This is a genomic window from Rhodobium gokarnense (assembly GCF_025961475.1).
Classification (GTDB): Bacteria; Pseudomonadota; Alphaproteobacteria; order Rhizobiales; family Rhodobiaceae; genus Rhodobium; species Rhodobium gokarnense.
The window spans coordinates 56,801-170,748 of sequence record NZ_JAOQNS010000005.1 but is presented as its reverse complement, the minus strand read 5'-3'; the positions used below and the strand labels follow the sequence as shown (position 1 = coordinate 170,748).

The following is a 113,948-nucleotide window of genomic DNA, read 5'->3' as shown; positions in this document are numbered from 1 at the left end:
TGCCGCTGCAGGAGCGCAGCGTCGTGGAATATCAGGCCGATGTCGGCTCCGGCCTGCACGAGCACGAGAAGGTGACGGTCTTTACCGGCGTCGCCCCGCGCTCTGTTGGTGACATCGCACCCAATCCGGAAGAGGTCTCCGAGACCCGCTGGGTCGCCCTCGACGACCTGAAGGCGGAGATCGCCGAACGGCCGGACGACTTCACGCCCTGGTTCCGGATCTACCTGGAAAGGTTTCCTGACCTGACTTTCTGAAAAGAAGCGCCCGTTTCCGGGCAAGAAACGACGCCGGTGCCCCGTGGCACCGGCGCTTTTTTTCGCCCTCCGATTGCAATCGGAGGGCGGCGCTGTCAGGCTTCACGAAACGAAGGGGGCGTGGGTCAATGTCGTTCTTCGCTAACGCGAACCTTCGGTTCGGGATAATTAGCGCCGCCGCCGGGCTCGCCCTGGTCGCGGCGTTCGCTGCCGATTCTGAGGCGGCTGAATTCAATGGCACGGGCCGTTGCGTCCTCGTCGTCGATGGCACCACCTATATCGACGGGAGCTGCAACATCGACCTTCAGGCCAATGGAGATTTCGATTTCGACGATGGCCGCCTGCAGACCGAATGCGCCGAATTCGATCTCGGGCCCGGCGAGTGCTCCATGGCCAATACCAAGTTAGTCCGGAACGGGACCTTCGGATCGCTGTCGATCACCGGGCCGGACGTCGGCGACATCTTCTGGAACGAGGGGCGGTACCTGCACGGCCAGGCACGGATCGGCGGCGTTCAACGCCGCGGCGCCTGCTGGCGGAACGACCGGGCGAAGCTCTGCGCCTACCGGTAGGACGCCGACGTTGGCGGATCCGCCTTCCGGGGATTTCCCAAAGGAATGAACTGTCGGCTCGCCGGCAAACGGACAAAAAATCCAAAAAGAAAGGGGAGGGCCGTGGCCCTCCCCGATTTGGTTGGGGGTCCGGGCGGCGTGGCGCCCGGCCCTGTCGTCAGTTGACCGCCAGTTGGGTCGACGCCTCGGTGGTGCCGGCGTCGGAGGTCTTGTCCTCTTCCATCGGCAGCAGCCGTTCGGTCTCGCCTTCCTTCCAGGTCGTGAAGTCCGGCACGCCGGTAAAGGTCTTCGCGCCGAGGCCCTTCAGGTAGTCCTGCACCATCGGTGCGCCATAGAGCGGCTTCTGGACGCCGTTGTGGCAGGTGGCACAGTTGACCTTGAGGATGTCGCCCTCAGGACCGATACGGTTGGCCGGCATGACCGGGGTCATCGGTGCCATGTAGTCGTTGTTGAGGGCGCGGGTCAGGCGGATGCCATGCCAGGCGGTGACGCGCTGCGGCGGGCTCTCGTCCCAGTTGTCGAAGGCGCGGGTGTTGTGGCAGGTGATGCAGCCGACACCCAGTCCCTCGGACATATGGATCATGAGGCCGAAGGTCCGCTCTGCGTCGGTCAGGTCGGTCTTGTTCTCGCCGTTCGGCAGCGCCGACTTGGAGTGAACGAGAAGCGACTTGTCGCCGAGCAGGTAGTTGTCGAAGCCGCCATTCGGCAGCGCCGTATGGCCGGCCGTTTCCGCGACGATGTTCTGGTCGGCGCGGTAGCCGAGATATCCGGCCGTCTTCGGGCCGAGATCGGTCGACCACGTCTCCGGCGGGATGTTCTGGCCGCGGTGGCAGGTGTAGCAGGTGACGCCCGTCTCCGCGACGTGGGTTTTCCAGTCCTCGTTGATGGCCTGGGTCATCTGCAGCATGCGCCGCGAAACGACCTTGGTATAGACCGCGTCGGAGGCCAGGTTCTCCGGATCATGACAGTAGTTGCAGTCATTGTCCGGAGTGGTCCACTGGGTGATGGCCATCATCAGCTGGTTGAATTCGTCCTCGGACAGGTGCCCGAGAACCTGGACGTTCTCGTAGACGTCGCCGGCCTTGTTGCCTTCCGGATCCGGCTCGTAGGGCACGCCCGGAACGACGTTGGCCTTGACGAGGGCAGCCTCGTCTTCCTGGTCCTTGATGTCGTACATGCCGGTACCGCGATAACCGATCTGCGTGACCGTCTGCGGCGGCAGATCCCAGTGCGGCATGACCACCATCGCGACCGCCATCAGAACGGCGGCGGCAACGGCAAAGGGTATCCAGAGTCTCATTGTGCCGCTCCTGCAATAGACGGATCCACGACACCCGGGAAGACATCGGGCAGCGGCGCGACGATGCCGTGCTTAATGCCCCACAGGTACCAGTTGTCGACCACCGTACCTGTCAGCAGGATGCCGATCGCGCCGGTCAGCGGGGTCAGCACCGCGAACCACCAGGCCCAGCGGTGGATGGATTCCATCGTGGCGTTCCAGCCCATGGTCCAGCGCCAGAACAGGGCACCGCGTTCGGAAGCCGTACCGCGGTCCGTGATCTGCTCCAGCTCGCGGTCGCCGCCATAGCGTCCGACCGAGAGCACCGTGCCGGCATGCATGGCGAACAGGAGGGCGGAGCCGTAAAGGAAGGCGATCGAAAGGGCGTGGAACGGGTTGTAGTAGAGGTTGCCGTAGCGGATCGAGAAAGCGGTCGTCCAGTCGAGGTGCGGGAAGATGCCGAACGGCACCGCCTCGGCCCAGCTTCCCATCATCAGCGGCCGGATGAAGCCGAGCGACAGGAACAGGAAGATCGCGGACGCGAACGCCCAGGCAACGTGGGTGCCCAGCTCGAGCTGCCGGGCGCGCACATACATGCGGGCCCACCACAGGAGGATGGACAGGGTCAGGAAGAAGCCTGTCACCAGCCACCAGCCGCCTTCGTTCAGCGGCACCATGATCTGCAGGCCGTATTTCGCCGGGGGCGGCTCAAGCGCGAGCCAGAAGAGCTGGCGGATGAACTGGATCGGATCCCAGCCCACGGACGCCAGCATATTGAGGCCGATGATCGAGACGGCCATGGCGCCGAAGACGAGCGAGAAGAACCCGAGCGTTCCGAGATAGATCGGGCCGATCTGCGCAATGCCGATCTTGCCGACCCAGTACTCGAAGAACGGTGTACCCCAACGCTTGCTGTCTCCCGGAGGCAGCGGCACGCCGGTCTCGGGATGTCCCCTGACCTGCACCGCCGTGAAGATGTTTTGATATTCGGACATCGTGGATCTCCTTAGCTCCAGAAGGGCAGGTCAAGCCACCAGTTCCACCACTGCGGCCAACCCTTGGTCCACAGCGGTCCGCTGATGACGATGCACACCGCACTCCAGAAACCGGCGTTGATTGCGAGCAGGAGGCCAAGACGGTGAATGCCGAGAGCGCCGATCGAGTAACCGACGGCGTCGCGGAAGAACGTGTCTTCGTAATCGGCCACCTTGACGGAGCCGCGGACCTTCGGATCGTGCCGGGACCGGCCCGGATTGGACGCCGAAAGGATCAGGCCGCCATGCATTGCCAGCGCCAGACACGTCGTGAAGAAGAACGTGATCGCCAGCATGTGGGCAGGATTGTAGTGGAAGTGCAGATATTGGTAGCCGACGTTCGACACCCAGTCGAGATGGCTGAAGATGCCGTACGGGAAGCCATGGCCCCAGGCGCCAAGCAGAACCGGACGAATGACCACCAGCGTGAAATACGCGAAGATCGCCACGCCGAACGCGAACGGAACATGGTAGCCGATGCCGAGCTTGCGGCAGATTTCCACCTCGCGCAGGGCCCAGGACACGAACGCGCCGAGTGCGCAGATCGTAATGATCTGCCACAGGCCGCCTTTCGCGAGGGGGGCAAGGGCGAGGCCATAGCTGAGATCGGGGGGCGCAATGGAAATGCGCCAGATATTCCACGTCGGGCCAAGCGCCGCGCCATAGAGGATGAGCGCCGTCCCGAGGATCGTGAAAAATGCGGTCGTGACACCGAAGAAACCAACGTAGAACGGCCCGACCCAGAAATCAAAAAGGTCTCCGCCGATCAACGTTCCTCCTCGGACACGATATTTACGTTCGAAGCTGAGTAGTGCCATCATTTTTCTCCACGCCGAATTGAACGGACGGGCGGCTTCCGTTGCTTGTCGGGGTCGCGACGGGCCGGCGGGCGCCAGGAACGCGCCAGACGGCCCGTCGCGTTTGCATGCGCACTATCCGATAAGCCGAAGAGGCTCCACAGGCGACGAGATGGACTGTTCAACCGAAGCGGCCTTGTAGGGGTTACCCTCGAGCCAGTTGAACTTCTCGGTGCCGAGCAGGATCATGTGGATCAGGATGGCGAGAACGAAAAGAAAAACGCTCAGAGCCACCAGGACCCGGCGAGGATCAAAGAGCGTCCAGATCTTATACATGGCGTCTTCTCCTCTACGAGATCATCGGAATGAAAGTGGAGACCGCCTGGCCAACGTCGGAGAGCGACGCGTAACCCTGCGGACCCGGGATCCACGGGCGCCACATCCAGGCCAGGAAATGCGCGATGATCGCGATCACCAGGAAGATAACGAAGCCTTGGATGAAGAGCTTATGGAACTCCTGAGCCTCGCTGTCGGAGAAACCCGAAAGCGTGCTGTTGTCACTGGCCATAAGAATTCCCTCCTATTTACCAGTTCCGCGGGACCCCCACGGCGGGGTGTGCCTCCAACCAGACCCAGCGGGACATGGCCTTCGGCGTTCTTGCCGGAGTGGACCCGGCAAACTCGTGGCTAGCGCATGAATGCGTAGCCGGCTGCGATCTGGGCGGCACTCGTCGCCCTCGCCAACAGCGAGGGGCGCTTCGCGTCGCCAAGATTTCGGTTACGTCCCGGGCGCCGGATCAGAGCCATGAACGGTGCGGCGAGCAGGTACATGGCGATGAAAACGACAACCACGACGTGATATTCGAGACTGTCCCTGAAGCCGAGCTTCGGGCCACAATCACGGCTTCTCGAACATCCGTAAGCCATTGTCAGTCCTCCAGTTCCCCCGAGCATCCGGCTCCGGGACGTGAATGCTTTCCTCAGGCTGCGCGCTCCGAAACGCGGCTGCGCGCTGCCTCCACATGATGTTTCTCGACCCGCTCGTTGCCGTCGCGCCGGGCATCGTCCTCGGCCGCGTCGCGCAGCCGCTTGGCCGCTGAAATCCGAACCAGAACCGGCTGCTTGGCGACCAGCCGGTCGAGTTCCGCCTTTGCCTCTTCCGCCCAGGCGAGCTCGCGGTGCTTGCGCGTCGGCGTCGCCTCGACCTTGTCGAGCTCGCTCGACAGCGGCAGGATGTTGAACAGCGCGTCGAACAGGCCGTTGCAGACTTCCTGGATGGCGTAGGCGGCGCCGGAATAGCCCATGAACGGCGTGCCAAGGTGCCGGCGGATGATCGCGCCCGGGAAGGACGCGGGAACGTAGATCGCCTTCGACCCGGTCTCGGCGAGATACATGCGCTCGTTGTAGGAGCCGAAGAGGATCAGCGGCGGCGTCTCGTGGATCGCCTGGCGGATCGACTGGTTGTCGGGCTTCACCCCGGCGCGGCGCTGGAACGAGAAGGCGCAGGGCATGCCAAGCTCGTCTTCCAGGAAATGCCGGATGCCGCGCTCATAGGTCTCGCTGGCAACGATCGCAAAGCTCGCCGTGGCGAAGAAGTCCTGGGTCACCGAGCGCCACAAATCCCACATCGGCTTCAGCGTCGTGTGCTTTTCCCGGGCGATGAAGGGCTGCGGGTCGAGGTCCAGCATCTCGCCGAGCGTTTCCAGGAACGCGGTCGTCGAATGGATGCCGATCGGTGCTTGCAGGTAGGGCCGGTCGAGGGCTTCGCAGAGCAGCCGGCCGAACTCCCGGTACATGCAGATATTGACGTCGGCATTGGCCAGCTTGGCGACGTCCGCAAGGTGACTGCCGAGCGGGAACACCATGTTGATTTCCGCGCCGATGCCTTCGACCAGGCGGCGGATTTCAGCCAGATCGGACGGCATGTTGAAGGTGCCGTACATCGGGCCGATGATGTTGACCTTCGGCTTCTCACCGTCCTTGCGCGTGCGCTCTTTGACCTTGCCCTTCTTCGGGCCGTATTCGGTCCACAGCCACTTCAGGGCGCGGTCGGCGCTCTGCCACTGGTCTTCGTCGATGGTGCGCGGCAGGAAGCGCTGGATGTTGGTGCCTTCCGGGGTGACGCCGCCGCCGATCATTTCCGCGATCGAGCCTGTGACGACGACCGCCGGCAGGTCCGGATCGAGCACTTCGCGGGCCCGCTTCATGGCGCCTTCGGTGCCGTGCTGGCCAAGTTCTTCCTCGCCGAGGCCGGTGACGACGATCGGCAGCTCGTGCGGCGGCAGCGCGTCGGTGTAATGCAGCACCGAGGTCACCGGCAGGTTCTCGCAGCCGACCGGGCCGTCGATGATGACCTGCAGGCCCTTGATCGCGGTGAAGGCGTAGACGGAACCCCAGTAGCCGCCGGCGCGGTCGAGATCGAGGATCAGCATCCCACGGCCTCCCCGTTGTCGACGGCGTTGGTCTGGCGTTTGGCCTTGGCCGCGTATTTCTTGCGGAAGGCCGAGCGGTCGGCCGGAACGTCTTCCCAGACGCCCGCATTATCGCCCGCGCCGACGCCCTCGAAGAACGCCGTCATGCGGTCGAAGCGCGGCTTGTTGGCGATCGCACCGTTGACGATCTGGGCCAGCGAGCCGGCACCGGCGGGACCCATCAGCGGCCGGGCCGAGATCAGGTTGGTGAAGTAGAGCGCCGGCGTCGAGGCTTCCTTGGCGTGCTGCACCACCGGCGTCGTGCCGACGGCGAGGTCCGGACGGAATTCCTCAAAGGCCGCGATGTCCTGTTCCAGCGAGGCGCGGTACTGCACATGGACGCCGTGGGCTTCCAGCCAGGCCGCGTCGTCCGCCGAATGCGGCGTCTTCGGGCAGGCGGTGCCCACATAGCGAAGGTCCGCGCCGCTTTCCACCAGCAGCCGGCCGACGAGGAGTTCGGAACCCTCATAGCCGGAGAGCGTGATCCTGCCGGTGATCGGGGCGCCGGCAAGGGCGCCGCGGATTGCCGGAAGGATGCCGTTGCGGGCGCGGTCGATGTCCTTCTGCGGCACGTTGGCGAGCCGCCCGACCGCCTCCATCCAGGCATTCGTTCCCTCATAGCCGACCGGGGCCGATCCGGTGATCGGACGCCCGGCCTTGGCGAAGGCGCGCAGCGAGGCGGTGTAGAATGGGTGAATGGCGGCAACGGCCACGCAATCGAGGGCGGTGTACAGCTCACGCCATTCACGCACGGGCACCACTGTGCCGGCCGCAAGACCCATCGGCTCCAGAAGGGCGCCGATGGTCATCGGGTCGGCCGGGAACATTTCCCCGACCAGCGTCACGGTCGGCCGCTCTTCAAGGCCGTCTCGCGGTGCCTGGACCGGCCCGCTGCGGGCCTCCGTCAATGCGTATTCCAGCATGGCACCGCTGAGCGTGTCCTTGGCTTCCGCATGGGTCGGAACGCCGAAGCCGGGCACGTCGATGCCGACGATGCGCACGCCGTTGATCTCTTTCGGCAGCATCTGAAGCGGCACGCCGGACGCCGTCGGAACGCACAGATTGGTGACCACGATCGCGTCGTACTGCGCCGGGTCGGCCATCTGCTCGACGGCTTCGCGGATGTCCTCAAAGAGCTTGCCGGTGACCAGCGTCTCGGAGTTGAACGGCACGTAGCCGACCGGCCGCCTTGCGCCGTAGAAATGGGAGGTGAAGGTGAGGCCGTAGACGCAGCAGGCCGAACCGGAGAGGATCGTTGCCACCCGGCGCATGCGAAGGCCGACGCGCAGCGAGCCGAAGGCCGGGCACATCGACTGCGGCCGGTCGTGCGGGCCCTTCGGATAGTCCTGTTCCAGGCGCTCCAGCACCTCGGCCTTGCCGGACGCCATCGCCGCCGCCTTCAGCTTTTCCGCGCCCGCATGGCAGCCAAGGCCCTCGGCCTCCGGCGCGTCCGCGGGAGTGGTGTCGGCTGTCTGATGGGCACGGATGGCGTCGTCGGTCATGGCTGGGCTCAGACCTCGTCGTAGATGACTTCGAGGGAGGGCTTGTTCAGCGTCGAGGCCGCGCACATGTCCTCCTGCGTCGCCGGAACGAGCGCAAAACCGGTTTCCGAATCCTCCGTATCGAAGAGACCGAGCAGGTCGTCCTGGCTGAGCGGGGTCGGCCGCGTCGGCGGGGCGACGCACAGATTCTCCGAGAGGGCCTCGAAGAGGGGCGCCCATTCGCCGCCGGGATAGCCGATGATCTGGTAGTTGGCGCTCTTGCGCCGGATGTCCTCGTGCTGCGGGATCGAGGCGAGCACCGGGATGCCGGCCGCCTTGGCAAAGGCGTGCGCCTCGCCGGTGCCGTCGTCCTTGTTGACCACCATGCCGGCGACGCCGACATTGCCGCCGAGCTTGCGGAAATATTCCACCGCCGAGCACACATTGTTGGCGACGTAGAGCGACTGCAGGTCGTTGGCGCCGACGACGACCACCTTCTGGCACATGTCGCGGGCGATCGGCAGGCCGAAGCCGCCGCACACCACGTCGCCGAGGAAGTCGAGCAGCACGTAGTCGAAGTCCCACTCGTGGAAGCCGAGCTTTTCCAGAATCTCGAAGCCGTGGATGATGCCGCGTCCGCCGCAGCCGCGGCCCACTTCCGGACCGCCGAGCTCCATGGCGAAGACGCCGTCGCGCTTGAAGCACACGTCGCCGATGGCGACCTCTTCGCCGGCCGCCTTCTTCTTCGACGAGGTCTCGATGATGGTCGGGCAGGCGCGGCCGCCGAACAGCAGCGAGGTCGTATCGCTCTTCGGATCGCAGCCGATCAGCAGCACCTTCTTGCCGAGCTGCGCGAGCATGTAGGAAAGGTTGGCGAGCGTGAAGCTCTTGCCGATGCCGCCCTTGCCGTAGATGGCGATGATCTGCGTTTCCTTGGTCGCCTCGCCGGTCACCACCGGATCCGGATCGATCTCGGCTTCCTGGCGGAGCTGATCGTCGATGGCCTCTATCGATGCCTTGGGCATACCTTCGGTCATGACACGCTCCTCCAGTTCAGAACCATCTTCAGGCAGTCCGGATCACCGAAGGCGATCTCATAGGCGCGCGGCGCGTCGGCAGCGGCCATGCGATGGGTGATCAGACCGTCGAGCGACAAGGTCCCGCTATCGATAAGGCGGAGGACCTCGACGACGTTTTCCGGCTTGAATTGCGCCGCGATCCGGAACTGCGCCTCGCGCATGAAGGCGGGCGGGAACACGAAGCTGAGCGGCAGGTGGTAGAAGCCGGCAAGCGTGATGATTCCGTTCTGAGCGAGGTGGGGAATCACCTTGTCGAGAATTTCGTGGTCGCCGCTGGCGTCCAGGATCGCGCGGTAGCCGGCATTGCCGTCGCTGTCCGGCGCGATGACCTGATAGGGGTGGTCGCCCGCGCGGCGCTGCGGGTTGGCCTCCCAGACGACCGGGGCGGGGTGGCCGAGCGCGACGATGATGCGCGCAATCAGCCGGCCGAGGACGCCGTGGCCGATGACGAGTTCGGGAGCGCGTGCACCGCCGATGGCGATGGCATGGTGGGCGGTGGCGGCGAGCGCGAGAAGCACGCCCTGTTCGCCGAGCGCATCCGGCACCCGGTAGGTGCGCGAGCTGCAGACCTGGACCTGCGATGCGGAGGCGCCGAACAGGCCGTTGACGCCCTCGTAGCAGCGCGCACCGGGCACGAACACCATGTCGCCGACCTTGCGGCCTGCGCCTTCGGGCGCATCAGAAACGATGCCGACGGCCTCGTAGCCGGGAACCAGCGGATAGCCCATTCCGGGGAAGCTCGGCATGCGGCCTTCATAGAGCAGCTTTTCCGTGCCGGTGCTGATGCCGGACCACAGAATGTCCACGACGATATCGCTCGGCTGACGCTCCGAAAGCGTCACCTCTGCGAGCTCTAACGTGCAAGGTTTGCTCAGTACGACCGCGGTTGTGCTCATAGGCCTCCACGCGGCTCCATTGGCCGCGCCTCCCACATGTCATCTTAGATTTACGTCAGTGCATGTCAACTTTAATTTACAGCACTGTTAAGGGTGCGCGACAATGACGCTGGCAAAAATGGGGCGCCGGGTTTTGCGCCACTCGATGCCTGAAAAACCTGCTTTTTCCAGCAATTCGGTCAGTTCCGCCGGGGACCGGCAGCGGCCCGATTTCATGGCAAGAAAATAGAAACTGAAATAGGCCGCGGCGGACCCCGCGCCGCCCTCTGGTCCAGCCATCGGCTCTGCAATCAAAAGTGTAGAATCCCGGTGCATGGACCTGTGGAGATTGCGTAAGAGCGCAACCACCGCGTCATCGTCGTGGTCGCAGACGATTCGGATGAGGGTGACGAGGTCGGCGCCGAAGGGCAGGGGGTCGGAAAAGAAGTCGCCTGAGTGGACGCTGGCCCGTTCCGCGAGGCCGGCCCCGGCGAATCGGGTCCCGGCCAGCGGCGCGACGGCCGGCAGGTCGAACAGCCAGAGCTGCGGCTTGCGGCTCCTGGCGCCCAGCGCCCGTAAGAACGCACCGTCGCCGCCGCCGACATCGAGCACGACGTTGTGCCGCCCGGCCGGATAGGCGGACAGCACTTCTTCGGCGACGAGGTCCTGGCTGAGGCCCATGAGGTCGGAATAGACGCCGGCACCGGCATCGGTCACCTCGTCGGCGCGCCCGCCGGCATAGGCCCAGAAGTCGGCCGTCTCGGTGCGGCCGGCATTGCCGCGGAGGAGCGCCAGCGGGTCGGCGAGGTCGCGGTAGAGCATGGCGTGGTGGCGGATCATCGCCGCGATGCCCGCATTGCCGGCAACGACGGCGCCGAAATCGTCGAGCCGCCAGCGCCCGTCGCGGGCCTTGCGGATCAGCTTCAGTTCCGCCGCCGCGGTCGTCAAAAGGTTGGCTGCGCGCCGGTTCAGCCGGCACATGGCGGCGATCTCGGCCGTCGTTGCCGGATCCGCCTTCAGCTTGTCAAAGAGGCCGAGTTCGACGCAGGAGAACAGCACCTGCGAGTAGATGAACCCGGAGGTGAGGTCGAACAGGGACCGGGTCCGCGCCCCGGCGATCCGATTGACGAAGGGCAGGCGCGCGGCGAGGGACTGGAAACCGGGCCTCGCGACCAGACCGGACCGCCAGTCGCGCAGGCGATCGGCGAGGGACGGCATGGTCCGGGGCGGTCTGTCCGATGATGTCGAGATCGTCGTTTCCGCCATGAGCTTCCGAGTTAGGCGGCGTTCTGGGCGAGACTCTTCGGCCGCAGGCGTTTCGCCTCCGATTTGATCAGTTGTTCAAGCTGTGCCGAGCCGGGGCAGGGCGGGATCGCGTCGACGGCGGCCTGGACGTGACCGACGAGCCGCGCAAGGGCGCCTTCGATGCCGAGTTCGGCGACGGCGTTGGGCCGGCAGTTGCGTTCGTCCTGACCGATCGGCTTGCCGAGTTCGCTCTCGCTCGAGACGGCGTCGCGCAGGTCGTCGGCCACCTGATAGGCGTTGCCGAGCGCGTCGCCGACGCCGTACCAGACCTGGGGATCGGAGCCGGCGGCGATGGCGCCGGCCGTCGTGGCGCAACTGAACAGGGCCGTCGTCTTGGCCCGGTGATAGTCTTCCAGCACGATCTCCGGCTCGCTCTCCCAGGCCTGGCCGGCGACGATGCCGTAGGGCATGCCGACCGAGCGCCCGAGGGTGGAGATCAGTGGCCCGATCCGCTCCGGCACGGTGGCGCATTCCCGGGCGATGGTCTCGAAGGCGAGCACGATGAGGGCATCGCCCGCCAGAAGCGCGAGCGGCTCGCCGAACGCCTCATGCACCGTCGGCTTGCCGCGGCGCAGGTCCGCATTGTCGAAGCAGGGCATGTCATCATGGACGAGTGAGGCACAATGTAGCAGCTCGATCGCCGCCGCAGCGGCGTCGGAGGCTTCCGGTGCCGGGTCGCCGCAGGAATAGGCGACGGCGAGGCAGAGCCGGGGACGCACCCGCGCGCCGCCGGGAAACACGCTGTAGCGCATCGCCTCGACGAGCTGTTTCGGCTGGCCGTTGTTGCCCGCAGCGTAGGAGAGTGCCCGCTCCAGGGCCCGCTCGATCCTGGCTTGGACGTCCATCGGAGCACTCCTTCCCGCAGTGTGCGTCAATTTACATTTACAGAGCCAAATGTCACATTAGATTGACAGATCATATCGAGATGTCAACGTGCGTGGGTTCCGTAGAAATGACTAGGTCGCCGCACTCCTCGAGCGATGTCGTCATCGTCGGCGCCGGGATGGGCGGGCTTGCTGCGGCGGTCGTGCTCTCGGCCCGCGGCCTGCCCGTGCGCGTCATCGAAAAGGCGGCCGCCCCGGGCGGCAAGATCCGCACCATCGCGGTCGGCGGCGCCGAGGTCGATTCCGGCCCGACGGTCATGACCATGAAATGGGTGTTCGACGAGCTGCTGGAACCGGCGGGGACGTCGCTTGAGGCCGAAGTCGGTCTCGCCACGGCGTCGATCCTTGCCCGCCACGGCTGGCAGGACGGCGCCCGCCTCGACCTCTTTGCAGACACCAACGACAGCTACGCCGCGATCGCCGCCTTTTCCGATCGCCGCAACGCCGACGGCTATCTGCGCCTTTGCGAGGAGTCCGCGCGCATCTACAAGCTGCTGCAGCGGACCTTCATCGCCGACACGCGGCCGAACCCGGTGCAGCTTGCCAGCCGCCTCGGCGCCGGCAGCCTGGGCGCCATCCGCCAGATCAAGCCGTTCTCAACCCTGTGGAAATCCCTCGGCGATTATTTCCCCGACAGGCGCCTGCGCCAGCTCTTCGGCCGCTACGCCACCTATTGCGGCTCCTCGCCCTTCGAGGCGCCGGCAACGCTGATGCTGATCTCCCACGTGGAGCAGGACGGCGTCTGGCTGGTCGAGGGCGGCATGCACCGGTTGCCGCTGGCGATCGCCGCGGTGGCGGAACGGGCGGGCGCCCGCTTCGACTATGGCCGCGGCGTCGCCAGGGTCCTGACCGACAGCGACGGCGTCACCGGCGTGCGCCTCGACGACGGTGAAGTGATCGAGGCCGGTGCCGTCATCTTCAACGGCGACATGTCCGCCCTTGCTGCGGGTGAACTCGGCGACGTCGATACCGGGCTAAAGCCCACCTCGCGCGGACGCCGCTCGCTCTCGGCGATGACCTGGTCCGCCTCGGGCGCCACCACCGGTTTCCCGCTCAGCCGTCACAACGTTTTCTTCTCAAACGACTACAAGGCCGAGTTCGACGCCCTCTTCAAGCGCCGGGCCGTGCCGCGCGAGCCGACGGTCTATCTCTGCGCACAAGGCCGCAACGACCGCGGCGAGCGCATCGACGCTGCTCCCGGCGCCACGCCCGACGATGGCGAACCCCTGTTTTTCCTGATCAACGCGCCGGCGATCGGCGACGCCCACGAATATGCCGAAAGCGAGATTGAACGATGTCTGGACGCGATGGTGCGGGTGCTGGAACGGTGCGGCCTGACGGTCAACGAGGCCTTGAGCGGGGGCGTGACGACGACGCCGACGGGCTTTGCCCGGATGTTTCCGGCGACCGGCGGGGCGCTCTACGGCCCGGCCTCGCACGGATGGATGTCGTCGTTCCAGCGGCCGGGGGCGAAGACGAGCGTGCCGGGGCTCTACATGGCGGGCGGCAGCGTGCATCCCGGACCGGGCATACCGATGGCGGCGCTGTCGGGCCGGATCGCGGCGGAGACGTTGATGGCCGACCGCGATTCGACGCCGACGTCGCGCCGGGCGGGTACCTCTGGTGGTACGTCGACGGACTGAGCGACTGCGGCCGGCACGGCCTTTCCGTCATCGCCTTCGTCGGCTCGGTGTTCTCGCCCTACTACCACTGGTCCGGCCGCCACGATCCGGAAAACCATGTCGCCATCAACGTCGCGCTCTATGCGCCGCGCGGCAATCGCTGGTCGATGACGGAGCGGGCGCGGGGCGCGCTGTCCCGCGATGCCGACCGGTTCCAGGTCGGCCCGAGCAGCCTTGAGTGGACCGAGACCGGCCTCCGGATCACCTTCGACGAACTGGCCCTGCCGCGCCCGCCGGGCATGTTCCTGCCCCGCCGCATCGCCGGCACCATCGAGGTGACGCCCGAGGCGCTGTGCGGCGCGCCGTTCCCGCTCGACGGCCCCGGCCGCCACTGGTGGACGCCGATCGCGCCGCGCGCGCGCATCGACGTGAAAATCGACCGCGGCGGCGTCCCCGGCTGGAGCGGCATCGGCTATGTGGACAGCAATTGCGGTGCGGAGCCGCTTGAAGCCGGGTTCCAGCGCTGGGACTGGGCGCGGGGGCTGCTCTCGGACGGCGATCCGGTGATTCTCTACGACGCGATCCGCCGCGACGGCTCGCGGGCGTCCATGTGCCTGAAGGCAAAGCCGGACGGCGGCCTTGAGGTCAGCGCCATGCCGCCGGCCATGCCCCTGCCGCGCGGCTTCTGGCGGGTCCGGCGCTCGATCGCCTGCGAGCCGGGGTTTCAGCCGAAGACGGTCAGGACGCTGGAGGACTCGCCGTTCTACGTGCGCTCGCTGGTGAAAACCCGGCTCTTCGGCGAGGAGGTGGAGATGGTGCACGAAAGCCTCGACGGCGTGCGCTTTGCCGCGCCCATCGTCAAGCTGATGCTGCCGTTCCGGATGCCGCGCTCGACGCGGTCATTCTTCCTCTGACGGCTTGTCGTTCGACCCCTCGGCAGCTTCCCGCGCCTCGCGGGCCTTCCGCTCGGCAATCGCCCTGTTGACGCTGCGCCACTGCCAGTAGGCGAGCCCCAGAAGGACCGCCGAACTGAACAGGATTTCGACAAGGGCGTAGCTGGCCACGGGGCGCTCAAGCCTCCGCGCGGCCTGTCACCTGCCATTCCCACTTGCGCCGTTCGGAGATCTCCAGGAGCTCCAGGAACCGGACGGGACCGGCGACCTTCGGGGCCGGATCGGGCAGGGCGCTGGCATCGACCAGGAACCGCGCCTCCGGATGGGTCGCCCCGGCGCTGGCTGGCGAGGACAGTGAAAGGGTGAGGACGGCGTTTGCCATCAGCGACACCTTGCGCCGGCTGCAGACGAACGCGCGCCGGCTGGTGCTGTCGAAGCCGTTATTGGCGATCTCCGAGCCGATGGCGCTGTAGATCAGCGCCGCGGAGCGGATCGCCGGCCGGCAGCCGATCGGCAGCGCGCCGATGCCCGCCTCCGATTTCCGGTAGTAGTCCTCTGCCGTGGCGAGCAGCCGTGCGGTCACCCGGCCGATGCCCGGCGTGTGCTGGGGGCGGGCCAAAAGCTCGTCCGGGTCGACCGCTTCTTCCAGCAGCCAGTCCCGCGGCAGGTAGATCCGGCCCATGCGGGCGTCCTCGCCCACATCGCGGGCGATGTTGGTGAGCTGCATGGCAAGGCCGAGATCGGCCGCCCGCGACAGCACCGCATGGCGGCGGTTGCCCATGATGATGGTCATCATCACGCCGACGGTGCTGGCGACCCGGGCCGAATAGGCCATGACGTCGTCGATCGTGCCGTAGTCGCGCCCGGCCTCGTCCCAGGCGAAGCCCTCGATTAGGGCGTCCGGGATGGTGCGCGGGATGTCGAATTCCTCCACCACCGAGGCGAAGGCCCGGTCAGCGATGTGGTCGACTGGATTTCCCGCATAGATGCGGTCGAGCCGCTCCGCGAGCCTTTCGGCCCGCCCGCCGTCGTTCTGGTCGATCAGGTCGTCGGAGAACCGGCAGAAGGCATAGAGCGCGCGCGCCGCGTTGCGCGGTTTCGGCGGCAACAGCAGCGAGGCGGCATAGAAGGATTTGGAGCCATCGCGGATGATGGCATTGCACGCCGCCCGGTCGGCAGCGCCGAGACCGGCGGAAAAGTCAGGCGACGGCATCAGGTACCACCCTGTCGAGAATGCGGGCTGAGGCGAGGACGCCGGGCAGTCCGGCGCCCGGATGGGTGCCTGCGCCGACGATGTAGAGGTTTTCCAGCTCTTCGGAGATGTTGTGCGGCCGGAACCAGGCGATCTGGAAGAGCGTCGGCTCCATGCCGAAGGCAGCACCCCGGACCGACAGCAGCCGGTCGCGGAAATCGAGCGGCGTCACCATCTTGGACGTCACGATGTGCTTGGAAAGGTCCGGCAGGACCGTCTCTTCCAGCTTGGCGGCGATGCGCTTGCGGAACGCCTCCGCCGTCGTCGTCCAGTCGATGTCCGCCTCAAGGTTCGGCACCGGCGACAGCACGTAAAAGGCGTCGCAGCCGTCCGGCGCGACGCTCGGGTCGCTCGCCGACGGCCGGTGCAGATAGAGGCTGAAATCGTCGGCCAGCACCTTGTTCTTGAAGATGTCCTTGATCAGGCCCCGATAGCGCGGACCCATCAGGATGGTGTGGTGGTCGACGCCGTCATATTTGCGGTCGGTGCCGAAATACCAGATGAAGAGGCTCATCGAATACGCCATGCGGTCGAGCTTGGCGTCGGTCCACCGCGTGCGGTGGTTCGCCGGCACGAGCTTGGAGTAGGTCCAGGCGGCATCGGCGTTGGAGACGACCACGTCGGCGGCAACGATCTCGCCGTCGCCGAGCTTGACGCCGCTCGCCTTGCCGTCGGTGACGAGGATCTCGGCAACGTCGGTGCCGTAGCGCACGACGTTGCCCTGGCCCTCGATGAGATCGGCCATGCCCTTCGCCAGGGCACCCGTCCCACCCATGGCGTAGTGCACCCCCCAATGGCGCTCGAGATAGGAAATCAGGCTGAAGACGGCGCTGACCCGGAACGGGCTGCCGCCGATGAACAGCGGATGGAAGGAGAGCGCCACGCGCAGCCGCTCGTCCTTCACATATTTCGCGCAAAGCCCGTAGACCGAGCGGTCGGCGCGCCGGCGGATGAGGTCCGGCAGCGCCTCGACCATGTTGAAGAGCCGGCAGAAGGGCTTGTCGACCATGCCCTCGAACCCGGTCTCGAAGCAGGCCTGCGCCTCCTCCATGTAGCGGTCGTAGCCGGCGACGTCGTCCGGATTGAAGCGCGCCACTTCCTGGCGCATCTTTTCCGGATCGGAATAGGCCGAGAAGGTGTCGCCGTCGTCGAAGCGCACCGTGTAGAAGGGCTCCAGCGCCTTCAGCTCGATGTCGTCGCTGAGCTTGCGCCCGCAGAGCTCCCACAGCTCCTCGAACAGGAACGGCGCGGTGACGATGGTCGGGCCCATGTCGAAGGTGAAGCCGTCCTGGCGCCACACCGAGCCGCGCCCGCCCGGCCCGTCGAGCCGGTCGAAGACAGTGACCCGATAGCCGCGGGCACCGAGCCTGATCGCCGCCGCAAGGCCGCCGAAACCGGCGCCGATGACCACCGCATGGGGTCGGCGTGCCGGAGCATCCGTCAAATCGGAGGGGAGAACCGCGTGTGTCATCATAAGTTGACAGTTAACTCCGGTTGACACAAACGCGCAAGGCTAAAACGCCTCGCAAGAAAGGCACAAACGTCGCGGCGAAAAGGGATTCCGGGTTTTTGCAGAGGGAGGCCAGTCAGTCGCCCGACGAACCGGCTCTCGGCCGGCCTGCGGCAGCCGGTCTCAGGCGTCGATCTGCCGGCCGGCGATGATCTCCGCGATGGCTTCCGGATTGACCTCGTGGAGGAGGTGGCCGCCGGTCTCAAAGGCTATCAGCGTCGCGTCGGGCGCCTTCCTGGCGGCCCGTTCCGAGACCTCCGGCGAGACGGTGGCGTCGTTGCGGGCGATGACGAGGACGAGCGGCACCTTGAGGTGCCGGAGCCGCGTCTGCAGGGATCCGAGGTCCCAGTTCGCCATCATGCCGAGCGCCCCGCCAACATGGTCGGGGGTCTGCAACAGCTTCTCGTAGCAGCGCTTGCCGACGTCATCGATCTGCGAATTGGTCGAGCTTTCCACGAACCCGGCGATGTCGCTGAGCCGCGCGCGGAACGAAAAGAGCCGCGGCACGAAGGGGTTCATGAACAGGATCTTCGCCATCGGCGAGAAGAACGACGAGCCGGGGAAGGGCTCCAGCGCGGCGTTCATGGCGACGAGCCGCTCCGGTTCGATCTGGCCGGCAATCGCCATCTGGATGGCGATCGCGCCGCCCGCCGAATGGCCGGCGACAACGGCCGGCTTGGTCCCCAGCGCATCAAGCAGATTGGCGATCAGCGTGCCCATGCCCCAGAGCGTCAGGCCCTCGCGGCCGGGCGTCTCGGAAAAGCCCTGGCCGGGCAGGTCCGGCGCGATCACCCGGTATTCCCTGGCGAGCAGCGGCATCAGGTCGCGGAAGGAATGGGTCGAGGCGCCGGTGCCGTGGAGGAGCAGGAGGGCGGGCACGTCCTGCGGACCCATCTCCTGGACGTGCCAGCAGATGCCGCCGGCCTCCACGAACCGGCTCGCCTCCCGGTTCGGCCAGTCGGCCCCGGCCGATTCCCAGGAGAGGCGGCGATCCTTGAAGAGGGACATGGCGCCTATCCCCGTTGCATATAACCGGAAACGACGGAGGACACCGCATGGGCATTGGCATGCGGCAGGGCGTGGTAGTCGGCGGTCATGGCGCGGGCCAGCGCCGAGGTCTTGTCGCGCGGCCGGCGGGCAATGTCGATGACGACGGTCGGAACGCTCAAGGCCGCATAGTGGGCGGCGACCATCCTGGCGTCCTGTTCCGCGTCCGCCCGCCCGGCATGGCCGTCGAGCGCGATATTGGCGCTGCCGTCGGTGAGGAGCACGATCAGCGGGCTCTGGCCCTTCCGGCGCACCGAAAGCGCCAGTTCCAGCGCATTCATCATGCCCGAGGCCAGCGGCGTGCCGCCGCCGCCCGGCACGGCGGCAAGCGAGCGCTTGGCCCGGACCAGCGAGCGCGTCGGCGGCAGCAGCAGCTCCGCCTCGCGGCCGCGAAAGGCGATCAGCGAGACGTTGTCGCGGCGCACATAGCATTCGGCGAGCAGGAGCTCGGCCGCGCCCTTGGCCTCGCCGAGCCGGTCGATGGCCGTCGACCCGGAGGCATCGACGACGAGGATCGCGGTCGATTCGGTCTCGTGCTTGAAACGGGTAAAGCGGAAGTCCGACTTGTGGATGTCGAAGCGGCCCGGCTTGTCGCGGCCGGCCTTCGCCCGCTCGCGCCGGCGGATCTCCTGCCACAGCGCCGCGCTCCGGAGCGTCGCCAGCACGTTGACGCGGGCGCCGGGGAAGGGCGGCTTGGCGCTGACGCCGATCGGCCGGCCGCGCTTGGCGTTCTTCAGCACGGCACCGGCCTTGCCGGCATCGGAGTTGCGCGCCGCCATCGTCTTTGGGGCCTGGCGGTTGATGTCGAGGGAGGCGGGAAGGTCGGCCTTTTCGACGGCGACAAGCAGATCCTGCAGCGCCTCCATGTTGAGGACGCCTTCCTCCGGCTCCTGCTGTTCCTCTTCCTGCTCTTCGTTTTCGGGCGGGTCGGGCGGCGCCTCTTCCTGTTCTTCTGGTTCGGCGGCGGCCATCACGGTCGGCAGGACGAGACGGACGGCGGCGCCGGCGTGCTTGGTCTCAACTGCGCTGGCGCCGTCGAGCGCGGCGACGATGCGCGCTACCCGCTCCAGAAAGATGGCAGGGCGCATGGAGAACCGGCCGGACTGCAGGGCGACGGCGCAGAGCGCGCCGAGGATGTCGTCGGAGACGGTGACGGCCGCGATCGCCTCAAGGCTCGGCAGCGGGCCCGTCGGCGCCTCGGTCCGGTCCGCCTCGCGCCAGCTTACCGGGGTGAGGTCGATGGCAAGGGCCATGCGGTCGGTGAGGGCAGGGGCGACGCCTTCTTCCGTGTCGATGCCCTCGTCGAGGGCGACGACGGTGACGGAGGCCGGCTGGACGGCGGAAATGCCGTTGCGCTCGATGCGGATGACGCCGGAATCGAGCACGCCGCCGGCAATCGCAACGACCGACGGCCCGGCCCGCTCGGCCATGGCGATGACGACAGTGCCGCCGTCGGCGCGGGCAAAGAGGCCGCGCTCCACGATCGGCTTGCCGTGCTCAAGGGTGGCGGCGACGTCGAGCCCGCCGATCAGCGCGCCCTCCGGCAGCGACGGGGTCACCCGCTTGAACGGGGCGTCGTCGGGCAACAGGCTGCGATAGTAGGAAAGCCAGGCATCGCGGACGGGGCCGGCGCGGGCGCGCAAATGGATGCCGCCGAGTTCGGGACCGGCAACGGCCAGCACCCGTGCTGCAAGCAGCGCATCCTCCCAGATGCCGGGCACCTCGCCGGACGGCTCAGGCATTGGCGGCTTCTCCGTCGAACACCTCCCGGACGATCCGCTCCACGCGCACGGTCGACCCCGCCTCGTCGAGCGGGTCGCGCCTGAGGCGATGGCGCAGCGCCGTGGTGGCGATGGCGCGGACGTCTTCCGGCGTCGTCTTCTTACGGCCGGCAAGGGCGGCGCGGGCGCGCCCGGCACGGATCAGCGTGAGTTCGCCGCGAAGGCCGTCGACGCCGAGGCCGAGGCAGAGCGTCGCCGCGATCTCCAGCACCTCGTCCGGGGTCTCGACCTCCGGCAGCACCTTCTTGGCCTTGCTGATCTTGGAGCGGATGCGCGCATCCTTCGCCTTCCATTTTTCCATGAAGGCGTCCGGGTCGTGGTCGTAGGCGTCGCGCCGGCGGATCACCTCGATCCGCTCCTTGATGTCCTTCGGCGAGGTCACTTCCACGGACAGGCCGAACCGGTCGAGGAGCTGCGGGCGCAGCTCGCCCTCTTCCGGGTTGCCGCTGCCGATCAGGATGAAGCGGGCCGGATGGCGGACGCTGAGACCCTCGCGTTCGACGATGTTGAGCCCGGAAGCGGCGACATCGAGGAGGAGGTCGACCAGGTAGTCTTCGAGCAGATTGACCTCGTCGATATAGAGGAAGCCGCGATGGGCCTTGGCCAGCAGCCCCGGCTCGAACGCCTTTTCGCCGTTGATCAGCGCCTTTTCCAGGTCCAGCGCGCCGACCACCCGGTCGTCGGTGGCCCCCAGCGGCAGGTCGATCACGGGCGTCGGCTTCTTCACTTTCTTCGGCGGCTTTGCCGTGGAGCACACGGGACAGATCTCCACCGGATTGTCCGGCGGGCAGTTGTAGGGGCAGTCGCCGCGGGTCTCGATCGCCGGCAGCAGCGCGGCGAGGGCGCGCACCGCGGTCGATTTTGCCGTGCCCCTGTCTCCGAGCACCAGAACGCCGCCCAGCGCCGGTTCCACGGCGGCCATGAGCAGCGCATTCTTCATCTCTTCCTGACCGACGATGGCGGCAAAGGGAAATGGACGCGTCATGTTCCTACAACTTTGTTATTCGCTCAGGTTCGGGAGGAACCTGACGTCGACAGGGCAGGAAATGCAAGCCGTAAAACGGCGTAGGCGTCAGGCCGGGCGATCCGTTCCGTGGCTGGCATTTTTCTCCAACGGTTGGCCGAAAGCCGCAGCGTCGGAAGGTTGGCGCCCGCCGACGCATCGGGTCCATGGCGGGCCGTAGAATACCCCGGTGCGACGATATGTAAATGAAAATTGACACTTCTATGTCAATTTCTATTTACAAAGCGGGTTCAAAGGAGAAGTATGGTCCGCGAGGCGGCGCCGCCAGGCCGCAGACGCCCGCGGCCTTGGCAGCGCCGATTGCCATTCTAAGGTTCGCCCGACGGCGGGGCCGCGCGCCCCCGGCAAGCCGGACGAAGAACCCGGAGGCCCGACACGTCAATGAACACCCAGTCGCCGGAACATCTCGCCACCCCCCTTCTCGACACCGTGTCCTCGCCCGCAGACCTCCGCCGAATGAGCGTGGACGATCTGACCCAGCTCGCCAAGGAAGTGCGCTACGACATGGTGCGCACGGTCTCCAAGACCGGCGGGCATCTGGGATCGAGCCTCGGCGTCGTGGAGCTGACGGTGGCGATCCACGCCACCTTCGATACCCCGCGCGACAAGCTGATCTTCGACGTCGGCCACCAGTGCTATCCGCACAAGATTCTGACCGGCCGCCGCGACCGCATGCACACGCTGCGCCAGGGCGGCGGTCTCTCCGGCTTCACCAAGCGCTCCGAAAGCCCCTACGATCCGTTTGGCGCCGGCCATTCCACGACCGCGATTTCCGCTGGCCTCGGCTTTGCCTATGCCCGCGACCTCGGCGGTGATCCGGGCGACATCGTCTGCGTCATTGGCGACGGCGCCATGTCCGGCGGCATGGCCTATGAGGCCATGAACAATTGCGGCGACTCGGGCAAGCGCCTGATCGTCATCCTCAACGACAACGACATGTCGATCTCGCCGCCCGTCGGCGCGCTGTCGAACCATCTGACGCGCATCTGCGCCCAGCGCCCGCTGCAGGACGCCAAGGCCCGGGCCAAGGAGATCGCCTCGCTCTTCCCGACGCCGTTCCGCGAGGGCGCCGACCGCGCCAAGGACCTTTTGAAGGGCATGGTCATCGGCGGAACGCTGTTCGAGCAGCTCGGCTTTTCCTATGTCGGCCCGGTCGACGGCCACGATGTGCCGCTGCTGATGAAGGTGCTGCGCAACGTGCGCGCCAGCGAGACCGGCCCGGTGCTGATCCACGTCCAGACCATCAAGGGCAAGGGCTACAAGCCGGCCGAGACCGCCCACGACAAGTGCCATGGCGTCTCGCGCTTCGACATCGTCACCGGCGAGCAGGCCAAGTCCAAGACCGGCAAGGTCAGCTACACCAAGGTGTTCGCCAATTCGATCGTGCAGGAGGCGGAAGAAGACCCGCGCGTCGTCGCCGTCACGGCGGCGATGCCGGCCGGCACCGGCCTCGACAGGATGATGGAGCGGTTCCCGAACCGCTGCTTCGACGTCGGCATCGCCGAGCAGCACGCCGTCACCTTCTCGGCCGGTCTGGCGGCCGGGGGGCTCAAGCCCTTCTGCACCATCTACTCCACCTTCCTGCAGCGCGGCTACGACCAGGTCGTCCACGACGTCGCCATCCAGGGCCTGCCGGTGCGCTTTGCGCTCGACCGCGCCGGCCTCGTCGGTGCCGACGGGCCGACCCATGCCGGCGCCTTCGACATCGGTTATCTCGCCAACCTGCCGGGCTTCGTGGTCATGGCCGCCGCCGACGAGGCGGAGCTGATGCACATGGTGGCGACCGCGGCGAAATATGATGACGGCCCGATCGCCTTCCGCTATCCGCGCGGCGAGGGGCTCGGTGTCGAGCTTCCCGCCCGCGGCGAGCCGCTGGAGATCGGCAAGGGCCGCATCGTCCGGCGCGGTCGCCAGGTGGCGATCCTGTCGCTCGGCGCCCGCCTCGGCGAATGCCTGAAGGCGGCCGACGAACTCGATGCCCTCGGCCTGTCGACCACCGTCGCCGACGCCCGCTTCGCCAAGCCGCTGGACACAGCCCTTATCGAAGAGCTGGTGCGCGAGCACGAGGTCCTGATCACCATCGAGGAGGGTGCGACCGGCGGCTTCGGCGCGCTGGTCCTGCATTACCTCGCCGGCGAGGGCCTGCTCGACCAGGGCCTCAAGATCCGCACCATGACGCTGCCCGACGAATTCGTCGCCCACGATTCCGTTTCGGCGATGTACGACGCGGCCGGCCTCAATGCCCGGCATATCGTTGAAAAGGCGGTCGCGGCGCTCGGCCTCGGCGAAGCCGCGGAGGAGGGGGGACGCAAGGTTCTGTCGCTCGCCTGATGCCCGATCTACGGGGCGCGAGCGCCCCGATTTCGGGGGCCGAAAAAACGTCCTGGACGGGCGCTCGCCCTGGTGGTGAGCGCGAGGGTCCGTATTTCCCCCTGCGCTAATATGACAGACTTGCGGATATCGACTCTGTACCAGGCACTGTATACCGTGATGGACAGAGCGGGGCAAAAAGCCGGACGGTATGTCTACCAATATTGACACTCAGGGTCCGTCCGCCTTTAGATGTAAATAGAATAATATAAAAAACCAGGTGTTCCCGCCCGACAATGCTGCGCATTTGGGAGGCGCATATGTCTGCAGGGGAATTTGCTGACACGGACATGACCCGCGATGCGGTTCAAAGGGCGGTGTGGCGCAATGCCATCGAGTGCGCCCGCGCCGGAGAGGGAATGACCGATGTCCTTGAGGAGATCGTCGAGCGCCAGATCCTGCCCCGGCTGATCACGGCCGGCAAGGCGGCCGGCCGCAGCGACGCGGGCGATGCCGAAATGGCCATCGGCGAGGACGACATCGAGGTGCTGATCCGCCTCCTGATGGCCGGCAGGGCGGACGCCTGCTGCGATTTCGTCCACCACGTCTTCCATACCGGCGTCAGCCTGCAATCCATCTATCTTGAGCTGCTCGCGCCCGCGGCCCAGCGCCTCGGCCCGATGTGGCTCGACGACGACATCGACTTCGTCGACGTCTCGATGGCGCTGGCAAGGCTGCAGACGCTGATCCTCAAGGTCGCCCGCTGCGATGCCATCAATCCGGCGCTGCCGGATCCGGACCGGCGCATCCTGCTGGCCCGCGCCCGCGGCGAACAGCACGCCTTCGGCCTGATGATGGTCGCCGAATTCTTCCGCCTCGGCGGCTGGCAGGTCTATGGCGGAACGGACCTGGAATCCGGCGACGACCTCAACCGGGCCGTTCGCGAACGCGCCTATTCGGTGGTCGGGCTCACCGCCGGCTCGCGCTGCAAGGCGATGGACCTCGCCGACGACATCAGGGCGCTGCGCAAGAACTCCAGCAATCCCGGCCTCAAGGTCCTCGTCGGTGGTGCCGCCTTCTGCATCGACCCGGAACTCGCCCGGGAAATCGGCGCCGACTTCACCGCCTGCGCAGGTATCGACGCGGTCGAGCGGGCCGAGGCCTGTCTCGCCGGGTGACGATCGTCCTGCCTCTTTCAAGCAATCCCGACCGAAAGACCGCATATCCGTGGTGCGATGCTGCGGCGATCCGGCAATTGCATCCTCCTTGCCGCTTTTGCTACCCCGGCCCGTCGGCGAAAGGAACGCCAGTGCAACGGCAGGAAAAGCTGCGACGGCCACGGTTTGGCAACCTTTTGCCGGTGAGGATCGCCGGCAGGCGGCCGGGCGCCTTGCCCCGCGAGGTGATCCGGCAAGGACGGCTGTGCGTAGGAAAGGCGCGGCGGAACGACACGGCGACCGGTTGTTTCCTCCCCGCGGCCGGTTGCTGCGTCAAAATAACTGGACATAGTGCGAAGTGGTTTGGCTATAAGTGTCAAGTAAACTTGACAAGCGCGGTGCGGACCTCCAACCATGACCGTAGCGACGGTTGCGCTTCGGGCGCAAATCGTTCACGAGGGTCCAAAAGGCGCTCCATTCTTGCGTCATGGACCGGCTTCCGGCTGGGCCCGACCGGCCGCACGCCGCGCGGCGACGACACTGGGATGAAGGGGCCGAAATGGAACAGCCGATGACAATCGACGAGCACGGCTTCACCGATCCTTACGATGCCGCCCGGGCGCGCAGCTTCGGCAGTTCACTCCTCAACATCCTGCTGATGGCGATCCGCCCGCAGACCCTGGTCCTGTCGGTCGTCCCGGTGATGGCCGGCAGCTACTGGGCCTGGGCGACCCACGCCACCGTCAGCTCCGCCGTCGTCATCTGCGCCATCATTGCCTCGTCCGCGATCCAGATCGGCACCAATCTGTGGAACGACGTCAAGGACGGCATGCGCGGCCAGGACGGCAGCGGCCGCCTCGGCCCGCCCCGCATGACCGCCCTCGGCCTCGCCTCGCCGAAGACGCTGAGGCTCTGGGCCTATGCCGCCTTCGGCACGGCGATCGCCTGCGGCCTCGTCCTGGTCGCCATCGGCGGCTGGCCGATCGTCGTCATTGGCGTCGTCTCGATCGCCTGCGGGCTCGCCTATTCGGCCGGGCCACGGCCGATCTCCTTTTCCCCGCACGGCGAGCTCTTCGTGCTCGTGTTCTTCGGCATCGTCGCCGTTGCCGGCACCTATTACCTGCACACCGGCCTGGTCTCGGCCTCCGCGATCGGCCTCGGCGCCATCGTCGGCCTGCCGGCCGCGGCCGTGCTCCTGGTCAACAACCACCGCGACCGCATCTCCGACGCAAAGGCCGGTCGCAGGACGCTGGCCATCGTCGTCGGCAGGAAGGGCACGCATCTGCTCTACGGCGCGATGATGGTGCTCTCCGTCGTCGGCGCCGCGCTGTTCCTGCAGCCCCACGACTGGGTCGGCTGGCTGGCGATTGCGGTGCCGATGGTCGTTGCCGTCTGGTTCTCCATCGGGTTTCGCAAGGAACCGGTCAGCCCGAAGCTGAATGCCTATCTCGGCCGCACCGGCAGCTTCCAGCTCCTCCTCGCGGTCTCGATCGCGGTCGCCGTCGGCTTCCCGAACTAGGGTCTCAATCTCTTCGGACAGGAAAGGTGCTGCCGGGCGCAATGAGCCCCGGCGGGCCGTTTCTTGCCGACAGCGCGCCGGGTCGGCTTGCGGGTCGACCTCATTGCCATGCCGGTTGATGGCTTGCGCGTTCCGGTGTCCACCATCCGGCGTCGTTGCCATCTGTGACATGGCAATCCATGGGGCTTTGGCCAACTGCTCCGAAGGGCGGATTGGACGACCGGGCCGAGCCGGTCATGACGCGCGACCGGGGTTCGGACGCGGAGCGACCCCGTTTCCCTGGCTGTCTCCCCGCCAGATGCCCTGAAGCTCGGCGCCGCGCCTCACACTCCCATCCCGTCCCGCCGCAATCCTTTTGCGGCCACAGCACTGCGGGACGCCTGGCCACGCCGTTTCCCATGGGGAGGGGAGAAGGGCCGGACGCCCCTCGATCGGCCTCTCCCGGGCTCTGGCGCGCCTCCTGGTGGCTGAAAGCGCGCGCCCGGCATTGCCGCGCCAAAGAAAAAGCCCGCCGGCGAGGGCGGGCTTTTCCGTTCTTGAGCGGGCGGTCGCCGATCAGTGCTCGACGTTGCGCCAGATGTGCTTCTTGACCAGGAAGAGCAGGCCGGAGAGCAGGATCAGGTAGAGCACGACGGCGATGCCGATGCGCTTGCGCTCCTCCAGCTTCGGCTCCGCGGCCCACATCATGAAGGCGGCGACGTCGCGGGCGTACTGGTCGATCGTCTGCGGGGTGCCGTCGTCATATTCGACGAGGTCTTCGAACAGCGGCGGTGCCATGGCGATATAGGTGCCGTGGATGGTCGAGACGCCGTTCTCCTTGCAGCCCTCCGGCACGCCGCCGACCGCAAATGCGGTGTTGTAGTAGCCCTCGAAGTCGGCGCCGCATTCCGGCGTCTCCTCGTAGCCCGTCATCAGGGCGTAGATGTAGTCCGGACCGGATTCCTGGTGCGTGGTGACCATGTCGATGAGGAACCACGGAAAGCCGCGCTCCGGGCCGCGCGCCTTGGCGAGCAGCGAGAAGTCCGGCGGCAGCGCGCCGTTATTGGCGAATTTCGCCGCTTCGTCATTGGCAAAGGGCGACGGCCAGCGGTCAGACGGCTTGCCGGGCCGCTCGAACATCTCGCCTTCCTCGTTCGGGCCGTCCTTGACGGTGTATTCCTCGGCGAGCGCCTTGACCTCGTCCTCGGTGAAGCCGAGGCCGCCCGGATCGGCGAAGTTGCGGAAGGCGATGTACTTCATGCTGTGGCAGGCCGAGCAGACCTCCCGGAACACCTTGAAGCCGCGCTTCAGCTGGGCGTCGTCGTAGTAGCCCCAGGGGCCCTTGAAGGTCCACCAGTTGTCGGACGGCGAGGCGACCTCGGAGGCCCTCGTCGGAGACGAGCCGGCGATGCCGACGGCGAGGACGGCAGCGGCCAGAACGGTGGCGGAAAAACCCAGCAGGCGGCGGGACACGGATGCCGTGGTGATGGTCTGTGACATCGTTCAGCCCTCCTTCTTCGGCGTGGGTTTTTCGGCATCGCCCGGTTTGGCATCGCCAGGTTTCGCCGCGTCCGTCGGCTTTTCGGCCTCCGCGGGCTTGGCGGCGTCAGTTGGCTTTGCCGGATCAGCCGGTTTCGCGGCTTCGGCCGGTTTGGCGGCGGCCTCCTTCTTGGCGGCCTCGTCCGCCGCCTTCTTCCTGGCGGCTTCCTCCTCGGCGGCCTTCTTCTTCGCCGCGTCGGCCTTCTTCTTGGCCGCCTGGGCTTCCTTCTTCTTCTTGCGCGCTTCGTCCTTCTTCTCGCGGTCGGCGATGTCCTCAAGGACGGCGGCCGAGATCGTCGGCGGCAGGTTCTTCGGCCGCTCGATCAGGCCGAGGATCGGCAACAGGATGATGAAGTGGATGAAGTAGTAGGCGGTGCCGTACTGGGCCAGGGCGACATAGGCGCCTTCCGCCGGCTTGGAGCCGAGCCAGCCGAGGAAGATGCAGTCGGCGACCAGCACCCAGAAGAAGAACCGGTAGATCGGCCGGTAGCGCGTCGACTTCGCCTTGCACGGGTCGAGCCAGGGCACGAAGAAGAGGACGATGATCGAGGCGAACATGACGAGGACGCCGCCGAGCTTGTCAGGCACGGCCCGAAGCATGGCGTAGAACGGCAGGTAGTACCATTCCGGCACGATGTGCTGCGGGGTGACCAGCGGATCGGCCGGGATGTAGTTGTCCGGGTGGCCGAGATAGTTCGGCTGGAAGAACAGGAACCAGGAGAACAGCACCAGGAACACGACCGCGGCGTAGAGGTCCTTCATCGTCACATGGGGCGTGAAGGGCACGGTGTCCTGCTTGGTCTTGGGCTCGATGCCGGCCGGGTTGTTGGAGCCGACATAGTGCAGCGCCCAGACGTGCAGGAGCACGATCGCGGCGATGATGAAGGGCAACAGGTAGTGCAGCGAATAGAACCGCTGCAGGGTCGGGTTGCCGACCGAGAAGCCGCCCCACAGCCACTGCACGATCGGCTCGCCGAATTCCGGCACGGCCGAGAACATGCTGGTGATGACGGTGGCGGCCCAGAAGCTCATCTGGCCCCAGGGCAGCACGTAGCCGGTGAAGCCCGTCGTCATCATCACGAGGTAGATCAGGACGCCGAGGATCCACAGCACCTCGCGCGGCGCCCGGTAGGAGCCGTAATAGAGACCGCGGAAGATGTGCACATAGACGGCGAGGAAGAAGAACGACGCGCCGTTGGCGTGCATGTAGCGGATCAGCCAGCCGAAATTCACGTCGCGCATGATGTGCTCGATGGAATCGAACGCCATCTTCTCATGCGGCGTGTAGTGCATGGCCAGCACGATGCCGGTGAGGAGCTGGACCACCAGCATCACCGTCAGGATCATGCCGAAGGTCCACCAGTAGTTCAGGTTCTTCGGCGTCGGAAAGTCGATGAACTGCTCTTTCACCAGGCTGATCACGGGCAGGCGTGACTGGACCCAGCGGCCGAGACGGCTCTTCGGATGGTATTTTTCTATTTCAAGCATCAATCCATCCTCTCGAGGGATTGGCGGATCAGGAGGCGGACGCCCGGGAAGGGCCCCCGCCGGATATGTCGATGGTGAAACGGCAGGCCGGCGCCCCGTCATGGCAGCAGGAGGTGTGCGTGACGGTGGTGCGCCGTGAAACGAGATTGCGGTAGAGCCGCTCGAACACCGCCCGGTGCCAGGCACAGCCGGGCATTGCGAGCGGGTTGTCGGCGATCTCCACCACGATGGGAGAGCCGGGCGTGGCGCTGAACGCGCCGGAGCCGGCAAAGGTCCAGGAATGCTGCGCAATCGCCTTCGTCAGCAGCGGCGCTGCGAGCGGGCCCGGAAGAAGCTTGAGGAGGGTGCGGGCGAAACCGGGGATGCGGTTGGCCATGATGTAGTCGGCGGTGGCAAGGCCCGCCTCCTCGGCGACCGAGGCGGCGGTTTCGCCATCCAGTTCGGCAAAGAGCGCGGAGAAAAGCGCGGCCGGAATGCGCTCGTCGACCATCTCGTCCGGCAGGTCGTCCAGCATCGGCGCAAAGCCGGCGCGCGCAAAGACGGCCCTAGCCCGCGCCTCGCCGAGGCGGAGCTGCAGCACGATGGCAAGCTGAATGACGGCGTTGGGACCGACACGGGCCGGCGTGGCGGACATCTCCGCCGTCGCCAGCCCGTCTTGGTGTTCCTGGACGCAATCGTACGACATGGCCGCGCTCTACTCGGCGGCAACGGACCCCTGGTCGGCGGCGTCTTTGGCCTTTGCCGCCCGCCGGGCTGCAAGTTCCTCCGCCGTGTACAGCTCTTCGTCCGATAGCTGCTCGTCGCCGCCACCGCACGCCATGGCGTCCATGCGCTTGGCACGGGCCCTGGCGGCGCGATCGGCCGCGGCCTCCCAATCCTCCTCTTGCGCCTGGGCGATGCCCCGCGTCTGGTCGAACTGGAAGTCGACGCCCTTCTTCGACTGCGGGCCCCAATAGTTGACCCGGCCGAGGTCGTAGAATTTGCGCTGGAAGCCGGCCTTCAGGAAGGCCTTCAGGCAGCCGAGCAGATACCGGCGCCGGTAGCCGATGCCGCGCCAGGGATAGTGGAACAACGCCTTGCGGATGTAGAAGCGGCGGTAGTTGCTCATGACCCGGTCGAGCAGTTCGGCCCGGTCCATGGCTGCCGGTTTCATGATCGGCGTGACGAAGTTGTACTTGGAGAAGTCGAACACCTCGACCTTGTCGCCGAGTTCGTGGAACAGCGACGAGAACGGCCAGGGCGTGTACATCGACCAGTTGGCGAGGTCCGGATCCCAGTCCTTGGCCATCTGGTAGGTTTCTTCCAGCGTCTCGGCGGTCTCGTTCTCAAGGCCGACGATGAACTGGGCTTCGGTGAAGATGTCGGCCTTGCGCAGCAGCTCGATCGCCCGCTTGTTGTCCTCGACCTTGGTCTCCTTGTGGAACAGGTCGAGCTTGAGCTGGGCGGCTGCCTCCGTGCCGAGGCTGACATGGACGAGGCCGGCCTTGCGGTAGAAGGCGAGGTACTCCTCGTCGCGCAGGATGTCGGTGACGCGGGTGTTGATGCCCCACTGGATCCGCTTCGGCAGGTCGCGCGCGATCAGTTCCTCGCAGAACGCGATGAACTTCTTGCGGTTGATGGTCGGTTCCTCGTCGGCGAGGATGAAGAAGCCGACCTTGTGGTTGTTGACGAGGTTCTCGATCTCGTCGACCACCTTCTTGGGGTCGCGGATGCGATAGTCGCGCCAGAACTTCCACTGCGAGCAGAACGAGCAGGTGAACGGGCAGCCGCGCGCCATGTTGGGGATCGCGACGCGGGTGTTCAGCGGCTCGTAGATGTATTTTTCCCACTCCAGGATCGACCAGTCCGGCTCGATAGCATCGAGGTCCTTGATCGTCGGCGCGGCGGCCGTCGCGGTGATCGTCTCGCCGTCGCGATAGGCGATGCCGAGGATCTTGTCCCGCTCGGCCGGCCAGCGGCCATCCCGGATGGCGTCGGCAAGCTCGACGATGATCTCCTCGCCTTCGCCGCGCACGACCACGTCGATCCACGGCGCCTCGGAGAGCACCTGCTTGAACATGAAGGTGGCATGGACGCCGCCGATGCACCGAACCGCGTTCGGGCATTTCCTCAGCGCCACTTCCATGACGCCTTCGGCCGCGTAGATCGACGGGGTGATCGACGTGACGCCGACGAGATCCGGCTGCAGCTCTTCCAGCATGCGGCCGAGTTCTTCCTCGCCGATGTTGTCGGTCATGGCGTCGATGAAGTGCAGATCTGTGTAACCCGCTTTCTTCAGCGATCCGGCAAGATAGGCCGCCCAGGCCGGGGGCCATCTGCCCGCGATTTCCGCGCCGCCGGACTGATAGTTCGGGTGGACAAGAACAATTCGCATTGGCTTCACTCCCACGGCCGTCAACATATCATTACGACCCATAGTGTCAATCTGACTTTACATTATTTTGCGGTGTGTGACAGGGCGATGTGACACTATGGCATCCCGCCGGCGCGTTACGTTGCGCGCTGTCAATGCCAGGCCGTCGAACCGGTGCTGCAAGAGGGCTGTAAAGGCGGCAATCTTGCGGCCCGGGACGGTCTGTGCGAAAGGCCGAGGCCCGGGCGTTTCGGGATCTGCCGCTCATAAAGGACGGGGAAATCCGCCATGACCGCCAACATTCTCCTGCCCGCCGGCCTCTTCGTCATCATGACCGTCGTCGGGCTCGGCATGCGACCGATCGACTTCGCCCGTCTCGCCGACGGCAAGCGGGCGCTGGTCTTCGGCCTCGCCGCCCAGATCCTGGGGCTGCCGCTGATCGCCTTCGGCATCGCCCACGGTCTCGGCCTGTCGCCGGAAATGGCGGTCGGGCTGGTGATTCTCGCCGCCTCGCCGGGCGGCGTCACGTCCAACTTCCTGACCATGCTGGCCCGCGGCGACGTCGCCCTGTCGATCGCCATGACGGCGGTGACCAGCGCCCTGTCGCTGATCACCGTGCCGCTGGTCGTCGGCTTCGGCCTTGCGTATTTCCTCGGCACCGCGGAGACGATCTCCATGCCGCTCGGCCGCACCATCGGCTCGATCGTCGTCGTCACCGCGCTGCCGCTCGTCATCGGCATGACGATCCGCGCCAGGGCACCGGGCTTCGTGCGCCGCAATCTCGGCCTTGCCCGGCGTCTGGCGACGCTGATCTTTGCCCTCATTGTCGCCTGGACCTTCTGGGTCGAACGCGATTCGATCAGCACCTACTGGGCCGAGGTTGGTCCGGCCGTCATTGCCCTCAACGTCCTGGCCATTGGCCTCGGCTTCGGCCTTGCCGCGCTCCTGAGGCTCCAGGCCCGCCGGGCGATCGCCATTGCCGTGGAGTGCGGCCTGCAGAACGTGGCGCTCGCCATGTTCATCGCCTTCGTGCTCCTGCAGACGCCGCTCTTGTCGGTGCCGGCGATCATCTACGCGATCGCCATGAACCTCTCGGTCGTTGCCGTCATCGCCATCGGCCGCAAGACGCTCGCCGAAGAAGACCCGCTGGCGCTGGAAAAAGAGGCCTGAGGGGGGCGACGCGACGGAATGCCACAAAGGCGCGGGCGGCGAAATGAACTCGCCGGCATACGGTCGAAATCGCACGCCGGTCGCCTGCGGCCATGTTTTTCCTTCGCACCTGCACAATCCTGTGCGAAACACGGGGCCCGACTGAGAACGCCTATCCCCGGGAGGTGATAACAATGAGCGCGACTGGACGCGCCACGGCCCTGGCGCTGCCGGACATCGCCGCGCGCAAGGGCAAGGACCCGCTGGTCTGCCTGACCGCCTACACGACGCCGGTCGCCCGGCTGGTCGATCCCCATTGCGACGTGGTGCTGGTCGGCGATAGCCTCGGCATGGTGCTGCACGGCCTGCCCTCGACCCTCGGCGTGACGCTGGAGATGATGATCCTGCACGGCAAGGCCGTGCGCCGCGGCGTGGAGCACGCCCTCATGGTCGTCGACCTTCCGTTCGGCAGCTATGAGGAAAGTCCCGCGCAGGCGTTCCGCAGCGCCGCCCGCGTGATGACCGAGACCGGCTGCGCGGCGGTGAAGCTGGAAGGCGGCGTCGCCATGGCAGAGACCATCCGCTTCCTCGTTGCCCGCGGCATCCCGGTGATGGCCCATATCGGCCTGACGCCCCAGGCGGTGAACGCCTTCGGTGGCTACACGGTGCAAGGGCGGGGCGCGGCCGCGGAGCGCATCCTGGAGGACGCCCGCGCCATCGCCGAGGCCGGCGCCTTTTCCGTGGTGATCGAAAAGATCCCCGAATCGCTTGCCCGCCGGATCACCGAGGAGATCGCCATCCCGACCATCGGCATCGGCGCCTCGCCGGCCTGCGATGGCCAGATCCTCGTCGTCGACGACATGCTCGGCCTGTTCACCGACTTCCGCCCGAAATTCGTCAAGCGCTATGCGGAACTCGGCGAGGCGGCGCAAGGCGCTGTCGCGGCCTACGCGGACGACGTGCGGGCCCGCCGCTTCCCGGCGCCAGAGCACGTCTTCGCGGACAAGCCGAAAGCGAAGGCCGGAGCGGGCGCAAAATGAGCGTTGCCATCGTCCGCACCCGGGCCGAACTGCGCGAGACCGTCGCCGGCTGGCGCAGGGCTGGCCACAAGGTCGCCGTGGTGCCGACCATGGGCGCGCTCCACGAAGGCCATCTCAGCCTCGTGCGCGCCGCGCTTGAGCGCGCCGAACGGGTCATCGTCACGCTCTTCGTCAATCCCAAGCAGTTTAACAACCCGGACGACTACGCCTCCTATCCGCGGACAGAAGCCGACGATGCGGCAAAGCTCGCCCCGCTCGGCGCCCACATGCTCTATTGCCCGGAGCCGGAAGAGGTCTACCCGCAGGGATTTTCCACGACCGTGACGGTGGGACAGGTCAGCGAGGGCCTCTGCGGCGCGTTCCGGCCCGGCCACTTCGACGGCGTCGCGACCGTCGTCGCCAAGCTCTTCCTGCAGACCGGCGCCGATTTCGCCTTTTTTGGCGAGAAGGATTTCCAGCAGCTCCACGTGGTGCGCCGGCTCGCCCGCGACCTCGACATCGCGATCGAGGTCGTCGGCTGCCCGACGGTGCGTGAGGCGGATGGCCTGGCGATCTCCTCGCGCAATGTCCACCTGACGCCGGACGAGCGGGCCATCGCCCCGAAGCTCGCCGAGGCGCTGCGGGCGGCCGCGCATGCGCTGGAAGGCGGCGCGGACCTTGCTCCGACCTTGGAGATCGCAAAGGCTGCCATCGTCGCGGCAGGGTTTTCCGAGGTGGAATATCTGGAACTTCGCGCCGAGGCCGACCTGTCGCCGCTGTCGGTGGCCGATCGTCCGGCCCGGCTCCTCGTTGCGGCCTGGCTCGGCAACACGCGCCTCATCGACAATGTGAAGGTCGTGCCCAACTAATGCGCCGACACTTCGCCGGGCTTCGGCTTGGCGAGCAGGAAGATCAGCGGCATGGCGACGATGAAGGCGACGGCGATCATGAAGAAGACGTCGTCCCAGGCCATGATGTTGGCCTGCAGGGAGACTTCCTGCGTCAGCGTCTGATAAGCGGCGAGCGACGGATCGCCGACGGCGGGATTGGCCGACAGCGCCCGCTCGATGTCGTTGAGGTGCTCCACGGCGACGGCGTTGGTGTCCGACAGCTTTTCCGTGATCCACCAGTAATGCCGGTCGTAGCGGCCGTCCCACATGGTGTTGATCATGGCGAGCCCGACGGCGCCGCCCATATTCCGGAACAGGTTGAAGAGCCCGCTGCCGCCGCTGACGAGGTTCGTCGGCAGGGTGCCGAGCGCCGCAGCCGTGATCGGCACGATGCACAGGATCAGTCCGATGCCGCGCACGGCTTGCGGCAGGAACAGGTCCCAGAATGCCACTTCCGTGTTCATGAGCGAATTGAGGTAGAGCCCGGTGGCGACGACGAGAAAGCCGACGACGAGGAGCTTGCGCGGATCGACGCTGTTGGTCAGCCGCCCCGCGATCGGCGCCGTTGAGAACATCGCCGCGCCGGTCACGAACATGACCTCGCCGATCTGCAGCGAGTTGTAGCCGCGCACCTGGGACAGCACCTGCGGCAGGATGAAGGTCTGGCCGTAAAGGCAGATGCCGAGCACGAAGGTGAGGATGCAGCCGACGGTGAAGTTGCGGTTGGTGAAGGCATGGAGTTCCAGCACCGGGTGCTCGACCGTCAATTCGCGCCAGAACAGGCCGATGGCCGAGGCCGCCGATACGATGGCGAAGATGAAGATGGTGCGGTCCTCGAACCAATCCTCGCGCGGGCCCTCGTCGAGGACGAATTCCAGCGAGCCGAGGAAGCCGGCGACGAGCACGATGCCGAGGATGTCGATCTTGCCGAGAAGCCCCGGCTCGGCCTCGTCGATGTCGATGGCGAGCGGCACGACGATGGTGACGATGAGGCCCGGCACGACATTGACGAGGAACAGCCATTCCCAGGCGTAGAACTCGGTGATGTAGCCGCCGAGCGTCGGGCCGATGGCCGGCGCGACGGTGGCTGTCAGCCCGATGACGACGGTGCCGACCATGCGCCGCTCCGGCGGGAAGAGCTTGAAGTTGGCGGCAAAGACGGTGGGGATCATTGCCCCGCCGACGAACCCCTGGATCGCCCGGAAGAAGATGAGGGACGAGGTGTCCCAGGAGAACGCGCACATGACGCTGGTGATGGTGAAGCCGGCGGCGGACGCGCTGAACAGCCAGCGCGACGACATCACCCGCGCCAGCCAGCCCGACAGCGGGATCATGACCACCTCGGCGACGAGATAGGCGGTCTGCACCCAGGTGATCTGGTCGACGGAGGCCGAAACGCCGGCCTGGATCTCGGGCAGCGACGAGGCGACGATCTGGATGTCCAGGATCGCCATGAACATGCCGAGCACCATGAAGAAGAAGCCGAAGGCGCCGCCGCGCGGTTTGAACGCGCCGTCCTCGCCGGGCGCGCCCGCGTCCGGTTGCCTTTTCCGGGGTCCGTCAGTGGCGGTCATTCGTCGGCAGGCTTGGTGTTGACGTGGACGACGACGGAGGTGCCGGGCCGAAGCGCCAGGCCCTCTTCCGGCAGGTCCTTGAGGCGGATCTTGACCGGGATGCGCTGCACGATCTTGGTGAAGTTGCCGGTCGCGTTCTGCGGCGGCAGCAGCGCGAATTCCGAGCCGGTCGCCGGCGCCACGCTGTCGATGGTGCCCTCAACGGTCTTGCCGCCAAGCATGTCGAAGGTCAGCTCCGCCTCCATGCCGTCGCGGAACTGCCGGACCTGGGTCTCCTTGAAATTGGCGACCACATAGATGTCGTCGATCGGCACGATGCTCATCAGCCGCTGGCCGGGCGCCACATATTCGCCCTGGTCGACGCCGCGATTGCCGACGAGCCCCGCGCGCGGGGCACGGATGACGGTGCGCGACAGATTGGTCTCGGCAAGGCTGAGCGATGCGTCCGCCCGGTCGCGGTCGGCGATGCGCTGCTTCTTCTGCCAGTCCAGCACCTTGAGCTGCTGCTCGTCGGCGGCAACGGCGGCCGTCGCCTTGTCGCGCGCGGCGCGGGCCAGGCGCAGCGCGTTGTCGGCCTGGTCGAGATTTTGCTTGCTGGCCGCCCCGGTCTTGGCGAGCCGGTCGGCGCGGCCGTATTCCGTCTCGGCGAGGTCGAGATTGGCCTTGGCCGTCTCCAGGTCGGCCTTGGCCGCATCGAGCTGGCGAAGCTGCAGGGTGCGGCTGGCATCGATGTTGGCGATCGCCGCTTCGGCGGCGGCAAGGCTCGCCTCGGACGAGGCGCGCGCCGAGAGGTAATCGGCATCGTCGATGCGCACCAGCACGTCGCCCATGTCGACCCGCTGGTTGTCCTTGACGGGGATTTCGGTGATGCGTCCGCCGACCTCGGCCGACAGCGAGACGATGTCGGCCTTGATGTAGGCGTCGTCGGTCTGTTCGACGAACCGGCCGACCTGCCACCAGTGATAGCCGTAGGTGCCGGCCGCCGCGAGCACCGCCAGCAGGATGATGGCAACGATCGGCTTCCTGCTGCGCTTTTTCTTCGCTGCACCGTCCGACGGCTCGTCTGTCGCCGGCGCCTCCGACGATCCGTCGTCCGTCGTCGGCACCTCAGGTGTCGTGGCGTCGTCCGCCTCGGGCACGGGTCGGCTGCGGTCCTCCGAAAAGGTATCCTTGTCCGGTCGGGTATTCATGCGCTGTCGTCCTCGGCCGTCGGCCTGGAAAATGTAGTGGCGTTTGCCTGGCGCGTGTCGGGGAGATCGCGCGTCTGGGAAAAGACAAAAGCACGCCGGGCATCCGCCCGAACGTGCAGGAGGTCTGGACTCAAAATAAACCGGTCAGTTCATTTTGCAAGTTGAAAACGCGGATTTCCTGCCGTATCAAGGGCGGAATAGTAAATGAAACAAGTGAACTGACGGATATGAACCGGGGAAAGCGGGCGGCTTCCAAGGCGGCACAGATCCTGGAGGGGGCCAAGCAGGCCTTCTACGAGTCCGGCTATGACGGCGCCAGCGTCGACGACATTGCGGCCGCCGCGGGCGTCTCAAAGGCAACGATCTACAAGCATTTTGCCGACAAGAAGGCGCTCTTTGCCGCGATGACGCGCGAGGAGTGCGAAACCCATGGCGGCCATGTCTTCGAGGTCGAACTGAAGGAAGAGGACGTCCGCGAAGCGCTCCTGAAAATCGCCCGCAGCTATGTCAATCTCATCCTCTCCGATTTCGCCCAGAGCACCTTTCGGCTGGTCGTCAGCGAAACCAGGCAGTTTCCCGATATCGGCCGCGTCTTCCACGACAGCGCCATGGGCAAGGGCAGCCAGCGGCTCGCCCATTTCCTTGCCGGCGCGGTCGCGCGCGGCATCCTCGACATCGACGACATCGACCTGGCGGCCCAGCAGTTCCTGGAGCTGTGCAAGGCGGACCTCTTCTACAAGCACCTGCTGGGCGTCAAGACGGAGATCAGCAAGGCGGAGAGGGAGCATGTCGTCGCCAAGGCCGTCGAGGTGTTCTGGAAGGCCTATGCCGCAGATCAGGACGGCACCTGAGCGGCGCACCGGCGGCGCGAGACGACGCAAACGGGGCGCTCCCAGGCGCGATCATCCGCGATTCGGCTGCAAACGGTTATGCCACGAATCCGCGTGCCATCAGATCGTGGGCGCTACGTAAAGCCCCAGCAACAGCAGCGCGTAAAGCGCCAGGGTGATCTCGAAGCCTTTGCGCCAGAAAGGGGCCGCGGCAAGGCCGAGATAGGCGTTGAGGATGAGCCGGGCCTTCAGCCAGGACAGCAACAATATCGCTGCACCGGCGGCGGTGAGCGCGACAGGCCCGAGGCCCGATCCGACCGCAAGGGCGATCGCGGTCGAGCCGAGGCAAAGGGCGATCAGTAGGATCCAGGCGCAGATGAGCGGATCGCGCGGCATCGCTCACCTCAGGAGATAGACGACGGGGAAGAGGATCACCCAGACGAGGTCGACCATGTGCCAGAACGCCGTGCCGACTTCCAGGCTGTGTGGGCTATCCTTCCAGCCGATGAGGGCGAGGATGACGATGCCGGCGACCACATGGGCGAAGTGGAAGCCCGTGAGCAGGAAATAGAAGGTGAAGAAGGGGTGCGTCTCGGTGGACAGGCCGGCCGCGAAGGCGTCCGCGAACTCCCAGCCCTTGACGACGAGGAAGACGGCGCCGAGCAGTGCGGCGGCGGCCAGCAGGAGGCGGGTCCTGCCGCGCCGGCCGTCGCGCCGTGCCCGGACCGCCAGGGCGGCGAGGAACCCGGAGGTCACCAGCACCACCGTGTTGATGCCGGCAGCAGCCCGGTGGAGATCGTCCTGGGAAGCGGCAAAGCCGGCCGGATCGGAAATGCGAACGGCGAGGAATGCGGCGAGCCCGGCCCCGAACACCAGGAGTTCGGAGACGATTAGCACCCACATCATCAGGTCGCCCGGCAGTTGCTCGAGCGGATCCGCCGATGCCATGACCTTCGCCTTCCCGCTCATGCCCCGACCAGGTGCCGGTAGATCTCCGGCAGGGCGGCGGTGAGCCGGTCCGGATGGGAGATCTGGGCGTAGCCGCCGCGGCCAAAAATGCGCGGAAACCAGGAGCGGGCGTCCTTGTCGACGGTGATCCCGAAGACGGCATGGCCGGCGCGGCGCGCCTCGCGCACCGCCATGGCGCTGTCCTCGATGCCGTGCCGGCCCTCATAGTGGTCGAGGTCGTTCGGCTTGCCGTCGGTGATGACGAGGAGCAGGCGCCGCTTCTTGGCCTGCTCGGCAAGCCCGGCCGAGGCGTGGCGGATGGCGGCTCCGAGGCGGGTGTAGAAGCCGGGCTTCAGGGACCGGATGCGGGCCTCCACCGTCGCCCCCATCGGCTCGCCGAAATCCTTGCAGCCGAGAAGGTAGACGCGGTTCCGCTTCAGCGAGGAAAAGGCGTGGATTGCGAAGTCGTCGCCGCAGGCATCGAGCCCCCAGGCCAGCGCGGCCAGCGCCTCGCGCTCGATGTCGATGACCTGGCGGCCGGAAACGGCGCTCTCTGTCGACCGCGAGACGTCGAGCAGGATGGAGACGGAAAGGCTGCGCGCCTGGGGCCGGCTCTGGCGCCAGATGCGTTCGTTGGCGATGCCGGTGGCCAGCCGGTCGGTGCTGGCGCGCACCGCCATGTCGGTGTCCAGCTCGTCGCCGTCGAGGTGGCCGGCGGTCATCATGCGGCCGGGCCTCAGCGCCTCGAACTGGCGCTTGACCGAGCGGATGCGCCGGACGGCCTGCGCATCGTCGCCGGGCGCCTCGGCATCGTCCGGCTCCGCCGTGCTTTCCAGTACGCGCACATGGGCGGGCAGGTAGGTTCCGGTGCGCGCGTCCCATTCCGGATAGGTGTGGGCGGCCGAAAGCGCCTCGCGGTCGGCGTCTTCCGGGGCAAGGTCGAGATGCAGCTTCAGCCGGGTGGCAGGGCTTTTGGAGACCTGGCCGAGGCCGATTTCCTCCTGGTCATCGGCCGCCTTCCTGGCGCTGTCGGTGTCGTCGTCGTCGACCCGGCGGTTGAGGTTGAGGAATTCGGTCCAACTCAGGATCGCCTCGAACTTGTGGAGGATGAGGCTGTCCTTGCGCTCCGCCTCGTCGGAGCGGTGGCGGCGGGCGCGCTTGACGCCGGTCGGGCCGTCCTCCGCGGGGCCTTCGCCGGGCGCTGCCTCGTCCTCGTTGGACGCGGAGCGGGTGCGCTCCCGGCAGTCGATCCACAGCGGCACGGGCTGGAAGGGGCGGTAGCCCCGCGGCGCGTGGACGTCCACAAGGTCGCCGCTGCGGCAGGCAACGAGCATCTGCGCGGCCAGCGTCGACAGCGGCCGGCGATCGCCGAGCACATGGCGAACGAGATCCTCCACCGCGGTCTCGACCGGCGGAAGCTTGCGGTCGGGGCGATTGGCGAGGCAGGCGCGGCAAAGGTCGCGCTGCAAGCCCGCCAGGCCGGGCGCCTCGGCAAGAGTGCGTAGCGTTCCGGCCATCGCCGCCATGATCGCCGCGATATCGGCCCTCAATGGATCGCCATGGCGCGGCGGCGGGCAAATATGCGGTGCCGAGGCGGCGAGCCAGAGATAGAGCGCCGCATTGGCTTCGCGGTAGGGAAAGACGGCGAGCGACGCTGGCAGGCGCAGGGCCTCGCCGTCGAAGCTCGCGCGTGGCATCCGCTCCGCGTCGGTCGCAAGCCGCCGGCGGAACGACAGCCGGTGGCGGCTCTGCTCGCCATCCACCGGTTTTAATGCAACGTCGGGGCTGCCGCCGAGCCCGCGATAGAAAACGGCCAGCCGTCCCTCGACCTCTGCGAGGTCGACACGGGCACCGTCATGCTCCGCTGTCACATCGAGACGGCTGGCCAGGGTGTGCCACAGTTTCCCGACGGTCTCTTCGGGTTCCCATGGCTCGATGTCGATCTTCGTCATGGCCTGCCTCATCCATAAACGGCCAGGACGAGATCGAGCAGCCCGCGCTTGACGTCGGCGTCGTCGGTCAAGGGCTCGACCATGGCCACCGACACCGCGCGCTCGACCGGCATTCCGGTGGCGATGAGGGTCGCCGCATAGACGACGAGGCGCGTCGAGACGCCTTCTTCCAGGTCCTGCCCCTTGAGGCCGCGCAGCTTGTTGGCGAGGCGCACGAGGGGCTGCACCCGAGCCTCTTCCAGACCGCTTTCGCGAACCACCACGGGCACCTCGTGCTCGGGCGCCGGGAAGTCGAATTCAAGGGCGACGAAGCGCTGCCGGGTCGACGGCTTCAGCGTTTTCAGGATGTTCTGGTAGCCGGGATTGTAGGAGGCGACGAGCATGAAGCCGGGGGCGGCGGCGATCTCCTCGCCGGTGCGGTCGACCGGCAGGATGCGACGGTCGTCGGTCAGCGGGTGCAGCACGACGGTGACGTCCTTGCGGGCCTCGACGACCTCGTCGAGATAGCAGATGGCGCCTTCGCGCACGGCGCGGGTCAGCGGCCCGTCGACCCAGACCGTCTCGCCGCCCTTCAGCAGATAGCGGCCGATCAGGTCGGCGGCGGAGAGGTCATCGTGGCAGGCAACGGTATAGAGCGGGCGCGCCAGCCGGTTCGCCATATGGGTGACGAAGCGGGTCTTGCCGCAGCCGGTCGGGCCTTTGAGGAGCACCGGCAGCCGGTTGGCGTGGGCGGCGGCAAAGACGGTGCATTCGTCGCCGTGGGGAAGGTAGAAGGCGGCCGGGGCCGCCTTCTCCATGTCGAGCGGGGCGTTCACGGTCACTACTCCGCGGCCGCCTGCACGGCCGGGCCGGGCGCAACGACTTCCCGTCCGGGTACCAGCACCGAATAGAGGAACAGGGCGACGCCGAGGACGACCGCGACGCCGGAGCCGAACCGCATCCAGAAGAAGATGGCGAGCTGGTCCTGGACCTCGATGAAGTTCATGCCCATGACCCGCTGCAGGTGCGTCTGCACGGCACCGGCGAAGGTCAGCGTCACGGTCATGAACACCATGCCGCTGCTCATCAGCCAGAACGACGCCATGTTGAGCACCTGGTTATAGGGATCGCGGCCCCTCAGGATCGGCGCCATATAGGTGAAGACCGCAAGGTTGAGGGACACATAGGCGCCGAAGAAAGCGAGGTGGCCGTGCGCGGCGGTGATCTGGGTGCCGTGGGTGTAGAAGTTGACGCCGTGCAGGGTGTGCAGGAAGCCCCAGACGCCGGCGCCGAAGAAGGCAAGGGTGGCGCAGCCGAGGCTCCACAGCAGCGCGGCCCGGTTCGGATGGTTGCGGCGGCCCTTCCAGACCATGACGAAGGCAAAGCTCATCATGGCAAAGAACGGGACGACCTCCAGCGAGGAGAAGATCGAGCCGATCCACTGCCAGTAGCCCGGCGTGCCGATCCAGTAATAGTGGTGGCCGGTGCCGAGGATGCCGGAGAAGAGGGCCGTTGCGACGATGACGTAAAGCCATTTCTCCACCACCTCGCGGTCGACGCCGGTCAGCTTCAGCATCAGATAGGCGAGGATCGAGGCCATGATCAGCTCCCAGACGCCCTCGACCCACAGATGCACGACGTACCACCAGTACTGCTTGTCGAGTGCCAGGTTCTCCGGATTGTAGAAGGCAAAGAGGAACAGCAGCGCCAGGCCCCAGAGGCCGAGGAGCAGGATGTTGGTGACCGCGGTCTTGCGGCCCTTCAGGACCGTCATGGTGACGTTGAAGAGGAAGATGAGCGCGGCGACGACGATGCCGGCCTTCACCCATTTCGGCTGTTCCAGGAACTCGCGCCCCTCGTTGCCGAGCAGGAAATTGCCGTCAAAGAGGTTGAAGAGGTAGGTGACGACGACGCCGGCCGTACCGACGACGAGGATCAGGAGCTGCAGATAGGCGAGCATCGGCGAATGGATCTCGCGCTCCGCCTCCTCGGGAATGAGGAAATAGGCGGCGCCGAAGAAGCCGGTGATCAGCCACACCACCAGGCTGTTGGTGTGCAGCATGCGGGCGATGTTGAAGGGCAGGATTTCCGACAGGAAGTTCGGCTGCACATAGATGTAGCCGAGGACGAGGCCCATCAGGACCTGGACGGCGAACAGCGCCAGCGCGACATACATGTAGGCGAGCGCGATCTTCTGCGACTGGTATTTCATGGCGATCTCCTCAACCGGCGTCGTTCGGCGGCCAGTTCTGCGAACGGATGGTCGACGCCCACAACAGGAAGTCGGCGATCTGGCGATACTCTTCATCGGTCAGGTCGAAATGCGGCATTTGCCGGCGGCCCTCGATGCCGGTGGGCATCGATTCCATCCATCCCTTCAAGGTCTCAAAGGCGGCTTCCGGGTCGTCCTGGACGCCCCAGCGCACCATCACGTTGCTGAGTTCCGGGGCGAAATAGGCGCCTTCGCCGAGGATCGTGTGGCAGTTGATGCAGGCGTGCTTTTCCCAGAGGCGCTTGCCGGCGGCGACGCTTTCGGTCAGCTTTGCCGTGTCGGTGGAGACAGTCGTGATGTAGTAATGGCTGTGTGCCGAAAGTCCCAGAAATATCAGTATGAAGAAGAGAGATCCCCCATAGAAGATATTTCGGGCCATGCTCTTTGTCATGACTTCGCGCATCTTGCGCCCCCTTTGCTGGAGCTGTTGATGATTTTCCATGAATTGGTGAAGGGGCGCCCCGGTGCCTTAACCAAAGTCAAGCGGCGCCGGATTTCGCGATCCGCCTACACCAGCGCGGCAAGGCGCGCGCCGGGAAACCGCTTCAGCGCAGCCGCGATGGCTTCCCGATCCATCAGGCAAAAGGCGGTCGACAATCCATCGGCAAGGGCCGCCGAGGGCGCGGTCACGGCGGCGAGCCGCCAGCGGGCGCTGGCGCCGTCCGGATCGATGATGTGGCCGAGGCGTCCGCCCGGCCCGATGCGCGTGCCGCCCGGCGAGGAGACGGCGAGCGCCATGCCGGAAAGACCGGTGCGTGCCACCTCCGCGCCGTCGGCAAGCGCGATAGCGGCGGACCAGGGCGCGCCGTCGCTGCGATGCCCGAGGCCGGCGATTTCGCCGATGTCGATGAGGACGTTGCTGAAGCCGGCGGCACGGATCAATTCGGCCACGCGATCGGTGGCAAAGCCTTGGGCGATGCCGTTGAAGGTGAGGGCCATGCCGGGCCGGGTAAGGCGGATCTCCTCGCGGGTCACCTGAACGTTCCGCCAGCCGACGAGGGCGCGGGCCGGTCCCGGATCGCGGCCTTCGGCGAGCGCGCGCCAGAGCGGCTGCACGGTCGGATCGAAGGCGCCGCCCGTTGCCGCATGGACCCTGCCGGCAAGGGTGAAGAGCGCAAGCACGTCCGGCGCGGGATGGGCGAGGCGGCCGGTGCGGTTGAGCCGGGTCAGCGAGGACTTGGCAAAGAGCGAGAAGTGCCGCTCGATAAGGGCTAGTTCCTTCTCGATGCGGTGGAACAGGTGCCGCGCCGCATTAGCTTCGGCATCGACAAGCAGGATGCGGGCGTCGGCGCCGAGCGCCCGGCCGCGCCATTCCCACGCCGGCGGGGCGGCCCGTGCCGGTCCGAGCGTGGCGGCAGCGGCGATGATGGTGAGGAAGCGGCGGCGGGTCAGCATGTCATCTCTCCGCTGCCGGCGCCGCGCCGGCGGGGCTGCGGACCCGGCGCTTCAGGATCGTGCAGGTATTCGCATCGTGGAAGATCACCTGGCAGCGCAGGCACAGCACGCATTCATTGGCATTGATGCGACCGAGCGGGTCGATGGCGCCGACCGTGCATTTGGTCTCGCATAAGCGGCACTCCCGGCCGCATTGCGGGCGCCGGTGCAGCCAGTCGAAAATCTTCAGCTTGGCCGGGATCGCGAGCCCCGCCCCGAGCGGGCAGAGATAGCGGCAGAAGAAGCGCTCGATGAAGAGGCCGGCGGCGAGCAGTCCGAGGACATAGGCAACGAACGGCCAGGCCCGCATCATCCTCAGCGACATCGCCGTCTTGAACGGCTCGGCCTCGGCCAGCACCAGGGCGTCGTGGAGCGAGTAGAAGGAGAGCCCGAGGATGGCGACGAAGAGGGTGTATTTGATCACCCAGAACCGTTCGTGCAGCGCCTGGGGGACGGCGACCTGGGGCACCTTCAGGGCCCGCGCGCCGGCGTTCAAAAGCTCTTGGAGCGCGCCGAACGGGCAGAGCCAGCCGCAATAGACGCCGCGGCCCCAGAACAACAGGCCGAGCGCGACGAACGACCAGAGCAGGAAGATCACCGGCTCGATCAAAAAAGTCTCCCAGTGAAAGCCGGTGAGGAGGGCGTGCAGGAATGCAACGACCTGGACGACGGATAGCTGCCCGTTGAAGACCCAGCCGAGCACCACCAGCGTGACGGCGAGAAAGCCGAGACGGCCGACCCGCCACAGCCGGGGGCGGCGCACGAAGCTCTCCTGCAAGAAGAGGATCAGCGTCAGCGTCGCCAGCATCGCGGCGACGACAATGACGGCCGGGCGCTTCGCGGTCCAGGTCTCGCGCCACAGCGGCACCGGTTCCGGCGGCGGCGGGCGCTGGAACGCCTCCGGCAACGTGTAGGTGGCCGGGATCGTCGTCGCCACCGTGCCGCCGCCTTCGGCCGGCCGTTCGGCCCGCACCTCCACCGTGATCGGCTGCATCGGATCGATCGCCGGGCCGAGGCGGAAAATGCTGACCTCCTTCATTGTCGGGGCGTCCTCGGCGGCGAGCCGCTTGACGAACAGGTAGTCGTCGGCACCCGGATGGAGCCGCGTGTCGCCCTGGACGATTGTCAGCCGCTCGAAGGTGCCGGAGCGCCTCCAGGCCGTGCCGCGGTGGGAATAGAGCCCGCGCGACAGCACGATGAGGGCGGTGTCGCCGGGGCCGAGAGTGCCGAGCGCGTTCGTGTAGAGCTGCTGGCCGAGGAGGTTACGCCCGACGGTCGGCGGATCGGCAAGGCCGACATAAAGGTCGAGAAAGGCGCCGTCGCCCGGCGGCACCGGGACGAGCGCGCCGGTCAGCTTGTCCGTCGCCTCCGACATCGACAGACGGCTATGGGCGAGCGCCCCCATCTCCAATAGCTCCGGCCAGCCGGCGGGGGAAAAGGCGAGCCGTTCGATGCGGTCGCCGGAGAGAAGGCTGCGGCCCATGGCGAGCGTGCGGGCGGTGCGCAGGATGCCGTCGCGGATGACGCCGGTGGAAACCGTCGCCCGGGCGATGACGTCCGGAACGCCGGGTTGTGGCGCCAGGATCCTGTCGCGCGGCGCGCTGAGGTCGACGCCGGCAAAGCCGTCGACGTAGCGGCCGATATCCTCGTCGGAAATGCCGAGCGTCAGCACAGGCTCGTTGTGGCGCATCAGCCGGGCGCCGGCGATATGGGCCCTGGTGTCGATGGCAACGAGCACATCGAGGGGGCGGCCGGAATAGCCGACCGAGCCGGCGATCTCCCAGGTCGAGCCGATATGGCCGACGACCGTGTCGCCGGCGCGCACTGTCCAGCCGGGAACGCCGGCACGCTCCTCGCGCACCACGCCGACGGGATCGTTACGCCCGAACAGGTCGGCGGCAAGCGTCGCATCCGGCCTTGCGGGTTCGATGGCATCCGCCAGTACGCCGGCCGCCGATGCCGATTGCGACAGCGGAATAAGAACGGAAAGGCAGAGGCAAAAAAAACGCATTTTCGGACCCGTGCACCGGCTCCGGACAATTAACAAAAGTTGAATTCAACGCCTTAACGAAAGTCAAGGAGACACCACCAGTCGGCGTATACTTTGGGTGCCGCCTCATCAGCGGATCGGAGGAAACCCCTATGAGACTCCCGTATTTCAAAGCCGCGCCGGCGCTTGTTGCGAGCGCCGCCATGGCGACGGTCCTCGGCCTCAGCGGAGCCCTGGCCCAGGACAAGCCGAAGAGCCACGCCGATACGCCTGCGGCGGCCTACAAGCCGAGCATGACGACGCTCGGTGAAATCAAGGTCGAAATCCCCGGCCGCAAGGCGGACGACCCGGTGATTTCCGGCGAGGAATTCCAGCGCGCCGCGACGATCTATTTCGAGCGCTGCGCCGGCTGCCACGGCGTCCTTCGCAAGGGCGCGACCGGCAAGCCGCTGACCCCCGACATCACCCGGGAACTCGGCTACGACCACCTCATCAACTTCATCACCTACGGCTCGCCGGCGGGCATGCCGAACTGGGGGACATCGGGCGAGTTGAGCGAAGACGACGTCGACCTGATGGCCCGCTACGTGCTGATGGAGCCGCCGGCGCCGCCGGAATTCGGCATGCCGCAGATGAAGGAGAGCTGGAAGGTCGTGGTCGCGCCGGAGGACCGGCCGACGAAGAAGATGAACGACATCGACATCGACAACCTGTTCTCCGTCACCCTGCGGGACGCCGGGCAGGTCGCGCTGATCGACGGCAAGACTTACGACATCCACGCCATCATCGACACGGGCTATGCCGTCCACATCTCGCGCATCTCGGCATCCGGCCGCTATCTCTACGTCATCGGCCGCGACGCCAAGGTCAACATGATCGACCTGTGGATGGACCCGCCGGCGACCGTTGCCGAAATCAAGATCGGTTCGGAGGCCCGCTCGGTGGAAACCTCGAAATTCGAGGGCTGGGAGGACAAATACGCGATCGCCGGCTCCTACTGGCCGCCGCAATACGTGATCATGGACGGCAACACGCTGGAGCCGCTCAAGGTCGTGTCGACCCGCGGCAACATCTACGACGAACAGACCTACCATCCCGAGCCGCGCGTCGCCTCGATCGTCGCCTCGCACTACCACCCGCAATTCATCGTCAACGTGAAGGAGACCGGCAAGATCCTGCTGATCGACTTCTCCGACCTGAAGAACCTGACGACGACGGAGATCGAGGCCGAGCGGTTCCTGCATGACGGCGGCTTCGATTCCACCCACCGCTACTTCCTGGTCGCCGCCAACGCCCGCAACAAGGTCGCGGTGGTCGATACCAAGGACGAAAAGCTGATCGCCATGATCGAGACCAATGGGGCGACGCCGCATCCGGGCCGCGGGGCGAACTTCGTGCACCCGGTCTACGGTCCGGTCTGGGCGACCTCCCATCTCGGTGACGAGAGCGTCGCGCTGATTGGCACCGATCCGGAAGGACACCCGGATCAGGCCTGGAAGCTCGTCCAGTCCTTCTATGCGCTCGGCGGCGGCTCGCTCTTCATCAAGACCCATCCGAACTCGCACCATCTCTATGTCGATGCGCCGCTCAACCCGGATGCGGAGGTCTCGGCCTCGATCGCGGTGTTCGACACCTCGACGATGACCGAGGAGGAGCCGGAGTTCAAAACGCTGCCGATCGGCGAATGGGCCGGCATTCCGGAAGGCCAGCCGCGGGTCGTCCAGGGCGAGTTCAACCGCGAGGGCACCGAGATCTGGTTCTCCGTCTGGAACTCCAAGGACAAGGTCTCGGCCATCGTCGTGGTCGACGACGAGACGCTGCAGCCCAAGAAGGTGATCAAGGATTCCCGCCTGATCACGCCGACGGGCAAGTTCAACGTCTTCAACACGCGCAGCGACGTCTACTGACGACGCCGGTCGGGGAGGGCCGTCCGGTCCTCCCCGGTCCCGCCCGCCATTGAACGCGAGACGAAAGGGCTGGTCCCATGTCCGGAAAAGTGTTCCTGATCGGCGCAGGCCCCGGCGACCCGGAATATCTGACGCTGAAGGCGCTGAGGGTGCTGCGGGAGGCCGACGTGGTGGTGTTCGACCGCCTGGTATCGCCGGAAATCCTTGCCATGGTCCCGCCGGACGTGCGCCGGATCGACGTCGGCAAGGCGCCGAACGCCCATGCCGTCCCCCAGGACCGCATCAACGCCATTCTCGTCGACCTTGCAGCGCGCGGCCTGACGGTCGCCCGGCTGAAGGGCGGCGACCCGCTCGTCTTTGGCAGGGGCAGCGAGGAGGCCGCCGCACTCGCCGACGCCGGTATTGCCGTCGACTACGTGCCCGGCATCACCGCCGCGCAAGGGGCGGCCGCCGCGACCGGCATCCCGCTCACCCATCGCGGTCTTGCCTGCGGCGTTCGCTATGTCACCGGCCACCGCGCCCGCAACATGCCGCTCGACCTCGACTGGCGGAGCCTTGCCGACGACGAGACGACGCTGGTGGTCTATATGGGCGTTGCCAACATTGCCGAGATCGCCGCCGGGCTCACCGCCCACGGCCTGTCGGCCGAGACGCCGGTGATGGCAATCGCCAACGCTACCACGCCGCGCGAACAGAGGCTGGTCTCCCAGCTTGACCGGATCGGCGCGGACGTTGCTCTCAATCGCCTTGAAGCACCGGTCCTCTTCATCATCGGCCGGGTTGTCTCGCTCTACCGAGACCTGCCCGACTGCCTGCCAGTCGCCGCCATGCTGGCCGAAACCCGGGTCGCCGGCCATGGCTAGGCTCGCCGCCGTCCTCGCACTGATGCTGTTGGCCGGCCCGGCGGCGGCGGATGAGGTCTCGCCCGACCGCGCGGCACGGCTGCAGCATCTGGTACTGCAGGACTGCGGCTCCTGCCACGGCCTCACGCGAAAGGGTGGCCTCGGCAGCCCGCTGACCCGCGAGGCGCTGGGCGGCGCCGACCCGCACGCGATCGCCGGCATCATCCTCGACGGTCTGCCGGGGACGGCAATGCCGCCCTGGCGCCCGCTCTTGACCGAGACCGAGGCGCTGTGGATCGCCAACTATCTTTTGGAGGAGCCGGCCGAATGACATCGATCGCCCCCCTGTCGCGCCGCGCCGTCCTCGGCCTTGCTGCGGCCGGCCTGCTTGCCGCCGCGACCGCCCGCGCCGAGACGCCCTGCTGCGCCACAGGCGACCTCGGCCTCATCGTGGAGCGTGCCACCGGCTCCCTGATCGTCGTCGACCAGTCCGAGCGCGCCGCCGTCGGCCGCATCGAGGGCCTCGGCGACCTCTCCCATGCCAGCCTCGTCTATTCGCCCGACGAGCGCTACGCCTTCGTCTTCGGCCGCGACGGCGGCCTCACCAAGGTCGATATCCTCGCGAGAACCATCGTCAAGCGCGTGGTGCAGGCCGGCAACTCCATCGGCGGCGCCATCTCCGATGATGGCCGGCTCGTCGCGGTTTCCAACTACGAGCCGGGCGGCGTGCGGGTGTTCGACGCCGACACCCTAGACATGGTCGCCGACATCCCGACCGGGTCGAAGACCGTCGGCCTCGTCGACGCGCCGGGGCGGCGCTTCGTCTTCTCGCTCTGGGATGCCGGCGCGACCTGGATCGCCGACATGTCCGGCGCGGCGCCGGCAATCACAAAGCTCGCCGGCGTCGGCACCAACCCCTATGACGGGCTGATCACCGGCGACGGGCGCACCTATATCGCCGGCCTCTTCGGCGAGGACGGCCTTGTCCGCATCGACCTGTGGGCAAAGAGGCCGAAGCCTGAACGCATCCTGCCCCATTACGGCCGCGGCCGCGAAAAGCTGCCAGTCTACAAGATGCCCCATCTGGAGGGCTGGGCGCTCGCCGGCGACCAGTTCGTGCTGCCGGCCGTCGGCCAGCACGAGGTGCTGTGGATGGATGCCCGCGACTTCCGCGAGGTCGCGCGCACGCCGACCCACGGCCAGCCGGTCTTCGCCATGGCCCGGCCGGGCGGCCGCCAGGTCTGGGTGAACTACGCCCATCCCCTCAACGACACGATCCAGGTCATCGACAGCCAGAGCCACGAGATCGTCCACGAACTGACGCCGGGGCCGGCGGTGCTGCACATGGAATTCACCGCCCGCGGCACCGAGGTCTGGGTCTCGGTGCGCGATGCCGACCGGGTCGACATCTATGACGCCGTGACCTTCGAAAAGCTCGGCGAGATCACGGCCAAGAGCCCGTCCGGCATCTTCTTCACCGCCCGCGCGCACAGGATCGGATTGTGACGATGATCGACCGGCTCTCATCCCTCGACCGCGCACTCCTGGAGGATTTTCAGCGCGACCTGCCGCTCGTCGCCGCGCCGTTCGCGGCGATGGCCGGGCGGCTCGGCGTGGACGAAGAGACGGTACTCGACCGCTTGCGGGCCCTGAAGGCGGCCGGTGCCGTCTCCCGCGTCGGCGCCACCTTCCGTCCGAACACCGCCGGCGCCTCGACGCTTGCGGCCCTCGCCGTGCCGGAGCCGCGCATCGAGGAGGTCGCCGCCATCGTCGGCGCCGAGCCCGGCGTCAACCACAGCTATCTGCGCGAGCATGCCTGGAATCTCTGGTTCGTCGCCACCGCGCGCGATGCCTACGACCTCGCCGCGAGCCTTCACCGGATCGAGCAAGACACCGGCCTGCCGCTCCTCGACCTGCGCCTCGTGCGCGCCTTCAATGTCGATCTCGGCTTCTCCATGCGCGGGCCGCGCAAGCCGCTCTCCACCTGCTGCGCGGCCGACGTCTCCGTCCTTTGCGAGGAGGACCGGCCGATCCTTGCCGCCCTTGCCGACGGGCTCGATCTCGTGCCCCGACCGTTCGCGGCGCTCGGCAAGGCCCTCGGCCGCGATGAAGCGTCCGTGCTGGAGCGCATTGCGATCCTTGCCGGCGCGCGCATCCTCACCCGCATCGGCGTCATCGTCCGCCACCGGGCGCTCGGCTGGCGCGCCAACGCCATGGTCGTCTGGCAGGTGCCGGAAGAGCGCATCGAGGCGGCGGGAACGGCGCTCTGCTCGCTCGCCGGCGTCACGCTCTGCTACCAGCGCCGCACGGTGCCGGGCATCTGGCCCTACGCGCTCTTTTCCATGATCCATGGTCGCAGCCGCACCGAGACCCTCGGCGTGCTGGCGGCCGCCGAAGATCTGCCGGAACTCGCCGGCATCCGCCGCCAGGTGCTGTTCTCCACCCGCTGCTACAAGCAGACGGCCGCCCTTCTGCAAGGGGAGGCCGCCGCATGAGGCACGCACCGCTTCCCCCCGACGCCCTCGACGATATCGACCGGCGCATCATCAACGCCTTGCAGGACGGCTTTCCGCTGACGCCGCGGCCCTTCGCGGATGCCGGCGCCGAACTCGGCCTTGCCGAGGACGACCTGATCGCCCGCATCGCCAGGCTGCGCGACATCGGCGCGATTACCCGCTTCGGCCCGTTCTTCGATGCCGCGGCGATGGGCGGCGATTTCTGCCTCTGCGCCATGGCCGTGCCGGCCGAGCGCTTCGAGGCGGTCGCCGAAGCCGTCAATGCCCGCCGGGAAGTCGCCCACAATTACGAGCGCGACCACCGGCTCAACATGTGGTTCGTGCTGGCGGTCGAGAAGCCTGACGACATCGCCCGCATCGCGAAAGAGATCGAGGCGGAGACCGGCATCGCCGTCCTGACCTTTCCCAAGCTCGCCGAGTTCTACATCGGCTTCCGGGTGAGCGCATGAGGATCGACGAGACCGACCGCAGGCTGATCGCCGAGACCCAGGCGGGGCTGCCCCTGGTGCCGGAGCCCTATGCGGAGATCGGCCGCCGGCTCGGCATTGCCGAGGCCGCGGTCCGCGAGCGACTGGCGGCGCTGCAGGCCCGCGGCATCGTCCGCCGCATCGCGATTGCCCCCAACCACTACGCCCTCGGCATGGTCGCCAACGGCATGAGCGTCTGGGACGTCGCCGACGACGCGGTCGCCCGGCTCGGGCCGGAGGTCGGCGCGCTCCCCTTCGTCAGCCACTGCTATCTGCGGCCGCGGGCGCTGCCCGACTGGCCCTACAATCTCTTTGCCATGGTCCATGGCGAAAGCCGCGCCGAAGTGGAGGAAAAGCGCGGCGAGATCGCCCGGCTCCTCGGCGCCGCCTGCCGCGGCAGCGACATCCTTTATTCCACCCGCATCCTGAAGAAGACGGGCATGCGGCTTGCAAAAAACGGGAGGTGAGCGATGTTCCGGCTGACCCAGTACATGAAAGAGCTCCTGGAGCCGACCCCGGTGCGTGCGCGCCGGAGCGTCGCCGCCGTCAAGCCCGTCGTCATCTGGAACCTCACCCGGCGCTGCAATCTGCGCTGCCGCCACTGCTACACGGCCTCGGCCGACGTGCCGTTCCCGGGCGAGCTGACCCATGACGAGGCGCTCGGCGTCCTCGACGACCTTGCCGCCTTCGGCGTTCCGGCGCTGATCCTGTCCGGTGGCGAGCCGCTGCTGCGCTTCGATTTCTTCGATCTGGCGACGCGCGCCCGCGACCTCGGCTTCCGCCATCTGGCGCTCTCCACCAACGGCACCAGGATCACCGGCGACAACGCCGACCGCATCGCCGCTCTCGGCTTCGACTATGTCGGCATTTCGCTCGACGGCATCGGCAGGGTCCATGACTGGTTCCGCGGCGTCGACGGCGCCTTCGACGAAGCGCTTGCCGGCGTGCGCGCCTGCAAGGCGCGCGGCATCAAGGTCGGCCTGCGCTTCACCCTGACGGAGGGTACCGCCGAGCACCTGCCGGCAATGATCGACCTCTGCGAGGCCGAAGGGGTCGACAAGCTCTACCTGTCGCACCTGGTCTATGCCGGGCGCGGCGACAAGCACCGCGGCGAGGACGCCGAGCACGCCCGAACCCGCACCGCGATGGACCTCGTGATCGAGCGCGGCTGGGACGCATTGCGGAACGGCCGCCCGCTGGAGATCGTCACCGGCAACAACGACGCCGATGCGGTCTACTTCCTGGGCTGGGTCGCGGCGCGCTTCCCGGCCGATATGGTCGCCCATGTCCGCGCGCATCTGGAGGCCTGGGGCGGCAATTCCTCCGGCCTCGGCGTTGCCAATATCGACACGCAAGGCAACGTCCACCCCGACACCTACTGGTCGGACTACACGGTCGGCAGCGTCCGCGTTGCGCCGTTCTCTGCGCTGTGGACGGGCGACGATCCGATGCTCGCGCTGTTACGCCAGCGGCCGCGGCCGCTGAAGGGACGCTGCGGTGCTTGTGCCTTCCAAAAGGTCTGCGGCGGCAACACCCGCATCCGCGCCCTGCAGGTCTCCGGCGATCCATGGGCCGAGGACCCGGCCTGCTATCTCCGCGCCGAGGAGATCGGCATTGCCGGCGATGCCGACCGGCTGACCGTCACGCCATTCCGGGGGAAGAGCCATGATCCGGCCCATGAATTCCTTTAGGGCCCCGACGATCGCAATGCTGGCGGCGGCGGCCGGGCTTTATGCGGCTGCGCCCGTGCACGCCGATCCGGACGCTGGTGCGCTCTACCGCGAGCATTGCGCCGAATGCCATGCCGAAAGCCGGCTCGGCGGCATCGGACCGGCGCTGATCCCGGAAACGCTGAAGCGCATCCGCGGTCCGGTGCTGGAAGAGGTGATCGCCCATGGCCGCCCGGCGACCCAGATGGAGGGTTTTGCCGACGTCCTGAAGGCCGACGAGATCGCAGCGCTCGCCGCGTATCTGCGCACGCCGCTCGCCGACATCCCGGCCTGGGGACCGAACGAGATCGCTGAAAGCCGCGAGATGGCCGAGGACTATATGCCTGCGCCGGCGCCCGTCTTTGCCGCCGATCCGATGAACGTCACCCTCGTCGTTGAAACCGGCGACCACCATGTCAGCGTGCTGGACGGCGACACCTTCGACGTCCTCGACCGGTTCGCCACCCCGTTCGCCGTCCATGGCGGGCCGAAATTCTCCCCCGACGGGCATTTCGTCTTCATCATGTCGCGCGACGGCTGGGTCCAGAAATACGACCTCTGGTCCCTCAAGGAGGTCGGCCGGGTGCGCGCCGGCCTCAACAGCCGCAACATCGCCATGAGCCATGACGGGCGCTGGCTGGCCGTCGCCAACTATCTGCCGAAGACGCTGACGATCCTCTCCACCGCCGACCTCAGCGTCGTCAAGGTCGTCGACGTCGTCGCCAGGAACGGCGAGAAGTCGCGGGTCTCCGCCGTCTACCAGGCGCCCCAGCGCAAGAGCTTCATCCTAGCCCTGAAGGACGCGCCTGAGATTTGGGAGATCGCCACCGACCCCGGCGCCGGTCCCTTCCACGACGGCTTCGTGCACAGCTACGAGGCCGGCATGAAAGAGGCGCTGGCGGCCGAAAAGGGCCTCTTTGCCCGCCGGCGCATCGCCATCGACGAGCCCCTCGACGACTTCTTCTTCACCCCCGACTACCGCAACCTCATCGGCACCAACCGTGCCGGCGACCAAGGCGTCGTCGTCAATCTCGATGTCGGGCGGGAAATCGCCAGCCTGCCGCTGCCGGGCATGCCGCATCTGGGATCGGGCATTGTCTGGACCTCCAAGGGCCGCCGGGTAATGGCAACGCCGCACCTGCGCGAGGGCGTCATCTCGGTGATCGACATCGACGACTGGACCGTGGTCGGCACCATCAGGACCGGCGGCCCGGGCTTCTTCCTGCGCAGCCACGAGAACTCGCCTTACGTCTGGGCCGACGTCTTCTTCGGCCCGAACAGGGACGTCATGCACGTCATCGACAAGGAGACGCTCAAGATCGTGAAGACGCTGAAGCCTGTGCCGGGGGCAACGGTCGCCCATACCGAGTTCACCCGCGACGGCCGCTATGCGCTGGTCTCGGTCTGGGAGGACAACGGCGCGCTCCTCGTCTACGACGCACGGACACTGGAAGAGGTCCGGCGGCTGCCGATGAAGAAACCCTCGGGCAAATACAATGTCTGGAACAAGATCACGTTTTCCGATGGCACGAGCCACTGACGCCGGGGGCGGCGCCGGGACGCCGCGACCGGGCCGCCCGCTGTGGCGGCTCGGCCTCTTGCTCTACCCCTTCGCGGCGGCAGCCGTGGCGATCAACCTCTTCATGCTGTCGCTGATGGGGCAGGCCATTGGCCTGCCGGTGCTGTCGCCGGCCGTTTCCGTCGCCTGGTCCATCGCCCTCGGCGTCCCCGCTGCCTGGCTCGCGGCGCGCTGGGTGCGCCGGCTGATCGCAGAGGCAGAGGACGATTGACGGCACGGCAAAGACCGGTGCCGCAGACAACAAGAAGGGGAGGGAAGGCCATGAGGACACGACCCGACGTGGTGACCGAAGACGTCGTCGGAGACCGGACCGTCCGCCGCGACGAAGCCGGATATCTCGTCGATCCGGAGGATTGGGACGCGGCTGTTGCCGAAAAATTTGCCGAAGAGGAGGGCGTCGAACTCGGCGAGGAGCATTGGGCGGTCCTTGCCTTCATGCGGGAGTTTCTCGCCGAATCCGGCGTCGCGCCCGATGCCCGTTTTGCCTTTCGTTTCCTCGCCGCGCGCCACGGTGAGAGCGAAGCGGCGGCAAGGCGCCGCTTCTTTGCCCTTTTTCCCTACGGCTACGTCAAACAGGCCTGCAAGATCGCCGGCATGAAACAGCCGCGGGCCTGGAGCACGGGGTGAGGGAGGCCCGTTCGGTGGCCGCAAAGAGAAAACGGACCGTCCCGAAGAGGTCTCGCCGGGACCGGATGGAGCCCGGCGGAACACCGCCCGCGCATGGGAGCCCTCGCCACATGACGACACCCGACGACGACACCCAGCCTGACGGCTTCGCCTCGCCGCCCTGCTTCCTGCACGAGTTGGACCCGGCCTATCTCGGGCTCGAACCGGCTGAGCAGCGGCACGCACGGGACGCTGCCCGCCGGCAAACATCGAAGGCCGGGGCCGAATGTCCTGCCGCGCCCGGCGACGCTCCGCCGCGCGCCCCCCGGCGATGACATCGTCGGCCGAACGCGGGCGCCACGATATCGCAACGGCGATAGGCCATGCGGTCAAGTGGATAGGGTTGGTTTCGGGTGCCTTCGTCAGTGCGACGGGCTTGATCTTGCGCGCATTTGGCCAGTTACGGCACCTGTCGGCCTCACAGGCCTTGCCGGAGGTGGCGCGGTCGCCGGCCGATGCGCCCCGCGGTCTCCAAGACCTGCCGGTCAACCGGCATCATGCTTGGATCGAGATCCCGCCGATTGAGGCCGGCGGCATCGGTCCTTAAATAAAAAACGTAGCGTTGAACAAAGATGACCGAGACCCGGAAATATTTATTAGAATTATACAATGATTACTCCGGTTGAAATATTAAGGTGTGCAACTTAAACTATTATTATCAATTTTACGATGTCATGAAGCCCAAGAATTGAGTCCTGTTGTTCGGGAATAGTCATGGCACAATCCCCTATTGGTCCTGCCCTGGAACGTATTGCGGCGCGATTTGCAGCGCGGTTGCCGTCGCGCCTCGAGCAGTTGGAGGCACACGCCAACGCGCTGTCGCAAGAAACCTACGCGCCCGAAATGGAGGCCCTCCTGGTGGCCTTGCATGAACTGGCGGGCACGGCGCCGCCACTTGGCTACAAGGACCTGGGCGCCCGGGCCCGGGAGGCCGAGATACGGCTCCTGGAGATCAAGGCCATGTCCGGGCCCCCGACCGATCAGGATCTTGCCGCCCTTCGCTCCATGGCCCTGGCGCTCCGGGAAACCGTTCCCGCGACGGGAGTGCAGTGATGCCCATGACATGGCCGCGCGTGTCGGCGGCGGTGCTCGCCTTGCTGGCATCGGCGGGCGCCGCCGGCGCCGAGCAACCGACGACACAACGGCAGGACATTCTGCCCGCTGCCAAACCCCTGTTCGCGGATACCGCCCTGCGGCGCACCGTGGGGGCCGCCGGCGCTGCGGAGCCGACCACGCAACGGCACGACCCGCCGGCCGCCGACGCCGTAAAATCCCCGCGCGCGGATGCCACGCTCCAGCGCACGATATCGCTCTCCGAACTCGGCTTTGCCCAAGGGATCGAACTGACGGGCCTTTCCGGCGTGCGCGATCTCTATTTCCCGATCCCGCGGCCGTCCACCGTCGACAGCCTCCGCCTGCTGCTGCCCTATCGGTCTGCCGCCGCCTTCGAGAGCCGGCGCTACGTCAAGGTGAGCGTCGCGGACCGGCCGCGTCTGACCAGACCGCTGGGCGTGGAGGAGCGATCGGGAGAGATCGAGATCCTCATCGACCGGGACGTCGTGCAGAACGGCTTCGTCCATGTGCGCATCGAATATTCCGGTGCCATGACGGACGATCGGTGCGTCGACGAACGCCTGTCGGGCGCCTATCTGTCGCTGGCGCCGGCGGGCGGTATCATCGCCACGCTCAACAGGGACGCCCTGACGTCCGTCGCGGACGTGGCGGCGATGATGCCGCGCGATCTCGACATCGTCATCCCCTCAACTCCGAGTGAGGCCCAGGCCGCGGCGGCGCTGGCGCTGGTCGCCGGCAACCCGAACGCTGCCCTGGCGACCACCGCTCGCGCCCCCGCAGGCGGCCGTTGGAGAAGGGGCCGGATCGTCCTGGACGGACGGGACGCGCCCGCCCTGCAGGCGCGCGGCGGGGCCATGCCGTCCATCGCCCTCGGCGGCGACGATCCGCTGGCGGCAGCGCACCTGCTGCAGAGCCGTTGGCGCGCATTGGCGACGTCACCCGAGGTCGATCGGTTGCACCGGTCGGACCGCAGCGCGCCCGACCGCCTGGACTTCAGCGACCTGGGCAGCGATCCGGCGATCCTCCAGGTCGTCGATCGCGGCAGTTGGACCGTCTCCCTGCCGGTGACGCGCGTTCCGCCGGGAAAACGCATTTCCGGCATGGTCGTCGACATGTCGGTTGCCGGCAATGGCGGGAAGACGCCGCCGGTCGTCAGCGTGACCATGAACGGTCTCCTGCTCGCAAGCGTCGTGGTGCAGGACCGCGACAGGGTCCGGCTCGATGTCGACCTGCCGTCCGGCCTGATGACCACCAGCAACTCGGTCGAGATTTCCGCGGTGCGCCAGGTGCGCGGCGGCGATTGCACCCATGCGCCTCAAGGCTACGACGCGCAACTGCTGCCCTCCAGCCATTTCGTCCTCGGCGATGCCGGGCCGGTCGACGATTTCTTTGAACTCGGACCGCACTTTGCCGAAGGCGTCACGGTCGTCCTTCAGGACCCGGCGATGCTCGGCGGTACGGCCCGCCTCCTGCGCGGCCTTCTGGACGAACGGACACCGGTGCGCGTCCGCTACCGCAGCGCGCCGACGGAAGGTCCCTATGTCTGGGTGTCCGACACGGCGCCGCCCCAAGGCACGCCCGCGATCCGTTTCGATGCCGGTCCGGTCCGGCTCGCCGATACCGGCGGCGCCGTTCTGATGGATGGCGCGGTGCTGCAGTCGCAGACGGCTGTACAGCTTCTGGCCGCCGACGGCAGGCAGGTCCTCTGGATACGTCCCGGCACGTCCTTCGATGAGCCCGTCGACAGCGCGGAGCCGCCGGAGCTCGGCCTTGGCAACGTCGCGTTCCTCGATCGCCAGGGCATCAGCCTGGCATTTTCCACCAAGCGCGATCGGCTGATCCAGATCCGCTACCCCGACGCCGGCGGCCTTGCGCAGTATCTCGAGCAATACAGGCTCGGCATGATCGGCGGCGGCTGGCTGATCGCCACGGTCGGATTCGTCCTGCTCCTGCGCGGCATCTCGCGCGCCAGACGGTCGAAGGGCTGACCATGGCGACCTTGACCGAGAGCGATATCTGGACCGGCGACCACCTGGTCGAGCAGGGCCTCATCAGCCTTTCCCAGTTCGACCAGGCCAGACGCCTGGCGGAGCAATGGAACGCCAGCCTCATCGATGTTCTGCTCGCCCGGAACTGGATCGACCCGGCCGAGTACTACCGCTCGCTGTCGGAGCGCTTCGACATCGAATTCGTCAGCATTCGCGAGGCGCTGCCCGATCCGGACCTCCTCAAGGAAGACGACGTCTCCGAATACATGCGCGAGCTGGCGATGCCCTGGCGCAAGCGCGACGGACGCATCGTCGTCGCAACGGCCCGCCCGGGCCCGGAATGCATCCTGTTCAGCCGCCGGCGCTGGGGACGCGACGTCTCCTTCGTCGTCACCAGCAAGTTCGACATTCACTGGGCCGTCCAGAACGTCTTTTCCGATCAGTATTCGCAACGGGCCGTGTTCGAACTGGCCGAGCGCGATCCCGTCATGTCGGCCCAGACCGTGTTCACGCCGACACAGATCATCGTCGGCTGGTTCCTGATGTCGGCGGCCGCGCTCGGGCTCGCCTTTGCGCCGGTGGTCAGCCTGATCGCCATCAATCTGGTGTTGTCGCTCTTTTATTTCGGCAATTTCCTGTTCAAGGCGATCCTGATCTGGGCCGGAGGCAACCACCAGACGAGCCGGACACGCGAGGTGGACGCGGGCGTCCGGATGCTGCGCGACGAGGACCTGCCGATCTACACGGTGCTGGTGCCGATGTTCCGCGAGCCCGAGGTCCTGCCGATCATCACCAATGCGCTGCGGCACCTCGACTATCCGACCTCGCGCCTCGACATCAAGATCGTGCTGGAGGAAGGCGACACCGAGACGATCGACGCGGCAATGGCGCTCGGTCTTGAGGGCATTTTCGAAATCATCCGGGTGCCGCCGTCAGAGCCGCAGACCAAGCCGAAGGCCTGCAACTATGCTTTGCGTTTCGCGCGCGGCGACTACGTCGTCATCTACGATGCCGAGGACAAGCCCGAGCCCGACCAGCTCAAGAAGGTCGTTGCCGCGTTCCGCCAGGCGCCGGACCACATCGCCTGCGTGCAGTGCCGGCTGAACTATTTCAACCGCGACGAAAACTGGCTGACCCGCCTGTTCACGCTCGACTATTCGCTGTGGTTCGACCTCATGCTGCCGGGCCTGGAACGGCTCGGCGTGCCGATCCCGCTCGGCGGCACCTCCAATCACTTCCGGATCGAGGTGCTGCGCGAACTGCATGCCTGGGACCCCTTCAACGTCACCGAGGACGCCGATCTCGGCATCCGCATGACCCAGAAGGGCTACGGCGTCTGGCTCATCGAATCCACGACCTTCGAAGAGGCCAACGTCTCGCACGCGAACTGGATCCGCCAGCGCTCGCGCTGGATCAAGGGCTACATGCAGACCTTCCTGGTCCATACCCGGCGCCCGATTCACCTCATGCGCACGATCGGCCCGCTGGGTGTTCTGGGCTTCGTGTTCTTCATCGGCGGCACGATGCTGTCCGGTGTCCTCAACCCGATCTTCTGGGGCATGTTCGTCGTCTGGGTGATCACCCAGACCTCGGGCTTCGACCAACTGTTCCCGCCGGTCCTGCTCTATCTCGCCCTGTTCAACCTGCTCGCCGGCAACGCCCTCATCACGTTTCTCATGATGCTGGCGCCGTTCAGGAGGAGATGGTTCGAGCTCATTCCGTTCAGTCTGACCGCACTCTGGTACTGGGTTCTGATGTCCGTCGCCGCCTGGAAGGCCGCCGTGCAGCTCATCACCAAACCGTTCTACTGGGAAAAGACGCACCACGGCCTGTCCAACCATACAGCCGCCGCCATCGCCATCGCGGCCCGTCAGACGGAGGAAAAGGCGGCATGACGCTCCGCGGCAGACATGTGGCACTGCTCGTCATGGCCGCTGCGACCTCTGCGATGCTCGCGCTGTCGCTGTTCCTGCGCGCGCATGGCTATGCCGCCGTCGGCGAACGCGATCTGTGGGGCCGGGCATTGCTCGTCAATGCCGGCGTCGTCCCGTTCGAGACGGCAGCGACCGCTTTCCCGCCATTGCCGCAGATGGTGGCGGTCAGCGTCAACTGGCTCTTGCCCGGCCTCGGGCCGTTGGCGCTCTCACTGCTGGTGGCCCTGCTTGCCGCCTGGCTGGTCACGACCTGGTTCGTCATGCTCCGCAAGGCCAAATTCGGCCTTGCCGCCAGCCTGGCGGTGACGGCGCTGCTGGCGTTCAACCCGATATTCGTGCGGGCGGTCACCGAGGGGACGGGCGGCGTTCTCGTTCTGCTGGGCGTGTGGCTGCTGGCGCTCGGCATCTTCAACCTGCGCCGGTCCTACCGCGTCAACGACATCATGCTGGTCTCGATCGCACTTGTCGTTCTGGCCTTTTCCCATCCCTTCGGGGCAGTGCTGGCGATCGCCAGCATCCCGTTTCTGGCGCTCGTCGCTCCCCCCGACCTGCTCGAGAGATCGCCGATCAGCGTTTTCCTCGTTCTGCTGTTTCCGTTGGCGTTCTCTGTCCTGAGCTTCATCTTCGTCAACTGGATACTGGCGGGAGACGCGTTTCACTTCCTGGCACGAGCGGCGGCGAACGTCGCCTCCATGAGCGATCGCAGCGGTGCCGTCTTCCCGCCAAACATGCTGGTCGTGGCGGCGCTGGCGGCAGCCGGCACGCTGGTGGCGGCTCCGATCACCATCGTCATGGCCATGCAGGCGCGGACCTTGCAGCCGCTGTTGCTGGCGACCATCGGTCTTTGCGCCATGCTGGTGTCGGCCATCGTCTTTGCCGCCCTCCTCGGCGTCGCGCCGCCTCTCGCCCTGGCGCTGGGGCCCGCTGCGGTCATCGCTGCGGCTTGTACGGTGTACTGGCCCGACAGCCGCCTCCACCGGCGGGCGATCATGCTTTGGCTGGTCGCAGGATTCTTCGGCGCGACGGTCATCCTTGTCGGCGACGCATCGCCGCAAACGAGGCAATGGCTCAGCGCTGCGCTCGGCGCGGAGCAAGGGCGCATGGAGGAAGAAAACGCTCTGCTGGCACGCCTGCTGGCGGACAGCAGGGACATTCTCCTCGATGCCGAGGCAGCCGGCGCGGTGGTCGCCATGCGCGGCAGCGCCGACGGCCTCCTCAGCGCCGACGCATTCGCCGTGCGCATCGCGTCGACGCGGCGCGAGATGACCTGGCCCGTCGTCGTGGTCCGCAACGCCGCCTCCGCCCTCGGCATGGACAAGGTCGGGCGCGCCTTTCCCGAATTGTTCGAGAAAGGGGCGCCCGGCTACCGGATGGTCTTCGACGGTCCCACCTGGCGCGCCTATCGGGCGATCGGAGAGGACCGGTCATGAACGCCTCCGTTTCAAGAATCCTGATCGTCGACGATTCCGAGGACGCGGCAGACATCACCGCCGCCTATCTCGAAGACAGCGGGTTCGCGGACATTCAGTTCGCCCGTTCGGCCACCGACGCCTTTGCGATGCTGGGCGTGGAGCCGTCCGGACGCGATAGCGATGCCGATGCCGATGCCGATACGTTCGACCTCGTGATCATGGACATCATGATGCCGGAGGTCGACGGCATCGAAGCCTGCGCGCGCATCCGCCTGCATCCGGCGGGCAGGGACCTGCCGGTCCTGATGCTGTCGGGCATGCGCGATACCGACGCGCTCAATCAGGCCTTCATTGCAGGAGCCAACGATTTCGTCGGCAAGCCGGTCAGCCAGATCGACCTGACGGCGCGCGTGCGCACGCTGCTTCGCTTCAAGCGCGAGCAGGAACGGCGCCAGCTTCGCGAGGTCGAGCTGCAACAAAGACACGAGGAACTGGCGCGCGGGGAACTCGGCGGCACGCTCGTCGATCCGTTGACCAGGCTCGCGAGCCCGTTCGTCATGGACGTCACCCTGCGCAGTTGCATGGAGAGCGGCGCCAGCGCCTGCCTCGCCCTGATCCAGATCGATGAGTTCGCCGCATTCCGGGCCCTCCACGGCGACGAGGCGACTGACGACCTGCTCCGCAGGGTCGCTGCCGCGATCGCCCGCGTGCCGGCGCCCCTGACGGCGGTTCTGACCGCCTACGAGCCGGGAGCCTTCATGATCGTGGAGCCGAACGCCCGCGACGCATTCACCATGCACAAGACATGTGAGTTCGCCCGCCGCCGTATCGCCGATCTGGAGATTCGCCATGGCAATTCCATCCACAACGCCTTCGTCACCGCCTCGTCCGCGGCGTCGCTGGGAACGGCCGACGCGCTCGTCGACCTGCCGGCCCATCTGCTGGCCGAGTTCGGGCGCCAATGGAGCCACGGTGACAGCCATGTCGAGATTGCGTGACCTTCTCGCGCCGGCCGCCGTCGCGGCCGGACTGCTCGCCGGCCTGGTGGTCCCTGCCTCCGAGGCCCGCGCCGGCGCCTGGACCCACGAGAAGGGAAGCGGCCAGGTCATCGGCACCTTCATGTATTCGAACAGCACGCGCGGCTTCGACGACCACGGCAACGTCGTCGACATCGAGGACTACACGAAGGCCGAAGCCTCGCTTCTGATGGAGTACGGGCTGACCTCGGACCTGACGCTGATGCTGACGCCGAGCTTCCGCCATGCCTCCATCGGCGACATCTCCAGCAGCAGCCGGCCCGGATACACCGAGTTCGGCGCGCGATACCGGGTGTTCCAGAAGGAGGGGACGGTGGTCTCGCTCCAGGGGCTGACGCGCATTCCCGGCACGCGCCGCAACGACATCCTCGCCAATGTCGGCAACACCGATACGGAATACGAACTCCGCGGCATGATCGGCCACGGCTTCAAGATCGGGGAAAAGGAGGCTTTCGTCGACGGCCAGGCCGGCTATCGCCTGCGCACCGGCGACCCGGCGGACGAACTGCGCCTCGACGGCACGCTCGGGTTCCGCCCGCGCCCCGACCTCCTGCTGCTCGGCCAGACCTTCAACACGATCAGCGTCAGCGATCCGGAGGGGATCTTCCGCCGCACCCGGGAGCACAAGCTGCAGCTCAGCGCCGTCTACGACATCAACGACAGCGTCTCGCTCCAGGTCGGCGGCCTCGGCACCGTCTACGGCCGGAACGCCCTTCGCGAACGCGGCGTGTTTTCCGCGGTCTGGCTCCGGTTCTGAGGACAGTCGCGGATGTGATCCGGCACGGGCGCGCGCCGACTTTCAGCAGTCGCCTTCGTCGAGCGCCGCGAGTTCGCCCACGCTGATCGGGCGGAGGGGGTCGCGGACGGTCAGCATGCCGACATCGTCCATCGCCTGCGCGCGTTCCGATGAACAGAGCGCGCTGAGCACGGGACCGCACATGCGGCCCTGGCAGGGGCCCATCCCGGTCCGCAGGAATGCCTTGATCTGGTTCGGTCCGCTCGCCCCGTCCGCGATGGCGGCGCGGATATCTTCCGCGCGGACCTCCTCGCAGCGGCAGACGATCGCCTCGTTCGGCGGAGCAAGGGTCTCGGCGCGCGGACGATACAGGCGATCGAGGAAGGGTCGCGGCGCGAGATGGGCCGCGATCTCCTTGCGCAGCCGCCGCGCCTCCCGTTCGGCGTCGGAGGCAGAGCCCCGGCCGTCGCGCGAGAGGATTCCGCAGGCGGCCAGCCGGCCTTCCAGAAGCGCCGCCATCGCGCCGCCGATGCGGCCGCCGTCGCCGGCAATGAAGACGCGCTCCAGCGAACTCCGCAGCTCCGTATCGCGGCGCGGCAGGAAAGCCTGGGCCTCCTGCGACCAGTCATGGGCGCAGCCGAGGGATCGGGACAGGTGGGTCTCGGGGATCACGCCCTCGTGCAGGCCGATCCGGGCCGCCTCGAAGCGCCGCCGCCGCCTGCCGATCCGGCAGTCGATGGTCAGCCCGTCCTCAGGCCCGGCCTCGATCCTGAGATCGCGGACGCGGGTGTGGTGGACGATCCCGGCGCGGCGCAAGGTCAGCAGCAGGCGCAGGCCCTTGGTCAGATAGCCGGCGCCCTTACCGAAAAGCGCCTGCTGCAGGTGGGCGAGGGCGGGCATCATCGCGGCCGGATCGGCCGTGTCGAGCAGCGTGAGGTCCCGCTTGCCCGCCGCAACGCATTGCGCGGCAAAGAGATAGACGAGCGGCCCGGTGCCCGCCAGCACCAGTGGCCCTTCGGGCAAGAGGCCCTCGCGCTTCAGCAGGAGTTGCAGGCCTCCGACCGTGGTGACGCCGGGCAGCGTCCAGCCCGGGCAGGGGGCCGGACGTTCCATCGCGCCGGTCGCGAGCAGCAGTTGGCGGCCGTGATGACGCGAGATGCCGTCGGCGCCGCGCAGCCAGACGGTGCCGTCGGCCTCGGCGCGCCAGAGCCCGGTCGAGAAGGCCAGCGTCGCCCCGCTGGCGCGCAGGCGCGCGACGGGGTCGCGCCCCGCCAGGTAATCCGGTCCGAGGAGCGCGGCGCGGGCCGCTGGAGACCGTTCGATGCCGCGCCAGATGAGGCCGCCGGGCGCCGGCGCCTCGTCGAGCGCGAGCACCCGCAGCCCGCGCTCGGCCAGCGCGGTCGCGCCGCCGATGCCCGCGGGCCCAGTCCCGATGACGATGACGTCCCAGTTCGTCGAGGCGGTGAGCGTCATCGCGCGCCCCGCTCGTCGCTGCCGGGCGAGCCCGCGACGCCGGCTTGCCGTTCCACCCGCAGTCCCTCGCCGCAGGGCGTCATGCAGGCGCGCTGGTTGTCGGCGCCGTCGATGCGCACCAGGCAGTCGTAGCAGACGCCCATCAGGCAGTAGGGCGCCCGCGCTGCGCCGGTGACGGGCGTTGCGCGAAAGGTGGCGATGCCGGCGGCCATAAGCGCGCTGGCCACGCTGTCGCCCTCGCGGAAGGGCACCGGGCGGCCCTCGAAGAAGAACTGCCCGCCGGCGGGGGCGGGATCAACGCGGCGAAGGCGCAAAGCGTGTGCTCCTCATGTTGCCGGGCGCGGGGCCGAGGGTGCCGGCGGCCAGCGCCGGGCCGAGCTCCAGCGCATGCACGCTCGCCAGCGTCACGCCGCTGTGGCAGGTGACGACGAACGCGCCGGGATAGTCCGACGCCTCGTCGTAGACCGGTAGTCCGTCGGCGGTCATGATCCGCACGGCGCCCCAGGCGCGCACCAGCCGCGCCGAAGCCAGCGCCGGAAAGGTGCGAACGCCGATGCGGCAGAGCCGCGCGATCGTGGCGACGTCGGTGCCGGTGGAAAACCCCGCATCCTCGTGGGAACTGCCGATGAGGACCGTTCCCTCCCGGGTCTGGCGGACTGTGTTGGTGGGACGGTTCAGGAACGGCGCGACCCGCTCGGTCACCACGATCTGCCCGCGCTCGGGCGACAGGGGCAGGTGAAGCCCGACCTGGGCGGCGAGGTCCGTCGTCCCGAGGCCGGCGGCGATGACGACTTTGCGCGCCCGGAGCCGGTCGCCATCGGCGCATGTGATCTGAAATCCGCCACCCGGCGCCGGGCGGAGGCCTTGCACGGGTGACTTGTTTCGCAGCGTGCCGCCGTGCCGTTGAAAGCCCACCTGGAAGGCGCGCAGCGTCGAGAGCGGGTTCGCCTCGCCGTCGAGGTCGGAGATCGAGGCCCCGAGGACCTCGGGCCCGATGCCGGGCGCGATGGAAGCGACCTCGTCGCGGTCCAGCAGCCGGATCGAGATGTCGCCGCCCTCCGCGGCGGTGCGGGCGATCATGTCGCGCCGGGCCTCAAGGTCGGCATCGGACAGGCAGAAGTTCAATCCGCCACCGCCGCGCCAGCCGCTGTCGAGCCCGGTTTCCTCGCGCAACAGACGGTCGAGCTCCGGCCAGAGGCGCCCGGCCCGGATCGACCAATGCATGTAGTCGGGATGTCCGAGCCCCTTGCCCTGAAGCCAGACCAGCCCGAAATTGCCGCGTGTGGCGCGCAGCGCCAGGTCGCCCTCGTCCAGCAGAAGGACGTCGGCGCCCGCGCGGGCGGCGCCCCAGGCGATCGACGAGCCGATCAGCCCACCGCCGATGACGGCGAGGTCGACCCCCTCGCTCATACCCGGTACCGGGGCGGAACCAGGGCGTTGTGGAGCCAGGTGACGAGGGTGACGATGTCGTAGACCGGCAGGCCGAAGCGACGCGCGATGGCGTCGGAATAGGGCGGCAGGTTCGCGCATTCCAGAACGATTGCCCCGACATCGGGATGCGCGGCGAGAAGCCGTTCGACCGTCTCCAGCGCATCGCGCTCCTGCGCGGCCCGGTCGACCTGTTGCGCGTTGTCCCGCATGTTGGCACGGATCGGGCCGTCGGCCGGCAGTTCGGCGATCGGCAGGCCGGGCTCTGCGCCGACATTCCGGAAATGCCGCTCCTGCAGGGCGTTTGCGTCCGACACGACCAGTCCGACGCGCCGGCCGGCAGGCAGGCTGCGTTCGATCAGCGGGATCTGCAGCAGCGCCGAGGCGAAAAAGGGCACCGGCGAATACCGGGTCAGCTCGTCCTGCACGGCCGCCAGGAACCCGCAACTCGTGGTGATGGCCCTGGCGCCGAGCGAGACCAGGTCGTCGATCGCCTCGTGAAAGGCGGCGAGCGCCAGGCTCGCATCACCCTCGATCACATCGGCCGGGCGCACGCCGCGAACGACGCGGAACTGGACCGGGAACGGCCAGGTCTCCGCATGGGCAATGTCGCCGGGCAGGCGTTCGAACGCGGTATCGAGCACGATGATCCCGATCGTCGTGCCATGAACCGTGCGGCGCGCGGATGTCACGGGGCGTTCTCCGTCAGGGCGTCCTTCAGGCCGCCCCAGCGCTGGATGGCATCGGTGTCGATCCCGAAGAGGTCGAGCGCACGGGCTGAGGAGTGGGTGACCATCTCGTCGAGCGAGCCGGGATGGGCATAGAAGGCGGGCACCGGCGGCATGATCGCGGCGCCCATCTCGGTCAGCGCGGTCATGGTCCGCAGGTGACCGAGATGCAGCGGCGTCTCGCGCACCATCAGCACCAGGCGCCGCCGTTCCTTCAGCACCACGTCGGCGGCGCGGCTCATCAGGCTCGACGTCACGCCCGAGGCGATTTCGGACATGGTGCGCACCGAGCACGGCGCGATCAGCATGCCCATGGTCCGAAACGACCCGCTGGCAATGGAAGCGCCGATATCCTGCACCGGGTGGACGATGTCCGCCTTGGTCTCCAGGTCGTCCTTCTGAAGGCCGAGTTCCTGGTGCAGCGTCAGGAGCGCCGCGCGGCTGACCACCAGATGCGTCTCGATCCCGGCCGCGCGGGCGAGTTCCAGCGAGCGGATCCCGTAGACCGCGCCCGAGGCCCCGGAAATCCCGACGACGAGCCTTTGCCGCGCGTCCATCAAGCTCCCTCGAACCAGTCGGACAGGCGTATCTCGTCCGCCATGCGCAGCTTCTTGCGCAGGAATTCGTCCTCGCGTCCCCAGGGCTTGGTGGCGTCGATCAGCATCCGGCCCCAGTGATCCTTCTGCTCGTCGCGGTAGAAGGACGGGGTGTCGGGAATGATGATCGTGTCCTTGTCCGGACGCGACCGGGTGAGGATCGCCCACTGCACGTCGTCCATGTCGTAGATGTCGACATCGGTATCGACGACGGTGATCTGCTTGGCCCAGATCGGCTCGGCGCCGATGGTGGCCAGCATGACCTGGCGCGCATGGCCCTCGAACTGCGGCTCGATCTGGACGATGGCGTGGTTGACGAAGGGCTGGCAGGTGACGTTGACGATGCCCGGCAGCGCGGCGCTGAGGCGCTGGTAGATGCTGGCCGACACGGAGAGCTCAAGCGTCAGCACCTCTTCCGGCGAGCCGCACAGGATCGAATGGAACAGCGCATCCCTGCGCACGGTCACGCCGAGGACCTCGAACACGGCGTTCGGGCCAACCGGCACGTAATAGCCCATGAACTCGCCGAACGGGCCTTCCGGGCGGCGTTCGTTGGGCAGGAAGCGACCCTCGATCACCACCTCGGTTTCGGCCGGGACCTCCAGGTCGATATGGTTGCACTTGCGCATCGCGATCGGCGTGCCGCGCAACTGGGCGGCCACCTCCAGCTCGTCGACGTCATAGGGCAGGGGCGCCGCCGCCGTCAGAAAGGCGTGGGCCGGAGGACCGATCAGCATCGCGGCCTCGAGCGGCCTGCCCATCTTTTCGGCCTTCTCGTGGTAGATCGTCAGGTGATGGCGCGGCGCCAGGCGGCAGCGAAGCTCGGCATCGCTGATATACATCGAACGGTGGTAGGAGAGGTTGCCGACGCCGGTTTCCGGATCCTTGGCGATGAACATCGCCGATGTGAAATAGGCGCCACCATCGCGGTCGGAATAGGTGATCAGCGGCAGGTCGGAGAGCTTGACCTCCTCATACTCGATCCCGGTGTCGCCCGCCGGCACCAGCGGCTCGCGCAAGGTGCCTGCGCCGAGGGAGGAGAGGTTGCTCCACTGCCGGCAGAAGTCCTCGGCCTTGATGTCGATTACCTCGGCGAGGCGCTCCCTGGTGCCATAGACATTGCTCACGACCGGAAACCGCGTGCCCTTCACATTCGTGAACAGCACCGCCTTGGCCCAGGCCTTCTGGGCATGATGGGTCACCGCGGCCAGTTCGTGGGCCGGATCGATCTCCCTGTCGACGACCAGAAGATCGCCGCGGTCCTGCAGCTTCGCTACGAATTCTCTCATTGGTCCTCAGCGGCCCTTCATGTTCGGCGTGGGGGAGACGATGCGGTTGATGCGCGCCTCGTGCGAACTGCGCAGCCGGTAGCGGTCGCCGGGATAGAGGAAGCGGCTGCGGGTCACCGGAATGCCGTCGCGCCATGTCGAGCGGTCGAGCAGCAGGCAGGGCTGGCTGGCCTCGATCTCAAGGAGCTGGCGTGCCTCGTCGTCGGCGCGGATTGCCCGGATCGTGTTGTCGACATAGGTGACCGTCGTCTCGCGGATCAGGTAGGCCTGCGGCGTCACCTTGGTGAAGTCCTGCTCCAAGTAATCCGGGGCTTCCTCGCCGTTGACGAAACGGTCCTCGAGCTGGATCGGCGTTCCGTCTTCCAGATGCAGGAGGCGGGAGTGGAAGATCGGCGTGCCGGGGCCGACCTGCAGCATGTTCCGCCGGGCGCTGTCGGGCGGCAGCGCGCAAAGCGCGATGACGCGGCTGCTGTGGGCGCCGCCGTTCATCGCGATCTCCTCGGACATGTCCGGAAGGTTGAAGACCGCGCACTGCATGCGCGGGCCGACCACGAAGGTGCCGCGCCCCTGGATCCGGATCAGCACGCCTTCCGTCTGCAGCTCGCGCAACGCCCGGCGAACGGTCAGCTGCGACGCGCCGAACTCCTCGGCCAGTTTTATTTCCGACGGGACCTGGAAGTTGGCGGGCCACTCCGCGGCTTCGATCCGGCGGTCGATGGCGTTCTTGATCTGCTCGTAGAGAGGGTTGTCGGCTTGGGGCATGGCGCTCTTGGATAATGATATCTGTTTTAGAGGGGTTCGGTATCGGATCGAGCGTGTCCGGCCCGCACTGGAACGGCCGACACAAGCACTCCCTTATGGCATAGCGTGTTTTTTCCCTCAAGTCGCCGTTTTATGCACAAATTTTATGCATCTCAACAATCGTGCTTGAACCCATAGCAGGGTTATTGACAAGCAATAATGATATCAGTTTATCTGGTAAAGAGATATCGAAAAGCGCTGCGCGGCTGCGGAGCCCCGCCCGCCGCCGCTGTGAAAGGAGCCAGAATGCCCGAACAAGTCTTGTCCAAGCTGTCCATGTACATCGATGGGGAATGGGTGGCTCCGGCGTCCGGGGACTATTTCGAGACAGTGGATCCCTTCACTGCGCAGCCGTGGGCGCTGGTGCCGCGCGGCAATGCCGAAGATGCCGATCGCGCGATTCGGGCCGCGCATCGCGCTTTCAAGGAAGGGGAGTGGGGGCGGATGCACCCCACGGCGCGCGGCCGGATCATCCAGCGCTTCGCGGAACTGATCGAGGAGCACGCCGACGCCCTGGCCGAGGTCGAGGTGCGCGACAACGGGCGCCTGCTGGAGGAGATGAAGCACCAGATCCGTTACATCCCGCACTGGTATCACTACTATGCGGGCATGGCCGACAAGATCGAGGGCACCGTGCATCCCTGCGACAAGCCGGCGTTGAGCTTTTCGCGGCATGAGCCGCTCGGCGTGTGCGTCGGCATCGTGCCGTGGAACGCGCCTCTGCTGCTGTTCTCGCTGAAGGCCGCGCCGGCGCTGGCGGCCGGAAACACCATCGTCATGAAGCCGGCCGAGCACACCTCGGCGACGGCGCTGAAGCTGATGGAGCTGGTCGAGCAGGCGGGCTTCCCGAAGGGCGTGATCAACGTCGTCACCGGCTTCGGCCCGGAGGTCGGCGAGCCGCTGGTCGCGCATCCGCTGACCCGGCATCTCGGCTTCACCGGTTCCACGAAGACCGGCGCGCACCTCTATGCGCTGGCCGCCAGGGACATCAAGCGCGTCAGCCTGGAACTCGGCGGCAAGTCCCCCAACATCGTCTTCGCCGATGCCGACCTCGACAATGCGGTGCGCGGCGTCGTCGGCGGCATCTTCGGGGCGACGGGCCAGACCTGCATCGCCGGATCGCGCCTGCTCGTGCACCGCTCGGTGCATGACGAATTCCTCGACAAGCTGGCCGCCTTCACCCGGCAGGCCCGGATCGGCGATCCGCGCAAGCGGGAGACCCAGATCGGCCCGATCGCGAACCAGATGCAGTACGACCGCATCCTCGGCTACATCGACATCGCCCGGCAGGAGGGTGCCGAGCTGCTGATGGGCGGCCAGCGCCCGGATCTGGAGGAATGCGGCACCGGCTTCTTCGTCGAGCCGACCATCTTCGCCGGCGTCGACAACGACATGCGCATCGCCCGCGAGGAGGTGTTCGGCCCGGTGCTTGCCGCGATCGCCTTCGACGAGCCGGAAGAGGCGGTAGCGATCGCCAATGACAGCGAATTCGGCCTTGCCGCCGGCGTCTGGACGTCGGACATGCGGATGGCGCTGAAGATGTCCGAACGGCTCGAGGCGGGCAGCGTCTGGGTCAACACCTATCGCGACATTTCCTACACCACGCCGTTCGGCGGCTACAAGAAAAGCGGTGTCGGGCGCGAGAACGGCGTCGCCGGGATCTACGAGTATCTCCAGACCAAGGCGGTCTGGCTGTCGACCGCCGAAGAGATCGAGAATCCCTTCGTCATAGGATGAGGAAAATGAGTATGAGGAAAGGCGCCGAAATCCTGGCCGACGAGTTGCGCCTGAACGGCGCGGAGCTCGTCTACCACGTGCCGGGCGAGAGCTTCTTGGTGGCTCTCGACGCGCTGGCGACCCGGCACGGCGACATCCGCCTGGTCGGTTGCCGCCACGAGAACGGCGCGGCGCAGATGGCTGAGGCCTACGGCAAGCTGACCGGCCGTCCCGGCATCGCCTTCGTCACCCGCAGCCCCGGCGCCACCAACGCGGTCAACGGTGTCCACACCGCCTATCAGGATGCCTCGCCGATGATCCTGATCGTCGGCCAGGTCAAGCGCTCGATCCTCGAGCGCGAAGCGTTCATGGCCTACGATTTCCGCACCATGTTCGCGCCGATGACGAAATGGGTCGCGCAGATCGACGATCCGGCGCGCATCCCGGAATTCGTGCAGCGCGCCTACGCCACCGCGATGTCGGGCCGGCCCGGGCCGGTCGTGCTGGTCGTGCCGGAGGACGTGCTGGAAGAAGGCGCCGACGTCGAGGAGAGCGGGCCGGCCGGGCTCACACGGGCCGGTGCGCCCGCGGCGGAGGACCTCGCCCGCATCTTTGCCATGCTGGAGGCGTCCGAGCATCCGCTGATCGTGGTCGGCGGCTCGGGATGGACCGAGGCCGGGCGCGAGGCCGTCCAGCGCTTCGCCACCGCCGCGGGACTGCCGGTGGTCACCACCTTCCGGCGCCGGGACATCATCGACCACCGCCTCGACTGCTATGTCGGCGAGATCGGGATCGGCTCGAACCCTGCACTTCTGGCGCACATCCGCGACGCCGATTTCGTGCTGATGCTGAACGATGCGCTGAGCGACGTGAACACGATCGGGGCGGGCTACATGGAAGGGTTCACGCTCTTCGACATCCCGCATCCGAAGCAGAAGGTGGTCCACGTCATGCCCTCGGGCGACGACCTCAACCGGGTGTTCCAGGTCGATATGGCGCTGGTCCAGGATACCGAGCGCTTCGCCGAGGCCCTGGCGGCGCATCCCTTTACGCCGAGGCCCGGTCACGCGGAGTGGAGCGCGCGGCTGCGCGCCACGCTGAACGAGGAGCGCCAGCCGCAGCCTTGCCCCGGCGACATCGATCTGCCGGCCGTCATGCTGTGGCTGCGCGAGCGGCTGGCCGAGGACGCCATCGTCACCAACGGCGTCGGCGCCTACGCGACCTGGAGCCAGCGCTATTTCCCGCACTACCGGATGCACACCCAGCTCGGCCCGATCTCCGGCTCGATGGGCTATTCGCTGCCCGCCGCGATCTCGGCCAAGCTGACCTTTCCGGAGCGCACTGTCGTCAACCTGGTCGGCGACGGCTGTTTCCAGATGAGCTGCGAGGAGATGGCGACCGCCGTCCAGTACGGCGCCAACGTGATCGTCATCCTCTTCAACAACAGCCTCTACGGCACCATCCGCATCCACGAGGAAAACCGCCTGCAAGGGCGCGCCAACGGCACCGATCTGGTGAACCCGGATTTCTGCCTGTGGGCGAAGTCATACGGCGCCCATGCCGAGAGGGTGGAGAAAACCGAAGATTTCGCCCCCGCCTTCGAGCGCTGCCTGGAAGCCGGAAAGCCCGCCCTCATCGAGATGATCGTCGACCCCGAGGCGATCCATTGCCGCTATTCGCTCAGTGATCTCAGAGCGCGTCGTGCTGCGCGCGAGAAGACCTGAACGGAATGCGATCGCGCCGAGCCCGCCGCAGAAGCGGACCGGCGTTTCACCGGACAGCAATGTCCAAACCTTCCAATAGGAGGCATGCGAATGCGAACTACCCTCATTATCTCGACAGCCCTGGTGGCGTTGACCGTCGGTACGGCAGCGGCCCAGGATTGCGCCCTGCGCGTCACCACGTGGGGCGGCAGCTACCAGGCCACCTACGAAATGGTCGCCGAAAAATTCGAACAGGAGCACAATTGCGAGATCCAGTGGGTCGTGGGGTCGAGCCCCGATCACCTGATCAAGTCGCGGCTCGGCCAGGTCGACGTGACGACCAACACGCTCCTGAACTCAATCGCCGGTGAGAAGGAAGGCCTGTGGATGGAGCTCGACGCCTCCAAGATCCCGAACATGGCCAACCTCTACGACAACGCCAAGTACTCGCCCTACACCATCTTCGCCAATGTCGGCGACTATGTCCTCGCCTACAACACGGACCACATCCCGGACGCCCCTGAGAGCTGGGATGCGCTGTGGAACCCGGACTACAAGAACCACGTCCTGATCTACGGCTTCGACCACATCCCGACGCTCAGCCTGATGGTCCTCAAGGCCGAGCAGGGCGGCGGCGGCGTCGACGAGATCGAGCCGGGCCTGAAACGCATGGCCGAACTGGTCAACAGCGGCAACCTGATCGGCGGGCTCGACGTGGAAAGCCAGATGGTCTCCCTGTTCCAGACCGAGGACGCCTGGCTCGGCATGCTGGCGACCGGGCGGATGAAGGAGCTGCTCGGCAAGGGCGTCACCAATGTCAAGTTCACCCGGCCGGAGGAAGGCACCTTCCCGCTGATCACGACCATCAACATCCCCAAGACCGCGAACGATCCCGCAATGGCGGCGGCCTTCGTCGACTACATCCTCAGCCCCGAAGTGCAGCTCGCCTTCGCGACGCGGAACCTCTACGCGCCGACCGTCAAGAACGCGCCGATCCCGGAGGACTTCGAGTTCGGCGACTTGCTTGTGCAGAACGAGGCCTTCGGCCGTCTCTTCCTGCCGGACCAGGAAAAGATCACCGCCCACAAGGCGGAATGGCAGCAGGAACTCAACGAGATGACGAAGAAGTAACGCAGTCGGCGTCACGGGCTTTTCAAGTCCGTGACGCCATGCCGGCCCGTCCCCGGGCGGGTCCGGCACCCGGCTGGCCAGTCAAACGGATACGGTGAAGAGATGTCCGACCACGCCATTCAGGTGAACGGAATCCAGAAGCTCTACGGTACTGTGAAGGCGGTCGACGACGTCTCCTTCGATGTCAGGCAGGGAGAGTTCACCTCGCTTCTGGGGCCGAGCGGCTGCGGCAAGACCACGACGCTGCGCATGATCGCGGGCTTCATCGATCCGTCCGGCGGGTCGATCCGCATCAACGGCCGCGAGGTGACCCATCTTCCCCCCGACAAGCGCGATGTCGGCTTCGTGTTCCAGAATTACGCGCTGTGGCCGCACATGACGGTCGCCGAGAACGTTGCCTTCGGACTGAAGCTGCGCCGCAAGAAACGCGCCTTCATCCGCAACAAGATCGAGGAAGTGCTGGCGGTGACCGGGCTCACCGGCTACGAGGACCGCCTGCCGAAGCGGCTCTCCGGCGGCCAGCAGCAGCGCGTGGCGTTGGCCCGCGCCCTCGCGCTCGAGCCGCAACTGCTGCTCATGGACGAGCCGCTCAGCAATCTCGACCGGGCGCTGCGCGTCTCCATGCGCCGCGAGCTCAAGCAGTTGCAGAGCCGCATGAAGATGACGACGCTCTACGTCACCCACGACCAGGAAGAAGCGCTGTCCATGTCGAACCGCGTCGTCATCATGAATGGCGGACGCGTCGAGCAGATCGCCGAGCCCTATGCGCTCTATGAGGCCCCGGCCAGCAGCTTCGTTGCGGATTTCGTCGGCATCACCAATTTCTTCGAGGGCACGCTGGTGCAGTGCGCCGACGGCTGGGACGAGGTGCGCCTCGCCTCGGGGCAGGTCCTGAAGGCCCGCGCCGGGGAGGCGAGCGCCGGCAAGCCGGGCGACGTTGTCCGGGCGCTGATCCGGCCGGAGCGGATCATCCTTCTGGCCGAGCCGGAAGACGGCCCCAACGTGCTGGGCGGACGGGTCGAGCTGTCCGAATATTTCGGCGCCGTGCTGCGCTACACGATCCGGCTCGACTCCGGCGACGTGCTGCGCCTGGAAGTCCACAATTTCGACCGGTTCCTGGAAAACGGCGCCCCGGTGCAAGTGCGGGTTCCGCCCGAGCATCTTCGCGTCATTCCCCTCGACGGGCGAGGCCGCGATGCTGCGTAGGATCGCGCCGCCGCTGGTCCCTGTCGTCATCGTCCTGCTGATCTTCGTGGTCGCGCCGATGCTGTGGGTGTTCCGCACCAGCTTCAACGAGCTCGTCGACGGCGCCTACATGGTCGACGCGCTGACGCTGAAGAACTACACGCGGTTCCTGGGCAATCCCTGGTACCTGATGAACACGCTGTGGTTCTCGATCCGGATCGCCGTGGTGACGACGGCGATTTCGGTCGTCTGCGCCTATCCCGTCGCGCTCTATGTCGCGCGAACCCACGGCCTGCAGCGCAACATCCTGATGACCCTGATCATGGCGCCGCTGCTGATCGGCCTGGTGACGCTCGTCTATGGCTGGATCGTGATCTTCCGCGGCGGCGGGCTGCTCAATTCGCTGATGATCGCGCTGCACGTCTATGACGAACCGGTCCGCTACATGTGGAACATCAAGGGGGTCGTCATCCTGCTGGTCTATATCGGCACGCCCTATATCGTGCTGTCGCTGCTGGACTCGATCGAGAAGATCAGCCCCTACCTCGTCGAGGCCGCGCGCAATGTCGGCGCCAGCCGCTGGACCGCGTTCTGGAAGATCGTCTTTCCCCTGACGATGCCGGGGCTCTATGCCGGGCTGGTGATCGTGTTCTCGCTGAACTTCGCGGCCTTCGCCGTGCCCCTGATGGTCGGCGACACGTCGACCCAGATGATCGGCCTCGTCATCTACCGCGAGGCGCTGCTCAACAACGATCTGCCCTTCGCATCGGCGCTGTCGGTGATCATGATCGCCGTCAACGCGCTGATCCTGGTCGGCATGGCGGCGCTGTTCGGGCGGCTCATTCTGCGCAAGCTGGAGTCCGATCGATGACGCGCTTCGATCTCGGGGGAATGGCGCTGCGCCTCTTCACCGCGCTGATGATGCTGTTCCTGATCTTCCCGATCGGGGTGACCCTGATCGTGTCGTTGAACCCGCGCGAGTTCCTGCTGCCGCCGACCGGGATCACCTTCGAGTGGTTCCGCGCGGCCTGGACCTCTGAGACCTTCCTGCGCGGCATGGGCGTCAGCCTCGTCCTCGGGGTCAGCGCCTCGCTGATCGCCAATGCCCTGGCGCTGCCCGCGTCCATGGCGCTGGTGCGCAACGAGTTTCGCGGCAAGGGGGCGGTGAGCCTCTTCATCATGTCGCCGATGCTGATCCCGACCACCATTTTCAGCCTGGCGCTGTACATCTACTTCGTGCGGATCGGATACGGGTCCGGCCTGCTGCCGCTCCTCGTCGGCCACACGATCCATGTGCTGCCCTTCGCCATGCGCATCCAGAGCGCCAGCCTGCACCGGTTCGATCCGTCCCTGGAAGAGGCGGCGCGCAATGTCGGCGCCGGCCGGCTCAGGACGCTGGTGTCGATCACGCTGCCGACGATCCGCACCGGGCTGGTCTCCAGCTTCGCCCTGTGCTTCATCCTGTCGTGGAACGACTTCCCCATTTCCGTCTTCCTGGCGCCGCCCGGATGGACGCCGCTGCCGGTCGAGTTGTTCTCCTACATCAAGTTCCAGTACGACGCCGTCGCCGCCGCCCTGGCGAGTTCGCTGATCGTGCTCTCGGCCATCGCGATGGTTCTGATCGACCGGTTCGCGGGCCTGCGCCGGGTCATGCGCGGATGACGGGGCAGGAGCAAACACCCGCGGACGGGCCGGAGGGCGCACTTTGGGCGTTCGCGCTCGCGGTCTACGGCCGGCGCGGCGTTGCCGAGGCCTGCCTCTGCCTGCAGGATCGCTGCGGCGCCGACGTCCCCCTGATGCTGGCGGTGCTGTTCGCGGCCGGCCGGGGCATGGCGCCCGACCGGGGCCGAATGGAGCGGCTCGACACGCTTTGCAGGGACTGGCGGAGCGAGGTCGTCATGCCGCTCCGCAAGGCGCGCCGCTGGATCAAGGGGCGGGACTGGATGGAGACCCATGCGGCCGTTCCCGCGCTGCGCGACGGCATCAAGGCTCTGGAACTGGAAGCGGAGCGCATTGAGCTGATGGCGCTGGAGGCCGAGGTCGCGTCCTGGGGCGAGCCCGCGCGGGCGCCCGCGACGACGGACTATCGGAATGTGCTGGCCGAGTTCCTGCGGTTCTGTGAAGCGGGTTCTGGAAGCGATGCCGAGGGCGCCGATGTGGAAAAGGCCGTCGCGACCATCGTGGAGGCCGTGCGCAAGGAAACGCTCTAGATCTTGGTGTTCATCCGGTAGCCCGGCGCATAGGACAGCCTGACCGAGGTGATCGGGATGTCCTTGTCCCAGGTGATCCGGTCGACGACGAAGATCGCCGCGCCGAGTGGCGCCTCCAGGAGGTCGGCGAGGGCGGCGTCGGCGTTCATGGCCGAAAATGCGATATCGCCGGTCGTGTAGGGCGCGTTTTCGATCAGCCACTCGTTGGAGCTGACGGCGCTGAAATCGACGCGCTCGACCCCGGGCAGGGCGGCGATGTTCATCCACCGGTCCTCATGCAGGAACGGATGGTTGTCGGCAAAGTGCAGGCTGCGCACATGCAGCATCTGCGCGTCCGGATCGAGCCCGAGGCGGCTGGTGATCCTGACCGGCGGAACGCAGGCGGTCTTTTCGATCAGGCTCTGGCGCCACTCCGCGTTGCGCTGCTCGACCTCCAGCCGGATGATCGGGATGTCGAGGACGACCCGGCTCGCCGGATGGGTCGCAACGCGCGTTCCGGCCTTGCGCCGGCGCACCAGGAGGCCGGCGTCCGCAAGCTCGCGCATCGCGCGGTTCACCGTTGTGCGGGCGCAGCCGAACTCCTCGGCAAGATCGACCTCGTTGGGGACGAGACTGCCGGCCGGCCACTCCTTCTCGTTGATGCGCCGCAGCAGTTCGCTCTGCACGCCGCGCCAGGAGTTGGTGTCGGTGTCGGTCAAATGCGTTCCCTCAGTGACCGCATCGTCATGCGGTAGCCCCGCTCGATCGCGTCCCGGCGGATATGGCGTCCGCCGCGCACGACATGCCGCCCGGCGGACCACAGGTCGGCAACCATTCCGTTGTCGCCCGCGAAGATGAAACTGTCCAGCAGGTCGTCGCCGCGCCTGTCTTCCAGGTCGGCATGGCCTGTGTCGAGTGCGACGAGATCGGCCCATTGCCCGACGTCGATCTCGCCGGAGCCGCGGCCCGTTGCCTGCGCACCGCCGCGCGCCGCGCCCTCGAACAGCACCCGGCCGGTGGATTTCGTGTCCGAGGCCAGTATCGCGCGGCCCCGGTCGCGCAGGCGCTGGGAGTATTCCAGCGTCCTCAGTTCCTCGGCAAGCGCGATGCGGATGTCGGAATCCGATCCGATGCCGAACCGGCCGCCATCGGCGAGATAGGCAACACCGTTGAAGATGCCGTCGCCGAGGCTCGATTCCGTGATCGGGCAGAGGCCGGCGACCGCGCCGGTCGCGGCCAGAGCGGCGGTCTCGCCGTCCGTCATCTGGGTGCAGTGAACGAGGCACCAGCGCGCATCGACATCGTGGTTATCGAGGAGCCATTCGACCGGCCGTCGTCCGTAAGCCGCAAGGACCTCGTCGACCTCTCCGGTCTGCTCGGCCAGATGCATGTGGATCGGGCCGCCCGGCGCAAGGTCGATCGCGGCCGCGAGGCCGTCCGGGCTGACCGCGCGCAGGGAGTGCGGGGCGACGCCGACCCTCGTGTCGGCTGGGAGGCCGGCGACGCGTTCCGCTGCTCCGTCGAGAAGCCGCGCGAAGCGGTCGATATGATTGCCGAACCGCACCTGGCCGGGACCGAGGGGCGCGCCGTCGCAGCCGGCCTGCTGGTAGAGGACGGGCAGGAGCGTCAGGCCGATGCCGCTGTCCTCCGCCGCCGCCGCGATGCGCCCGGAAAGCTCCGCAAGGTCCCCGTAGGGCCTGCCGTCCGGCTGGTGATGGACATAGTGGAATTCGCCCACCGCGGAAAAGCCGGCCTCCAGCATCTCCATCTGCACGAAGGCCGCGATCGCCTCGATGTCGTCCGGCGTCAGCGCGTCGAGGAACCGGAACATCAGCTTGCGCCAGGTCCAGAACGTGTCCCGGCCCGTCGGGCCCCGCCGTTCCGTCATGCCGGCCATGGCGCGCTGGAAGGCGTGCGAATGCAGGTTGGCGGGTGCGGGAAGCAGCGCGCCGACGCGGATCGCGCCCGGCGCAGCCTCCTGCCCTATGGCGCCGATCCGCCCGTCGGCGTCGATCTCGACGGTGACGTCGCGCATCCACGCGCCGCGAACGAGCGCCTGTTCTGCCTGGATGGTCTGCATCGCGAATTTCCGTTGACAGGTTTTTATGTATGGACATAATACTATTAAACGCAACTTAAGCAAGCGCTATCGGAGGCGAAATGCTGCTGGTCGACGCCCGTCTGGCGACGATGGAAACGGGTGCCGCGCCCTACGGGCTGGTGGAGGACGGGGCGGTCGCGCTCGACGGCGCCCGCATCGCCTGGTGTGGACCGCTCCGCGACCTGCCGGCCGAATACCGTGACGACGAGCGCGTGGATCTCGGCGGGCGGCTGGTGACGCCGGCGCTCATCGACTGCCACACCCATCTCGTCTATGGCGGCAACCGGGCGCGCGAGTTCGAGCAGCGCCTGCAAGGCGCGAGCTACGAGGAGGTCGCGCGGGCCGGCGGCGGCATCGTCTCGACGGTCTCGGCGACCCGGGCGGCAACGGAGGCGGACCTGCTGGCGGACGCGCTGACCCGCGTCGACGCGCTCATCGCCGAAGGCGTTGCGACGATCGAGGTCAAGTCCGGCTACGGCCTCGATATCGAGACCGAACGGAAGATGCTGCGGATCGCCCGGCGCATCGGCGAGGAACGTCCGGTGCGCGTCGTGACAAGCTATCTCGCGGCCCATTCCGTGCCGCCGGAATACAAGGGCAGGGCGGACGCCTATCTGGACGAGGTCGTCATCCCGGGCCTTGAGGCTGCGCACCGCGAAGGGCTCGTCGATGCCGTCGACGGCTTTTGCGAGACCGTTGCCTTTTCCGCCGAGCAGATCGGCAGGGTCTTCGACAAGGCGGCGGCCCTTGGGCTGCCGGTCAAGCTTCACGCCGAGCAGCTCTCCAACCAGGGCGGGGCGGCGCTCGCCGCGCGCCACGGCGGGCTTTCGGCCGACCACCTGGAATATCTCGATGCGGCCGGCGTGACCGCCATGGCGGCATCGGGGACCTGCGCGGTCCTCTTGCCGGGCGCCTTCTACACCCTGCGCGAAACCCAATTGCCGCCGATCGAGCTCTTCCGCAGCCGCGGCGTTCCGATGGCGGTGGCGACCGACTGCAATCCGGGCACCTCGCCGCTCGCCTCCATCCTCCTTGCCATGAACATGGCCGCGACCCTCTTCAGACTGACCCCGGAAGAGGCGCTTGCCGGCGTCACGCGCAACGCGGCGAAGGCCCTCGGCCTTACCGACAGCGGCGTCATTCGCGCCGGCATGCGCGCCGACCTTGCCATCTGGGATGCCGGCCATCCGGCCGAACTTTCCTATCGCATCGGATTCAACGCGCTCCACAGGCGCATTTTCGCGGGAGCGCTCTGAGATGATCCTCACCCCCGGTTCGGCAACGCTCGCCCAGCTTGAGGAAATCTACCGCACGCCCTCGGCCGTCACGCTCGAGCGGTCCTTCCGGCCGGCGATCGAGGCCGCGGCCGCGCGCGTCGCCGAGGCCGCGAACGGCGAGGATGCCGTCTACGGAGTGAACACGGGCTTCGGCAAGCTCGCCAGCGTGCGCATCGCGCCCAAGGACACCGCGCAACTGCAGCGCAACCTGATCCTGTCCCATTGCTGCGGCGTCGGCGAGCGCACGCCCGCGCCCATCGTCCGCCTGATGATGGCCTTGAAGCTGCTCTCCCTCGGGCGCGGCGCGTCGGGCGTCCGCTGGGACATCATCGAGCTCCTCGAAGGAATGCTCGCCAACGGCATCGTTCCGGTCGTGCCCGCGCAGGGCTCGGTCGGGGCCTCCGGCGATCTTGCGCCGCTCGCCCATATGAGCGCGGCGATGATCGGCGCCGGCGAGGTCGACCATGACGGCCGCACCGTTCCCGCCGAGAAGGCGTTCAGGGCCGCCGGGCTGGAACCCGTCGTGCTCGGCCCCAAGGAGGGGCTGGCGCTGATCAACGGGACGCAATTCTCCACCGCCTTCGCGCTGGCGGGGCTGTTCGAGGCCTGGGCCAATGCCCGCGCGGCCGTCGTCGCCGGCGCGCTCTCCACCGACGCGATCATGGGCTCCACGGCGCCTTTCGTTGAGGAGATTCACACCCTTCGCGGCCATCGCGGCCAGATCGAGGTGAGTGCGGCGCTGCGGCACCTGATGGAGGGCTCGGCGATCCGCGAGAGCCATCGCGAGGGCGACAAGCGGGTGCAGGATCCCTATTGCATCCGCTGCCAGCCGCAGGTGACGGGCGCCTGCATCGACCTGTTACGGCAGGCCGCCTTCACGCTGGAAACAGAGGCCAACGCCGTCACCGACAATCCGCTGGTGCTGACCTCGACGGGAACGATCACGTCGGGCGGCAACTTCCATGCGGAACCGGTCGCCTTCGCCGCCGACCAGATCGCGCTCGCCATCGCCGAGATCGGCGCCATCGCCCAGCGCCGCGTCGCGCTGATGGTCGACCCGGCGCTCTCCTTCGACCTGCCGCCCTTCCTGACCCCCGATCCGGGCCTCAACTCCGGCTACATGATCGCGGAAGTCACCTCTGCCGCACTGATGAGCGAGAACAAGCACCTAGCGAACCCGTGCTCGACGGACTCCACGCCGACCAGCGCCAACCAGGAGGACCACGTCTCCATGGCCGCGCACGGCGCCCGGCGCCTGGCACGCATGAACGAGAACCTCTCCCACATTCTCGGCATCGAGATGCTCTGCGCCGCGCAAGGCGTCGAGCTGCGCGACGGCCTCAACACAAGTCCGCCCCTTGCCGCCGCAATCTCCCGCCTGCGGCGCGATTGCGACGCGCTCGGGCAGGACCGCTATCTGGCGAACGACATGGCAAGCGCCGCCGCCCTGGTGCGGAGCGGCGCCCTCGTTGAGGCCGTCGGCCTCGCCGATCGTCTCGTGCTCGGAGGAAATTGATGGATCCCGTGACCGTAACCCGGGGCGAGAGCTGCCTCGTCCTTGCAATGCCGCATACCGGAACGTGGCTGCCGGAAGAGGTGCAGGGCGCGCTCAATGACCGCGGCCGCGCGCTGGCCGATACGGACTGGCACGTCGACCGGCTCTATGCGGACCTCGTGCCCGATGCGACGATCGTGCGCGCCAATTTCCACCGCTACGCCATTGACGCCAACCGGGATCCGGAGGGCCGCAGCCTCTATCCCGGCCAGAACACGACCGGGCTCTGCCCGGTGACGGATTTCGATGGCGCAGCGATCTACCGGGACGGCCGGGAACCCGATGCCGCCGAGATCGAGCGCCGCCGGCGCGCCTTCCACGCGCCCTATCACGCGGCGCTCGCGCGCGAACTGGAGCGGGTGAGGGACGCCCATGGCGTCGCGGTGCTCTACGACTGCCATTCGATCCGCTCGCGCATCCCGTTCCTGTTCGAAGGCGTGCTGCCCGACTTCAACATCGGCACCAATGGCGGCCTTGCCTGCGCGGCAAAGATGGAAACGGCGGTCGCCGAGATCTGTGCCAGCGCGAACGGCTACACGAGCGTCGTCAACGGCCGCTTCAAGGGCGGCTGGACGACCCGGCACTACGGCCGGCCCGAAGACGGCGTTCACGCTGTCCAGATGGAACTGGCCCAATCGGCCTATCTCGCCAGCGAGGCGCTGCCCTTCGCCTATGACGAGGCGAGGGCAGGGCGCATTCGCCCGCATCTGAAGACCATTCTCGACACACTCATTGCGCTGGCCAAGGCGCCGGCGACCGCCAGGGAGGCGTGATCCATGACCCACAGCCGCAAGAACACCCGCGACGTCTTTCCGCCGACCGGACCGGAGATCACGGCCAAGTCCTGGCTCACCGAAGCGCCGATGCGCATGCTGATGAACAATTTGCATCCGGACGTCGCCGAAAATCCCCATGAACTGGTGGTCTATGGCGGCATCGGCCGGGCCGCGCGGTCCTGGGAGGATTTCGACCGGATCGTCGCCGCCTTGAAGACGCTGGAAGCGGACGAGACGCTGCTCGTCCAGTCGGGAAAGCCGGTCGGCGTCTTCAGGACCCATGCCGATGCGCCGCGCGTGCTGATCGCCAATTCCAACATCGTCCCCCATTGGGCGACCTGGGACCACTTCCACGAACTCGACCGCAAGGGCCTGATGATGTACGGCCAGATGACGGCCGGCTCGTGGATCTATATCGGCACGCAAGGCATCGTCCAGGGCACCTACGAGACCTTCGCCGAGGCCGGGCGCCAGCACTATGACGGCGACCTCACGGGCAAATGGATCCTGACCGCGGGCCTTGGCGGCATGGGCGGCGCCCAGCCGCTGGCCGCCGTGATGGCCGGAGCCTCGTGCCTTGCGGTCGAATGCGATCCGACCCGCATCGATTTCCGGCTGCGCACCCGCTATCTCGACGAAAAGGCGGAGACCCTCGACGAAGCGCTGGAAAAGATCGACCGCTGGACGAAGGCCGGCGAGGCGCGGTCCGTCGGCCTCCTCGGCAACGCCGCCGACGTCTTCCCGGAACTCGTCCGGCGCGGTATCCGCCCCGACATCGTCACCGACCAGACCTCGGCCCACGACCCGCTCAACGGCTATCTGCCGAAGGGCTGGACGCTGGCCGAGTGGCACGACAGGCGCGAAAGCGATCCCAAGGCGGTCGAGACGGCCGCGCGCGCGTCGATGAAGGAGCATGTCGCGGCCATGGTGGCGTTCTGGGAGCGGGGCATCCCGACTCTCGACTACGGCAACAACATCCGCCAGGTGGCCAAGGACGAGGGGCTCGACAATGCCTTTGCCTTCCCGGGCTTCGTACCGGCCTATATCCGCCCGCTGTTCTGCCGGGGCATCGGTCCCTTCCGCTGGTGCGCCCTGTCCGGCGACCCTGAGGATATCTACAGGACCGATGCCAAGATGAAGGAGCTGTTCCCCGAGAACACGCACCTTCACACCTGGCTCGACATGGCCCGCGAGCGTATCGCCTTCCAGGGACTGCCCTCGCGCATCTGCTGGATCGGGCTCGGCGAGCGCCATCGCGCCGGCCTTGCCTTCAACGAGATGGTCCGCAGCGGCGAGTTGTCGGCGCCGGTGGTGATCGGCCGCGACCATCTCGATTCCGGCTCGGTCGCCTCGCCGAACCGGGAGACCGAGGCGATGCGCGACGGCTCCGACGCGGTGTCGGACTGGCCGCTGCTCAACGCGCTCCTGAACACCGCCTCCGGCGCCACCTGGGTGTCGCTGCACCATGGCGGCGGCGTCGGCATGGGCTTTTCCCAGCACGCCGGCATGGTGATCTGCGCCGACGGCACGGACGACGCGGCCCGGCGCCTGCAGCGGGTGCTATGGAACGACCCGGCCACCGGCGTCATGCGCCACGCCGACGCCGGCTACGACATCGCCCTCGACTGCGCCCGCGAGCAGGGGCTCAATCTTCCGGGCATTCTCTGAGATTCTTAGCGGCGAGGTGCGCGCGGTGTAACTGTCCGCCCGTTCCCGCCGCGGCGCCTAGAGGGCGACCTGGACGTCGCGCGGTGACAGGCCGAACTGCCGCTTGAAGGCGGTGGCGAAATTGGCCGGGCTGGCGTAGCCGGCAAGATAGGCCGCCTCGGCGATGCTGATGCCGCCGGCCTCCAGCGCCTGGCGGGCCTGTCTCAGCTTCCACAGCCGGATATAGCTGTAGACCGACATGCCATAGGCGGCTTGGAACAGCCGCTGCAGGGTGTTGGTGCTGGAGCCGATCTCGCTCGCCAGCCGGTCGGCGCTCACCGGCCCCTCGCTGTGGGCCGACAGCCATTCCTCGACGCGGCGCAGGCGCTTGCGGTCGTGCGGCCTGAGCCTTGCGTCGTCCGCGCCCGGGGCAACCGACAGGATCTGTTCGAACGCTTCCGCGACCAGCGCCAGCACCCGGCTTTCCAGGTAGAGCCCGGAAAGCACCGGCGGCTGATCGGGCGGGTTGATGATCTGTTCGGCCATGGCGATCGCCCGGTTGCTCGGCCGCCAGGTGCGCCAGGCCAGGTGGCAGCTCGCAAAGCGCCGGATCTTGTCCAGATCGAAGCCGGTGTCGGCAGCGCCTGCTTCCAGCCACTCCGGCGTGATGGCGATCGACACCTTGCGCACATGGACGCCCTTGCGCGTGCGCCGGACGAACCGCTCGGTGCGCGACTGGGCGAAGATGCAGCCGATCGGCTGCCAGCCGCTCTCCGCCTTTTCCGGCATCGGCACCGGGACGCCGCCGACGGTCGCCTCGACCGCGCCTTCCAGGAAGATCTTGACGCCGAGATTGGGCGCGCAATCGCGCTCGATGACGAAATCCTTCAGGTCCTCCGCATCGGAGAAATGCACCGACAGGCCGTCGCGCAGGCGCATGACGCCGCTGCGGCCGCGCAACAAGCCCTCGGACCGGCGATGGTCGCCCTTCAGCGTGCGCGAGGGGGCATCGCCGTCGCGGTCGTAGAAATCGCCGGCGGTGACCACCTGCTCGGCGCCGTGGGCCCGGCCGCGTGCGGCGCGCGCAAGGCGCCGCGGGGCCATCGTTTCCGGCTGTCGGAGGGTCGCCATGCCAATCCCGTTCGTAGTGTTTCGGATAGCCTTTCCTACTGCGCAAAGGTATTTGATGCAAATGCAAATGAGTAGCATCTAGGCCGCATGGGGAGGCTCGTGTAACGAATCCTGACGGTAACTGAAATGGTTCCCGCGCTGCAGCATCGACGGTGCCGCGGCGGACGGGAACGGGGTACCCGGCGGAAATCCGCCGGGAAAACGGGGTAGTGCAATGCAGTACAGTCAGCCATTCGTCGGCCTCCTCCTGGCGGGCGTCAGCCTTGCCGCGCTCGCGTCGGCAGCGGTGGCCCAGGACAGCGTCCCGCTGGACACGATCGTCGTCTCCGACGAGAGCGGCGCCGTCGCCAAAGAGGTGGAAACGGACGTCCAGATCACCGAGGAAGATATCGACCGGCGCAATCCGCAGACGCTGCGCCAGCTTTTCCAGGCCGAACCTTCGGTCCAGGTGACGGGCGGCAGCACGGCGACGCAGAAGATGTTCGTCAACGGCGTCGAGCAGTCGAAGCTCAACGTGCAGGTCGACGGCGCGCGCCAGCGCAACAGCGTCTGGCACCACAATGGCGACTTCGGCATCGATCCCTATTTCCTGAAGCAGGTCGAGGTCGACGCCGGCGTGGCGCCGGCCGATGCCGGGCCCGGCGCGCTCGGCGGCTCGGTCCGCTTCCAGACCAAGGACGCCAGGGACATGCTGCTGCCGGGTCGGACCTGGGGCGGCACGGTGCGCGGCAGCTACGACACCGACAGCGAGACCTTCACCTCCACGACGGCCGCCTACCGGGTCCACCAGGGCTTTGAGGTGCTCGGCATCCTCAAGCGCTCCGAAGGCCAGGACTACACCAACGGCGACGGCATCACGGAGCCGGGCACCGCCAACGACCTGTGGAACGGGCTTGCGAAATTCGGCTACGAGAGCGAGGCCGGCCACCGCTTCATGCTTTCCACCGAGTACTACCGCGACGCCGGCATGCGCCGTCTGCGGGCGAATCTCAACCTGTTGTCGATGCCGCTCTTCAACTACAGCCTGGCGGAGCGCTGGACGACCACGTTCCGCTACACCACCACCCAGCCAACGGACACCTACGATCCGGAAGTCCTCCTCTACTACAACCGCAACAGCCTGGAGCGGCCGAACCGTGCCGGCTATGCGGGGCCGAGCGGCGACTTCAATTCCGACAATGGCGAGTTCGGCGGCAAGATCCAGAACCGCTTCCGCTTTGACTGGGGCTCGCTGACGGCCGGCACCGATTTCTCCAACAACAGGACGGAGATCGAGCGCTTCCATTTCTCCAACGACGTGTCGGAGCGCATCGCCGATGTCGGCGCCTATCTGCAGGCGCGCATCGAGGCGAGCGAGCGGCTGGAGATCTCCACCGGCGCACGCGCCGACTTCCAGAGCTACCACGCCGTCGACGGCCACACCTTCGACAATTTCGGCCTTTCGCCGAATATCAGCGCGGCCTTCGAGATCATCGACGGGGTCAAACTGAAGAGTGGCTACGCCTATGTCTTCGGCGGCCTGGAGCACCCGCAGACGGCGCTCTACCACGCAAGGGACTACGTCTATGACCGCGACCTCGACCCGACCTGGGCGCACAACGCCAATGTCGGCGCCGAGTTCAGCCGCGGCGGCATCACGGTCGGCGCCAACCTGTTCTACACGGAGATGGATAACATCCTCGCCTACGACTACACCGGCCCCGTGGCGGCCCGGGTCAACGGGCCGGAACTCGTCACCTACGGCTTCGATCTGTTCGCCCGCTATCGCAGCGAGACCACCTATCTCTCCATCGCCTACAGCCACACCAAGCCGGAGGTCGACGGGCTGACGGCGCTACCGAACTCAAGCCCGAACTCGGCCAATGTGGTCGGCGACATCCTGACCTTCGACGGCTCCTATACCTTCCGCGACTGGGGCGTCACCGTCGGTGCCCAGGCGGAGGTCGCCTTCGACTTTTCCGACGAGGACCTGCGGGACGCGGGCTTCTCCGATCTGGAAGGCTACGAGGTGGTCAGCCTGTTCGCCGAGTGGCAGCCGCCGCTCGAGGAACTGGCGCACATCACGCTGCGCGGCGAGGTCAACAACGTCTTCGACGAGCAGTACATGCGCCGCGGCGGCTACTACCAGCTTCCGGTGCGCGGCATCGAGCCGGTCTACGAGCAGGGCCGCTCCTTCCTCGTCACCGCAACGGCAAAATTCTGAGCCCTGCCGGCCCGGGCGTCCTCGCGGCGTCCGGGCCGGTTCCCTTGGGACCGTATCGCGAAAGGACGCCATGCCCGTCACCTCGACCGAAATCGCCACCAAGGCGGCCTCGAAATACCTGCAGCAGCTCTGCAAGCATTTCGCCCACAAGGTCCCGGCCGAATTCGACAGCGCCGCCGGCCATGTGCGCTTTCCCTTCGGCCTTTGCCGGATGGCCGCGACCGGTGCCGCGCTGACCATCCATTGCGAGGCGGACAACGCGGAGGCCGCCGAACGCATGCAGGCGGTGATCGCCACCCACCTGGAACGCTTCGCCTGGCGCGAGGAGCTGTCGATCGACTGGGTGGCGGCATGACGGTGAGGGCGCTTTCCAAGAGAACCGGCGCGGCCCTGCGGTCGTTCCTGCTTTGCTGGGCCGTCCTCGCGGCCTCCCTTGCGCATGCTGAGGAGGTCACGGACCTTGCCGGCCGCACCGTGACGATCGAAAAACCGGCGGAGACCATCGTCGTCGGCGACGGCCGCATCCTCTCCGCCATCGCGCTTCTCGACCGGAAAGACCCGCTGCACAGGGTCAAGGCGCTGCTCTCCGACCTGCGGCTTACCGACGGCGACCTGCTGTCGACCCTTTCCAGGCATTTCGAGCGCATGAAGACGCTGCCGATCTACGCCGGAAAGGGCGATTCGGTGTCGGCCGAGACGATCATCTCGCTGGCGCCCGACGCGGCGGTTTTCGGCCTCCAGGACCACGGGCCGGGTGCCAGCAACACCGAGCTGATCGCGCAACTGGAAGAGGCCGGCACGACCGTCGTCTTCATCGACTTCCGCCAGCATCCGATGGAAAACACGGTGCCGTCGATCATCCTCCTCGGCAAGCTGCTCGGCCGCGAGGACGAGGCGAGGGAATACACCGACTTCTACGAGGCGCACCGGGCGCGGATCGCGGAGCGCGTCGCCGGTTTCACCGGTGAGCGGCCGACGGTGTTCCTGCACGCCCATCCCGGCCGCTTCGACTGCTGCGTCGGCATGGCAAACGGCATGCTCGGTCCGTTCGTGACGCTCGCCGGCGGGCGCAACATTTCCGCCGCGGTAACGCCCGCCGTCGTCGGCCGGCACACCCTGGAATTCGTTCTTGCCGAGGATCCGGACGTGTGGATCGGCACCGCCTCGGGCTCGCTGGAGGACTTTGAGGCCGGGCGGCCGATCGTCGTCCTCGGCACCAAATCCAACGGGGAGATCGCCCACGCCTCCCTGCAGGCTGCCCTCGAGGCGGACGGTCTGGAAGCCTTGTCGGCCGTGCAGGCCGGGCGGGCGCATGCCATCTGGCACAATTTCTACAACTCGCCGCTCAACATCTATGCGCTGGAATCCTTCGCCAAATGGATCCATCCGCACCTGTTCGCCGATCTCGATCCCGACGAAACGCTTGCGGAAATCCATCGCCGGTTCCTCGGCTATCCGCTTAACGGCCTTTACAGCGTGAGCCTTGGCGATGAGTAGCGCCTTCAGCGACACGGCGCTGGCCGCACGGGACCTGGCGGCCGGCCACCGGCGCATCGCGACGCGCCGCATCGCGATGCTCGTCCTTCTCGCCGTCATCCTTCTGGTCGCGCTGGCCCTCGATCTCACCACCGGGCCGGCGCGGATCGATTTTGCCGAGATCGTCGGCGGCATCCTCGATCCGGCAGGCCTCGACGTGCGCACGCGGATCATTCTCTGGCAGGTCCGGCTGCCGGACGCGCTGATCGCCCTTGCGGTCGGCGCCGCCCTCGGCCTTGCCGGCCTGGAGACCCAGACCGTCCTCAACAATCCGCTCGCCAGCCCTTACACGCTCGGCATTTCCGCGGCCGCCTCCTTCGGCGCCGCCATGGCCATCGTCCTGGAGCCGGTGCTCTCCTTCATGCCGGTCACGGCGGTGCTGCCGTTCACGGCATTCGCCTTTTCCTTCGGGGCCGCGCTTCTCATCCTCGCCCTGTCCTCGCTCCATGGCGGCGCCACCAGCACGGTCATCCTCTACGGCATTGCCCTGCATTTCCTGTGCAACGCCCTGACATCGGCCCTGCAGTATTTCGCCAGCGCCGAGGCCGTGGAGCGGGTCGTCTTCTGGACCGTCGGCAACCTGACCAAGGCCGGCTGGACGGAGGTGGGGATCGTCACCGCCGTCTTCCTCCTCGTGCTGCCGCTGAGCCTGCGCCATGTCTGGGTGCTGACGGCCCTGCGCGGCGGCGAGGTGCTGGCCGCGAGCGCCGGCATCGCCGTCGGCCGGGTGCGGATCGCCGTCATGGCGCGGGTAGCGCTGCTCGCCGCCATCGGCGTTTGTTTCGTCGGCGCCATCGCCTTCGTCGGCCTCGTCGGCCCGCACATCGCCCGCATGCTCCTCGGCGAGGACCACCGCTATCTCATTCCCGGCGCCTGTCTCACCGGGGCGGCGATGCTCTCGCTCGCCTCCTTCCTGTCGAAGGTGCTGCTGCCCGGCGTCATCATTCCCGTCGGCGTCGTCACGGCGATCGTCGGCGTGCCGGTTTTCCTGGTGCTGATCGCCGCGCGGCGGGGGGAGGCGGCATGGCGGTGATGACGGTCCGCGACGTGGATGTCCGGCTCGGCGGCCGGCCGATCCTCTCACAAGTGAGCCTGCCGCCGTTGCAGCCCGGTCGGCTGACGGCGCTGATCGGGCCGAACGCGGCCGGCAAGTCGACGCTGTTGCGGGCGCTCATCGGTGCGATCCCGGCGCGCGGCACCATCGCGATCGACGGCACGGAGGTGCGCAACATCGACCGGCACACAAGGCGCGGCCTCCTGTCCTATATGCCCCAGGCGGTGCCCCAGGGCTCGTCCCTGTCGCCCTACGAACTGGCCCGCAGCTATGCCCGCGCCACCGAGCTGGCGCTGTCCAGCCCCGACCTCGACCGGCGCATCGCCGAGCTCTTCTCCATGCTCGGGCTGATGGACGATGCGCACCGGCCGATGCAGGTGCTCTCCGGCGGCAAGCGGCAACTCGTCGGGCTCTGCCTCACCGTCATCCACCAGCCGGCGATCCTGCTCCTCGACGAGCCGACCAGCGCCCTCGACCTGCATTGGCAACTGGCCGCGATCTCCATGGTCCGCGGCTATCTCGACAGGAACGGGGCCACGGCCGTGATGGCGCTGCACGACGTCAACCTCGCCCTCCGGTTCTCCGACGAGATCGCCGTCCTGAAGCACGGTCGGCTGGTTGCCGCCGGGGCGCCGGCCGACATCGTCAGCCCCGACCTCATCGCCGAAGTCTACGGCGTCGCCGCCCGCGTCGAGACCTGCAGCGCCGGCTTCCCGGTGCTGCTCGCCGACCGCCCGACCTCTACCGCCACCTCCACAGCCAGTCCCGGGTAAAGCCATGATCCAACGAACCGTCCTCTCCCTCCTTGTCCTCCTTGCCGTCTCCATGGTCTCGCCCGTTGCTGCCGCGGAAAGCCTGCCGCTGGAGCTCAACAAGGCGGCGACCGTTGCCGGCAAGTGCCGGGTCACGATGGTCGTGCGCAACGGCCTCGCGCGGCCGCTGTCGGCGCTATCCGTCGACGTTGTCGTGTTCGACAGGGAGGGCGGCGTCGCCGGCTATTCGGCGCTCAATTTCGGCGCCCTGCCGGCCGGCAAGATGCGCGTCCGGCAATACGACATCGCCGAGATGCCCTGCGCGGAGATCTCCCGCCTCCTGATCAACGACATCCGCAAATGCGGCGAGGGCGGCGAGGCCGAATGCCTCGGCCTCCTGGCGCCGTCCTCGCGCCTCGACATCGACTTCGCACTCTAAGGGAGAGCCACATGCCCGAAACGCTCGCGCCAGTCGGCGCTTCCTTCCTCGATCCGCTGATCCAGCTTGCCGTCCGCGGCGGCCCGGTCGTCATGCTGCTCATCGTCCTGTCCGTCATCGCGCTCGGCCTCGTCATCGCCAAGCTGGTGCAGTTTGCAAGGCTCCGCGTCGGCCGCCACCGCCGCGCCCGCGCCGCGCTCAATCTCTGGCTCTCCGGCAATCGCGAGGAGGCGAGCGGGCACCTGCGCGGCGACCGCTCCCTCGTCGGCGACATCGTCCATCACCTGTTCCAGGGCGCCGCGCAGCCGGCGACCCGGGAGGAACATCTGCGCGAGGACATCGAGCGCGTCTGCATGGCCCGCCTCGGCCGGCTGAAGGCGCTTCTGAGGCCGATCGACATGATCGCCCAGACGGCGCCGCTGATCGGCCTCTTCGGCACCGTCATCGGCATGATCGAGGCGTTCCGGGCGATGCAGGGCGCGGGCGCGACGGTCGACCCGTCCGTGCTTGCCGGCGGCATCTGGGTGGCGCTTCTCACCACCGCCGTCGGCCTTGCCATCGCCATTCCGGCGAGCGCCATCGTCGGCTGGTTCGACGGCCGCATCGAGCGCGAGCAGGCGGCGATGGAAGCGCTGGTGACGGCGTTCTTCACCGGCGCGCCGACCGAACGCGGCGCGCTGACGGTGGTGGCGATCGACCAGCGTCGCAGACGATCCGCGACATGAAGCTTGAACGCGCCCGGCGCCGGCGGCCGATCGGGATCACGTCGCTGATCGACGTGATCTTCCTGTTGCTGCTGTTCTTCATGCTGGCCTCCAGCTTCTCCCGCTACCAGGCGCTGCCGGTGAGCGCCGGGATCTCCGGCGCCGGCAACTCTTCGAGCCGGCCGCTGCTCCTGCGCGTCCACGACGCCACCCGCATCGACCTCAACGGAGAGGCGGTGACGCTGGAAGAGCTTGCGGAACGGCTCGGCGAGACCGGAGGCGCAGGCTCCAACGCGGGCGCGAAACCGGTGGCGATCTGGTCCGGACCCGAGGCCGCGACCCAGCATGTCGTCGATGCGCTGGTCGCCGTCAGGGGGGCGGGACGCGAGGCGCTGGTGATCGCGGGGCAGGGCCGATGAAGATCGCAAGGCCGCAGCGGCGCACGCCGCCCGACAACACCGTGCCGCTCATCAACATCGTCTTCTTGATGCTGATCTTCTTCCTCTTTGCCGGCACCGTCAGTCGCGACGATGCCGCCGGGATCGACCCGCCCCAGAGTATTGCCGAGGATGAACGCATCCGCTCCACCGGCGCCCTCGTCGTCAATGAGGAGGGTATCGTTACCCGCAACGGCGAGCCGGTAGCGCTGGAAAGCCTCGACGCGAATGCCCTTGTCGACAATGCCGAAGGTGGGCGTCTGATGATTGCCGCCGACGGCCGCCTGCCGGCAGACCGCCTCAAGCAGATGCTGGCGCGGCTCAATGGGAGCGGCCGGGAAATCGTCCTCATCACGCGGCGGAAGCAGCCATGATCAACCGGCGCGTCATCGCCGTCTCCATCGTCCTCTCCCTCGGCATCCACGTCGCGGGGTTCGCGATGCTGGCCGGCCCGGACGACCAGGTGGAAATGGCGGCCTCCCAGGGGGGCGCCGTCTCGGTCATCGGCTCCCTGGAAGACATGGTGGCCGGCGCCAATGCCGAACTCGATCCCGTCGACCCGGTGAGCGAAGCCGAGCCGGTGGAGACGGAGGTCGCCGAGGCCGAACCGGTCGAGATGCCGGAGCCGGCGCCGCCGATCACGGCACAGCCGGCAACGCCGGTCGAGACCGTGCCGCCGCCGCCCGAGGCGGTGACGCCGCAACCGAGCGCCGAGGTGGAGCCGGCGACAGAAGTCGCGCCGGTGATGGCTGCGGACATTCCGCTGGTGCCGGTGACCGAGGCCGAACCGGTCGAACGCAAAGAGGCGGCGGAGGTCACGCCGCAGGAGGCGGCTCAGGAACGCCCGACCGAGGTCGCGGCTCTCACGCCGCCGCCGGACGCGGCCGAGCCCGTGCGCCCGGAAACGATGACACCTGTGCCGCAGGTGAAACCGCGCCCGCCGCGCAAGGTGGTGAAGAAGCCGGCGAAGAAGAAGCGCCTTGCCGCCAAGCGCGTGCGCCGCGGCGGCAAGGCCAATGCGCGGCGCGGCGGTGAGCGCATCACCGCACAGCGCGGCACCTCCAACGCCGCCGGCGGATCGCGCCGCAAGACGGACGGCGGCGGCAAGGCGGCCGCCGATAATTATAAAGGCAAGGTGCTGCGCCGGTTGCAGCGGGCAAAGCGCTATCCGGCGGCGGCGCGCAGGGGCGGCCTGACGGGCACGGCCGTGGTGCGCTTCACCGTGTCCCGCGGCGGCGGCGTCAGCGGCGTGCGTCTGGTGCGCTCAAGCGGCCACGACGTCCTCGACCGCGAGGCCGTCGCCATGGTGCGCCGGGCCTCGCCGATGCCGCGCTTTCCGAGCGCCGTCACGCAAAGCCGCATGACCTTCAGCGCACCGGTCCGCTTCTCGCGATAGGGCCGAAGGCGCCGGTGCCGACGCGGCACCGGCAGCCCGGCGGTGTCATTTTTCGGGGGCGAAAAGAGCGACCAGCCCGTCGATGAGGGCGCCGCGCCAGATGGCGTAGTCGTGGCCGCCGGCATATTCCCGGTGGACGACGGTTTCGTAGCCCTTTTCGCGCAGGGTCTCGGCGACCTGCCGGTTGGAGTCGATGATCGAGAGCTCATCCGGGAACCGGCTGGTCTCGAAAATGCCGGCCGACAGGAACGCCCTGATCGGCCGCTGCGGCGCCTCCCTGAAAAGCGAGGCGACATACGCCTCCTTGCCCTCATAGTCCTTAGGTGCCCACCAGAACGAGCCGGAGAGGGAGATGAACGCGCCGAACCGCTCCGGATGGCGGTGGGCGATGCACGCCGAGGCGAGACCGCCATAGCTCGATCCGGTGACGGCGGTTCGTGCCGGCATTGCCTCAATCCCGGTCCGACGCGCGATCTCCGGCAACAGCTCCAGCGCCACGGCGTCGGCGAAGTCGGCATTGCACGGCAGCTCGCGCGCCCGCGTTGTCTGGTCGATGTGGTCGACGAAAACGGCCACCACCGGCGGCAGCGTTCCGGCGGCGATCAGCCGGTCGAGCATGGCCGGCAGTTTCACCCGCGTCTGGTACTCCTTGCCGTCGAAAACGAAGAGCAGCAGGTTGTCCGGGTTTTCGGGGTCGAACCCGGCCGGGCGATAGATCGAGACGGTCCGCGCGTTGCCGAGCCGCTCGCTCTCATAGGTGAAATCGGTGACCGTGCCGGGATGCGTCACCGGTCCCGTCAGCCCGAGCTGGCGCGGCGCATCGGGAAGCTCCACATAGCTGAGCTGGTTGAAGCGGTCGGTTCCCTCCGGCTCCTGCGGGGATTTGTTGAGCGGGTCCGCCTGCAGGACGGAGAGCATGGCGAAGCGGCGCTCGCGCCTGGTGCCCGGAACCAGCGGAATGTCCGGTGCGAAGCGATAGGAGAGCCGCGTTGCGTCGGGGACCTCGAACGAGGCGAACCAGACGTCGCTGTCGCCGAGCCGTTCCAGCCAGGCGTGATCGCCGGATGGACCGCCCCAGAGCCGGACGTTCTTCTCCGCCCCGCGCCACAAAAAGGTGAGGAGGGACGTGCCCTCCGCGCCGCTCGGCGCCGGCTCGACGAGTGGCGTTCCCTCGCGCGCGCGTTCCTGCCAGAAGGCCTCCGTCGCGCCGCCGGCAGCAAGCGCCTTCAGCAACACTTTCAGAGCGGGACTTTCCGGATCCGTGCTGACGCGGGCCGGCGGATGCGGAAGCTGCTTGTCGGGTGGAATGTTGTCGACGATGGCAAAGGTGACGTCGTCCGGCTGGGCCTTTGTGCTCAGCGCCAGTTCGGCGGTATCGCTGCCGGCGACGAAATAGAAATTGTGGTGCCCGGTCGCGTCCTCAAGCACCGCCCTTTCCGGCGCGCCGTCCGGCCCGAGCAGGACGAGATCGACCGGCACCGCGCTTTCCACCAGCCCCTTCACATAAGAACCGGGTTCGGTCGAAATGCGAAGACGCCGCGTCGACGACGCGGCAAGATCGAGCATCTGTTCCTTGGCCGCCATCGGCGTTCCGGGACGGTCCGAAACGGCTTCGGCGGCCGTCGCCGCGGCCGCCGTCATGAAAAGCCAGGCGGCGCTGCAAAGATGCAGCGCCGCGCGATGTCGTTTGATCATTCAATCACCATTCGTAGCTGAGATGGGCCATCACCTTGCGCCCCTCGCCGTACCAGCAATAGGCGCCGTTGTAGCAGGACGAGACGTACTCCTTGTCGGCGACGTTGGTGACGTTCAGCGTTCCCTTCACCCCTGCCATGTCCGGCGTGATGGCGCCGAGGTCGAGGGCGAGGCCGAGATCGACCAGCGTATAGGAGGGAACGGTGATGCTGTTGTCCCAGGTGCCGTAGGATTCGCCGACGTGGCGCACGCCCGCCATCACGTCGAGGCCGAAGTCGAAGCCGTATTTCGCCCACAAAGCGGCCGTCTGCTTCGGCACCCGCTGGGCCTTGTAGCCGGCGTCGGCCCCGTCGGTGATCTCCGCGTCCACATAGCCGTAGGAGGCGATCAGGCTGAAGGCCTCGGTGATCCGCGCCCGGCCTTCCAGTTCGACGCCGCGCGAGCGCCTGGTGCCGATCGGCACATAGCCGCCGGCGGCATAGTCGTATTCGGCAAGGTTGGTCTGCTCGATGTCGAAATAGGACGCCGTTATCAGCACGTCGCCGCCGAGCGGCGCCCATTTGACGCCGGCCTCGTATTGCGTGCCCTCGCTCGGCTCCAGCGGACCGTAACCGGGCGCCGCCTGGCGCAGCACCGGCTGGAACGATGTCGAGTAGCTCGCATAGGGCGTCACGTCGAAGGGCAGGCTATAGGCGACGCCGACCCGGCCGCTCAGTGCCTCGTCCTTGTAGGTCGCGGTCGGCGCCGCGCCGGTCAGGTCGACGATGTCGGTGTTGGCCCAGTCATAGCGCGCACCGGCGACGACGTTCAGCCGGCCGAGCTCCATCTGCTCCTGCACATAGAGCCCGGTCTGCCGCAGCCGGAGGTCCTCGTTATAGGTGTTGGTGGGGACCACCGACCGGGCAAGGCTCGCGGGGACGAAGTGCGGATTGGCGAGGTCGTAGGTGAGGCCGGACGCCCAGTTGGACGCGTAGTCGGTCTCCTTGGAGCTCACCTGGTGGTCGATGCCGACCATCAGCGTGTGGCTGGCGCCGGAGGTGTCGAAATCCCAGGTGACGTAGCTGTCCGTCGTCAGCTGCTCCATGACGTCGTCGACCCGGACGACGCCGAGATTGAGGACGTCGCCGGCGACGCTGTCGATCATCACCCCGCGATGGTCCATGCGGATGCGGTTGTAGCGCAGCTTGTGGACGACCTGGAACGCGTCGGTGAAGTGGTGCTTCACCTCGTAGCCGGCCGAAAAGGTCTGGCGGAAAACATTGTCGAAGTCGGGCGAGACGGAGACGAGGTCGCGCGGGATCCGGTAGCCACCTGCCGTCGGCACCAGCGTGCCCTCATAGGTGTTGAAGTTCCGGAAGCCGGCGTCGGGCTCGTGCTGGTAGAGCACGTCGACGGTGACCTCCGTGTCGGGCGTCGCCTTCCAGGTCACCGACGGCATGATCAGGAACCGGTCCTGCACGTAGTCGTCGCCCTGCAGCTCCTTGTGCCAGCCCTTGGCGACGACACGATAGGCGAAGTCGTCGTTGAGGAAGACGCCCTGAAGGTCGGCGCCGACGCTCTTGTAGTTGTCCGTGCCGTAGCCGACGCTCACCCGCCGCCTGGTCTCTCCGGTCGGATGCTTGAGGATCTGGTTGACCATGCCGCCCGGCAGGATCTGGCCGTAGAGCACTGAGTTCGGCCCCTTCACCACCTCCACGCGCTCCATCAGGAACGGATCGAGCTGGCCGTAGGAGCTCTGGCCGAAGACCATGCCGTTGACGTATTTGTCGGCATATTCGAAGCCGCGCACGAACACCTCGTCATGCAGGTTCGAGGTGCCGCGGTAGTTGGTCAGCACGTTCGGCGTATAGGTGAGGGCTTCGGCCACCGAGGTCGCGCCCTGGTCTTCGATCTGCTCGGCCGGCACCACGTTGATGGTCTGCGGCGTCTTCTCCAGCGGCGTGTCGGTCTTGGTGCCGGAGACGGAGCGTTTCGCCACATAGCCGTCGACCGGCCCGTCGCCGACCTCGCCGCCGCCCGGCGCCTGCACGACCACCGCATCGAGTTGAACCGCCTCTTCAGCGGCCAGCGGCGTCATCACGGTTGAGGACAAAAGGGCCGCCGAGACCCCGAAAACGATGCGACGCGTACTGCTCATGCCGACTCCGATCCACCTTCCTTCAGGGCGCACCGGCGGGGCGGCCTGAAATTGTTTTTTGTGAGGTGGTCAATCTATTTTCCGGCCGTATACAGTGCTAGATGCAATTCGTTTGCAATAGCGACTCTGTTGTTTGTAGAAATGACAAAACGGATGGAAACGCGCGTCGAAGAGGGCCGGAAGGGTGCAGCCACGCTGAGAGTGAGATGACCATTGAGCGTTTCCCCGGCGATTTCCGGGTCGGCTTCTTGAGCCAGAAAATGCATGGTGTCGGCGATGCGTCGGAGACGCTGCTGTCGCCGAAGCTGCAGTTGCTCGTGCTGTTGCGCGGGCGCCAGAAATTCTACCTTGAGGACGAGTGCATCGAGCTGGTCGCCGGCGACCGCGACGACACCAGGCCGGTCGCCTTCCTGATGCGCATCGACCGGCTGTCGCGGCTGCGCTTTGCCGGCTCCTACGGCGATCCGTTCCGCAAGATCTCGGTCGCCGCGCCGCCCGACTGGCTGGAGCAGTTCCATCGCGACTGCGGGGGAGGGACCTCATCCGCCTGTCCGCTGGCCGAGCTGTGCCGCGAGCGGGGGGCCTGCTCCGGCGACAGTCCGATCCTCAGCAGGCGCTCGATCGGATATCTGCACCACGTCACCTGGCGTCCGTGCCAGGACGTCTGCCGGCTCGCCGCCCAGATCATCTCGCCGCCGCCGATCGAGGACGAGCACCAGGCGGGCCTGTTCCGGATGTCGCGCGGCCTTGAGATCCTGCGCCGCGCCATCATCGATTGCCGCAACGAGGCCGCCCGGTCCGTGTCGGGCGCCCAGCGCGCGATCCACGAGAGCCTCAGGCTCCATGTCGTCGCCAATCTCGACGGCGACCTCTCGCTGGGTCACCTGGAGCAGGTGTTCGGCCTCAACCGCCGCTCCATCCAGCGCGCCTTCAAGCGCGAATTCGGAATGACGGTGCGCGAGTATATTCGGGCCGAACGCCTGAAACGGGCCAATGAGGCGCTGCAGGACCAGGGCGTCTCGATCGCCGAGGCCGCCCATATCGCCGGCTATTCAAGCCCGGCCAACTTCGCCACCGCCTTCCGCAAAGCCTACGGAATGCCGCCGAACTGGGCCCGAAGCAGGACCCCTTGAACCCGGCGGTGCCGGTCGTCGACGCGCGGACCGCCGTGGAACAAGGAGAAATACGGCAATAGCCGCACCATCCGGCGCTCGCTCGGCACGAACAGATCACCCATCACGGCCTGCCCCAGGGGAGACGGTGGCTCACATCCCGATCCGAAATAATGGCGCGGGGCAGCAACTGGGACGTTTATCCCTACCCCATGACCAGCGTGGGAAGCCATAGGGTGAGCGCGGGCCAATAGGCGATCATGACGAGGAGGAGCAGGAGCGGCAGCATCAGCGGGAGGATGGCCGCGGCGACGTTCTCGATCGGGCGATTTGCGATCTTGGAGGCGATGAACAGGCCGACGCCCATGGGGGGTGTGGCGATGCCGATCGACAGGGCGAGCGTCAGAAGCACGCCGAACTGGATCCGGTCCACGCCGAACTTGTCGAGCACGGGAAGCAACATCGGCACGAGGATGATCTTGGCCGGGACGCTCTCGATGAAGCAGCCGATCACCAGCAGAAACAGGGACAGGATGCCGATGAACACGAATTTGCTGTCGGTGTTGGCAAGGGTGAAATCGGCGAGGGCCTGGGGAAGCGCCTGAATGGCGACCAGCCAGCCGACGAGCGCGGAAAAGCCGACGATGATCATGATGAAGGCCGTTGCCGTCACCGTCGAGCGGGCCGCGTTCCAGATGTCGCGCAGGGTCAGGCTGCGATAAAGCCATCCGAGAAACAGGGTCCACAGGCAGGCGAGCACGCCGGCTTCCGTCGCCGTCGTCACCCCTGTGAAGATCGCGCCGAGAATGATCGCCGGGGACACCAGCGCGCCGATGCCGTGAATGGCAGTGCTTCCAATCTCACGGAGCGATGCGGGCTCTTCGCGCGGCATTTCCCGGCGCCTGGCGAGCCAGGCGACGTTGACCATCATCATCGCGGCGAGAAGCAGGCCCGGCAGAAGGGTCGCCAGAAACAGGCGGACAACGGACGTTTCCGACAGATAGGCATAGACAATCAGCCCGATCGACGGCGGGATCAGCGGGCCGAGCATGGAACTCGCAATGGTCAGCGCCGCCGAAAAATCGGCGTTGTATCCGCGCTGCCGCATGGCCCGGATTTCAATCGTGCCGAGGCCGGCAATATCGGCAAGGGCGGAGCCGGACGCGCCGGAAAAGATCAAGGACGCAAGGATGTTGACCTGCGCCAGCCCGCCGCGGAAGCGGCCGACGACGGCGGAGGCGAAGGCGAAGATCCGATCGGAGACGCCGGCCGCGTTCATCAGGTTGCCGGCCATGATGAAGAACGGAATGGCCAGCAGCGAGGCGGCATCGACGCCTTCCAGTATCTGCTGCGGCACGAGGAAGGACGTGCGGCCGAAGCCGGCATAGAGGAAGGCGGCGATCGCCGAACACGCGAGCGCCCGAATGACCGGTATGCCGAGGACGACGAGCGCGACGAAGCCGCCGAAGAGAATGACGCCGGTCATGCCTGCCGCTCCGCCTTCCGGCCTGTCAGGCGCAGGGCTGCCTGGACGACGGAGTCGACCATCAGTGCGCCGCAGGAAATGAACAGCGGCACGGAAAGCCAGTAGCGCTCGAGGCCGACCATCGGCAGCTCGCCGACCTGGGACGCGATGACCCTTTGAACCTGCAACAGCAGGAAGCCGGTCAGGAGGAAGGTCAGGACGTCGGTCGCGACGGCGATGACCTTGCGACCGGCCGGCCCCATGCGGTTGGTGAGAAACTCGACGGCAACGTCGTTGCCCATGTGGCAGAGCGGGAAGAAACCGACAAAGACCATCCAGACAAACAGCAGCATCGTCCACGGCAGGACCGGACCGATATCGGTCCCCATCGTCAGCCGGTACAGGATATTGGCGGCATTCAGCGCCAGTATCGCGACGAGAATGGCTGTTGCGGCCTGTTGAAAGGCCTCGGCGAGGACGTCGAACAGATGCCCGAGACGCTTCAGCCCAAGACGCTTAGGCATTGTCGATCCCTTCCCGCGATGCGCACCCCTATTGAGCGGACCTGGTCGCAGCAACAGCGGCGAGGAAGCCTTCCGGCAGCGCGCCTGCCGCGTCTTTCTCGTCGTAGAACTGCTGCATCCTGGCAACCATCGGCCCGGTTTCCATCTTGCCGAAGGTCACGCCTTCCTCCTTCATGCGCTTGATGGAGTCATCGACGGAGTTCTCAACGAGTTCCGTACCGTAGGCCGAGGCTTCGACATAGGCCTTCTGAAGCGCCTGCTGATCCTTTTCGCTGAGCGCAGCATAGGCGTCCGTGTTCATCATGAAGCCGACGCTCTGCCAGTATTCGTCATGCTCGGCAACATTCTTGGCAGCTTCCTGGAAACGCGTGCTCTCGACCAGCGAGATCGGGCTGTTGACCGCGTCGATCATGGAGCGCGACAGGCCCTGATAGACCTCGCTCCAGGCCATGATACGGACATCGCAGCCGAGATATTTCCAGGCTTCGACCGCGAGATCGTCGGGATGCATGCGGAGCCGCAAGCCGGAAAGATCGTCGATCGTCTGCACCGGCTTGGTGGAGACCATCACGCGATAGGGACCGCGCAGGAAAATGGTGGGATCGCCCAAGACCGCGACATGGGCTTTCTCGGCAATGCCGTCGAACCAGCCCTTGACCAGATCGGAATGCATGAAGCGGACCCAGTGGTCGCGACCCTCGAACATGAAGGGGGCATTCATATAGGCAATGTCCGGATTCCACTTGATCAGCCGGACGAGACCGGCCGACTGGATCTGGATGACATTGCTGGCGAGCTGTTCCATCACGGCATCGGTCTTGCCGAGCTGCTCGAACGGGAAAAGCTGGATGGTCAGATCGCCGCCCGAATACTCCTTGACGAGGTCGGCGAACCGCTGGACGCCCTTGCCTTCCGGGCTCTCCAGGCTCTGGTCGACGGCCATGCGCCAGGTCTCGGCAAATGCCGAGGTCGATGTCAGGGCGAGGCCGAGAGTGAGACCGACCGCCACGAAGCCACGCATCATCCTGTTCTTCTTCATGATATTCCCCTTTTGGGTTGGTGCTGGGTCTTTCTGCTAGTTGATCTGGTTGGAGGCGCCGGGCGCCGGCGCGACATTTCTGATCCGGCGCAAATGCCGCTCCACGAGGTCGTCGGCGGCGGCAATATCGAGAGGCGCTGTCCGCCGTGCGAGGTCGGGCTGGATCACCTTCACGAGCTGGCCGCGGGTCGCGGTGTTTTCCTGAAGCAGCCGGTTGGCCAGATGCACGCGCACCGGTTCGGGGCGCAGGCGATCGAAGTCCTGCCGCTCCGGCCCGAAAACGATGTCCTCAGGGGCCGCATTGGCAGGCCGGCGCGCCTCGCGTTCGCGCTCCGTCGCATCGGCATCGACTTGGCCGTCGACGATCACCACGCCATAGGCCTCCAGGGCTTTATCCCGGCTCACAAGCCCCTCTTCGACATCGGCCAGAACCAATGCCGGATCGCGATCGAAGGCCGGTCCGTAGCTGCCGCCCGCCGGCGTTTCCACGGTGAGGATGTCGCCCTCCTTCAGCGGCAGGACGGTGATCCGGTCGATCGTCTCAGACGTGCCGTCGTCATGGGTCAGCGAGATGTTGGCGAGCCGCCCGGCTTCACCGCCCTTCACGCCCCAGGGGCGGAAGTGGAAGCGGTTCATGCCGCGGGCGGTGATCTGGGCGCTGATGCCGGTGCTTTCCAGCTCCAGAACGACGGCCGCGCCGCTGCGCCATTTGCCGGGAGCCTGGCTGTCGGGCAGCAGTTCGAAACGCCGGACACGGAGCACGGTCTCGGCCTCGACGATTTCGGCGGGGACCGACTTCAGGCCGCCGACGCGACCGTCGATGCCGTCGATACCGTCGCGGATCCGCCGTCCGCCGCCGCCGCCGCAGATCGGATTGACGACCGTGACGCGTTCCTTGCCGGTCACCGGGTCGATGGCGTTGACGACGACGATGCCCGCCATGCCCGCGCCGGCGGCCATCAGCCCGTCCGGCAGCGCCTTGTTGAGGCAGCCGATCACCGCATCGTAGACCCGGAGCCCGGAGGCGACACGCGAGCCCATGGCCGCCGGCAGCTCCGCATTGATCAGGCTGCCGCGCGGGGCATGCATGGTGATCGGGCGCAGGAGGCCGGCATTCTTGGGCGCATCCGGTGCCCGCGTCAGGATCAGGTTCATCAGCCCCTGAACGATATAGGGATGGGTCCGGTCGCCGCAGATGAAATTGTAGGCGGAGGGCATCTGCGGGTCGGTGCCGGCGAAGTCGAAATGGACCGTATCGCCATCGACCGTCATGCTGACATGGACCTGGTAATATTCGCCCTCGCCCAGGCCCTCGACGAAATCGGAAAAGTCGTAGGTTCCGTCGGGAATATCGCGGATGACGTTGCGCGCCTTGCGCTCGGCAAGGGCCATGACGTCCTGCATGCCGGCTTCGACCTGTTCGGTTCCGAACCGGTCGCAGAGCGCGTTCAGCCGCTGGTCCATGCTGGCCATGGCGGCGAGCATCGCCTTCATGTCGCCCCAGACGTCGTCGGCAGCACGCGAATTGTCGAACAGGATGTTCTTGATCGTCTCGTCGATCTTCCCCGCCCTGACGAGATGGACCGGCCGCAGGCGCAGGCCCTCCTGATAGGACTCCGTGAAGGACGGCGAGATGCTGCCGGCAACGGCGCCGCCGATGTCCGAGGCGTGCACGAAGGACCAGGCAAAGGCGATCAGCCGGCCGTCGCGAAAGATCGGACGCACCATGGTGACGTCCATCTGGTGCGTCACCACACCGTCCGTCGCGAAGGGATCGTTGGTCAGGATCACGTCACCGGGCTGCAAGGTGTCGAAATCGAGCCAGCGCAGGACGCCGTGAAGCGGCAGTCCGATGAAGGTCGTGACGCCCGAGCCCGAGGGATAGGCGAAGATGTCGCCGTCGGGCGTCGCCAGGGCGCACTGGTAGTCCTGGACCAGCTTGACGAAGGTGGTGTGGGCCGTGCGGTGGAGGGTGGTCGAGGCTTCCTCGACGACTGCCGAAAAGCGGCTGTACATGATGGCGGTACGGATCGGATCCATGATCAGGCCTGCCTTTCGATGATCAGTTCGCGCTGCAGGCCGAGGCGGGCGACGAATCCCGGCGGCACCAGGGTCGTTGCGTCGTCCTGCTCGATGACCGCCGGGCCGGCGATCGCGTCCTCAGCGGCCATGCCGTCCCGGTGGAAGGCCGACGCGCCGGCATGGAGCGCGCCGCCGATGCGCAGGTCGCGCGGTGCCAGTCCGTTCCTGTTGCCGGTGGAGATGCTCCTGCGTCCCGTTCCCTTCGGGCCGGCGAGGCTGCCGCGGATGCGGACGCGGAGCGTCATGAACTCGACATCCGCTTCGGGGTCGCAATGGGCGTAGAGGCGTTCGTGCTCGGCGTGAAAAAGCCGGAACGCAGCGGCGACATCACCGGCGCGCGCAGCGGCATCGAGCACCACGTCGATGTCGAAGGACTGGCCCGCATAGCGCATCGCCGCGACATGTTCGATGTCGGTCTCGAGGATCATCCCCGCATCGATCTGCTCGGACAGCCACGACCGGGCCTGCCGCTCAAGGCCGTCGAAGGATGCCGCGAGCAGCCCGTCGCCGAGGGGACGGCGGTGGACGTTTTCCACGACGTCGTGGGTGAGCGTGCTGATCAGCCCGCCGAATGCGCAGAAAACCGAGGATGTCTGCGGCACGACGATGCGCGGAACGCCGATCTCCGCCGCAAGAAGCGGTCCGTGCACGCCGCCGGCGCCGCCGAAGAGCACCATGCTGACCAGTTCCGGGTTCATGCCGAGGCGCGCCAGATAGGGCATGACGGCGGCGACCATGTTGGCGGTCGCCACGCGGATCGCCGCTTCCGCCGCCGCCTCGATGCTGAGGCCGAGCGCATCGGCGACGGGCGCCATCGCCTTCAGCGCCGCATCGCGGTCCAGGGGCATCTGGCCGCCGAGGAAATGCCGCTCGTCGATATAGTTGCAGAGCAGGTAGGCATCGGTGAGTGCCGGCCGGGTGCCGCCGCGGCCGTAACAGGCCGGACCGGGATAGGACTGGGTGCTTTGCGGGCCGACCGACAGCACCCCGTCGCGAACCGCAATCACCGATCCGCCGCCGGCGCCGATCGCCTCAATGCCCGTCACCGGCATCGACAGCGGAAAGTCCCCGACCTCCGCCTCGCGCGACACCGTGGGCTGGCCGTCGCGGATCAGCGACATGTCCGTGCTGGTGCCGCCCATGTCGAAGGTGAGGAGATCCTCGATCTTCGCAAGACGCCCGAGGAAGCTGGCGGCGGCGACGCCCGAAGCCGGGCCTGAGAGCAAGGTGTGCACCGGCTCGCGCCTGGCTTCGGCCGTGGACATGGCACCGCCGTTCGACCGGGTCACGAACAGGTGCGCCCTATCATGGCGCGATGCCATATGGGTTTCGATCGCCGTCAGATAGTCGCTCATCCGCTTCTTGACGAAACCGTTGAGCAGGGCGATCAGCGCCCGCTCGTACTCGCCGATCTGCGGCCAGATGTCGGAGGACAGGCTGACATCCATGCCGGGAGCCGCCTTCCGGGCGATGTCGCGGGCGCGGCGTTCGTGTTCGGGATTCCGGAAGCTGTTGATGAACGCGATCGCAAGGCTTTCGACACCGGCCTTCGCCGCCTGCCGTGCGGCATCGGCAATGGCGGCTTCATCCAGCGCAACGATCTCGCGGCCATGGGCATCGATACGGCCGGCGACCGGAAAGACGTGCTGGCGCGGCACGAGCGGTGTCGGCCGGTCGTTGAAGAGGCCCGTCGGGTCCTTCAATCGTAGCCGCTGCAGCCCCATGAGGTCGCGGAAACCGTCCGTGGTCAGCAAGCCCAACCGCGCGCCGGCCCGCTCGATCACCATGTTGGTGCTGACGGTGGTGCCGTGCATCACCATGACGGTTTCGCCGTGGTCCGGTTTCATCTCGTCGACGATCCGGTCGAAGCCCGCACAGACGGTGCGGTCGAAATCGGGGGGGCTCGACGGCAGCTTGAAGGACAGGCCGACCTCGTCCTCCCCTTCACGCCAGGCAACGAAGTCGGTGAAGGTGCCGCCAATGTCGATGCCGATACGGATCATGAACTGTTCTTTCTGCGTCACACAAAACAGCAGACGGGCCGAAAGTCCCTTCTTGTCGAGGACAATCGCCATGTCTGTCGATCCGAATGTTACGAAGCGGCCCGATCCGCCACTATCTGGCGGAATCCGATAGCAGATATAAGAAAATCTTATAACAGAGCCCTGACGTCAGGCCTTCCTGCTGGCCGCCAGGCGGCGGCACACCGGCGAGACCGCAATGTCCCAGGCCGGGTCGTTCTCCAGGTCGCAGACGGCTGCGGCCAGCATGGATGTGGCCGCTTCCACGGCGCGGCCAGGTGCCCGATCCGACGGTTCGGCCAGGATCACCTCGCGCTCCAGGGCGGGATTGACGAGCGGTGCCCAGCTCAATTGCATCTGTTCGGCGCTGGCGACCGTGACGGATTGCGGCTGGATCGCATAGCCGAGGCCCTCCGATGCCATGGAGCGCATCGACGTGCCGGAATCGGACTCAAGGAAAAGGGCAACCCGGATGCCGGCCTGCTGCGCTGCCAGATCGACGACGGCACGAATGCCGAAAGGCCGGCTTGGCAAGATCAGCGGCAACCGGCCGAGCTCCTGGAATTCGACCGGCTTTGCCGGATCGAGGCCGGCGGAGCGCTTGGCGATCAGGACAAGGGGCTCCCGGAACAGCGGCGTCAGCTTGAAATGCAGCTTCTGCACCGGCCCATAGAGAAGCGCGAGGTCGATTTCGCCCTTCTGCAGCCATTCGATCATGTGAACCGGATGGCCCTCGATGATCCGGATCAGCAGCCCCGGATGGTGCGGGACGGTCGTTGCCGTCAGCGTCTTGGTCGCCCAGGGGCTGAGCGAGGGCGGCACCGCGATGGTGACGCGGCCCTTGACTTCCGGATTCCTGCTGGCGCGATAGATCGCCCGGTCGAGCGCCGCCAACGGTTCCGCAATCGCCTTGGCAAAGGCCTCGCCCTCTCCGGTCAGCTCCATGCCGCGGCCGGTGCGGTGGAACAAGGGCGTCTGCAGGGTTGTCTCGATGTCGCGGATCGCCTGGCTCAGGGAGGGCTGCGACCGCCGCATGAGATCGGCCGCGCGGCTGAGGGACTTGACTTCAGCGACACATAAAAAGACGCGCAAATGCTTGATATCTATCATCTTGGATAGCGGTGCCCTGGTCCGCTGCACCATACCGCGCGGAACGCGGTCCGGTCAAAACCAAGCATAGGGCGCGCACACGGGCCTGCGCGAGCCAAGAACGGCGAAACATCACTGGTTCCGATCAGCGCCCGCTATGTCCACTCCCTTGTTGTCATTCCTATTGCGCTTAGTCCGTCCTCAACCTTGTGGATCGTTGTCGACCCGTCGCCGGACAAAGCGATGCGCCGGGACTGCCGACCAAAATGAATGACGAGCGACCAGTCCGTTCCACGATGAAGGCCCGGTGGGGTTCCAAAAAACGCTTGCGATGCCCGCCAGTCCCGGCCCGCATCTTGAATTACGAATCCAAGCGATTGGGAATCATCGCCGATTTAGCCAAAATAGGAAACGCTCCAAGAAAACTGGAGCAGCCGAAAATACTGGCGGCACCTGCAATTGCCGGCCCAGGCGATCGTTGCCGATGGGTCTTTTCTGGTCTGGTCCGCCAGCCGGCGCAAACTCATAAACGGGTAGCGATTGCCGGCGATAGATGATTCAAGCTCCGAAGGGAGTTTGTCATGTCCCAGCGTCGCTACGAACTGACCGATTTCGAGTGGTCGGTCATTGAACCGTTACTTCCAAACAAGCCGCGTGGCGTGCCGCGGGTCGATGATCGCAAAGTGCTGAACGGCATCTACTGGCGGTTGCGCACGGGTTCGCCCTGGGCGGACATTCCGGAGCGCTACGGCCCCGCCACCACGTGCTACAATCGCTTCGTACGCTGGCGCAAGCTGGGTATATGGGACCGCATTTTCGAGGCGGTCTCGGCTGCCTATGATGGCGACCTGCAATCGGTTGATTCGTCGTCCATCAAGGTTCACCAGCACGCCAGCAATGTTCGGCGGCCAAAAAGGGGGACGCCGAAACCGCCGGCGTGGCACGATCCGGCGCCGTCTGCATGGGGCGTTCGCGAGGCGGACTGACCACCAAGATCCACGCTGTCGTCGACGCGAACGGTCTGCCCGTGAAGCTGAAGCTCACGCCCGGACAGGCCCATGACGGACGCAGCGCGGCCGACATGCTGGACGGGATCGGCTCGGGCCAGGCGCTGCTGGCCGATGCGGCCTATGACAGCGACGCATTACGTCGGCAAGTGGAGGCGCAAGGCGGATGGCTGTGCGCCAAGCCCGTCTCCCGCCGACGAGAAAGGCCGCCCTTCAGCCGATGGCTCTACCGCTTTCGAAACGTCGTCGAGCGCTTCTTCAATCGCATCAAACATTGCCGCGCCATCGCCACCCGATACGAAAAGCACGACGAGAACTATCTCACTCTCATCAAACTTTCCGCAATAAGGCTATGGATCGGAAATAATGAGTCTATGTCCTAGCCGGCGCAGACACCCGCCAGATCAGGCCTCCTGTTCGCCCGGAGGCGTTGCCAGGCCGTATTCCTGCAGCTTGTACAGAAGCGTTCGGCGGCTGATGCCGAGTTCCACTGCCGTGTGGCTGCGGTTGCCGCCGTGGCGCATGAGGGCGTTGCGGATCACCTGGCTCTCGAAGTCGTTGACGAGATCGCGCAGCGAACCCGTGCGCGAGCCGCCGCCGAAGGCCTCGCCATCACCCGCTCCGTCGCCGGTTCTGGCGACGGAGCGCGGCAGGTCCTCTGCCGTGATGACAGAGTTGGTGCACATCACCACGGCATGTTCGATGGCGTTCACCAGTTCCCGCACATTGCCCGGCCACGACCAGGCGAGCAGGCAGTCCATCGCCGCGGAATCGAAGCCGCGGATCACCACGTCGTTTTCGGCGCAGAAGCGTTCCAGGAAATGTTCGGCGAGAAGCCTGACGTCTTCGGGCCGCTCGCGCAGCGGGATCGTCTCCAGCGTGACCACATTGAGACGGAAATAGAGGTCCTGGCGAAAGACCCCCTCGCGCACCATCTCCTCCAGGTTCTTGTTGGTCGCGGCGACGATGCGCACATCGGTCTGGATCGGCGTCGTGCCGCCGACGCGCTGGAATTCGTGCTCCTGCAGCACGCGCAGCAGCTTGGCCTGCAGGCCCGGAGAAATCTCGCCGATCTCGTCGAGGAACAGCGTGCCGTGCTCGGCCTGTTCGAAACGCCCCCGATGGCGGCCGACGGCGCCGGTGAAGGCGCCTTTCTCGTGGCCGAAGAATTCGCTCTCGTGGAGGCCTTCGGGGATGGCCGCGCAGTTGACCTTGACGAACGCCTTGGAGGCCCGCGGGCTGCCGTAATGGATGGCCGCGGCAACGAGTTCCTTGCCGGTGCCGCTCTCGCCCTGAATCAGGGCGGTGGCATTGCTGCGGGCGACCTTGGCGATCTTCTCGCGTTGCGCGATCATGCGCGGATTGTTGGTGAGGATGCCTTCGGCGCCGTAGCGTTCCGACAGCTCGCGCCGCAGCGAGACGATGTCGTGCTGCATGGCGCGGATTTCCAGAATCCGGCGCACCAGCATGCGGATCTCGTCGAGGTCGAACGGCTTCAGGACATAGTCGAAGGCGCCATCCTTCATCGCCTGCACCGCCGTGCCGATCTCGGCGAAGGCCGTCATCAGGACGATCCGCGCGCTGCGGTCGATCTCGACGATGGCCTTCAGCGCCTCCAGCCCGTTCATCCGCGGCATGCGGATGTCGAGGAGCACGACAGCCGCATGGCGCCGCCGGAAGGTCTCGACCCCTTCCAGCCCGTCATTCGCGACGACGACCTCGAGCCCCTCCTTCTCCAGCACGGCGGTGAGCATGTGGCGGATGGCCTGATCGTCGTCGACGACGAGGGCGAGGGGGGCGGCGTTTGTCATGCGGTCTCCTCCGGCAGGGGAGCGACGATCGGAAGCTCGATGGTGACGACCGTACCGAAATCGACGCGGCTGTCGAAGCTGATGACGCCGTGGTGCGCGTCGATGATCCGGTGAACCATCGCCAGCCCGAGCCCGGTGCCGCTCGGCTTGGTCGAGAAGAACGGGTCGAACACCTTGTTCAGGTGATTGGGGGCAACGCCGACGCCGTCGTCGCGGACCTCGATCCTGATCGCGTCATCGCCATGGCGACGCGCCGTGACGACCACCGTGCCGTCATCGGCAATGGCCTGGAGCGCGTTGATGAGGAGGTTCAAAAGGGCCTGTTTCAGGGCTTCGGCATCGGCGTCGATCTTCGGCAGGTCCTCGTCGATCTGCAAATCGATCTGGACGCTCGCCGGCCCGTTGGCGAGGAAGCTGACGTCGTTGATCAGTTCCGCCACATCGACCGAGGTCATCTGCGGCGGCCTCAGCCGGCCGAACGCCAGCAGCTTGCTGATCGTCTCGTTGAGGACGTCGACCTCTTGGATGATGATCTTGGAATAGCGGCTCCACTCCTCCGGCTCGCCGCCATCGCCGAGGTATTGGATGAAGCCGCGGATCGAGGTCAGCGGGTTGCGGATCTCGTGCGCGATGCTGGCGGTCAGCTCGCCGAGCGCCGCCAGCCGGTCGGCGCGCATCACCTGCACCATCAGCCGGTCGCGCTCGCTCACGTCCTTGAGCACGACGACGGCGCCGATGCGCCTGTCTTCGCCGTCGTGGAGAACGCTGGATGTCGCCGTCAGCCGCCAGACCGCATCGGTCCGGGGCAGTTCGAGCGCCACGCCGATATGCGTGTGGCCGGTGTCGAGCGTATCGAGCAGGGCGCTCGCCACATGCATGTGGTCGGCGAAAAGCTGGCGATAGGACCGGCCCATCACCTCGTCGGCCGGCACGCCGTACATCACCTCGGCCGCGGGATTGAACGCCGTGATCCGGCCTTCCAGATCGACTGCGACGACGCCGTCGGCGATGCTGGTGAGGATGTTCTCCGTCAGCGTGCGGGCATCGAGCAAAGCCCTCGCCATGATGTTGACGGCATCGACGATTTCGCCGAGCTCGCCGCGCAGCGGCCGGATCGGTTTGCGCAGGTCGTTCTTGAGGCCCGCCAGCCCGCCGACGACGACGTCCACTTCCCGCGACAGCCGCTTCGACATGGAATGGATGACCAATCCGGCGAGGAGGATGCCGCCCAGGGTGATGGCGAACACGGTCCGGTCGACGGTCTGTTCCTGCCGCTCGATCGCATCGGTGAACTCGTTCGCCCAGCTATAGCCGATCACCTCGCCGTCGCGGATGATCGGCAGCATGGCGTTCATGATCGATCCGCGGACCAGCGGGCCGGTTTCGACGCTCGGCTTGCCGACCGCCATGACGTCGCGGCCGGGATGGTCGGCAGAGATCGTCCGGCCTACCGTCCCGCCGTAGTCCTTGCTCGGCCCGTAGGTGATGATCGCATCGAGGCGGCGGGAATAGTAGCCGCAGCCGACGCCCGGATCGGAGGCGGCGATCTTGTCGGTTATCGGTGCGAGCTTGGCGTTCAGATGTGCGATCGCGGCCTGGCGGTTCTGCCATCCGGACGGCAGGTCGGCCAGAAGGGCATCGAAACCCGGCCCGAGCTCGCTATCGAGAACGCGCGCGAGCGTAAACAGCTTGTCCTGCTTTTCGTTCAGCAGCGCTTCGCGGCCTTCATGCTGCAGGATGATGCCGAGGAGGAGGATCGGCAGGGCGACCATGGCGAATGACGTCAGCATCAAGCGCTGGCGCATCTTCGCCGGCAACAGGCGTTCGCTGAGCTTCTTCAGGCGCACAGGGTGCTCCGCATGCGTGGTCTGGCGGTCGCTGTCGACCACCGCAGGCGGCCTCTCACCGGGAATTCCCACCTCGAACATGACTGGGCCTTAGGCCTTTCGGGAAGGAGGGCGCTTCCGGCGGGAGGAGCCGGAGAACGCCTTTGCGGTCCATCTTATCGACCCGTTGCCAAGTAAAGTCCATGTGAAAAATTTTGCGCATTGCGCAAGAAGCTGCGCAATCCCAACAAGTGCTCCTCAGGTCGGAATGACGGTCAAGCCCACGGGAATCAA

At 66.8% G+C, this 113,948-nt stretch carries 101 protein-coding genes and 1 pseudogene (1 of these 102 cut by a window edge); 51 read left to right on the top strand and 51 right to left on the bottom strand.

Translation table 11 applies throughout. The features are described from left to right. A protein-coding gene (gene idi, locus M2319_RS10515) for an isopentenyl-diphosphate delta-isomerase (RefSeq protein WP_264601413.1) crosses the window boundary here: on the top strand, positions 1–254 show its final stretch. The gene continues 271 nt to the left of window position 1, outside the view; 254 of the gene's 525 nt are visible here — the last part of the coding sequence; its start codon lies off the left edge, out of view; it ends in the stop codon at positions 252–254. A 128-nt stretch (positions 255–382) separates the two neighbouring features. Then, entirely contained in the window at positions 383–826 is a 444-nt protein-coding gene (locus M2319_RS10510; protein WP_264601412.1) for a hypothetical protein, read from the top strand. 157 nt (positions 827–983) lie between these two features. Here M2319_RS10510 and pufC read toward each other — a convergent pair whose 3' ends face one another. The 11 genes from pufC to M2319_RS10455 form a co-directional block, all read right to left on the bottom strand. Then, positions 984–2,126, bottom strand: a complete 1,143-nt coding sequence (gene pufC, locus M2319_RS10505; protein WP_264601411.1) for a photosynthetic reaction center cytochrome PufC — start codon at positions 2,124–2,126, stop codon at positions 984–986. After that, positions 2,123–3,100: a photosynthetic reaction center subunit M gene (pufM, locus tag M2319_RS10500; RefSeq protein WP_264601410.1), complete on the bottom strand. Its 978-nt coding sequence runs from the start codon at positions 3,098–3,100 to the stop codon at positions 2,123–2,125. Before pufM ends, pufC begins: the two co-directional genes overlap by 4 nt. 11 nt (positions 3,101–3,111) lie before the next feature. After that, complete coding sequence (gene pufL / locus M2319_RS10495) at positions 3,112–3,957, bottom strand: photosynthetic reaction center subunit L (protein WP_264601409.1); 846 nt, start codon at positions 3,955–3,957, stop codon at positions 3,112–3,114. Positions 3,958–4,071: 114 nt separating this feature from the next. Continuing rightward, positions 4,072–4,272: a light-harvesting antenna LH1, alpha subunit gene (gene pufA, locus M2319_RS10490; protein ID WP_111433971.1), complete on the bottom strand. Its 201-nt coding sequence runs from the start codon at positions 4,270–4,272 to the stop codon at positions 4,072–4,074. Positions 4,273–4,285: 13 nt separating this feature from the next. After that, on the bottom strand, positions 4,286–4,504 hold the full coding sequence (pufB, locus tag M2319_RS10485) for a light-harvesting antenna LH1, beta subunit (RefSeq protein WP_264601408.1): 219 nt from the start codon (positions 4,502–4,504) through the stop codon (positions 4,286–4,288). Between the two features lie 412 nt (positions 4,505–4,916). Next, positions 4,917–6,368, bottom strand: coding sequence for a chlorophyllide a reductase subunit Z (bchZ, locus tag M2319_RS10480; RefSeq protein ID WP_264601407.1), 1,452 nt, complete (start codon positions 6,366–6,368; stop codon positions 4,917–4,919). Continuing rightward, the gene (gene bchY, locus M2319_RS10475; RefSeq protein WP_264601406.1) at positions 6,362–7,909 is read right to left on the bottom strand and encodes a chlorophyllide a reductase subunit Y; all 1,548 of its coding nucleotides are present in this window, start codon (positions 7,907–7,909) and stop codon (positions 6,362–6,364) included. Before bchY ends, bchZ begins: the two co-directional genes overlap by 7 nt. Before the next feature lie 8 nt (positions 7,910–7,917). Then, entirely contained in the window at positions 7,918–8,925 is a 1,008-nt protein-coding gene (locus tag M2319_RS10470) for a chlorophyllide a reductase iron protein subunit X (protein ID WP_264601405.1), read from the bottom strand. Next, positions 8,922–9,863 (bottom strand): chlorophyll synthesis pathway protein BchC, encoded by a 942-nt coding sequence (gene bchC, locus M2319_RS10465; protein ID WP_264601404.1) that lies wholly within the window; start codon positions 9,861–9,863, stop codon positions 8,922–8,924. The genes M2319_RS10470 and bchC overlap by 4 nt, the downstream gene beginning before the upstream one ends. Before the next feature lie 87 nt (positions 9,864–9,950). Beyond that, the gene (locus M2319_RS10460) at positions 9,951–11,060 is read right to left on the bottom strand and encodes an acetylserotonin O-methyltransferase (RefSeq protein WP_264601403.1); all 1,110 of its coding nucleotides are present in this window, start codon (positions 11,058–11,060) and stop codon (positions 9,951–9,953) included. Between the two features lie 59 nt (positions 11,061–11,119). After that, positions 11,120–11,992, bottom strand: a complete 873-nt coding sequence (locus tag M2319_RS10455; protein ID WP_264601402.1) for a polyprenyl synthetase family protein — start codon at positions 11,990–11,992, stop codon at positions 11,120–11,122. 107 nt (positions 11,993–12,099) lie between these two features. Here M2319_RS10455 and crtD point away from each other — a divergent pair, with 107 nt between their 5' ends. Beyond that, complete coding sequence (gene crtD, locus M2319_RS10450; protein WP_264601401.1) at positions 12,100–13,674, top strand: 1-hydroxycarotenoid 3,4-desaturase CrtD; 1,575 nt, start codon at positions 12,100–12,102, stop codon at positions 13,672–13,674. Positions 13,675–13,721: 47 nt separating this feature from the next. Beyond that, positions 13,722–14,567 (top strand): carotenoid 1,2-hydratase, encoded by an 846-nt coding sequence (locus M2319_RS10445; RefSeq protein ID WP_264601400.1) that lies wholly within the window; start codon positions 13,722–13,724, stop codon positions 14,565–14,567. On the opposite strand, the gene M2319_RS10440 is transcribed toward M2319_RS10445, so the two are convergent. From M2319_RS10440 to bchI, 6 genes are all read right to left on the bottom strand, one after another. Then, entirely contained in the window at positions 14,553–14,717 is a 165-nt protein-coding gene (locus tag M2319_RS10440) for a hypothetical protein (protein WP_264601399.1), read from the bottom strand. The genes M2319_RS10445 and M2319_RS10440 overlap by 15 nt on opposite strands. Positions 14,718–14,724: 7 nt before the next feature. Further along, positions 14,725–15,759: a phytoene/squalene synthase family protein gene (locus M2319_RS10435; protein WP_264601398.1), complete on the bottom strand. Its 1,035-nt coding sequence runs from the start codon at positions 15,757–15,759 to the stop codon at positions 14,725–14,727. Continuing rightward, positions 15,746–17,272, bottom strand: coding sequence for a phytoene desaturase (locus tag M2319_RS10430; RefSeq protein WP_264601397.1), 1,527 nt, complete (start codon positions 17,270–17,272; stop codon positions 15,746–15,748). Before M2319_RS10430 ends, M2319_RS10435 begins: the two co-directional genes overlap by 14 nt. A gap of 159 nt (positions 17,273–17,431) precedes the next feature. Continuing rightward, complete coding sequence (gene bchO, locus M2319_RS10425; protein WP_264601396.1) at positions 17,432–18,316, bottom strand: alpha/beta fold hydrolase BchO; 885 nt, start codon at positions 18,314–18,316, stop codon at positions 17,432–17,434. A 5-nt stretch (positions 18,317–18,321) separates the two neighbouring features. Beyond that, the gene (locus tag M2319_RS10420; protein WP_264601395.1) at positions 18,322–20,097 is read right to left on the bottom strand and encodes a magnesium chelatase subunit D; all 1,776 of its coding nucleotides are present in this window, start codon (positions 20,095–20,097) and stop codon (positions 18,322–18,324) included. Beyond that, positions 20,090–21,121 carry a magnesium chelatase ATPase subunit I gene (gene bchI / locus M2319_RS10415; RefSeq protein WP_264601394.1) on the bottom strand — a complete coding sequence of 344 codons (1,032 nt, stop codon included), beginning with the start codon at positions 21,119–21,121 and terminating at the stop codon, positions 20,090–20,092. The genes M2319_RS10420 and bchI overlap by 8 nt, the downstream gene beginning before the upstream one ends. A gap of 495 nt (positions 21,122–21,616) precedes the next feature. Between bchI and dxs the strand changes: the two genes are divergently transcribed. The 3 genes from dxs (at position 21,617) to menA (ending at position 26,146) form a co-directional block, all read left to right on the top strand. Beyond that, a complete protein-coding gene (gene dxs / locus M2319_RS10410) occupies positions 21,617–23,491 on the top strand; it encodes a 1-deoxy-D-xylulose-5-phosphate synthase (RefSeq protein ID WP_406682091.1) in 1,875 nt (624 codons plus the stop codon). A 398-nt stretch (positions 23,492–23,889) separates the two neighbouring features. After that, positions 23,890–24,648 (top strand): cobalamin B12-binding domain-containing protein, encoded by a 759-nt coding sequence (locus M2319_RS10405; RefSeq protein ID WP_264601392.1) that lies wholly within the window; start codon positions 23,890–23,892, stop codon positions 24,646–24,648. Positions 24,649–25,198: 550 nt separating this feature from the next. Then, the gene (gene menA / locus M2319_RS10400; RefSeq protein ID WP_264601391.1) at positions 25,199–26,146 is read left to right on the top strand and encodes a 1,4-dihydroxy-2-naphthoate octaprenyltransferase; all 948 of its coding nucleotides are present in this window, start codon (positions 25,199–25,201) and stop codon (positions 26,144–26,146) included. A gap of 555 nt (positions 26,147–26,701) precedes the next feature. On the opposite strand, the gene M2319_RS10395 is transcribed toward menA, so the two are convergent. From M2319_RS10395 to bchE, 4 genes and pseudogenes are all read right to left on the bottom strand, one after another. Continuing rightward, on the bottom strand, positions 26,702–27,625 hold the full coding sequence (locus M2319_RS10395; protein ID WP_264601390.1) for a cytochrome c1: 924 nt from the start codon (positions 27,623–27,625) through the stop codon (positions 26,702–26,704). 252 nt (positions 27,626–27,877) lie between these two features. Beyond that, positions 27,878–29,155 (bottom strand): annotated as a pseudogene (locus M2319_RS10390) (cytochrome b); the annotation flags it as partial. Positions 29,156–29,180: 25 nt separating this feature from the next. Next, a complete protein-coding gene (gene bchJ, locus M2319_RS10385) occupies positions 29,181–29,837 on the bottom strand; it encodes a bacteriochlorophyll 4-vinyl reductase (RefSeq protein ID WP_264601389.1) in 657 nt (218 codons plus the stop codon). 9 nt (positions 29,838–29,846) lie between these two features. Further along, positions 29,847–31,526 (bottom strand): magnesium-protoporphyrin IX monomethyl ester anaerobic oxidative cyclase, encoded by a 1,680-nt coding sequence (gene bchE / locus M2319_RS10380; RefSeq protein WP_264601388.1) that lies wholly within the window; start codon positions 31,524–31,526, stop codon positions 29,847–29,849. Positions 31,527–31,793: 267 nt separating this feature from the next. Between bchE and M2319_RS10375 the strand changes: the two genes are divergently transcribed. The 3 genes from M2319_RS10375 (at position 31,794) to panC (ending at position 34,542) form a co-directional block, all read left to right on the top strand. After that, positions 31,794–32,675 carry a bile acid:sodium symporter family protein gene (locus M2319_RS10375; protein WP_264601387.1) on the top strand — a complete coding sequence of 294 codons (882 nt, stop codon included), beginning with the start codon at positions 31,794–31,796 and terminating at the stop codon, positions 32,673–32,675. 173 nt (positions 32,676–32,848) lie between these two features. Then, on the top strand, positions 32,849–33,694 hold the full coding sequence (panB, locus tag M2319_RS10370; RefSeq protein ID WP_264601386.1) for a 3-methyl-2-oxobutanoate hydroxymethyltransferase: 846 nt from the start codon (positions 32,849–32,851) through the stop codon (positions 33,692–33,694). Continuing rightward, on the top strand, positions 33,691–34,542 hold the full coding sequence (gene panC / locus M2319_RS10365; RefSeq protein ID WP_264601385.1) for a pantoate--beta-alanine ligase: 852 nt from the start codon (positions 33,691–33,693) through the stop codon (positions 34,540–34,542). Before panB ends, panC begins: the two co-directional genes overlap by 4 nt. On the opposite strand, the gene M2319_RS10360 is transcribed toward panC, so the two are convergent. Then, complete coding sequence (locus M2319_RS10360; protein WP_264601384.1) at positions 34,539–36,137, bottom strand: DHA2 family efflux MFS transporter permease subunit; 1,599 nt, start codon at positions 36,135–36,137, stop codon at positions 34,539–34,541. The genes panC and M2319_RS10360 overlap by 4 nt on opposite strands. Beyond that, a complete protein-coding gene (locus M2319_RS10355) occupies positions 36,134–37,327 on the bottom strand; it encodes an HlyD family secretion protein (RefSeq protein WP_264601383.1) in 1,194 nt (397 codons plus the stop codon). The genes M2319_RS10360 and M2319_RS10355 overlap by 4 nt, the downstream gene beginning before the upstream one ends. A gap of 227 nt (positions 37,328–37,554) precedes the next feature. On the opposite strand from M2319_RS10355, the gene M2319_RS10350 reads away from it, so the two are divergent. Then, the gene (locus M2319_RS10350; protein ID WP_264601382.1) at positions 37,555–38,178 is read left to right on the top strand and encodes a TetR/AcrR family transcriptional regulator; all 624 of its coding nucleotides are present in this window, start codon (positions 37,555–37,557) and stop codon (positions 38,176–38,178) included. 99 nt (positions 38,179–38,277) lie between these two features. Here the strand turns inward: M2319_RS10350 and M2319_RS10345 are convergent, their stop codons facing one another. The 8 genes from M2319_RS10345 to M2319_RS10310 all read right to left on the bottom strand — a co-directional run bounded on the left by M2319_RS10345 (position 38,278) and on the right by M2319_RS10310 (position 46,753). Continuing rightward, positions 38,278–38,553 carry a hypothetical protein gene (locus M2319_RS10345; RefSeq protein ID WP_264601381.1) on the bottom strand — a complete coding sequence of 92 codons (276 nt, stop codon included), beginning with the start codon at positions 38,551–38,553 and terminating at the stop codon, positions 38,278–38,280. Positions 38,554–38,556: 3 nt separating this feature from the next. Beyond that, a complete protein-coding gene (locus tag M2319_RS10340) occupies positions 38,557–39,105 on the bottom strand; it encodes a cytochrome c oxidase subunit 3 (protein ID WP_264601380.1) in 549 nt (182 codons plus the stop codon). A gap of 17 nt (positions 39,106–39,122) precedes the next feature. After that, the gene (locus M2319_RS10335; RefSeq protein ID WP_264601379.1) at positions 39,123–41,057 is read right to left on the bottom strand and encodes a nitric oxide reductase activation protein NorD; all 1,935 of its coding nucleotides are present in this window, start codon (positions 41,055–41,057) and stop codon (positions 39,123–39,125) included. Between the two features lie 8 nt (positions 41,058–41,065). Then, complete coding sequence (locus M2319_RS10330) at positions 41,066–41,854, bottom strand: CbbQ/NirQ/NorQ/GpvN family protein (RefSeq protein ID WP_264601625.1); 789 nt, start codon at positions 41,852–41,854, stop codon at positions 41,066–41,068. A gap of 23 nt (positions 41,855–41,877) precedes the next feature. Next, positions 41,878–43,248 (bottom strand): cbb3-type cytochrome c oxidase subunit I, encoded by a 1,371-nt coding sequence (locus tag M2319_RS10325; protein WP_264601378.1) that lies wholly within the window; start codon positions 43,246–43,248, stop codon positions 41,878–41,880. Positions 43,249–43,258: 10 nt separating this feature from the next. Next, on the bottom strand, positions 43,259–43,711 hold the full coding sequence (locus tag M2319_RS10320; protein ID WP_264601377.1) for a c-type cytochrome: 453 nt from the start codon (positions 43,709–43,711) through the stop codon (positions 43,259–43,261). 104 nt (positions 43,712–43,815) lie between these two features. Then, positions 43,816–44,703, bottom strand: a complete 888-nt coding sequence (locus M2319_RS10315; RefSeq protein WP_264601376.1) for an FAD:protein FMN transferase — start codon at positions 44,701–44,703, stop codon at positions 43,816–43,818. A 1-nt stretch (position 44,704) separates the two neighbouring features. Beyond that, a complete protein-coding gene (locus M2319_RS10310; protein ID WP_264601375.1) occupies positions 44,705–46,753 on the bottom strand; it encodes a NosR/NirI family protein in 2,049 nt (682 codons plus the stop codon). Positions 46,754–46,884: 131 nt separating this feature from the next. On the opposite strand from M2319_RS10310, the gene M2319_RS10305 reads away from it, so the two are divergent. The 17 genes from M2319_RS10305 to M2319_RS10225 all read left to right on the top strand — a co-directional run bounded on the left by M2319_RS10305 (position 46,885) and on the right by M2319_RS10225 (position 64,620). Beyond that, positions 46,885–48,639, top strand: a complete 1,755-nt coding sequence (locus M2319_RS10305) for a nitrite reductase (protein WP_264601374.1) — start codon at positions 46,885–46,887, stop codon at positions 48,637–48,639. A gap of 77 nt (positions 48,640–48,716) precedes the next feature. After that, on the top strand, positions 48,717–49,502 hold the full coding sequence (gene cobA / locus M2319_RS10300) for a uroporphyrinogen-III C-methyltransferase (protein ID WP_264601373.1): 786 nt from the start codon (positions 48,717–48,719) through the stop codon (positions 49,500–49,502). Then, positions 49,495–49,812, top strand: coding sequence for a c-type cytochrome (locus tag M2319_RS10295; RefSeq protein WP_264601372.1), 318 nt, complete (start codon positions 49,495–49,497; stop codon positions 49,810–49,812). The genes cobA and M2319_RS10295 overlap by 8 nt, the downstream gene beginning before the upstream one ends. After that, positions 49,809–50,987 (top strand): cytochrome D1 domain-containing protein, encoded by a 1,179-nt coding sequence (locus M2319_RS10290; protein WP_264601371.1) that lies wholly within the window; start codon positions 49,809–49,811, stop codon positions 50,985–50,987. The genes M2319_RS10295 and M2319_RS10290 overlap by 4 nt, the downstream gene beginning before the upstream one ends. Before the next feature lie 2 nt (positions 50,988–50,989). After that, positions 50,990–51,976 carry a siroheme decarboxylase subunit beta gene (gene ahbB, locus M2319_RS10285; RefSeq protein WP_264601624.1) on the top strand — a complete coding sequence of 329 codons (987 nt, stop codon included), beginning with the start codon at positions 50,990–50,992 and terminating at the stop codon, positions 51,974–51,976. Continuing rightward, a complete protein-coding gene (locus M2319_RS10280) occupies positions 51,973–52,446 on the top strand; it encodes an Lrp/AsnC family transcriptional regulator (protein WP_264601370.1) in 474 nt (157 codons plus the stop codon). The genes ahbB (M2319_RS10285) and M2319_RS10280 overlap by 4 nt, the downstream gene beginning before the upstream one ends. Next, on the top strand, positions 52,443–52,931 hold the full coding sequence (gene ahbB / locus M2319_RS10275; RefSeq protein WP_264601369.1) for a siroheme decarboxylase subunit beta: 489 nt from the start codon (positions 52,443–52,445) through the stop codon (positions 52,929–52,931). Before M2319_RS10280 ends, ahbB (M2319_RS10275) begins: the two co-directional genes overlap by 4 nt. Positions 52,932–52,934: 3 nt before the next feature. Further along, the gene (nirJ, locus tag M2319_RS10270; protein WP_264601368.1) at positions 52,935–54,155 is read left to right on the top strand and encodes a heme d1 biosynthesis radical SAM protein NirJ; all 1,221 of its coding nucleotides are present in this window, start codon (positions 52,935–52,937) and stop codon (positions 54,153–54,155) included. Then, on the top strand, positions 54,130–55,713 hold the full coding sequence (locus tag M2319_RS10265; RefSeq protein ID WP_264601367.1) for a nitrite reductase: 1,584 nt from the start codon (positions 54,130–54,132) through the stop codon (positions 55,711–55,713). Before nirJ ends, M2319_RS10265 begins: the two co-directional genes overlap by 26 nt. Then, entirely contained in the window at positions 55,697–55,963 is a 267-nt protein-coding gene (locus M2319_RS10260) for a hypothetical protein (RefSeq protein WP_264601366.1), read from the top strand. Before M2319_RS10265 ends, M2319_RS10260 begins: the two co-directional genes overlap by 17 nt. 50 nt (positions 55,964–56,013) lie before the next feature. Then, entirely contained in the window at positions 56,014–56,379 is a 366-nt protein-coding gene (locus M2319_RS10255) for a TusE/DsrC/DsvC family sulfur relay protein (RefSeq protein ID WP_264601365.1), read from the top strand. 753 nt (positions 56,380–57,132) lie between these two features. Next, positions 57,133–57,471 (top strand): Hpt domain-containing protein, encoded by a 339-nt coding sequence (locus M2319_RS10250; protein WP_264601364.1) that lies wholly within the window; start codon positions 57,133–57,135, stop codon positions 57,469–57,471. Continuing rightward, the gene (locus M2319_RS10245) at positions 57,471–59,480 is read left to right on the top strand and encodes a cellulose biosynthesis cyclic di-GMP-binding regulatory protein BcsB (RefSeq protein WP_264601363.1); all 2,010 of its coding nucleotides are present in this window, start codon (positions 57,471–57,473) and stop codon (positions 59,478–59,480) included. The genes M2319_RS10250 and M2319_RS10245 overlap by 1 nt, the downstream gene beginning before the upstream one ends. A 2-nt stretch (positions 59,481–59,482) precedes the next feature. Beyond that, positions 59,483–61,375, top strand: a complete 1,893-nt coding sequence (locus tag M2319_RS10240; RefSeq protein WP_264601362.1) for a glycosyltransferase family 2 protein — start codon at positions 59,483–59,485, stop codon at positions 61,373–61,375. A gap of 53 nt (positions 61,376–61,428) precedes the next feature. Further along, complete coding sequence (locus M2319_RS10235) at positions 61,429–62,844, top strand: hypothetical protein (RefSeq protein ID WP_264601361.1); 1,416 nt, start codon at positions 61,429–61,431, stop codon at positions 62,842–62,844. Next, entirely contained in the window at positions 62,841–63,824 is a 984-nt protein-coding gene (locus tag M2319_RS10230; RefSeq protein WP_264601360.1) for a response regulator, read from the top strand. The genes M2319_RS10235 and M2319_RS10230 overlap by 4 nt, the downstream gene beginning before the upstream one ends. Next, entirely contained in the window at positions 63,808–64,620 is an 813-nt protein-coding gene (locus M2319_RS10225) for a hypothetical protein (RefSeq protein ID WP_264601359.1), read from the top strand. The genes M2319_RS10230 and M2319_RS10225 overlap by 17 nt, the downstream gene beginning before the upstream one ends. Positions 64,621–64,662: 42 nt before the next feature. On the opposite strand, the gene M2319_RS10220 is transcribed toward M2319_RS10225, so the two are convergent. From M2319_RS10220 to hutC, 7 genes are read right to left on the bottom strand one after another with little or no spacing between them, the layout of a single operon-like run. Continuing rightward, a complete protein-coding gene (locus tag M2319_RS10220; protein WP_264601358.1) occupies positions 64,663–66,072 on the bottom strand; it encodes an FAD/NAD(P)-dependent oxidoreductase in 1,410 nt (469 codons plus the stop codon). Next, entirely contained in the window at positions 66,069–66,386 is a 318-nt protein-coding gene (locus M2319_RS10215) for a (2Fe-2S)-binding protein (RefSeq protein WP_264601357.1), read from the bottom strand. The genes M2319_RS10220 and M2319_RS10215 overlap by 4 nt, the downstream gene beginning before the upstream one ends. Next, a complete protein-coding gene (locus M2319_RS10210; protein WP_264601356.1) occupies positions 66,367–67,482 on the bottom strand; it encodes an NAD(P)/FAD-dependent oxidoreductase in 1,116 nt (371 codons plus the stop codon). Before M2319_RS10210 ends, M2319_RS10215 begins: the two co-directional genes overlap by 20 nt. Further along, positions 67,479–68,192, bottom strand: a complete 714-nt coding sequence (locus M2319_RS10205) for an aspartate/glutamate racemase family protein (protein ID WP_264601355.1) — start codon at positions 68,190–68,192, stop codon at positions 67,479–67,481. Before M2319_RS10205 ends, M2319_RS10210 begins: the two co-directional genes overlap by 4 nt. Further along, positions 68,189–68,785 (bottom strand): UbiX family flavin prenyltransferase, encoded by a 597-nt coding sequence (locus M2319_RS10200; RefSeq protein WP_264601354.1) that lies wholly within the window; start codon positions 68,783–68,785, stop codon positions 68,189–68,191. Before M2319_RS10200 ends, M2319_RS10205 begins: the two co-directional genes overlap by 4 nt. Then, positions 68,785–70,113 (bottom strand): UbiD family decarboxylase, encoded by a 1,329-nt coding sequence (locus M2319_RS10195; protein WP_264601353.1) that lies wholly within the window; start codon positions 70,111–70,113, stop codon positions 68,785–68,787. Before M2319_RS10195 ends, M2319_RS10200 begins: the two co-directional genes overlap by 1 nt. 6 nt (positions 70,114–70,119) lie before the next feature. Further along, positions 70,120–70,875, bottom strand: a complete 756-nt coding sequence (gene hutC / locus M2319_RS10190) for a histidine utilization repressor (RefSeq protein ID WP_264601352.1) — start codon at positions 70,873–70,875, stop codon at positions 70,120–70,122. Positions 70,876–71,160: 285 nt separating this feature from the next. On the opposite strand from hutC, the gene M2319_RS10185 reads away from it, so the two are divergent. The 7 genes from M2319_RS10185 (at position 71,161) to M2319_RS10155 (ending at position 78,859) form a co-directional block, all read left to right on the top strand. Continuing rightward, a complete protein-coding gene (locus tag M2319_RS10185) occupies positions 71,161–72,651 on the top strand; it encodes an aldehyde dehydrogenase (protein ID WP_264601351.1) in 1,491 nt (496 codons plus the stop codon). 5 nt (positions 72,652–72,656) lie between these two features. After that, on the top strand, positions 72,657–74,354 hold the full coding sequence (locus M2319_RS10180) for a thiamine pyrophosphate-binding protein (RefSeq protein WP_264601350.1): 1,698 nt from the start codon (positions 72,657–72,659) through the stop codon (positions 74,352–74,354). A 90-nt stretch (positions 74,355–74,444) separates the two neighbouring features. Beyond that, positions 74,445–75,464: an extracellular solute-binding protein gene (locus M2319_RS10175; protein WP_264601349.1), complete on the top strand. Its 1,020-nt coding sequence runs from the start codon at positions 74,445–74,447 to the stop codon at positions 75,462–75,464. Between the two features lie 102 nt (positions 75,465–75,566). After that, the gene (locus M2319_RS10170) at positions 75,567–76,670 is read left to right on the top strand and encodes an ABC transporter ATP-binding protein (RefSeq protein ID WP_264601348.1); all 1,104 of its coding nucleotides are present in this window, start codon (positions 75,567–75,569) and stop codon (positions 76,668–76,670) included. Beyond that, entirely contained in the window at positions 76,660–77,520 is an 861-nt protein-coding gene (locus M2319_RS10165) for an ABC transporter permease (RefSeq protein ID WP_264601347.1), read from the top strand. The genes M2319_RS10170 and M2319_RS10165 overlap by 11 nt, the downstream gene beginning before the upstream one ends. Then, entirely contained in the window at positions 77,517–78,311 is a 795-nt protein-coding gene (locus tag M2319_RS10160; protein WP_264601346.1) for an ABC transporter permease, read from the top strand. Before M2319_RS10165 ends, M2319_RS10160 begins: the two co-directional genes overlap by 4 nt. Then, positions 78,308–78,859 carry a TIGR02444 family protein gene (locus M2319_RS10155; protein WP_264601345.1) on the top strand — a complete coding sequence of 184 codons (552 nt, stop codon included), beginning with the start codon at positions 78,308–78,310 and terminating at the stop codon, positions 78,857–78,859. The genes M2319_RS10160 and M2319_RS10155 overlap by 4 nt, the downstream gene beginning before the upstream one ends. On the opposite strand, the gene M2319_RS10150 is transcribed toward M2319_RS10155, so the two are convergent. Both M2319_RS10150 and M2319_RS10145 read right to left on the bottom strand, forming a co-directional pair. Further along, complete coding sequence (locus tag M2319_RS10150; protein WP_264601344.1) at positions 78,856–79,557, bottom strand: GntR family transcriptional regulator; 702 nt, start codon at positions 79,555–79,557, stop codon at positions 78,856–78,858. The genes M2319_RS10155 and M2319_RS10150 overlap by 4 nt on opposite strands. Next, positions 79,554–80,918: a formimidoylglutamate deiminase gene (locus tag M2319_RS10145; protein ID WP_264601343.1), complete on the bottom strand. Its 1,365-nt coding sequence runs from the start codon at positions 80,916–80,918 to the stop codon at positions 79,554–79,556. The genes M2319_RS10150 and M2319_RS10145 overlap by 4 nt, the downstream gene beginning before the upstream one ends. An 80-nt stretch (positions 80,919–80,998) precedes the next feature. Between M2319_RS10145 and hutI the strand changes: the two genes are divergently transcribed. The 4 genes from hutI to hutU are packed head-to-tail and all read left to right on the top strand — an operon-like array spanning position 80,999 to position 86,215. Beyond that, entirely contained in the window at positions 80,999–82,195 is a 1,197-nt protein-coding gene (gene hutI / locus M2319_RS10140) for an imidazolonepropionase (protein ID WP_264601342.1), read from the top strand. 1 nt (position 82,196) lies between these two features. Further along, a complete protein-coding gene (hutH, locus tag M2319_RS10135) occupies positions 82,197–83,732 on the top strand; it encodes a histidine ammonia-lyase (protein WP_264601341.1) in 1,536 nt (511 codons plus the stop codon). Further along, positions 83,732–84,544, top strand: a complete 813-nt coding sequence (hutG, locus tag M2319_RS10130) for an N-formylglutamate deformylase (RefSeq protein WP_264601340.1) — start codon at positions 83,732–83,734, stop codon at positions 84,542–84,544. Before hutH ends, hutG begins: the two co-directional genes overlap by 1 nt. A gap of 3 nt (positions 84,545–84,547) precedes the next feature. Next, positions 84,548–86,215, top strand: a complete 1,668-nt coding sequence (hutU, locus tag M2319_RS10125) for a urocanate hydratase (RefSeq protein ID WP_264601339.1) — start codon at positions 84,548–84,550, stop codon at positions 86,213–86,215. 57 nt (positions 86,216–86,272) lie between these two features. On the opposite strand, the gene M2319_RS10120 is transcribed toward hutU, so the two are convergent. Then, complete coding sequence (locus tag M2319_RS10120) at positions 86,273–87,325, bottom strand: helix-turn-helix transcriptional regulator (RefSeq protein WP_264601338.1); 1,053 nt, start codon at positions 87,323–87,325, stop codon at positions 86,273–86,275. A gap of 214 nt (positions 87,326–87,539) precedes the next feature. Here M2319_RS10120 and M2319_RS10115 point away from each other — a divergent pair, with 214 nt between their 5' ends. From M2319_RS10115 to M2319_RS10070, 10 genes are all read left to right on the top strand, one after another. Beyond that, positions 87,540–89,528 (top strand): TonB-dependent receptor domain-containing protein, encoded by a 1,989-nt coding sequence (locus M2319_RS10115; RefSeq protein WP_264601337.1) that lies wholly within the window; start codon positions 87,540–87,542, stop codon positions 89,526–89,528. A gap of 70 nt (positions 89,529–89,598) precedes the next feature. Further along, on the top strand, positions 89,599–89,883 hold the full coding sequence (locus tag M2319_RS10110) for a DUF2218 domain-containing protein (RefSeq protein ID WP_264601336.1): 285 nt from the start codon (positions 89,599–89,601) through the stop codon (positions 89,881–89,883). Beyond that, positions 89,880–91,025 (top strand): ABC transporter substrate-binding protein, encoded by a 1,146-nt coding sequence (locus tag M2319_RS10105; RefSeq protein WP_264601335.1) that lies wholly within the window; start codon positions 89,880–89,882, stop codon positions 91,023–91,025. Before M2319_RS10110 ends, M2319_RS10105 begins: the two co-directional genes overlap by 4 nt. Continuing rightward, positions 91,018–92,097: a FecCD family ABC transporter permease gene (locus M2319_RS10100; protein WP_264601334.1), complete on the top strand. Its 1,080-nt coding sequence runs from the start codon at positions 91,018–91,020 to the stop codon at positions 92,095–92,097. The genes M2319_RS10105 and M2319_RS10100 overlap by 8 nt, the downstream gene beginning before the upstream one ends. After that, positions 92,088–92,891 (top strand): ABC transporter ATP-binding protein, encoded by an 804-nt coding sequence (locus M2319_RS10095; protein WP_264601333.1) that lies wholly within the window; start codon positions 92,088–92,090, stop codon positions 92,889–92,891. The genes M2319_RS10100 and M2319_RS10095 overlap by 10 nt, the downstream gene beginning before the upstream one ends. 4 nt (positions 92,892–92,895) lie before the next feature. Beyond that, entirely contained in the window at positions 92,896–93,309 is a 414-nt protein-coding gene (locus M2319_RS10090) for a hypothetical protein (RefSeq protein WP_264601332.1), read from the top strand. An 11-nt stretch (positions 93,310–93,320) separates the two neighbouring features. Continuing rightward, positions 93,321–94,034, top strand: a complete 714-nt coding sequence (locus M2319_RS10085) for a MotA/TolQ/ExbB proton channel family protein (RefSeq protein ID WP_264601331.1) — start codon at positions 93,321–93,323, stop codon at positions 94,032–94,034. Then, positions 94,031–94,432 (top strand): ExbD/TolR family protein, encoded by a 402-nt coding sequence (locus tag M2319_RS10080; RefSeq protein ID WP_264601330.1) that lies wholly within the window; start codon positions 94,031–94,033, stop codon positions 94,430–94,432. Before M2319_RS10085 ends, M2319_RS10080 begins: the two co-directional genes overlap by 4 nt. Then, positions 94,429–94,824, top strand: a complete 396-nt coding sequence (locus M2319_RS10075; RefSeq protein ID WP_264601329.1) for an ExbD/TolR family protein — start codon at positions 94,429–94,431, stop codon at positions 94,822–94,824. Before M2319_RS10080 ends, M2319_RS10075 begins: the two co-directional genes overlap by 4 nt. Continuing rightward, the gene (locus M2319_RS10070; RefSeq protein WP_264601328.1) at positions 94,821–95,846 is read left to right on the top strand and encodes an energy transducer TonB family protein; all 1,026 of its coding nucleotides are present in this window, start codon (positions 94,821–94,823) and stop codon (positions 95,844–95,846) included. The genes M2319_RS10075 and M2319_RS10070 overlap by 4 nt, the downstream gene beginning before the upstream one ends. A gap of 45 nt (positions 95,847–95,891) precedes the next feature. Here M2319_RS10070 and fes read toward each other — a convergent pair whose 3' ends face one another. Beyond that, positions 95,892–97,541 carry an enterochelin esterase gene (fes, locus tag M2319_RS10065; protein WP_264601327.1) on the bottom strand — a complete coding sequence of 550 codons (1,650 nt, stop codon included), beginning with the start codon at positions 97,539–97,541 and terminating at the stop codon, positions 95,892–95,894. A gap of 4 nt (positions 97,542–97,545) precedes the next feature. Further along, the gene (locus M2319_RS10060) at positions 97,546–99,678 is read right to left on the bottom strand and encodes a TonB-dependent siderophore receptor (RefSeq protein WP_264601326.1); all 2,133 of its coding nucleotides are present in this window, start codon (positions 99,676–99,678) and stop codon (positions 97,546–97,548) included. A gap of 206 nt (positions 99,679–99,884) precedes the next feature. Between M2319_RS10060 and M2319_RS10055 the strand changes: the two genes are divergently transcribed. Further along, the gene (locus M2319_RS10055) at positions 99,885–100,811 is read left to right on the top strand and encodes a helix-turn-helix transcriptional regulator (RefSeq protein WP_264601325.1); all 927 of its coding nucleotides are present in this window, start codon (positions 99,885–99,887) and stop codon (positions 100,809–100,811) included. 184 nt (positions 100,812–100,995) lie between these two features. On the opposite strand, the gene M2319_RS10050 is transcribed toward M2319_RS10055, so the two are convergent. The 6 genes from M2319_RS10050 to M2319_RS10025 all read right to left on the bottom strand — a co-directional run bounded on the left by M2319_RS10050 (position 100,996) and on the right by M2319_RS10025 (position 109,031). After that, positions 100,996–102,276, bottom strand: coding sequence for a TRAP transporter large permease (locus tag M2319_RS10050; protein ID WP_264601324.1), 1,281 nt, complete (start codon positions 102,274–102,276; stop codon positions 100,996–100,998). Further along, entirely contained in the window at positions 102,273–102,779 is a 507-nt protein-coding gene (locus tag M2319_RS10045; RefSeq protein ID WP_264601323.1) for a TRAP transporter small permease, read from the bottom strand. Before M2319_RS10045 ends, M2319_RS10050 begins: the two co-directional genes overlap by 4 nt. Before the next feature lie 28 nt (positions 102,780–102,807). Further along, positions 102,808–103,818 carry a TRAP transporter substrate-binding protein gene (locus tag M2319_RS10040; protein WP_264601322.1) on the bottom strand — a complete coding sequence of 337 codons (1,011 nt, stop codon included), beginning with the start codon at positions 103,816–103,818 and terminating at the stop codon, positions 102,808–102,810. 36 nt (positions 103,819–103,854) lie between these two features. After that, complete coding sequence (locus M2319_RS10035) at positions 103,855–105,858, bottom strand: hydantoinase B/oxoprolinase family protein (protein WP_264601321.1); 2,004 nt, start codon at positions 105,856–105,858, stop codon at positions 103,855–103,857. Positions 105,859–105,860: 2 nt separating this feature from the next. Then, positions 105,861–107,975 (bottom strand): hydantoinase/oxoprolinase family protein, encoded by a 2,115-nt coding sequence (locus tag M2319_RS10030; protein ID WP_264601320.1) that lies wholly within the window; start codon positions 107,973–107,975, stop codon positions 105,861–105,863. Positions 107,976–108,071: 96 nt separating this feature from the next. Next, entirely contained in the window at positions 108,072–109,031 is a 960-nt protein-coding gene (locus M2319_RS10025; protein ID WP_264601319.1) for a LysR family transcriptional regulator, read from the bottom strand. Positions 109,032–109,591: 560 nt separating this feature from the next. Here M2319_RS10025 and M2319_RS10020 point away from each other — a divergent pair. Next, positions 109,592–110,400 (top strand): IS5 family transposase gene (locus M2319_RS10020; RefSeq protein WP_264601318.1). Its coding sequence is split into 2 segments (ribosomal slippage): positions 109,592–109,906 and positions 109,909–110,400, totalling 807 coding nucleotides; the frame shifts between segments, so codons are not numbered across the junction. A 21-nt stretch (positions 110,401–110,421) separates the two neighbouring features. Here M2319_RS10020 and M2319_RS10015 read toward each other — a convergent pair. Continuing rightward, positions 110,422–111,828 carry a sigma 54-interacting transcriptional regulator gene (locus M2319_RS10015; RefSeq protein ID WP_264601317.1) on the bottom strand — a complete coding sequence of 469 codons (1,407 nt, stop codon included), beginning with the start codon at positions 111,826–111,828 and terminating at the stop codon, positions 110,422–110,424. Next, entirely contained in the window at positions 111,825–113,756 is a 1,932-nt protein-coding gene (gene atoS / locus M2319_RS10010) for a two-component system sensor histidine kinase AtoS (protein ID WP_264601316.1), read from the bottom strand. The genes M2319_RS10015 and atoS overlap by 4 nt, the downstream gene beginning before the upstream one ends. Between the last annotated feature and the right edge of the window lie 192 nt (positions 113,757–113,948).

What these genes read in the sequence shown, in the direction of transcription:
- M2319_RS10510 (WP_264601412.1), top strand. Translation starts at nt 383, where the DNA reads ATGTCGTTCTTCGCTAACGCGAACCTTCGGTTCGGGATAATTAGCGCC.
- pufC (WP_264601411.1), bottom strand. Translation starts at nt 2,126, where the DNA reads ATGAGACTCTGGATACCCTTTGCCGTTGCCGCCGCCGTTCTGATGGCG.
- pufM (WP_264601410.1), bottom strand. Translation starts at nt 3,100, where the DNA reads ATGTCCGAATATCAAAACATCTTCACGGCGGTGCAGGTCAGGGGACAT.
- pufL (WP_264601409.1), bottom strand. Translation starts at nt 3,957, where the DNA reads ATGGCACTACTCAGCTTCGAACGTAAATATCGTGTCCGAGGAGGAACG.
- pufA (WP_111433971.1), bottom strand. Translation starts at nt 4,272, where the DNA reads ATGTATAAGATCTGGACGCTCTTTGATCCTCGCCGGGTCCTGGTGGCT.
- pufB (WP_264601408.1), bottom strand. Translation starts at nt 4,504, where the DNA reads ATGGCCAGTGACAACAGCACGCTTTCGGGTTTCTCCGACAGCGAGGCT.
- bchZ (WP_264601407.1), bottom strand. Translation starts at nt 6,368, where the DNA reads ATGCTGATCCTCGATCTCGACCGCGCCGGCGGCTACTGGGGTTCCGTC.
- bchY (WP_264601406.1), bottom strand. Translation starts at nt 7,909, where the DNA reads ATGACCGACGACGCCATCCGTGCCCATCAGACAGCCGACACCACTCCC.
- M2319_RS10470 (WP_264601405.1), bottom strand. Translation starts at nt 8,925, where the DNA reads ATGACCGAAGGTATGCCCAAGGCATCGATAGAGGCCATCGACGATCAG.
- bchC (WP_264601404.1), bottom strand. Translation starts at nt 9,863, where the DNA reads ATGAGCACAACCGCGGTCGTACTGAGCAAACCTTGCACGTTAGAGCTC.
- M2319_RS10460 (WP_264601403.1), bottom strand. Translation starts at nt 11,060, where the DNA reads ATGCCGTCCCTCGCCGATCGCCTGCGCGACTGGCGGTCCGGTCTGGTC.
- M2319_RS10455 (WP_264601402.1), bottom strand. Translation starts at nt 11,992, where the DNA reads ATGGACGTCCAAGCCAGGATCGAGCGGGCCCTGGAGCGGGCACTCTCC.
- crtD (WP_264601401.1), top strand. Translation starts at nt 12,100, where the DNA reads ATGACTAGGTCGCCGCACTCCTCGAGCGATGTCGTCATCGTCGGCGCC.
- M2319_RS10435 (WP_264601398.1), bottom strand. Translation starts at nt 15,759, where the DNA reads ATGCCGTCGCCTGACTTTTCCGCCGGTCTCGGCGCTGCCGACCGGGCG.
- M2319_RS10430 (WP_264601397.1), bottom strand. Translation starts at nt 17,272, where the DNA reads ATGATGACACACGCGGTTCTCCCCTCCGATTTGACGGATGCTCCGGCA.
- bchO (WP_264601396.1), bottom strand. Translation starts at nt 18,316, where the DNA reads ATGTCCCTCTTCAAGGATCGCCGCCTCTCCTGGGAATCGGCCGGGGCC.
- M2319_RS10420 (WP_264601395.1), bottom strand. Translation starts at nt 20,097, where the DNA reads ATGCCTGAGCCGTCCGGCGAGGTGCCCGGCATCTGGGAGGATGCGCTG.
- bchI (WP_264601394.1), bottom strand. Translation starts at nt 21,121, where the DNA reads ATGACGCGTCCATTTCCCTTTGCCGCCATCGTCGGTCAGGAAGAGATG.
- dxs (WP_406682091.1), top strand. Translation starts at nt 21,617, where the DNA reads ATGAGCGTGGACGATCTGACCCAGCTCGCCAAGGAAGTGCGCTACGAC.
- M2319_RS10405 (WP_264601392.1), top strand. Translation starts at nt 23,890, where the DNA reads ATGACCGATGTCCTTGAGGAGATCGTCGAGCGCCAGATCCTGCCCCGG.
- menA (WP_264601391.1), top strand. Translation starts at nt 25,199, where the DNA reads ATGACAATCGACGAGCACGGCTTCACCGATCCTTACGATGCCGCCCGG.
- M2319_RS10395 (WP_264601390.1), bottom strand. Translation starts at nt 27,625, where the DNA reads ATGTCACAGACCATCACCACGGCATCCGTGTCCCGCCGCCTGCTGGGT.
- bchJ (WP_264601389.1), bottom strand. Translation starts at nt 29,837, where the DNA reads ATGTCGTACGATTGCGTCCAGGAACACCAAGACGGGCTGGCGACGGCG.
- bchE (WP_264601388.1), bottom strand. Translation starts at nt 31,526, where the DNA reads ATGCGAATTGTTCTTGTCCACCCGAACTATCAGTCCGGCGGCGCGGAA.
- M2319_RS10375 (WP_264601387.1), top strand. Translation starts at nt 31,794, where the DNA reads ATGACCGCCAACATTCTCCTGCCCGCCGGCCTCTTCGTCATCATGACC.
- panB (WP_264601386.1), top strand. Translation starts at nt 32,849, where the DNA reads ATGAGCGCGACTGGACGCGCCACGGCCCTGGCGCTGCCGGACATCGCC.
- panC (WP_264601385.1), top strand. Translation starts at nt 33,691, where the DNA reads ATGAGCGTTGCCATCGTCCGCACCCGGGCCGAACTGCGCGAGACCGTC.
- M2319_RS10360 (WP_264601384.1), bottom strand. Translation starts at nt 36,137, where the DNA reads ATGACCGCCACTGACGGACCCCGGAAAAGGCAACCGGACGCGGGCGCG.
- M2319_RS10355 (WP_264601383.1), bottom strand. Translation starts at nt 37,327, where the DNA reads ATGAATACCCGACCGGACAAGGATACCTTTTCGGAGGACCGCAGCCGA.
- M2319_RS10350 (WP_264601382.1), top strand. Translation starts at nt 37,555, where the DNA reads ATGAACCGGGGAAAGCGGGCGGCTTCCAAGGCGGCACAGATCCTGGAG.
- M2319_RS10345 (WP_264601381.1), bottom strand. Translation starts at nt 38,553, where the DNA reads ATGCCGCGCGATCCGCTCATCTGCGCCTGGATCCTACTGATCGCCCTT.
- M2319_RS10340 (WP_264601380.1), bottom strand. Translation starts at nt 39,105, where the DNA reads ATGGCATCGGCGGATCCGCTCGAGCAACTGCCGGGCGACCTGATGATG.
- M2319_RS10335 (WP_264601379.1), bottom strand. Translation starts at nt 41,057, where the DNA reads ATGACGAAGATCGACATCGAGCCATGGGAACCCGAAGAGACCGTCGGG.
- M2319_RS10330 (WP_264601625.1), bottom strand. Translation starts at nt 41,854, where the DNA reads ATGGAGAAGGCGGCCCCGGCCGCCTTCTACCTTCCCCACGGCGACGAA.
- M2319_RS10325 (WP_264601378.1), bottom strand. Translation starts at nt 43,248, where the DNA reads ATGAAATACCAGTCGCAGAAGATCGCGCTCGCCTACATGTATGTCGCG.
- M2319_RS10320 (WP_264601377.1), bottom strand. Translation starts at nt 43,711, where the DNA reads ATGCGCGAAGTCATGACAAAGAGCATGGCCCGAAATATCTTCTATGGG.
- M2319_RS10315 (WP_264601376.1), bottom strand. Translation starts at nt 44,703, where the DNA reads ATGCTGACCCGCCGCCGCTTCCTCACCATCATCGCCGCTGCCGCCACG.
- M2319_RS10310 (WP_264601375.1), bottom strand. Translation starts at nt 46,753, where the DNA reads ATGCGTTTTTTTTGCCTCTGCCTTTCCGTTCTTATTCCGCTGTCGCAA.
- M2319_RS10305 (WP_264601374.1), top strand. Translation starts at nt 46,885, where the DNA reads ATGAGACTCCCGTATTTCAAAGCCGCGCCGGCGCTTGTTGCGAGCGCC.
- cobA (WP_264601373.1), top strand. Translation starts at nt 48,717, where the DNA reads ATGTCCGGAAAAGTGTTCCTGATCGGCGCAGGCCCCGGCGACCCGGAA.
- M2319_RS10295 (WP_264601372.1), top strand. Translation starts at nt 49,495, where the DNA reads ATGGCTAGGCTCGCCGCCGTCCTCGCACTGATGCTGTTGGCCGGCCCG.
- M2319_RS10290 (WP_264601371.1), top strand. Translation starts at nt 49,809, where the DNA reads ATGACATCGATCGCCCCCCTGTCGCGCCGCGCCGTCCTCGGCCTTGCT.
- ahbB (WP_264601624.1), top strand. Translation starts at nt 50,990, where the DNA reads ATGATCGACCGGCTCTCATCCCTCGACCGCGCACTCCTGGAGGATTTT.
- M2319_RS10280 (WP_264601370.1), top strand. Translation starts at nt 51,973, where the DNA reads ATGAGGCACGCACCGCTTCCCCCCGACGCCCTCGACGATATCGACCGG.
- ahbB (WP_264601369.1), top strand. Translation starts at nt 52,443, where the DNA reads ATGAGGATCGACGAGACCGACCGCAGGCTGATCGCCGAGACCCAGGCG.
- nirJ (WP_264601368.1), top strand. Translation starts at nt 52,935, where the DNA reads ATGTTCCGGCTGACCCAGTACATGAAAGAGCTCCTGGAGCCGACCCCG.
- M2319_RS10265 (WP_264601367.1), top strand. Translation starts at nt 54,130, where the DNA reads ATGATCCGGCCCATGAATTCCTTTAGGGCCCCGACGATCGCAATGCTG.
- M2319_RS10260 (WP_264601366.1), top strand. Translation starts at nt 55,697, where the DNA reads ATGGCACGAGCCACTGACGCCGGGGGCGGCGCCGGGACGCCGCGACCG.
- M2319_RS10255 (WP_264601365.1), top strand. Translation starts at nt 56,014, where the DNA reads ATGAGGACACGACCCGACGTGGTGACCGAAGACGTCGTCGGAGACCGG.
- M2319_RS10250 (WP_264601364.1), top strand. Translation starts at nt 57,133, where the DNA reads ATGGCACAATCCCCTATTGGTCCTGCCCTGGAACGTATTGCGGCGCGA.
- M2319_RS10245 (WP_264601363.1), top strand. Translation starts at nt 57,471, where the DNA reads ATGCCCATGACATGGCCGCGCGTGTCGGCGGCGGTGCTCGCCTTGCTG.
- M2319_RS10240 (WP_264601362.1), top strand. Translation starts at nt 59,483, where the DNA reads ATGGCGACCTTGACCGAGAGCGATATCTGGACCGGCGACCACCTGGTC.
- M2319_RS10235 (WP_264601361.1), top strand. Translation starts at nt 61,429, where the DNA reads ATGCTCGCGCTGTCGCTGTTCCTGCGCGCGCATGGCTATGCCGCCGTC.
- M2319_RS10230 (WP_264601360.1), top strand. Translation starts at nt 62,841, where the DNA reads ATGAACGCCTCCGTTTCAAGAATCCTGATCGTCGACGATTCCGAGGAC.
- M2319_RS10225 (WP_264601359.1), top strand. Translation starts at nt 63,808, where the DNA reads ATGTCGAGATTGCGTGACCTTCTCGCGCCGGCCGCCGTCGCGGCCGGA.
- M2319_RS10220 (WP_264601358.1), bottom strand. Translation starts at nt 66,072, where the DNA reads ATGACGCTCACCGCCTCGACGAACTGGGACGTCATCGTCATCGGGACT.
- M2319_RS10210 (WP_264601356.1), bottom strand. Translation starts at nt 67,482, where the DNA reads ATGAGCGAGGGGGTCGACCTCGCCGTCATCGGCGGTGGGCTGATCGGC.
- M2319_RS10200 (WP_264601354.1), bottom strand. Translation starts at nt 68,785, where the DNA reads ATGGACGCGCGGCAAAGGCTCGTCGTCGGGATTTCCGGGGCCTCGGGC.
- M2319_RS10195 (WP_264601353.1), bottom strand. Translation starts at nt 70,113, where the DNA reads ATGAGAGAATTCGTAGCGAAGCTGCAGGACCGCGGCGATCTTCTGGTC.
- hutC (WP_264601352.1), bottom strand. Translation starts at nt 70,875, where the DNA reads ATGCCCCAAGCCGACAACCCTCTCTACGAGCAGATCAAGAACGCCATC.
- M2319_RS10185 (WP_264601351.1), top strand. Translation starts at nt 71,161, where the DNA reads ATGCCCGAACAAGTCTTGTCCAAGCTGTCCATGTACATCGATGGGGAA.
- M2319_RS10180 (WP_264601350.1), top strand. Translation starts at nt 72,657, where the DNA reads ATGAGTATGAGGAAAGGCGCCGAAATCCTGGCCGACGAGTTGCGCCTG.
- M2319_RS10175 (WP_264601349.1), top strand. Translation starts at nt 74,445, where the DNA reads ATGCGAACTACCCTCATTATCTCGACAGCCCTGGTGGCGTTGACCGTC.
- M2319_RS10170 (WP_264601348.1), top strand. Translation starts at nt 75,567, where the DNA reads ATGTCCGACCACGCCATTCAGGTGAACGGAATCCAGAAGCTCTACGGT.
- M2319_RS10165 (WP_264601347.1), top strand. Translation starts at nt 76,660, where the DNA reads ATGCTGCGTAGGATCGCGCCGCCGCTGGTCCCTGTCGTCATCGTCCTG.
- M2319_RS10160 (WP_264601346.1), top strand. Translation starts at nt 77,517, where the DNA reads ATGACGCGCTTCGATCTCGGGGGAATGGCGCTGCGCCTCTTCACCGCG.
- M2319_RS10155 (WP_264601345.1), top strand. Translation starts at nt 78,308, where the DNA reads ATGACGGGGCAGGAGCAAACACCCGCGGACGGGCCGGAGGGCGCACTT.
- M2319_RS10145 (WP_264601343.1), bottom strand. Translation starts at nt 80,918, where the DNA reads ATGCAGACCATCCAGGCAGAACAGGCGCTCGTTCGCGGCGCGTGGATG.
- hutI (WP_264601342.1), top strand. Translation starts at nt 80,999, where the DNA reads ATGCTGCTGGTCGACGCCCGTCTGGCGACGATGGAAACGGGTGCCGCG.
- hutH (WP_264601341.1), top strand. Translation starts at nt 82,197, where the DNA reads ATGATCCTCACCCCCGGTTCGGCAACGCTCGCCCAGCTTGAGGAAATC.
- hutG (WP_264601340.1), top strand. Translation starts at nt 83,732, where the DNA reads ATGGATCCCGTGACCGTAACCCGGGGCGAGAGCTGCCTCGTCCTTGCA.
- hutU (WP_264601339.1), top strand. Translation starts at nt 84,548, where the DNA reads ATGACCCACAGCCGCAAGAACACCCGCGACGTCTTTCCGCCGACCGGA.
- M2319_RS10120 (WP_264601338.1), bottom strand. Translation starts at nt 87,325, where the DNA reads ATGGCGACCCTCCGACAGCCGGAAACGATGGCCCCGCGGCGCCTTGCG.
- M2319_RS10115 (WP_264601337.1), top strand. Translation starts at nt 87,540, where the DNA reads ATGCAGTACAGTCAGCCATTCGTCGGCCTCCTCCTGGCGGGCGTCAGC.
- M2319_RS10110 (WP_264601336.1), top strand. Translation starts at nt 89,599, where the DNA reads ATGCCCGTCACCTCGACCGAAATCGCCACCAAGGCGGCCTCGAAATAC.
- M2319_RS10105 (WP_264601335.1), top strand. Translation starts at nt 89,880, where the DNA reads ATGACGGTGAGGGCGCTTTCCAAGAGAACCGGCGCGGCCCTGCGGTCG.
- M2319_RS10100 (WP_264601334.1), top strand. Translation starts at nt 91,018, where the DNA reads ATGAGTAGCGCCTTCAGCGACACGGCGCTGGCCGCACGGGACCTGGCG.
- M2319_RS10095 (WP_264601333.1), top strand. Translation starts at nt 92,088, where the DNA reads ATGGCGGTGATGACGGTCCGCGACGTGGATGTCCGGCTCGGCGGCCGG.
- M2319_RS10090 (WP_264601332.1), top strand. Translation starts at nt 92,896, where the DNA reads ATGATCCAACGAACCGTCCTCTCCCTCCTTGTCCTCCTTGCCGTCTCC.
- M2319_RS10085 (WP_264601331.1), top strand. Translation starts at nt 93,321, where the DNA reads ATGCCCGAAACGCTCGCGCCAGTCGGCGCTTCCTTCCTCGATCCGCTG.
- M2319_RS10080 (WP_264601330.1), top strand. Translation starts at nt 94,031, where the DNA reads ATGAAGCTTGAACGCGCCCGGCGCCGGCGGCCGATCGGGATCACGTCG.
- M2319_RS10075 (WP_264601329.1), top strand. Translation starts at nt 94,429, where the DNA reads ATGAAGATCGCAAGGCCGCAGCGGCGCACGCCGCCCGACAACACCGTG.
- M2319_RS10070 (WP_264601328.1), top strand. Translation starts at nt 94,821, where the DNA reads ATGATCAACCGGCGCGTCATCGCCGTCTCCATCGTCCTCTCCCTCGGC.
- fes (WP_264601327.1), bottom strand. Translation starts at nt 97,541, where the DNA reads ATGATCAAACGACATCGCGCGGCGCTGCATCTTTGCAGCGCCGCCTGG.
- M2319_RS10060 (WP_264601326.1), bottom strand. Translation starts at nt 99,678, where the DNA reads ATGAGCAGTACGCGTCGCATCGTTTTCGGGGTCTCGGCGGCCCTTTTG.
- M2319_RS10055 (WP_264601325.1), top strand. Translation starts at nt 99,885, where the DNA reads ATGACCATTGAGCGTTTCCCCGGCGATTTCCGGGTCGGCTTCTTGAGC.
- M2319_RS10050 (WP_264601324.1), bottom strand. Translation starts at nt 102,276, where the DNA reads ATGACCGGCGTCATTCTCTTCGGCGGCTTCGTCGCGCTCGTCGTCCTC.
- M2319_RS10045 (WP_264601323.1), bottom strand. Translation starts at nt 102,779, where the DNA reads ATGCCTAAGCGTCTTGGGCTGAAGCGTCTCGGGCATCTGTTCGACGTC.
- M2319_RS10040 (WP_264601322.1), bottom strand. Translation starts at nt 103,818, where the DNA reads ATGAAGAAGAACAGGATGATGCGTGGCTTCGTGGCGGTCGGTCTCACT.
- M2319_RS10035 (WP_264601321.1), bottom strand. Translation starts at nt 105,858, where the DNA reads ATGGATCCGATCCGTACCGCCATCATGTACAGCCGCTTTTCGGCAGTC.
- M2319_RS10030 (WP_264601320.1), bottom strand. Translation starts at nt 107,975, where the DNA reads ATGGCGATTGTCCTCGACAAGAAGGGACTTTCGGCCCGTCTGCTGTTT.
- M2319_RS10025 (WP_264601319.1), bottom strand. Translation starts at nt 109,031, where the DNA reads ATGATAGATATCAAGCATTTGCGCGTCTTTTTATGTGTCGCTGAAGTC.
- M2319_RS10015 (WP_264601317.1), bottom strand. Translation starts at nt 111,828, where the DNA reads ATGACAAACGCCGCCCCCCTCGCCCTCGTCGTCGACGACGATCAGGCC.
- atoS (WP_264601316.1), bottom strand. Translation starts at nt 113,756, where the DNA reads ATGTTCGAGGTGGGAATTCCCGGTGAGAGGCCGCCTGCGGTGGTCGAC.